The following is a 115343-nucleotide window of genomic DNA, read 5'->3' as shown; positions in this document are numbered from 1 at the left end:
ATTTAATGCATTAAGCGACCCTGCCAGACAGGATATCATTCTGCTTTTGGCTGAAAAAGAGCCCTTAAGCGTAAATGAAATTGCCGAAGCATCTAATCTATCACGGCCGGCCATTTCCCACCATTTAAAGATCCTTCGTGATAACCACCTGGTTTCAATTGAACAGAAGGGAACACAGCGCTACTACTCATTATCCTTGAATGAAAGTGTACATCAATTAAAGCAGCTGATTAGGGTTGTAGAGGAAGAATGTATTGTTGATCATTCTTAACAAAAGGTTGTTTCCGCATAGATAGTTACATTTTCGTACAATGGATGAATTCTTATTCATTACATCTTTTTGTCAGCTATTCACGACTTCCATACAGAAACGAGTATTTTCATCTTTTTTTTATGTCAAATTGCAAAAAAGGCTTCATGAATTAGAGAGTGGAATTGTTGATAGTTTAGCACCATCCCCAAGGAATTTATAAGGACTGCAGCGAATATAGTACCATAGAAAAATATGTCACCAGCAAAACTTGGAGGGTTCTTTAATGAATGAAAAATATCCTATTGGCCAATTTCAATTTGAGGGAGAAATAACTCCATCTGTAAGAGAAGGCTGGATTAAAGAGATAGAGCGTCTGCCCCTAAAGCTAAAGGAAGCCGTTAAAGACTTATCGGATGTACAGCTTAATACCCCATATCGGAACGGGGGATGGACTGTTTGGCAGGTGGTTCACCATGTTGCAGACAGCCATATGAATGCTTACATTCGGTTTAAGCTGGCTCTGACAGAAGACAAACCGATAATTAAACCCTATGAGGAAGCAAGGTGGGCAGAACTCGCTGACTATTCTTTGCCCATAGATGTGTCACTTGCTTTATTGGATGCCCTGCACGAACGCTGGACTGCACTTTTAAAGGATTTGACTTTATCAGAATTAAAAAAGACGTTTATCCATCCAGAATCCGGAGAAATTTCTTTAGAAAAAAATATAGGCTTGTACGCATGGCATGGACGTCATCATGTTGCCCATATTGAATCCTTAAAAACGAAGATGGGTTGGGACAATTAAATAATAATGTAAGTTAAGATACAAAAAAATGGAGGAACCTGTGTTCTTCCATTTTTTTAGGGTGAAAAAAGAAGGAAGATTTTTATTGAACCAATGTAGTCTCTGTCTAGCTCCAGCGCCTACCGGCTAGTTGATTTAAACCGGAAGATTAATTTCCAAGTTCCTGTAGTAATTTTTTAAAAGTATAAAAACCGGGCTTTGGCGAATAATCGTCTTTAAGAATACCAAATTGATGAAATAAATCATCTTTTGAAGAATCTGCATCGCGAAGTCCAAATAATTCGTAATGTGTAATGTTTATTTGCTGTCTAAGATTGTTAATGGTTCGAATCACCTTTTCAAGAACCTGAGCTTGGTGTTCGTACGTTCGTTCATATTCCAAAAAAGGATTTTTCCCTGTTGGCCAGCCGTTTTCCGTTACCCGTATCGGGACCAACTCGTGAATTCCCGCCTGGGGAAGATATTTGTCTCTGAGATTACGCAACGTTGTTTCAACAGCCAGAGGAATTTCCTCTAAATCCATTGGTTCCTCGAATACATCCACATAAAAATTATGTCCTACAAAGTCCACTGCTTCAACAAACGATTTCCCTCCTTGTTTTCCGAGTTTTTCCCAGAAGGCAGATATAGCAGCGGGACTGTCAGGGACCGATCCAAAACCAATTTTAATAGGACAATTTCGGGCCAAAGCTTCTTTTTTTGCTGTCTTTACCCCTTCAATTAGCACCTCCATTACATACGGCTTTGCCCCCTCCATAAAGGATAAATTGGGTTCATTTGTAATTTGAAGTGATTGAAGCTGTTTTCCGTACTTCTGTATAATCTTCCGCAAAAATTCAAGCCACGCATCAAGATTTACAGGGGATTCCTGCATGCATCCTACCGTTAAATCACCTAATAAACCTGCGTGACCATATCGTTCTGCCGCTAAAAAAAGCGATGTTACTTTTTCTGGCCCCATATAGACAAGATAGTTTCTGGGAATAAGTTTTTTTTCATTTTTTCGCAAGCTATTGAGAGCAGCGTTAATTTTAATAAAATCATCTTCAGGCCCGACAGCCAGGCCGACGGGAGTTCCAGCTGGGCTCAACGGATATATGCCAAAGGTTAAGCCGGTTTCTTTCACTTAATTCACCCTCTTAAACGCCTTCAGATCGCAAGGCATTATAATGTCAGTTCGTTATAAATATGTTTCTAAATCATCTTATACTCACTCGTTTAGTACATAATTAATAACAATTTAATATAAAATTATGGTATATTCAATAGGTGTAATGGAAAAATAATAAACAATTATTTACTAATGGAGTCGTGTGAAAATGAAACTGAAAATAGATCAAATAGCCGGGGGCTTTATACAGCTGCTCCCTCTCGTGTTTACCAAACTAAATAAAAAACAATTAAATGCTTTGGATTTAACACATCTGCAAGCTCATATTTTAGAGGAGTTATTTCAGGCGAAAGAGGGAATTTCCATTACACAGCTTGGCCAAAAAATCAACATATCAAAGCAGCAGTTAACCCCTTTAATTACAAAGCTGGCTGAAAAAAAATATATTTTAAAAGAACAAAATCCCCATGATAAACGTGCAATTAAACTGGTGATCACGGAAAGAGGAAGGGAAAAGGTTCAAGAGCGCTGGGCTGCATTTTATCATGCGTTTACCGAGAAAATTGCGGGGGTTACAGAAGAGGAATTGGATGATCTTCATTACTCAATTAATAAAATAAACCGAATTTTTGGCAGGCTTTGACTGTGTGATCAACCCCTCGTTGAGCCTCTAGCTAAAAACGATATAGAAAGAGAATGACTAAATAAATGTAGCGATTCCCGCGAAGTAATGATTCAATTGACAAAGGAATTTTATTCATGATATATTTATCTCGAATTAAAGATATTTTAGTTTGAAGTAATTTGAAGCTATTAGGCTGTATTTTACATTTGCTTGGAAGGAAAAAGTAAAAGGTATTTGATAAAGGCTCTTTTCGTAAGCTTTGTTGCTAATTGACATAAGAAATGATTTAAAGTCATGATTTAATATTTAAAGATGTGAATAGCTTACAAAAGATGCCCCGAAGACAGACAACATACGGAATGATGCGTTGTACGTAAAGCAACAATCTGTGCGAAGACAGCCTTGATAAAAATTGAGACGTTAATTTAAAGTCGAATAAAATCTGTAGCCCAGTTGGAGGAATGGAAATGAACCAATTAAAAGGCATTCACCATGTTACAGCTATAACCAGCAGTGCGGAAAAGAATTATGAATTTTTTACATTTGTATTAGGTATGCGATTAGTAAAGAAAACTGTCAATCAGGATGATATTCAGACCTATCATTTGTTTTTTGCTGATGATACAGGGAGCCCTGGAACAGATATGACCTTTTTTGATTTTCCGGGAATTCCAAAAGGTGTCCATGGAACAAATGAAATATCCAAAACCTCTTTCAGGGTTCCAAGCGATGCGGCTATTGACTATTGGCTGAATCGTTTTGAACGTCTTAAAGTAAAGAACAGTGGAATCAAAGAGCAGTTTGGCACAAAAACACTTTCATTTGTTGATTTTGACGATCAGCAATACCAGCTGATATCAGATGAAAAAAATGAAGGTGTCAAAGCAGGTATTCCTTGGCAAAATGGTCCTATCCCGCTTGAATATGCGATTACTGGTCTTGGCCCCATTTTTGTGAGAGTGGCTAATGTGGATTATTTTAAAGAAATGCTTGAGAAGGTGCTTCAATTTAAAGAGATTGCGAAAGAAGGAGCGTTTCATTTATTTGAGGTAGGGGAAGGCGGCAATGGCGCCCAAATTGTTGCAGAGCATAATGTCATCCTGCCTGAGGGTCGCCAAGGGTACGGTACTGTTCATCATGCAGCATTCCGGGTAGAAAACAGGTCCGTATTAGAAGAGTGGATTAAGCGAATGCATAGCTTTGGTTTTCAAACATCCGGCTACGTTAACCGTTATTTCTTTGAATCGCTTTATGCACGGGTAGCTCCGCAAATTTTATTTGAGTTTGCAACGGATGGTCCTGGTTTTATGGGAGACGAGCCGTATGAGACACTTGGAGAAAAATTATCCCTGCCTCCATTTTTAGAGGCAAAACGTGAAGAGATTGAACGTATGGTTCGGCCGATTAACACGGTTAGGAGTACAATAGACTTCACTAAGGAATCATTTTAATAATCATGCAAAGAAGGATTAGATCACATGGTCTATCCTTTTTTTTAACATTGTTTAGCTTTTCTTGATACGAATAGAAATAAAGGATCACTTCATACTACTAACGAGGTGATCATATGGAGTTTGAATTTTTAACTCAGGATAGTGCAGTACCCTGCTTGATAACAGCAGACAAGGACAATGGAAGATATATGGTTCGGAAGCCGGATACAAGCGGGGAAGTCTTTAATAATAAAGAAGAGCTTGTACAGTGGTTAAAAAAAAACTGGGTAAAGAATCATATTTTAGATGAAGCTTTGTTCTCCAAGATGATGACATCATTAAAAGAAGAATAGTGGCAAACATGACATTTCTCTCCTCTTTTATTTACTGAAGAAAAGTGATAAGGTTCCCTTCTTTTTTTTGGACTTGTTAAATTTATACGTTAATAGCTGCTCGTTTTTAGCTCATTCGTAATACGATCGTTTAACACGAATGAGCTAAAAATCAACATAGGATCGCTGCATAACTAGATAATAAAAGGCTCTGGCTGTCATTTGTTGGCAGCCTGCTTTTATGGCAGTGCAAGAGGATGGCAGAAGGTTTTTGGGCTTTCTTTGCAGAATACTTTGTGAGTAAAATTGTTAAAACAATAAAGGTAAGGGGTTATATCTGCTGTAAAGCTGTAATGGAGAGGGATGTAATGAATAAAAGAGGGTGTTTAAGCTATTGACTCGACAATTGATGAAAAGTGCCAACTATAGAGAACACTTACGTGCAGACTGTGAAAAGTGTTTCGGCTTATGCTGTGTAGCGTTATCGTTTGCGGAATCTACGGATTTTGCTTTTGATAAAACGGAAGGAACTCCTTGCAGAAATCTGCAAAAAGATGATCGTTGCGGAATTCATAAAAACCTAAGAAAGAATGGCTTCCGCGGGTGTACGGTATATGAATGTTTTGGAGCTGGCCAAAAGGTTTCTCAAGTAATATACAATGGGAATATCTGGAGGAGAAATCCTGAGACAGCTAAAGAAATGTTTGCAGTATTTCCCATAATACAGCAGCTTCACGAAATGTTATATTAATATTATGAAGCGTTAAGCTTAGAAGAAGCTCGGCCCATTTTTAAGGATATAGAGAAGGTTTTACAGGAAACGGAGCTTCTCACCTCTTTAAACCCCGAGTCGATCTTAGATCTTTATGTACCGAGCCATAGAGATAAGATCAATAATTTACTTATAAAGACAAGTGAATTAGTCCGTAAAAAAGTAAAAAATAATCAAATAAATAACAAGATGATATAAATCTTGAAGAAGCGTGATCTCATAGGAGCAAATTTAAGAGGGGCTAATCTTAAGGGGGTTAATTTGAGAGGTGCGTTGCTTATTGCTTCAAACCTCCAAGAAGCGGACATGCGGTCAGCAGATCTTATTGGTGCTGACTTGAGAGATGCTGATATTAGCGGTGCCAATCTCATAGGAAGCATTTTTCTAACACAAGTACAAGTGAATGCAGCTTAAGGTGATATCTATACAAAATTACCGCCTTCATTAAGCATACCTGATCATTGGCTTAATTAAATGAATGGCTCTGTTAAAAAAATGTTCATTTTAAATCTATGCTGATTGGAGCGGAAAGAGAGCGCCTGCAGCGGGAATCAACAGTTAAGATTAACTAATCTACTAAAAAAGGTGAAGCTTGTTTAAATTAATGGTAAAGTTAGAAAGAAAATTTTAAAAGTGAGTAGGCGAACATTATGATAGAGGTAAAAAAATCTCCACTAAGTGATGGAGAATTTAATCGCGGAGTATTTGCTACATGTGATATTAAAAAAGGAGAGCTTTTACACGAGGCACCTGTAATTTCTTATCCAAATGAACAGCACCAACACATTGAGAAAACCATTCTTGCCGATTACGCTTTTGAGTATGGGATAAATCATACGGCTATTCTCCTTGGTTATGGGATGCTGTTTAACCATTCTTATGAGCCGAATGCCACATATGAAATTAATTTTGAAAATCACACCTTTGACTTCTATGCTTACACTGACATAAAAGCAGGTGACGAGATTTTAATTAATTATAATGGCGATGTTGATGATAAAGAAAAACTGTGGTTTAATCAGGACTAAAAAGGATAGCACGATCCGTTTAAGCATGGCCGTGCTTTAGTGTGTGAATTAGGGGTGATTTCGGTTTCCCTCATAAAAAAAGGATACCGGACAAGCCTCGCCTAGTAAAAAAGTTTTGAGGTGTAAGAGAATGAATAAACGATGGACAATTGATAAAATTAAAGAATTTGTTGATAACAATTCGGAAAGTAAGCTGTTAACTACAGAATATCACGGTTTTTCTCAAAAGTTACAATTTAGGTGTGCTTGTGGCAGCATTTTTGAAAAAACGTTTACGAAATTTAAAAATAATAACCAGCGTAAATGTGATGTATGCCAGCCGCCAAAAGCTTCACGCTAAAAGCAAAGCAAAATAAATAAAGTGCATATAGACATTAAAAAACTCGCCAATTGGCGAGTTTTGCTTCAAAAAAAGAGTATAAAATGCTCCATTAAATAAAGTATTTAACCAATGTAGTCTCTGTCTAGCTTCATCGCTTTATTTTAAGATCCGCTCTCATTTTATCCTCTTATAAGAGATTCAGCACCGTCGATGAAAATTGCCGTTCCACTAATATGGCTGGAATCATCAGATGATAGAAAAAGGACTAGATCTGCAACTTGCTCCGAAGTACCAGGTTTTCCTTCCAACGGCTGGTCTCCCTTAGGAAATTCTACAGGAATTTTAACCTTTTCCAAATTTTCAGATGGCCATGTATTTTGATCGATGTTTGTGTCAATAGCTCCAGGACATATGGCGTTCACACGAATTTTATATGTAGAGAGCTCTAGGGCTGCCATCTTCATAAAGGCTACTTGTCCAGCTTTTGAACTGCTATACGCAGACATACCAATGTTAGAGAAGATTCGGTTTCCATTCACAGAGCTTGTAATGATGATGCTCCCGCCATTTTTCTTTAAAAAGGGAATGGAATACTTGGTTAACAGAAAAGTTCCTTTTAAATTGGTCGTAAGGGTCTCATCCCAATCATTTGGAGAGAGATCTTCAATAGGGGATACAGTACCATTAATTCCTGCATTTGCGAAAACAATATCGAGCCGTCCCCAGCGTTCCGCGGCTTCTTTTACACCGCTTTCGACCATTTCTGGATTAGCAATATCTACTTCCTTTGCAAATGCATCTCCTCCGATTGCTTTAATTTCTTCTGCTGCTTTTTCTGCCCGGCTTTGTTTGATATCAAAAATGCATACCTTAGCTCCTTGCTTTGCTAATTTTATTGCTGCTGCTTTTCCAATTCCGGAACCCCCGCCGCTCACAATTGCCACTTTGTCCTTTAATCTCATCTTTATTGCTCCTCTCTCTGCATAATTCAAAAAGTCCCAAATAGTTTACCCATTTATCGCTAGCTTGTAACCCGAATCTATAAAAACTGCTTCCATTCTAAAATGAATGAAAGCAGGAATAGGAAATCGGTAGAGGAGAATAGATGATGACACTTTAAGTTTTCATAAGCTATACTAAACAGAGTTTTTTTACTGGCAATTCTGCGTTACGTTAAATTTCGGAGCATTAACGAGAAATAAGAAAATATTTGGGTGAAAAAGAGGGGAACATAACAAAAACAGTCATGTATATGGAGGTTTCCGGTATTTGTAAAAAAAATAAAAATCATAAAAACTTAAAATCTAAAAATGAGATTTTTTATCATTTTTAATCACGGGAGTGTATAAGATTAGAATGTGATAGAAAAAAGCCACTTGGTACGGCCATACCAAGTGACCGCTATCCTATTTATGAACAATCACGGCAATGAGCGAGAGAATGGCAACGAGAAAGAAAACAAATGTACAAAAAATGAAATAAAGTTTAGTCATGATGCTCACCTCCTTGATATAAGTATATGAGGGGAACAAACGGACATTCTTTTTTTCAACATTTTTTGTATATGTCATTCGAACTATTTTTCCACCCTTTAAGGTGGATTTTTTAATTTTATTTAACCTTTTCTATACTTTTCATTCGTGGTGCAAGAAAAGAAGAGCTTATCCCATTTGAAACAAATACATATAAAGAGCGACTAAATACAGCAAAATATAGATAATTGCACAGATCTTGAAGAGAATTGTAAAAAAACCTTTTTCTTTTTTTAGAATAACTAAGTACAGGATGGAAAGAATTACAACGACAATAAAACGAGGTGTAACGGCAAGTTCATAAAGTTGTAAATACATAAAGGCCTCCAAATTCCGTCATCATGATGAATATAGACTCCATAGGAGAGGGAGTTACATAACAAATTTCGCTCCACATATAAAACTATGCTGACATAAAAAATGCTAAATAAATTTTAAGGTTATAATACTACTGTCCAGAATAATGAAAAAGAGCTTTTAAATGAAATGTATATTTAATTTGTTCAATAATCTACGTTTTTATTGATAAATACCTTTAACCAAGAGAAATTAAAGATCTATCTCTAAATATAAATTAAATTTGTATCCGCTTCCACGATAAAAAGTAATTTATGGAAGGGAAAAGTATACTATAATAATTAAGGAATAAGAGAACAGGAGAAGAGGCAATTGGAAAAACAAAATAGCAAGTACCGTTGGGCAGTCTTTGCCTTTGTATTGTTTGCTTATCTTTTTATTGTAAGCCAAAGGACTGCACCGGGGCTTATATCAAATCAATTAATGCATGAGTTTCACCTGACCGCAGCTGTCATAGGGCTGCTTGCAAGTATTCAATTTTTGGCATATGCGGGTTTGCAAATACCAATTGGAATATTATCCGATCGTTTCGGCCCGAACGGTTTCTTAATAGGTGGAACGCTTGTAAATGGAATTGGGACCGTTCTCTATAGTCTGGCACCCGATGAAACAGTCCTTCTTGCCGCAAGACTTTTGGTGGGAATAGGGGACGCAGCCATATGGATTAATCTTGTGTTAATTTTAAGTCAATGGTTCAAAGCTCAGGAATTTGTCAGTCTTTTAGGCTGGGCAGGTGTAACGGGAAGCGTGGGATTCCTTACAGCCACTGTCCCTTTTTCATTATGGATTGCACAATCTGGGTGGAGAATTCCCTTTTTGACAGTGGGAATTCTGCTATGCCTTATAGGCTGTACGCTTTATTTTATTCTTATAAGAAAGCCAAATCAATTGTTTAAAAAAGAAGAACCTGTGGATTCTCGTTCTTTAAAAAAGGAAGAGAAGCTAGAAAAAACCCTCTCCATTTTAATCCGGTTATTTTCAAGCCGACAGGCATGGGCGACATTTTTCTGCCATTTTGGCTTAGTTGGTACTTATGTAGGGTTTATTGGCTCTTGGGCAGTGCCTTATGGGATGTCGATATTCAGAATGTCAAGAACTGGAGCAAGCCAGTTAATTATGATTGGATTAATAGGTGCGATAGTGGGAGCTCCGTTAATAACCTGGATTTCAAGCCGGACAGGTTCTATTAAACGCCCTTATTTGCTGGTACAGAGTATCGTTTTTTTCAGTTGGGCAGGGTTTGTTTTATTTAATGGAAAACCTCCGTTTTTTATGCTTGTCATCCTTTTCTTAATCATTGGTTTTGGCAATGGGGCCAGTACACTTACATTTGCGGTTGTCCGACAGTCATTTCCTATCAAAGAGGTTGGGGTTGTTTCCGGTTTTGCAAATACTGGCGGATTTTTAAGTGCTGTTTTACTTCCAAGCTTATTTGGAAAAGTACTTGATTTTTTTCAGCATGCTCCCCAAACAGTAGGCTACCATTACGGATTTATTATTCCTTTATTATTTTCGTTGTTCAGTGTAGCTGGTGGAATACTGATAAAGGAAAAGAGCAAGAAACAAGGCAATGCAGGCAGCTCAGCTGTATAATTTGAAAGCAGCCTTGTAATATATAAACTTAAAAAGCCTTATCTGCTCTTATTTGCAGCAGATAAGGCTTTTTTAAAAGGAAATAGAGGTCAAAATGTGATCAGAAAAACTTTTATGACTACAACACAATTAGTTGAATATTTAAATTGAAATCTGCTAGTTTTTTAGCTCATCTGTGTGAAACGGCTGTTTCACACGAATGAGCTAAAAAAACATATACGATTATAAAAAAATAAATACGAGTTGACAACTAGGATTAATCGGTTTAAGATGGATCATAAGGAAATGTCATCCGTATAAAATTGAATGAACTTATCCAGAGAGGTGGAGGGAATGGCCCTGTGAAGCCTCAGCAGCAGATTCTTTAAAAAAGAAAACTGTGCTAATTCCATCAAGCGTATGAGCTTGGCAGATAAGTTGAGGAAGTATTTAGTTTATTAACCCTCTTCTTATACCAAGGAGAGGGTTTTTGCTTAGGATTTTTATGAATTATTGTATTCTATGGTGATCTTTTTAAGAGATGAGAATAAGGAGTGAGTGTAAAATGGGAAATATTCTTAGGAAAGCAGTAGAAGTCAGGAGGAATGAATTAATTAACAAGCTTATCACGTTTAATTTGTATAAAAAAGAGGGCAGACATTTGTTTGAATTATCATTAACTGAGTTGGAAATAGAATACAAACAAGCCTTAGCACATACACATCCTCATAGTGACATGGGTTCGATCCGCTTTTCTGGTCTTAAAAATTAATTTATAACTAGAAGTAACGCCCTTTTACATTATTTTAGATAATCCTCTGTCACTTCCTCCTATGTTAAGAAACTCAAATTAGTAAAATCTCTAACAATAAAAGCCTATTTCCAACAGAATATTATTGAAACGTTTTTAATCAATCAGGCATTTAAAGAAAAATAGAAAAAGAGTACTCATTTTGAAAGAATCTGCATGTAAATTAAAAAAGTGGGTATATTTACATTAATAAAATGGAAGCCCGCTCACTTAAAAACCAAGAATGCGGGTTTAAATGATCCATAATCAGGAAGGTGAATACAAATGAAAAAGACTGATAATATGAGCCTTAGAATTGGAGATTGGGTCAAAGGAAGAACGCATGATGGTGAAATAATACAAGGCTATTTAGAAGAAGTAAATGCCATTCAGGGATTTGCTAAGGTAAAAGTAATAGAATGTGATAACAAGTTTAGAAGAGGAAAAACGATAGAAGTCCTTGAACATTGGATTGAAAAAATACCGGAAAGCTCAGAAATTACAGAAGAATATATTGGCATGCTGATCGATTTGGCCTTATTGACCAAGGATGAGGAATGGTTTATGGAGCTGGCATTGATTTATAAATCATTTAAAAGCTCACAGCAAATTAAAGATGACCTGTTTTATCTCTTAAATTAAAGGCTGTGTTAAAGTAAATGCTGGTAACTGCTCATTTTTCAGATCATTTTACAGTAAAAAAGAATGAGCTAAAAAACAACAGTGTCCCTTAACATGACCGCGTAAAAAAATTTTTTTACACTAACTGTGCGGGAAAAGATAAAAAGAGCAGTCATCACTGCTCTTTTTGTTTGCGCCTATCCTTTTCTTTAACAAATTGATATCCAATAAAGGCAATATAAAGAGGAATCGCAACATAAATAAAATATGGAAATTTATGGTGTTCGTGTTTGAACACAATGTAAATCGCGTATCCCAAAAAGATGGTAATGATTGTTCCATATTTTGGGAGAGGAACTTCTTTCAAACTTGGAATTTTAATTTTGCTGACCATTAGAAGGCAAAGAACTATGAATGCAATTGGAAGAATGACTGAAGGCAGACTGCCGTGGAACAGGGTAAAAAGGGTCAATAATCCTCCTGCTGCAGTAATGGGTACACCTGTAAAATAGTGAAGGGTTGATTTCATGGCATTAATATTAAAGCGGGCAAGTCGGTACGCTCCAAATAATGGGAACAGTCCTGCTATAGCCATGCCGATAATGCCAAAATCCTTAAAATATGAATAATAGGACATCATTGCGGGGGCTACTCCAAAGGTCACAATATCTGCAAGTGAGTCCAGCTCTTTACCCAGTTCACTTTCTGCATTTAGCATTCTGGCAATCCTTCCATCCATGCTATCGAGCATCATTCCAATAAGAATCAAAATGGCAGCATTCTTAAAATCGTGCTCTGCAGAATTCATGATGGATAAGAAACCAAAAAATAAATTTAGTAATGTAAATGTATTAGGAATACTTCTTTTATAAATGATAATCACTCCCGATTAAATCATAAGCAAATTAAAATTGCTTATTAATAAACATATCCAGTTCATCCTAATTTAGGCTTTTTTTTTACTCCATTTTATAATTTTAAATTTTTAAGGTGATCATTGTCTACATTTTTTTATTATTCCCGGAGTTTATGAGATAAGCTACGTAATCCTAAAAATGGAATAGAATATAATCATACTCCTTTCAAGCTTTCTTTGCAAAAGACTCAATTCGTAACCTTTGTAGTATATTGGCATAAAATGATTAACATAAACAGGTTATGTAATAAGACCAGCCCCACCAAGAGATCACATTACTATACTGATTTATCCCTTGTACATATACGGAAACAGTCAAACAATAGCCCTGAAATATAACGTATATTATTTTTGCAGAATCTGTTAGGCATAAAGTTTTATTGAAAAAATGGCTCTGTAAAAGAACAATGTTGATAAGAAAATAATTAGGGAAAATATGCAAATCCTCTATTTGAACGAAAAAAATTCAAAAAGGTATTGACATCGTATGAAGATTGCATCTATAATTCAAACAATCACATCGGAAAATTATATTGCAGATAAAGGCAATGAAAGGAAAACAGTAGTGACTTATCTCCCTGTTTAATAGAGAGCTGATGATTGGTGCAAATCAGTACAAAGATAAGCATGAATTACAATCCTGGAGCTTCTTTTTCGTAATAAGGAATGAATCCTTATGAAGGAAAAGACGGTGAAGAACCGTTAACACAAAGTCGAGAGGCGGATGATCTTTTGTCCGCAACAAGGGTGGTACCGCGATCATAATCGTCCCTGCTGAATATTCAGCAGGGATTTTTATTTTATTGGCTAGTTAAATATTAAAATTGATATTATACCAATTGATTAGCCGCAAGATTCCTGCGTAAATCAACAGGCAGGATTAACAGAACCATTTCAAAAGAAATATCTAACTAAATAACGTATAAGCAATGAAAGAAATTAGTAGTACTTATCTCCCTGTTAAAGAGAGCTGATGGTTGGTGTAAATCAGCACAAAGATAAGCATGAATTACAATTCTGGAGCTTTCTTTTTCGTAGTGAGGCGTGATTCCTCATGAAGGGAAAGACGGTGAATAACCGTTAACAAAGTTGAGAGGCGGAATATACTTTGTCCGCAACAAGGGTGGTACCGCGATCACAATCGTCCCTGCTGAAAAATTCAGCAGGGATTTTATTTTATTGGCTAGTTTAAGATCAATGTTATTTTACACCCGAATAGAGTGGTAGAGGAGTGGGACAGCTTAGAAAAGCAGGTGCCTAAAGCGAAAATTAGCAGGCAAGATTAACAGATCCATTTTAATATTCAACTAAATAACGTATAAGCAATGAAAGAAATCAGTAGTGACTTATCTCCCTGTTAAAGAGAACTGATGGTTGGTGCAAATCAGTACAAAGATAAGCATGAATTACAATTCTGGAGCTCTCTTTTTCGTAATGAGGTGTGATTCCTTATGAAGGGAAAGACGGTGAATAAGCCGTTAACAATATAAAGTGATGAACAGGAGTCTGTTCATAACAAGGGTGGTACCGCGGTGAAAATCGTCCCTGTCGTTCTATTGAACGGCAGGGTTATTTTTTTACCGGCTAAGATGAAGCTTATAAAGCTGATTATGACCAAGTGAACAGTGAAAAAAATAGGAAAGAGAAATAGTGTCTTTTCATTAAAGGGGGTGATGCTTAATCAAGTTCTGAAGCAAGAAAATTAAAAAGTGTAATAAGGTTGTTTCGCTTAGAGTGGCGTAAAATTGCTCAAAAGGTAAATGAAATGAACCTTTATTAATAGAAATTTATTCAATAAGCAGCAAGGCTTGCCATGTGCCTTAATAAAAAACAACATTTCAGGAGGAATGAATGATGACTACAGAATTGACACAATTAAGAAACCAAATTGATGAGATTAATTTAGAGATTCTAAAATTATTAAATAAGCGTGCGGAAGTGGTTCAGGAAATTGGAAAACAAAAGGAAAAACAAGGGGTAAACCGATTTGATCCGGTTAGGGAACGTGAATCTCTTGAGGCTATATTAAAGCATCACAACGGGCCATTTGAAGCAGCAACCATTCAGCATATTTTTAAAGAAATTTTTAAAGCGAGCCTTGAGCTGCAGGAGGACGATCATCGTAAAACGTTGTTGGTGTCCAGAAAGGCAAAGCCGGAAAACACCATTGTAAATATTAATGGAGAGGCCATTGGAGATGGAGAGCAGCGTTTTATCATGGGGCCATGTGCAGTCGAAAGCTATGAACAAGTGAAAGAAGTGGCGCTTGCTATGAAGCAGCAGGGACTTACCATGATGAGGGGCGGAGCATTTAAACCGCGAACATCTCCATATGACTTCCAGGGGCTTGGAGTGGAAGGTCTTCGCATTTTAAGAAGGGTAGCTAACGAAACAGGCATGTCCATCATTAGTGAAATAGTGACACCAGAGGATGTAGAGACGGCTCTTGACTACGTTGACGTTATTCAGGTCGGTGCCAGAAATATGCAAAACTTTGAATTACTTAAAACCGTGGGAAGAACGAATAAGCCTGTTTTATTGAAAAGAGGCATTGCAGCAACTATAGAAGAATTCATTAATGCAGCAGAATACATTCTGGCACAGGGAAATGGACAAATCATCCTTTGTGAACGCGGAATACGAACATATGAAAGAGCGACCAGAAATACACTGGATATTTCTGCAGTGCCTATTTTGAAAAAAGAAACCCATTTACCGGTTGTAGTGGATGTAACTCATTCAACAGGAAGAAGAGATTTACTTCTTCCAACAGCCAAAGCAGCAATGGCCATTGGAGCAGATGCTGTCATGGCAGAGGTTCATCCGGATCCGGCAGTGGCATTATCCGATTCCGCACAGCAAATGAATATTCCACAGTTCCACGAATTTATGGATGAACTGAAAACATTAAAAGAACGATTATCAAAAACACTCGTGTAATTAGGCAGAAGAAAGATAAAGAGATGAACTGGAGGAGAGAAAAATGAGATATCTAACAGCAGGAGAATCGCACGGCCCTAAACTTACAGCCATAATTGAGGGCCTTCCCTCTGGCCTTTCATTAACAGAAGAGGATATTAATTTCGAGCTTTCACGCCGTCAAAAGGGGCACGGGCGGGGAAGAAGAATGCAAATTGAAAAGGATCAGGCAAGAATAACCGGAGGAGTCCGCCATGCACGGACCCTTGGATCTCCTCTGGCTCTGGAGGTTGAGAATAAAGACTGGAAGCACTGGACAAAAATTATGGGGATTGAGGCGCTGGAGGAAGGCGAAGAAGAAGTCAAGCGTCAGGTCACACGGCCAAGACCAGGCCACGCTGATTTAGTGGGCGGCATTAAATATGGACATAGAGATATGAGGAATGTTCTGGAACGGTCATCCGCGCGCGAAACCACTGTAAGAGTTGCCGCTGGAGCAATTGCCAAAAAACTGCTTTCTTCTTTAGGCGTTGAAGTAGCTTCACATGTAATAGAAATTGGCGGAGTAAAAGCAACTCCATCACAATGGAAAAACATAAAAGAACTCCAGGAAAAAACGGAATTGTCTTCCGTACGCTGCTTTGAAGAACAAGCGGAAATGGAAATGATGGAAGCAATTGATCTTGCCAAGAAAAATGGAGACTCCATCGGCGGGATTGTAGAGGTGATTGTGGAAGGAATGCCTGCAGGTGTAGGGAGCTACGTACACTATGATAGGAAACTGGATGCAAAACTTGCCGCTGCCATCATGAGCATTAACGCCTTTAAAGGCGTAGAATTTGGTTTGGGCTTTGAAATGGCTAGAATGCCAGGAAGCACGGTACATGATGAAATTCTTTGGGAAAAAGAAAGAGGATATTATCGGGATACAAACCGTCTGGGCGGCTTCGAAGGCGGAATGACAACGGGGATGCCAATCGTTGTAAGAGGCGTTATGAAGCCAATTCCGACTTTATATAAACCTTTGCAGAGTGTAGACATTGAATCGAAAGAGTCATTTTCCGCCAGTATAGAGCGTTCAGATAGTTGTGCTGTACCAGCAGCCAGTGTGGTAGCTGAAGCTGTTATAGCATGGGAGCTGGCGGCAGTCATCATGGAACAATTTCCGAGTGACCGTATGGATGCTCTTAAACAATCAATTGAAGATCTTAAAGAATATACAATGCTGTTTTAATGGTCAGGGAGATTTCGTGAAAATGCATTACGTAGATAAGCAGAAGGTGAGAATGTACCATCAGGAGGTTTAACATGATTGGCAGAGTATTGGTAGCAGGGCTTGGGTTAATTGGAGGATCAATTGCCCTCTCTATTAAAAGGAATCATCCTAAGGCTGAGATAATGGGCTACGATATTCAAGAGACAGAGAGGGAAAAAGCAGTTGCAATGAAGATAGTTTCCGAAAAGGCAGAGTCCTTTGAAAAAGCTGCAGAGCGGGCAGATCTTATCATAATGGCAGCTCCAGTAGAAGAAACTGAAAAATTAATGGAACAATTATCCCGTATCACATTAAAAAAAGAGGTAACCATTACTGATACAGGAAGTACAAAGGGAAAAACGATGAGGCTGGCAGACCATCTGTGGCCCAAAAAGGATAGGTTTATTGGCGGGCATCCTATGGCGGGTTCGCATCAAATGGGCATCCAAAATGCAAAGTCTGACCTTTTTGAAAATGCCCGCTATATCTTCACTCCCCAGTCAAATGTTCCATCTGGAAAAATAGATGAATTAATGTGTTGGCTAAGCGGTACAAACGCTCATTTTCTAACACTGGATCCCGAGGAACATGATTATGTTACCGGTATTATTAGTCATTTTCCTCACATTATTGCTGCAGGCCTCGCAAACCAGGCGAAAGGACATGCAAAAAAGGCTCCGCTTGTCAGCCTGCTGGCGGCAGGAGGGTTCAGGGATACGACCAGAATTGCTTCCAGCAATCCGTATATGTGGAAGGAAATAGTAAAACAAAACAGGAACAATCTTCTTAGTCTTTTACAGGAATGGCAAAATGAAATGAATTATATTCAAAGCGTGCTGATGGAAAATGATGATGAGGCCATTGTCCAATTCTTTGAACAGGCAAAGGAGTATAGGGATTCGCTGCCTGAACCCATAAAAAAAGCGGTATCGTTCTAACAAAGCACTTATTTAAAGAGGTAAATCCTGTTAATGGAGGAGGAAAAGCATGGAACAACAAATAATTCAGTCAAAAAGACTAAAAGGAACGATTAGGGTTCCGGGGGATAAGTCCATTTCTCACCGGGCAATAATGATGGGTGCCATGGCAGAAGGAGTCACAACAGTTGACGGTTTCTTGCCGGGAGAGGACTGTTTAAGTACCATTTCTTGTTTTCAACAAATGGGAGTAGATATCAAACAAGAAGGAAGCCGGGTCGTGATACATGGAAAAGGATTGAAGGGGTTTAAAGAGCCAGCAGCGGTCCTGGATGTTGGAAATTCCGGTACAACCATACGGCTGATGTCAGGAATTCTGGCAGGACTGCCCGGCCACTTTTGCATTCAGGGAGATGCCTCCATTGCCAAAAGGCCAATGAATAGAGTGATGAAACCTTTAATGCAAATGGGTGCCACAGTAGATGGCCGGGAAAATGGATCCTTTACACCTATTTCAATTAGAGGAGGAGCCCTTCATTCTATCGATTTTCTTTCTCCCATAGCCAGTGCCCAAGTAAAGTCGGCCATATTACTGGCAGGGTTGCAAGCAGATGGGAGGACGTCTGTAACAGAACCGGAACGATCACGCGACCATACGGAAAGAATGCTACAAACATTTGGAGTGGATATAGAGATAGAAGGAAAAAAAGTTTCACTGCTTGGGAAGCAGCGATTAAAAGCGGCTTCTATTAAAGTACCAGGCGATATTTCATCAGCTGCGTTTTTCATGGTGGCTTCAATGCTTGTTCCGGATAGCTGCATAACTATTCAGAGTGTCGGAATGAATCCTACCAGGACAGGAATTATCGATGTGCTCGAGCAAATGGGAGCAAGGCTCTCCTTACAAAATCAAAGAATGCAAAATTTTGAGCCTGAAGCTGATATAGAGGTTCATGCAGCACCACTTAAAGGTGTGGTAATAGGAGGCAGCCTGATTCCCCGGCTAATTGATGAACTGCCGATCATTGCCTTAGCTGCAACGCAAGCTGAAGGAACAACCATTATAAAAGACGCGGCAGAATTAAAGGTCAAAGAAACAAACCGTATTGATACTGTGGCGGGCGAATTGACTAAAATGGGTGCAAACATTGAGACAACCAGCGATGGAATGATCATTCATGGAAAAACGCCTTTGAAGGGTGCCAGGGTAAACAGCCATGGAGATCACAGAATTGGCATGATGCTGGCCATTGCCAGCTGCATTGCAGAAGGGGAAACCGTGATAGAAAACAAGGAAGCTGTTAAAGTATCGTTCCCTGAATTTTTTGAAAGTCTCCAAATGCTGCAGGAGAATGAATAATATAGGCTCTATTTGGAGATTTAATGCCTTTGTTAAATTTCAATGTTGATTGGAGCGGGTACAGGAAGCTGCTACCACTAAAAAGCGGACACATCGAGCGGAAATCAATAACCATGAAAACCAACTTGTATCCAATGTCTAGTGTAAGGTGAGGGATTCCCATGCTTACTAAAGCGGATTAAAAAACCCCGCAGGCATAGGAGGGAGTACATGTTAAAGAAGCTGAAGACCTGGTATATAGGTTTCATCAGCTTCTTTTTTAGTTTTTTCACTCATAGCCATAGTACCGAAGAGGAAGCACAGAACCCTCAGCGAGTGCCTGCAGCGTAAATCAACCAGCAGGAATGAACAGAGTGGAACCTAAGTTTATATTAAAATCCCTTTTTAATATAATCCCAAAGTTGATTGAAGTGGAAGGCACGAGACTCCTGCGGGAACAGCGTGTTTGTGAAGACCCCGCAGGAGCCAGCGACGAGGAGGCTTCGCAGCCGCCCCGCGGAAAGCGAGTGTCCTGCTGCGTAAATCAACCAGCAGGAATAATCCGAACAATTCACATGATAGTAGCAAATAGTGGGAAAACCAATGCCTAAGAAATTGTTCTGAAATATTGACATTTAATAGAAAAATATGTTATTAAAATATTGGGTTAGCACTCTTGTAAATAGAGTGCTAAACTAGAATTCAAGGCATAATCAAAAGATTACATAGCTTAGTTTTTAATAAGGAAGGGTGAATAAGATGGAAACAAAAGAATTTAAAGCAGAATCAAAAAGACTGTTGGAAATGATGATTAACTCTATTTATTCGCAAAAGGAAATTTTTCTAAGAGAACTGATTTCCAATGCCAGTGATGCAATTGATAAAATTTACTACAAAGCACTAACAGATGAGAGCTTAAGCTTCAACAAAGACAGTTATTTCATTAAAGTAGCAGCAGATAAAGAAACAAGGAAGCTCTCCATTGTGGATACTGGAATTGGTATGACCCAGGAAGAGCTTGAAAACAACCTTGGAACCATTGCTAAGAGCGGTTCGCTGGCTTTTAAAACAGAAAATGAAGCCAAAGACGGCCATGACATTATTGGCCAATTCGGTGTAGGATTTTATTCTGCTTTTATGGTCGCTGATACTGTAACGGTTCTAACCAAAGCGCTTGGCAGTGAAACGGCTTTTAAATGGGAATCCAAAGGAGCAGACGGCTATCGTATTGAAACGTGTGATAAAGAAACAGTTGGAACGGAAATTATACTGAAAATCAAGGGAAATACGGAAGATGAACAGTACGATGAATATCTTGATGAGTATAAATTAAAAGCCATTATTAAAAAGTACTCGGATTTTATTCGCTACCCTATTAAAATGGAAGTGACGGAAAGCAAGCTGAAGGAAGGCAGCGAAAATGAATTTGAACAAATAAAAGAAGAACAAGTGATCAACAGCATGGTCCCTATCTGGAGAAAGAACAAAAATGAATTGATAGTTGAGGACTATGAAAACTTTTACGCAGAAAAACGGTATGGTTTTGATAAGCCGTTAAAGCATATTCACATTAGTGTTGATGGAACAGTGAGATACAATGCCATTTTGTATATTCCAGAGAAAACACCGTTTGACTACTATACGAAGGAATTTGAAAAAGGACTTGAGCTTTATTCAAGCGGTGTATTAATCATGGAGAAATGCAGCGACCTTCTTCCAGACTACTTTAGTTTTGTAAAGGGTATGGTAGATTCCGAGGATTTATCCCTTAATATCTCAAGGGAAATTCTTCAGCAGGATAAGCAATTAAAATTCATCGCTAAAAATATTAAAAATAAAATTAAGAGAGAACTAGAAGGATTATTAAAAGAGGACAGAGAAAAGTATGAAACGTTCTATCAGTCCTTTGGCAGACAGCTGAAATTTGGCGTATACAATGACTTTGGACAGGATAAAGAGGTACTCCAAAATTTAATCATGTTCTTTTCCTCCCGTGAGAAAAAGCTTGTCACTCTTGATGAATATGTTTCAAGAATGCCAGAAGACCAAAAATATATCTATTATGCAACTGGAGAAACCAATGAGCGCATAGATAAACTTCCGCAAACAGAAATGCTTGCAGAAAAAGGGTATGAGATTTTATACTTTACAGATGATATTGATGAATTTGCCATTAAAATGCTCATGACTTATAAAGACAAGGAATTTAAATCGGTTTCGAGCAATGATTTGGGAATAGAAGAGGATAAGGAAACAACTGAATCCGAAAGTAAGGAAAATGAAGAGCTCTTCTCGTTTATGAAAGAGGTATTGGGTGATAAGGTTACAAAAGTGAAAGCATCAAAGCGGCTAAAATCCCATCCTGTTTGCTTTACAACAGAAGGCGATCTCTCCATAGAAATGGAGAAAGTACTGAATGCCATGCCAAACAGCCAAAATATTAAGGCGGATAAAGTGCTGGAAATGAACGTTAACCATGAAGTCTTTGAATCTTTGAAATCAGCTTTTGAAAAAGATAAGGATAAAGCCAAACTGTTTACAAATCTTCTTTACAGTCAGGCGCTTTTAATCGAAGGCTTGCCGATCCATGATCCTGTTGAGCTTACAAATAATATATGCAAGGTAATGGTCTGATAAGAGACTTTATCTAAGAGCTGCCTGATGGCAGCTCTTTTGCATAATTAAAGCAGAAACGTATGTGCAGGGATATTTGTTGATGTAATTCAAACCAATGGGAGGGAGCCTATACGATAAAATGCATGTTTGAATATCATAATACGTAAATAAAAAGAGGGAGGGAAAGAAATGTCTAACAATGGAAATAAAGTGATACATGTAGATAAGCTTGTCATCCATGCAAAGCAGGTTGAAATTATTCAGGAAAACAATCATTCACCTATACCTGAAAGAAGAAATCCATGGGGAGCCTTTTGGGGTGGACAGCGCAGAAATACTGCAGAACAAAACAGCAATGACAATAATGTCGAATAATGCGATTTGAAATGTAAAAAAAAGCTTAATTTCATTTAGAAGAAAGAAAACAAAAGCCAAAAAATCCATAAGATTTTTTGGCTTTTTCATTTTCTATTTCCCCCTGGCAAATTTAGACCTCTTTACAAAGAAGGCTAAAATAAGTGCGATAAGGGTAATGCCTGTAGCATAGAAGAAGGCATCGTTAATTCCTTCAATGGTTGACTGCTTTACAACATTTCCGTATAGCGTATAAAGTGCAAGAGCATTTCCGGATGGAGCAGGCAGTCCTGCAGTTTGTGCAATGCCTTGTCCCAGTGCTCCAAGCTGGCTGGTAAGATAGCCGTTTGAACTGTTAATGATGTTTCCAAAGTTATTTGTATGGAAATCAGACCGGGTTGTCATAACCGTAACCAGGAATGCGGTACCGATACTTCCGGCAACAGTCCGGGCTGTATTGGATGCAGCAGTACCATGGCTCGCAAGTCGAAGCGGCAGCTGATTCATCCCTTCTGTCATAACGGTTGTCATCAAAAAGGACATCCCGAAGCTTCGGAAAATGTACAACATCATGATATGGCTATAGGATGTTGTCATGGTTAAATGTGTAAATTGGTAGGTCGTGATGGCTGTAATGGCCAGACCAAAAATCGCCAGCGGGCGAGAACCCATTTTATCGAACAACTTCCCTGAAATCGGCGACATGATCCCCATAATAATCGCACCAGGCATTATTAACAGTCCTGATTGAAGTGCGGTATAGCCCCTGATATTTTGAAGATAGATCGGCAATAGAAGCATCGCTCCAAACATCGCCGCATTGTTAATCATGTTAATGACGGTAGTCAAGGAGAAAATATCATATTTGAATACCCTTAAATCAAGCATTGGAGATTCTGCTGTCAGCTCTCTCCAGGCAAACAAGATAATTCCCAGTACTCCGATGATCAGGGAAGTAAGGACCGTTCCGCTGGTCCAGCCGTCACTTCCGGCTTCACTGAATCCGTACAATAGGAATCCGAAGCCAATCGTGGATAGGATCACACCAGGGTAATCAAATTTCGGCTTTGTAATTTTCGTAACGTCCTTCATCCACATCACAGCAAGAATCAAGTCAAGAACAGCAAATGGAATGACCACGTCGAACAACAGGCGCCAAGAATAATACTGTACAAGCCAGCCTGAAAGTGTCGGGCCTACTGCAGGGGCGAAAATCATGGCAATCCCCATGATTCCCATCGCTGCTCCGCGTTTTTCAGGAGGGAAGACCGTCATAAACACTGTCATCATCAATGGCATAACGATACCGGCTCCAGCTGCCTGGACAACCCGTCCGATCATCAGCATGGAGAAGGTGGTTGAAATGGAACAAATAACCGTTCCTAAAGCAAATAAGAGCATGGATGCGATAAACAAATTCCTCGTTCCAAATCTTGCGATCAGAAAGGCAACGAGCGGAATCATAATTCCATTTACGAGCATGTATCCGGTGGAAAGCCACTGGACCGTTGTAGCGGAGACACCCAAATCATTCATGATATGAGGAATGGCTACGTTTAAAAGTGTTTGATTCAGGATGGCAATAAAAGCACCGAAAAGCAGGACGCCAATCAGCCTTCCGCGATGGAGATGCTGAGGGTTTAAATCCGGTTCTTTTTGCGGCACATCCTTCCCCGGGGCTGGTTCTACAACATATTCTGTTGCAGAGGCACTGTTTGGGGCTTCCTGAAGAGCATCTTTTATTGCTTTATCAGCCTGAAATTCCTTTGTTTTTTCAGCATAAAGCGGCTCTGCTTTCGTTTCTTTTTCTTTGTCTCTGATTGAAGGAAGGTTCTCGCTTTGTGTCTGTATGCTGGTGTCCATCCTTTGAGGGGTGTCAGCCTTATTTAGCCTCTGATTTGCATCAGATGTATTACTTGAAACATTGGTTTTATGATTTTCATTTCTGCCCCGGCGAAGTGCCAGGTTAATAACAACAAATAAAATGATGACTAAGAGAATATAACCTGCGATGTATAGTGTCGGCATCATATCACCTACTTATGAATTCGCACAGTTACGTTCATGCCGGGTACGAGGTTCACTCCATAGCTATCCAAGGTAATTTTCACCGGAATAACCTGCGTTTCTTTCGTGTAGTTTCCAGAAGTGTTGTTATTGGTCGGAATGAGTGAAAAGGATCCAGCTGTTGCTTCCCCAATCGAATCTACTTTACCTGTAATGTTCGCATTTGGGAAAGCATCCACGTAAACATCTACATCCTGGCCGGCCTTTACATCATTAATATCGGTTTCTTTAATATTGGCTGTAACCCAAAGTTTATCAAGATCATAAGTAATTGCAAGTGGTGAACCTGCAGCGGCAATTGAATTTTCTACGCCATTATTTTGGACGATGGTTCCGTCAGCTGGAGCGTTGATGTTCATATTAGCAGGCTTTCCATCCGGGCCCATAACTTGTACAGTGCCGAGTTTTTCGCCTTTGTTAAATTTGTCTCCAACTTTTGCATTCCAATCGGTTAATGTTCCAGTTCCAGGAGAAGCAATCGCTACTTGCTGGCCTGATACCATGGCATTATCAGTAGACAGGTAGTTTACAGATTTATTATAAAAATAATATCCTGTAAATCCTCCTCCTACCAAGATAACAAGCAGTATTACGTTAATAAGAATCATTCGCCTTGCACTCATAAATTTTTTAGTCCTCCTTAATCATAAGTACTTCTAAGATGGTTTTATGCATTTGCAATAATCGTTGAGTATCTTCTTTTGGCAGCTGCATAATTTTGTTGATTTTTTCAACAAAAACAGATGATTGAATCAGTTCGTCTAGCTTCTTTTTGCCCCTTTCTGTCAACTGTAAGGATATTGCTCTCCTATCCTGAGGAGATGTCACACGATCAATCAGGCCATTATGTACCAGCCTGTCAATCACGCCGCTCACTGTGCTATTAGTCAAACGTAAATGTTCTGCTAATTCGCCCAGCCCGATATTGGGACAAGTTGAAATATGGTGCAATACCTTTAGTTGAACTACGGTGACGCCGATTCGGTCTGCATCTGATTTAACAAGCCTGAAGATTGCTTTATTGATTGCATAAAATGAATCAAAAACTTCATTGTTCAATGCATTCATTATCCACTCTCCTTTAATTAAGCTTGTAAATAATTATGACAATAATATTTCTTATACGAAATATTATAACGAGAAGTATTTTCTCATTTTTTTTTTTTACTGTCAACTACTTTTATATGAAAATCATCTATTATGAATATATGATTATTTCTGTGAGATTTTGTTTTGATTGAAGAAGGAATTCCAGCCTTTTGGAAGAAAGGATAAATAGAACAGAACAGTGAGGGATTAATGAATGAAAAATGTATATATAGCTCTATTAAGAGGGATAAATGTAGGCGGAAAAAATAAGATTAAAATGGAAGAGTTGAGAAACGTTTTCGAATCGCTTGGCTTACAAAAGGTAAAAACCTATATTCAAAGTGGAAATGTTTTGTTTGAGTCCTATGAAAATGAATCCTCTTTATGTCAGCTTCTAGAAAGTGAGATTGCCGCTGCTTTCGGATTTTCCGTAAGTGTCATGCTGAGAACATCTGAGGAGATGGTTCAGATAATAAATGGCTGTCCTTATCGACCGGATGAGCTGCAGGAGGGGGAATCTATTCATGTCAGTTTTCTAAGCAAGGTTCCTTCAAAAGAAGCAGCTGACAAGGTGCTGGCGTATAATAATGATGCAGAAGCCTGCCAAATCAAGGGCAGGGAGGTTTATTTATTCTTTCGTAAAAGCATACGTGATTCAAAGCTGGCAAACCAGCTTCATAAACTGGATGTCCCCAGCACCCTAAGGAATTGGAATACCGCCAGCAAATTAGCGGGGATGGCTAACGTAATCCAATAATTACGTAGTGGGTGGGAGTTTCGGGAATGAGTGAAAATCAAGTGATTTCATTTATCGGAAATTTCAGCTGAAGTGAACCGCATTTTAATAAAGCGTATATGGTGAGAAAAATAGTAAAGAAAATAGTAGGAATACTCAAAAAACAAGGATGACGGTTTTTTTACATCCAATTAATAAAATAAACCCAGCTGCCTTAAAAAAGGTTAGCTGGGTTTATTAATTGTTACGGTCAAAAATAGTAGGAATTAACACTAAACTAAACCGTTACATAGGTACACTAAAGGTTATATTCCCAGTTCTCAATTAGAATCAAGTACCTTTTCTTGCCTTTTTCTTAGGCAATAATACCGTTGGCCTTCCAGAAATATCGACCATTGGCCTTCGAAGAATGACTTCTTGTAAACCATTTTTCCATTGGAATGGTATGAGCGGCCATAAAAACGGTACACCAAAGGATTTCGTTCTTACCAATAGGATGAAAATTAGGATAATAAACAGGATAAATCCCCATTTCCGGCCGGCAGCTGTAAAAATGAGAAGTCCTACCCTTACCAGCTGGTTTGCCTCCGCCACTTCATAGGAAGATGTGGCAAATTCCATAATCATCACAAATGCGATATACACAAGTACCTCAGGCTGCAATAAATGAATTTGACTTGCAAACTGTCCAAATACAATAGAAGCAAGAATACTGACAGCTGAGCCTAAAACAGGCGGTGTGTTTATAACAGCGAGTCTTAGGATATCAATAAATATTTCTCCCAACAATAATTCACCCCATAACGGCAAGGGATCTGTGCGATCTGCCTGGAAAAATGTCATCCATGATGGGACCCAATGCGGATACTGATTAACTAAAAGGAAGACACCTGGCAAAAGGGTGCTGCCAAAAACAGATAATAAGATAATCCAGCGCATATAGGTTCCAAAAAGAGGATAGGAATGATATTCCTGCGGATGCTGCAGATGTTGGAATAAGGTAATGGGAGCAATGATGACTTCCGGGCTATTATCAACAACAATGACGACCTGGCCTTCAATTAGAGCGGTTGATGCTACATCCGGCCGCTCTGTATATCGAACGATGGGGTAAGGATTCCATTTCACTTTTCCAATCCATTCTGTCACCGATTGTTCGCCCATACAAACGGCATCTGCGGGAATGGATTTTAGCAAATCACGGATATTATCAACAATTTCTTTATTTGCAACATCATTGAGATACATTAAACTAACATCTGTTTGGGAACGGGAACCGATTTGCATGAGTTCCACCCGAAGCCGGGGATCTCTTAATCTCCTGCGGATCATAGAGGTATTCATTAACATCGTTTCAGTAAAACCGTCATGGGGCCCCCGGATAAGCCGCTCCGTCATGGGAGGGGATATACTGCGCATTGGATAGATCCTTGTATCAATCAAGACCGCTTGATCATATCCCTCAATAAAAATGATGAGCGGCCCCGAAAGAATAAATCTTACTGCATCATACATTTTAGGAACAGATTGCACCTGGACAAAGGCAACATTCTTGTTTAAGTAATCAACCAGTTTTTCAAGGGGAAAATCGTTTTCTGGATAGTTGTCGACAAACGAGTGTATACTTGTTTCTAAACTTTCCAGAATTAATACCATATTCATGGTTAGAAAATATCCGTTTGTAGTATATGACATCATATTTACATTGCTAAAATTAAAGGGTTTGGCCAGTATGTCCCAGCTTTCTCCTACACCAATTAATTGATTGATATAGTCTACATTTTCTTTTAAATGGGACGATATTTTAACCGTCTTAACTTCTTCCATAAAAGAGTCCACATTACACACAACCTATCTATTTTGTAAGTAATACCTGACCATTATTACCTAATTGGGCTGAATTATACAAAATAGCAAAAGTTTACATGGGTATCGGAGCTATTAAATATATTATTTGCACTTCTTGCGACGGCCTTTAAAAAACTCCTGAAATTAGAAAAAATATAGATGGATTAGAAGCAGATGTCGTGGATGTGGCGAATAATGGCGACATCTAAGGGTGGATGAAGTGGGAGAGCGGATGTATATGCCAGGAGTACTTTCTTTAGAAGAACAAAATGCTGCTGAAAGGGAAGAATCTCGTCCTAGGATAAATGTTTTAGGTGCTGGATTCTTTTTTAATTTGTACATTTTTATATTGATAACAGCTGGCACTGAATCATCTTTTTATGCAAAACAGACTAGGCTATGCAAAACTTCATAAACTAGAGGCTTGTTTTATTACTAATAATAAAAACCTGAAAAAGGGAGGTCAGAATGCAAATAAGCAATAATAGGTATATTTTTTGACACGGCTTCCTTTTAGGGAGGAAATGTATGCATGTACATGGCAAATAGGGAGAGACATAAAGGGCGATGATGAATTTTAGAGTATCTTTCGATAGTTATAAGTAGTTTTCTGAAAAAATGTATCCTTATCGACTTAAAAAGATAAAATTGGTATGAAAATTGCAATAATTTAAAATTGTTAGGTAAATAAAAAGCTAAAAGGAGGAATCTATGAGACAATCTTTTACTATTTTACATACTGAATAAATGAAATTGCATACGGAAAAGGATATGCACACTAAAGGAGAGTGGATCAAATTGGAGAATATTACCCTTAAGCGTTCACTTGGATTATGGGCAATTGTCGGTCTTGGATTAGGTTATATGACTCCTACGATTGTGTTTGATACATTTGGAATCGTTTCCAAAGGAACAAATGGTGTTGTACCGCTTGCGTACATAACCGCTTTGGCAGTCATGTTGTTTACTGCGATTAGTTATGGGAAAATGGTGCAAGTATTTCCAAACGCTGGATCGGCGTATACGTATACAAAAGAGACAATGAATCCGCATATTGGATTCCTTGTGGGCTGGGCAGCGTTACTTGACTATATCCTTCTTCCTATGGTGAATGCATTGATTATTCGCATTTACATGGTATCTGTATTTCCTTCTGTCCCATCATGGATTTGGGTGTTGATTTATGTCGCTGTTGTGACTGGTTTTAATGTATGGAGTATGGGGAAAACATCAAATTTAAATACATTTCTGGTAGCTTTTGAACTTGTATTAATTGCTGTCTTCATTGTCCTTGCTTTTGTACAGTTCTCTCATGGGATGGGACAAGGTACCATATTAACAACGCAGCCCATTTTTCATTCCAATGTACATCTCGGACCTGTTTTAACCGGTGCAACAGTGGTTTGTTTCTCTTTCATTGGATTTGATGCTGTAACCATGTACGCAGAGGAAGCAATTGATCAAAAGACAATGCCTAAAGCCATCATGCTGACGGTTCTGATCGGCGGGGCCATTTTTTTCGTTGCCGGCTATTTTGCACAGGCGCTTTTTCCGAATGTGTCTCATTTTAAGAATACCGATGACACGCTCCCTGAAATTGGCCTGTATGTGGGCGGAGCTATCTTTAAACTGATATTTCTTTCAGGTGCATTTGCCGCAACAGTTGCTTCCGGACTTGCATCTCATTCAAGTGTATCCCGCCTTTTATACGTAATGGGCCGAAATGGTGTACTTCCAAAGAAGCTGTTCGGGTATGTTCATCCCAAGTTCCGGACACCGGCATTTAATGTCATACTGGTCGGTGCCATTTCACTGCTTGCTATAGCTCCCAGTCTGGAATTAGTTTCTTCTGTTATTAACTTTGGGGCATTAGTTGCTTTTACCTTCGTAAATTTATCCGTCGTAGCCTATTTTGTGTTCCGCCAAAAAAGATATAAAACGGCAAAAGATGTATTCGCATATATAATCATGCCTATAATTGGGGCAGGGTCAACGGGAATCCTATGGTCTAATTTACATGCTGATGCACTTATAGGCGGCCTTGTTTGGGCGGGTATTGGATTTCTTTATATGCTTTTCCAAACTAAGTTCTTTAAACTTAAAATTGTTGATTTAGAATTTGAAGAGGCGGATAGTACATCTGCACTGTAAAAAGGCACGGGAGCTCAATACGTTATCTCTCGAATCTTCCAGAAATTATAAAAAGAAAATAATGAATATACCCTCTTTCTAACTCAAGCGAGCCTGACCGCTCACGGACTTTGAGTTCTTGTCAGCGATAGGTCACCATAGCTCGTGCATGATCTAGTTATGTTAGTGTTTGATAAAGGCTGTCTTCGCATAGATTGTTGCTTTTCGAAAAAGTATTACATTCGTGTAAAGTGAGTCTTCGTAGCATCTTTTCGTAAGCAATTCACAGGTTTACTACAGAGCCTGTGAATTTCATTATTTTTTTGTGTCAAATAGCAGCAAAGTTTACGAAAAGTGCTTTGATAAATGATTATTCAAAAATGAATAATAACCTCTATTTCTTTCATACCTTAATTGACTGCAGGAAAAGACTTGAAACAGAGGATACGATCAAGAATATACAAATTGCACTAGACAAGTCATTTGGAGGGGAATCATGTATCACGACGTCATACTCAGTCCTGTTTACGGGATAGTGAAGAAAATTGCCATACAAAGCCACTCAAGAATATACAGATCGGATCCTTTATTTATGATCAAAAAAGAAGAAGGCGGTTTAGAAACCATTCTGTGGAATAGGAGTGGAGAGGTACAGTCGATAGAGGTACAAGAAGGTGATCAAGTTATCCCAGGGATGGTTCTTGCCTATATAAAAGAAGAATTATTTGATTAGCTCTGTTAAAGCTAAATGGAGATTTGAATCTAAAGAGAATGGAAGTAGATTTAAGTAAAAGGCTTTGTTAAAGGACTCTATTGTTTTTCAGCTCATTAAATGAGCTGAAAAACAGAGCAGTTATTAGCATAGAAGTTTAACAGACCATTTGTTTAATATTCACCTGTTGAAAAAAAGAAGATGAACCCTCATCTTCTTTTTTTAATGATTTTTTTATATTTAAAAAATTCTGTGTTGAATGGTAGAATAGTAAATGATAAGGATTTAAGGGGTGAAATGCTTTGTTATATGTAGCAAAGGAAAAAATTAAGACGATTGTCTCCATAGATATTGACGAAAATGAAGAAGTGTTAAAAACAGTCATAAACAACCTTAAAGAACCCTTTTTATTCTTAAAAAAGAAAAGTAAGTTAATTTCTTATGTAGTAGTAAATGACCAATTATCAGACTGCTTGAATAAAGGGGATTTTTCAGTCAAGATGTTGCTTGATCAGGCGAAATCAATTGCTCGGATATCTCATCTTGACCAGCATATTTCATTGCCGGAGCTCTTCCAAATAGTAGGAGAGCCTTTTGCTGTGATTAAAGGTGAGGATGAGGAATATGAGGGGTATATTCTTCGCGAAGATGTTCTTGCTGAACTTTTTAAACAAGAAAATACAAGTGTCGACTTGCTTAAAATCATGCTAAGTTCCATTCCGATGGGAATTTTCGTACTAGACAAGGAAAAACGGATTATTAATTGCAATGACGCGGGTTTAAAAATGATAAAGTCTACGGAAGAAAAAGTATTGAATTTTTCTGCAGAGAGTATTTTTAACAAGCAGCAGATTAACAACGTATTTTCGACCGGAAAAAGATTGCTGAACAATCTGGAAATTACCAACGATATCGGTTTACTTGTCGATTATTGCCCTGTTTTGAATTACGATAACAAAGTGGAAGGAATCATCATTGTAGTACAGGATCTGCCGATGGTAGAAGAAATGGCAATGGAAATTGAATATATCAAGGATCTAAATAAGGATTTGAATGCGATTTTATCCAGTATTTATGATGAAATCCTTGTGGTGAATGCAAAAGGGGATTTAATCAGGTTCAGCGAAAACATTATTCATGATTTCTGGAAGATCGATTTGAAGGAGCTCATTGGTAAAAATATTCTTGAACTGGAAGAACGCGGGCTTTTTACTCCTTCTGTAACAAGACTTGTGCTTGAAAGGAAGAAAAAGGTGTCCGTTGTGCAAGAAACGAGTGATGGAAGAAAAATCCTGGCAGTGGGGAATCCAGTTTTTAATGATCAGAATGAGCTTGATCGGATTATCATTGCCTCCAGAGAAATTACCGAAACCACTAAGCTTAAAAGCGAATTGAGAGAGATAAGGAAAATCTCTGAGAAATATAAGAAGGAATTGAATGATTTTAAAACCAAGGACCGCTTCTTAAAAAAGCTCATCTATTGCAGTCCGAAAATGGAAAAAGTGATTATACAGGCAAAGAAAATCGCTGACTTTTCATCCACTGTTCTCCTTCACGGCGAATCTGGTGTAGGAAAAGAGGTCATTGCTCAGGTTATTCACCAACTAGGGTCAAGAGCCTCCAAGCCTTTTTTGAAATTGAATTGCGGTGCTATTCCGGAAAACTTATTGGAAAGTGAGCTTTTCGGATATGCAAAAGGGGCTTTCACCGGAGCAGATAAGAACGGAAAAGAGGGGTACTTTAAACAGGCTGATTCAGGAATTTTATTTCTAGATGAAATCAGTGAAATGCCTATGCATCTCCAAGTAAAGCTATTGCGGGTGCTACAGGAACAGGAGGTTATTCCAGTAGGAAGTACAACCCCAATAAAGGTAAATGTCCAGATTATTGCTGCAGCCAATAAGAATTTAAAAAAGATGGTGGAAGAAGGAACATTCCGGGAAGATTTATTTTATCGACTAAACGTAATTCCTTTACATATCCCCCCACTGAGAGAAAGGCCGGAGGATATTTCGTTATTGGCTTTTCACTTTTTGCAGCAGTTAAATGAAAAATATAATCGGAATTACCACCTGACACCAGACGCGATTGATGTTCTTGAATTTTACCCCTGGCCAGGAAATGTTAGGGAACTTCAAAATATTATTGAAAGACTAGTGGTGACAACAGACAATCAGGCAATTGATGCCGAGTTTGTTAGTCAGTTTCTTACTTTAGGATATGAGCCTAAAAAAATGAATCCGGTATTTAGGAAGGTCATTCCATTGCAAGAAGCGATGGATTATGTCGAAGAACAGTTAATCGTTCTTGCCATGAAACAATACAAAACAACCACAAAAGCAGCCAAAGCGTTAGGAATCAGCCAGTCTTCTGTGAGCAGAAAATATCAAAAGATTCTTACGGAGAAAAATACCAAAATAGAACATTTCTCTACACATTAAGGAAAGGCTCTTTTGCAAAGCAACAAAATATACGAAATGGAAAAGCTGTTTCAGAATTTTAAATCTGAAGCAGCTTTTTTAGCTTTATTAGAGGAAAGGGTTGTTTTAGTTCATTGGTGTGAATCAATCACATAATAACAAGCATGTCTTCCGTTATTGGATTATGCAAGAAATCATACTCTTATGCAGAAATGAATAACTTGAATTCACGGATATTCTAGGAAATGCAGTTATAAAACTTCTAAAAGGAGAGTAAAAAAGTTTTTCATATAAATTACTTTGGTACCTATATTCAAGTGGATATCTTCCAATCCTCCCTATGATGATAAGTCCAAGACTCTGAAATCCGTACGCCGATGAGCAAGTCGCTTCCGCTTTTCATTGTCCAGCTCCAGCGCCTATCGGCTAGCGGATTTCTGCGTCATTTCCCTGCGATAAGTCAACATCCGCTCGTCCCTCGCGGTGTTTCCTTTATCTCAGTCAAAGACTCTGAAATCCGTACGCCGATGAGCAAGTCGCTTCCGCTTTTCTATGTTGGTACAGTTCTTGCATTATATAGATTGAGAGGATAAAGGAGGTATAAAAGAATGGTTGAGTTAAAGAAGAGACTTGATAACCTAAAGATGTATATTGATGGCGGTTGGCGGGATTCTAAAAATCAAGAAACAAGGGCTATTTTGAATCCTGCAAATGGTGAAGTGATTACATATGCCCCTGAAGCTACAATAGCAGATGTTCGGGCAGCTATCCATGCAGCCCGAAGAACATTTGATCAGGGAACCTGGTCGGGATTGTCTGCTCAAGAAAGAGCCTCCTATTTATTTGAAATTGCTGACAAAATCGATGAGTATGCAGATGAACTAACAAAGCTTGAAACAATGGACAATGGCAAAACATTAAGAGAAGCAGGTTTTGATGTTGGAGATGCTGCAAGCTGCTTCCGCTATTATGCCGGATTAATTACAAAACCGGATGGCCAAACCTATCATGTTGCAGATCCAATGCAAGCAATGGTTGTCCGCGAACCTGTTGGAGTTTGCGGATTGATTGTCCCTTGGAATTATCCCCTGTTGATGAGCGTGTGGAAAATTGCGCCTGCTTTAGCGGCAGGGAATACGATTGTCTTTAAACCTTCTGAGGTCACACCTGTAACCGCGAAAAAGTTATTTGAAATTTTTGAGGAAGTGGGATTGCCAAAAGGCGTAGCTAACATGGTGATGGGAGCAGGTCCAGTCGTCGGCCATGAAATTGCCTCACATCCTGATGTTGATATGGTTTCATTTACCGGCGGAACGAAAACGGGGAAACATATTATGAAAACCGCGGCTGATACCATGAAAAAAGTTTCCCTGGAATTGGGCGGGAAATCTCCCAATATTATTTTTGCTGATGCTGATTTTGAAACCGCAGTGGATTACGCGTTATTTGGCATTTATGCGGGTTCAGGCCAGGTTTGTTCTGCTGGTTCCCGAATTCTTGTAGAAGAAAGTATTTATGAAAGATTTGTAGAGCGCTTTGTTGAAAGAGCTAAACAAATTAAGGTAGGCCCTGGAGACGATGAGAATTCAGAAATGGGACCGCTAGTAAGCCAGGAACACCTTGAAAAGGTCCTCTACTATATTGATTTAGGAAAACAAGAGGGTGCAACGGTTGCTTTAGGCGGAGAGAGAATGACAGTTTCAGGCTTGGATAATGGTTATTTTGTTGAACCAACTGTATTTGTTGATGTGAAGCAGGATATGAGAATTGTACAGGAAGAAATTTTTGGTCCAGTCGTTGTCATTCAAAAGTTTAAGGATGAAGAGGAAGCAGTCAAACTGGCAAACAATACGGTTTATGGACTGGCAGGCGGCGTCTTTTCCAAGGATGGAGCCAAGGCATTACGAGTGATTAAAAAGCTGCGTGCTGGTATCACGTGGATTAACAGCTATCACCCAACGTATAATGAGGCCCCTTGGGGAGGCTATAAACAAAGCGGAATTGGGCGGAGTCTTGGAACGTTTGGACTTGAGGAATTCCAAGAAGTTAAACAGATTAATATTAATTTACAGGTTGAGCCCATTGGCTGGTTTTCAAACTAATCATTTTGGAGGAGAAAAAAAGATGAGTATTGATTTAAATAATGAGTTAAAAACAAACCAGGAAAAATCGGTAACGGATTACATTAATAAGGTATTAAGTTTAATTGAAAAAGAGGAAATTACTGAGGAAGAAGCAGCATGGATTACAAAAGAAACAGTCGATGGCTTCAGGGAAAACGTAAATCCGGGATTCCTGACATATCGAAAAACCGTAACAAAAGACGGACAATTTGCTGCAGTGGAATGGTCAGATAATGGCGCCTGTTTTAAGGATGTAAACGGGAAAGAGTACATTGATTGTCTTGGCGGTTTTGGTATTTATAATGTTGGACACCGAAATCCAAAGGTTGTAAAAGCCGTAACGGATCAATTAAAACGGCAGGCTCTTCACAGTCAGGACCTTCTTGATCCACTCCGTGCAATGTTAGCAAAAATCTTAGCTGAAATTACTCCAGGGGATTTGAAATATGCATTCTTTACCAACAGCGGAACGGAAAGTGTGGAAGCGGCTTTAAAGCTGGCAAAAATGTATAGCGAGCGAACTACATTTATTTCCACAACCCGCGCTTTCCATGGAAAAAGTCTTGGCTCCCTTTCAGGAACGGCAAAAGGAATGTTCCGTAAGCCTTTCTTGCCTTTAATTCCGGGATTCCGCCATGTGCCATTCGGAGACATTGAGATGATGAGAAAAACATTTGAAACATCCTCAATGGTAGGGGAAGATGTGGCGGCTGTTATCCTCGAACCTATTCAGGGTGAAGGCGGTATTATCCTGCCTCCGGAAAACTATTTAAAAGAAGTACGAGAGCTTTGCGATCAATTTGGTGCCCTTTTAATCTTTGATGAAGTTCAAACAGGGATGGGCCGTACCGGAAAAATGTTTGCGGCAGAATTATATGACGTTGTTCCGGATATTATCTGTCTTGCAAAAGCCTTTGGCGGCGGAGTGATGCCTGCTGGTGCAATCGTAGCAAAAGAGAAAGTGTTCAAGAGCTGGTTCCCGAATCCATTTATGCATACAACAACCTTCGGCGGAAATCCGCTTGCCTGTGCTGCTGCCATTGCAACAATTGGTGTACTGATTGAAGAAAGGTTACCTGAACGTTCAGCAGAAGTAGGAGAATATTTCCTTGAGGAACTGAAAAAAGCAGCAGAGGGACATGAAGACAAAGTACTGGAAATACGCGGGAAGGGACTAATGATAGGAATTGAGTTTCATAAAGATGAGATTGGTTATGAAGTGTCAAAAGGAATGTTTGACCATGGTGTACTGGTTGCAGGTACCTTAATTAATTCAAAAACAATTCGAATTGAACCGGCACTAACCATCAGCTATGAAGAAGTGGATAAAGTAGTGAGTACGTTTAAACAGGTATTAGCTAAAGTAGAAGCTTAAAATATAATTTTTAACTAACATGGGCGGGAAGCTGCCGAAAACGGTCTAAATGGCAATTACCTTTATCAGCGGGAAAATAAGACAGATTCCTGCTGGTAAAGGTTTTAAACCTGCCTCCACTAAAGGCAAATAATCACGATCAAACATAATGTTTCTTGCCTTTTAGAGGGCTTGTACAGAATCATCGTGAAGATTATCTGAAGTTTCTATGGTTTATAAAATCTGAAAATTCAAATATCAAAATATTAAGTCTACAATTTTGTAAAGTTGGCAGCCTATCTCTATACATGTTAAGGGAGTTGAGTTGATTGTCTAAAGAGAAACATTCCATAAATGAAGATGTTGCAGATCTTGCAAGCTTGGGATACACACAAGAATTAAAGCGAAATCTTAATTTCTTTTCAAACTTTGCTATTTCGTTTTCCTTTATTTCGGCAACGACAGGCATCTTTAGCCTGTTCGGATTTGGATTAACCACAGGAGGACCGGCCTTTATCTGGAGCTGGCCGATTGTTTTCATCGGTCAGCTTCTGGTGGGGCTTACAATGGGAGAAGTAGCTTCTCACTATCCGGTCGCAGGCTCCATCTATCAATGGACGAAGCACCTTGCAGGGAATACCTATTCATGGTTTTCTGGCTGGATTTATTTGATTGCTTTACTTGCAACCATAGCATCTGTTGATTTTGGAGCGGCGCCCTATATTGCCCAGCTGATGGGAATGGATGCGAACAATCATGTTTTGCTAGTCCTTATAACTGCAGTAATCGTAATCCTTCAAACACTTATTAACGCATTCAGTGTAAAATTGATGGCCATTATAAATGGTATTGGAATGATCGCTGAAATCGTAGCTATGATTGTCTTGGCCATTGCGCTTTTTGCGGTGGGCATCCATCATCCGTTTAGCTTTTCATTTGATACAGCGGGAACAGCTGGAAAAGGAAGCTACCTGCCTGTATTTCTTGCTGCCATGCTGACCTCCACATGGGTTCTGTTTGGTTTTGATTCTGCAGGCAGTCTTGCAGAAGAGGTAATTAATCCTCGAAGGGTAGTTCCAAAAGCCATCATCTCCTCATTATTTTTGACATTTATCATAGGCGGGTTGGCGCTTTTGGCATTCGTGCTTGCCATTCCGAACCTTGGTGAGACAATGAAAGCAGCAGTTCCTTTAACGTACATCTTAAACAAAAATTTAGGCACAGGGATATCGAATGCGTTTGTAGTGTTAGCACTAATTGCCATATTCGTCTGCGGTACTGCAGTACAGGCGACAGTATCCCGCTTATTGTTCTCTTTTGGACGCGATAACAAAATTCCAGGAGCCAAGCTATGGGCAAAAATGTCCAAAAAGCATGACACACCAGTGGCTGCCATCATATTTAGCGGAATATTTGCTATTCTATTGGTTCTATCCTCTTCTGCAGAATCCTATATCGTAAATATCTGTGTAGTCGGAATCTATCTTGCTTACTTAAGCGTGACGGTTGGAGCACTTTTTGCCCGAACCCGGGGATGGGATTCAACCGCCTCTCCATGGAACTTAGGAAAATGGGGATTAACTGTAAACATTTTATCTCTTATCTGGGGCGTATTTGTTATTCTTAACCTTTGCTGGCCAAGATCACCAGGGCAGGCTTGGTATTTGAATTATTCCGTTCCGCTTTTAGCCGTCATTGTCATGTTAATAGGTGCTGTTTACTATTTTTCTTCCGTTTATCCGCGTGATAAGGCAATTACCTTAAAGGGAAACTCCGAGCCATTTAGTAATCATAAAAATTAGTTTTTTAGTTTGGAAACAAGCAATCTCTTTGAATGAAGCCAGCTTCTGGGATTCTTGAAATCAGTGTGCAGTGGAAATGACAAAAAATCTCTTATTAGCAGTCATTTTTTATTTCTTCGAACCTATTTTCTGATTTTACTGTGGAGCAGAAAGGGATTTGTATGGGAGACCTTCGAGCTGGGGGAAAAAGAAGAGAAACGTTATTGACAAAATTAAAATTAATGTGATAATATTATGAAAATTTAAATGCGATGAAGAGAATAGTAAATAAAAAACGAATTTTTAAAAGAGAGCTCCGGCAGCTGAAAAGGAGTAAAAATTCTTTTATTGAACAAGACTCAAGAGCAGCACATGGGAACCGGAGCGGGGATCATGTGACAGGAGCTCCTGTTATAGAGCGAAAGTAGAATCTGAAAGAGGATACTTTTTAAGGTTTATATGGTGACATATAAATAAACCGGGGTGGCACCGCGATCAAAGAATCTCGTCCCCAGGACAATTGTCTTGGGGGTGGGATTCTTTTTTAGTGCTCTTTTACAGTTTTTACTTTAATAGCGGTAAAAGAACAATATTTATTTAGGGATAATGTGGGGAGATGAAAAAGGATGGATATTACAAAAAGGAGAACTTCAAAGGAATCTGTGCTGCTTTTATGCGGAATAGGAGTTTCAAATATGGGTGATTGGATATATTTAATCGCTCTTAACTTAATTGTGCTGGACATGACGCATTCACCCTTTGCTGTTGCTGTTTTGTATATCCTGAAGCCAGCGGCCTCTATTTTTGCCAATGCTTGGTGCGGCAGCCTTGTGGATCGTGTAAATAAAAGAAGGCTGATGATGGTACTCGATTTATTGAGGGCATTTCTGTTATTGCTTTTATATGTGCATCCTTCTCTTTGGCTGGTGTATACAATAGTGTTTATCGTGAATATGGGAGGGGCGGCGTTCAAGCATGGCTCCATGGTATATCTGACAAAACTCATCCCTTCCCATAGCAGGAAACGCTTTAATGCTATTCAAAGCTTAATAGGATCGGGTGCCTTTTTGCTTGGCCCTGCCATTGCGGGCATGTTGTTTCTTATAAGCTCTCCATTAAATGCTATCTTAATAAATGCCATTTCCTTTTTTATTTCGGGATGTATTATGCTGATGCTGCCGAATGTAGATGAAAAGGGAGAGGATAAACCACCTGAAAGATTTTCTTTGGCGTTATTGAAAAAGGATTGGCAGGTTGTAGAGGGCTATTTCAGTCGAAACATATACTTTATTCTAATTTATGGCCTTTTCACCTTTATATTAACGGTCATGCCCTCAGCCATTGATTCCTTGGAAGCTGCATTCTCAAAGCAAGTATTGCATCTATCAAATAGTCGATATGGCTTGCTTGTCAGTATAGCAGGTATTGGGTTTTTAGCAGGTTCTATTTCCAATACAGCACTCGTAAAGAAAATTCCTTTGTCAATTCTAATAGGGATAAGTCCTATGTTTGTTTCCATGGGCTATTTCATTTACTCTATTTCTGGCAGTTTTCTGGCAGCAGCATCTGGATTCTTTGTTCTTTCATTTTTTCAAGCGTATGCTAATACAGGCATACTGACATTTTATCAACATTATCTTCCCGCTGATATAATGGGGAGGGCAGGAAGTATCCTTGACCTTGTTGAAGGAGGATTGGTAATGGCAGTAACCTTAATAATCGGAACTTCGGCACAATGGTTTTCGTTACGGTCAGTGATTATAGGTGGTTCGGTTGTAATGATTCTGGCTGCTTTTATTCTTAGCACGGCTTGCTTAAAAACATTGAGGCAATGGTTCTTTTTAGATTCAAATACAAAGGAATATCGTTCTTAAACATTTGAAATCAATATTTTTGCGTGAGTTCTAGTGCACCACTGTATATTAAAGAACATTTAAATTGATAAGGGAATCATTAGATATGTAAGGAAATAAATAGTTGAGAAGAGAAAGGCACTTGCTTTTCTCATGAAATTAGGGGATTTTTTTGTTTGCGCTTACAATAACTTTGTGTTATTGTTATTGTGTAATCGGTTACACATGAATTTACATAAGAAAAGCGGTGAGGCAAATGGCAACGATTAAAGAGGTGGCAAAGGAAGCGGGCGTTTCGGTCGCTACGGTTTCCCGCGTATTAAATGGCAATGGATATGTACACGAAGATACGAGGAAAGCGGTGGATGCTGCTATTAAAAAGCTTGACTACCGCCCAAATGAGATAGCCCGTTCTCTTTTTAACCGGAAATCGAAGCTGATCGGCCTTGTGATACCAGATATAACGAATCCCTTTTTTCCAGAGCTTGCAAGAGGAGTCGAGGACTTTTTACAGGAGCAGGGGTACCGTTTGATCATTGGTAACAGCGATGAAAATAGAGAAAAAGAAATCAATTATATAGAAACCTTCATACAGCATAATGTGATCGGCATGATCAGTACCAGCGGCGAAGACACAAGCCTTTGGGAAGCTTTGAAAATTCCCGTTGTTCTTTTGGACAGGGTTACTGAGAATTATCCTTCCGTTTATGCAGATCAAGCAGGAGGCGGAAGGCTTGCCGCCGAGATCCTGCTTGCCCGCGGGAGTAACAATATCACGTTACTCAGAGGACCGCAGCATGTCCGTACCGCTCAAGAAAGGTTTCTTGCTGCTCTAGATGTGCTAGGAAGGTCGAATGCCGTCTTTCAAGTAGTCAATACCTCCTTTTCCTTTAAAGGGGCAAATGAGACAGCGAAACAGCTATTTGACATGTATCCTGAAACCGATGGAATCGTGGCTTCTAACGATATTGTGGCTTCTGCTGTTCTCAGGGAGGCCCTTAAGAGAGGGAAAAATATTCCTGAAAATTTGCAGATCGTTGGTTTTGATGATATTCCGGTTTGTGAACTGCTTTACCCGGCTCTTTCGACCATTCATCAGCCTGCATATCAAATGGGTGCTGAAGCAGCCAAGCTATTAATTGAAAATATTCTTCATTCATCCAATGAAGCGAAGCAAATTGTATTGCCCGTTTCATTTAAAGAAAGAGAAACAACCAGAAAGGTGGAGATGTAACATGGTGAAAATAGCAGTGATTGGCAGTTCATCCATGGATTTAGTGGTAAGCTCAGACAAGCGCCCAATCGCCGGGGAAACCGTATTGGGAAAATCCTTTAACACAGTGCCGGGCGGAAAAGGGGCCAATCAGGCTGTTGCCGCTGCCCGGCTGGGAGCACAGGTAGATATGATCGGCTGTGTAGGGACAGATGTATATGGGAAAGAAATTTTAGACAATTTCTGTAAGAATGGTGTGAATACAGACAATGTGGAACCGGTTACAGATGAAGCGACCGGAACTGCGCACATTATTTTAGCTGAAGGGGATAATAGCATCATCGTTGTAAAAGGTGCAAATGACCGGATTACTCCCGAATATATAAGACGCGCTGAAGAGACGATTGCAAACGCGGATATCGTGATGATCCAGCAGGAGATTCCTGAGGAAACCGTGGAATGTGCTGCTGAGCTTTGTGAAAAACACGACGTTCCTCTTTTATTAAATCCTGCACCTGCCCGGGTGATAAAAGAAAAGGTAATAGAGAAATGCGCCTATATAACCCCGAATGAGCATGAGTGTGAAGTTCTATTTGGCGGAGCGGACGTATCTTACATGCTAAAAAAATATCCGAACAAGCTGATCATAACGGAAGGAAAAAAGGGAGCCCGTTACTTTAATGGCGTCGAAGAGGTAACAGTTCCAGGGATAAGGGTACATGCCGTGGATACAACAGGGGCCGGGGATACCTTTAATGGTGCATTTGCTGTCGCCGTATCAGAGGAAAAAGGCATTCATGAAGCGCTTCGTTTTGCGAATATAGCAGCAGCGCTGTCGGTTACAAAATTTGGAGCTCAGGGCGGAATGCCAACTCGTGAAGAAGTCGAGAAAGGGGCAGACAGTGATGAAAAAAACAGGCATGCTTAACAGTTCCATTTCAAAGGTGTTATCAGATCTTGGGCATACAGATTGGATTGTCATTGGGGATGCGGGGCTTCCCATTCCTGATGGAATCCCCAAAATTGACCTTGCCCTTACGATTGGGGTACCGGACTTCGTGAGCGTTGTAAGAGCCGTACATGCAGATATGGTGGTTGAAAAGATATTTGCGGCTGAGGAAATGGAGAAAAACAATCCTCACCAGCAGGAGTTTCTAGAAAAAGAGTTTCCTAATCTCATAGAATATATTCCGCATGAAGCATTTAAACAAATGACAAGCAAGGTGAAAGCTTTTATCCGTACAGGCGAGGCAACTCCATACTCAAATTGTATATTGCAAGCAGGAGTCATTTTTTAAAAAGGGCTCTGTTAAAAATCATGTGTAATTTTACAATATGCACAAAAATTTCATTTTATTTTTGAAATGTTCTCGGACTCCTTAAAAGTAAATGGGTTTTTAAATGTAATCAAGAGCAAAATGAAAAATCAAAAATAAAAGAGACTTAGCCCCCTGTTTATAATAGGTATACTTTAATGATATCGGGATACATGTTTAAATAAGTTAGGAATTACAAACACTACCGATTGGAGGTGGTATTTGTGAAAAGTAACATCAAACTGTTACATTACATACACCAAAATGCACAAATGGGTTTAATTGCTATTGAACAACTATTTGGCATAGTAGAGGAAGATCATTTAAAAAAAGTATTACAGTCACAAAATGAAGAATATAAAAAAATATATGATGAATGTGAAAAGAGACTTGGCGAAAAAGGCAAAGAAGCGAAAGAAACAAGTCCATTTACAAAAATTTTTTCTTATATAACGATAAATATAAACACGCTTACTGACAAATCACCATCCCGAATATCAGAATTAATGATAAGAGGTTCGACAATGGGTGTTATTGATATTACGAAGAAAATAAAAGAGTACAATGGAGCAGATAAAGAAATTCTTAACTTAGCAGATCAACTGCTAAAAGCAGAACAGAGCAACATAGATGAGTTGAAAAATTTTCTTTAATTTTTATACTTCTTTCAGTCATATTATTATGTAGTTTTTTAGATGTAATAAAATTATTACATCTGTTTTTTATTGGCAGGTTTAATAGCTAACAAATGCAGAGGTGCTAATGTTAAACATGAGGCTGAAAAATAAAAAACCACTTAATAGTGGTTCTTTAATCGCGCATCGCTCCCGCCTCACGGGAAGTCATTGAACCTTGCCCTTGGCTGACATCTTTTTGAATATCTTGTTTTACTTTTTGCGCATCCGTTCCCTTTACAATTGACCCCGAACCCAAGTTGCTTCTCGCATGTTGATCCTTTTGCATACAAGGCCTCCTCGTTTCATGTTTTGACAATCTTATTATTTATAAAAAATACACAATATATCCTAGTATTTGAGCGGTTCCTTTTTTATTTAGTCATCCTTTTCTTACGCTAGAGGGCAATAAAGAGGTATACTTTAGGGTTTTATAGAATATATCATGATCCTTTGCTATTTAAAATATAGGAGTGGGAATATGAGTGAAGAGTGGAAAAAAGACCGTTTTGGTGCTATCGAGCGCGGAGAAAACCCTATGGTTATGGCAAAAATGAAAAGTGGTTATGCCGTGATAGGGGACACACAATTTTTGCCTGGATATTGTGTCTTACTGGCATACCCAAAAGTTAGTACACTTAATGAACTTACAATTAAGCAACGCAGTGAATATTTAGTTGATATGAGTTTAATAGGGGATGCCATTCAATCTGTATGTAATCCCAGACGCATTAACTATTCCATTTATGGTAATTCGGATGCATTTTTGCACGCCCATATTTTTCCTCGTTATGAGTGGGAACCGGAAGATAAGAAACCCTATCCCGTTTGGCAATATGGTGATTTATGGAATTGGGCAGAACTTCAATATAACGAAGGCAAACATGGTAAGCTAAAAAAGCAGCTGACAGAAACAATAGCGGAAATGATGAAAAGGGAATATGGTTAAGCTGATGTTCATTAGGCAAAAGAGCTGATTTTTTTGTCCCATTTTATTTGGCATGAAGATAAGCTTCTGTTATTTTAAAAAAGAACGATATTTATAAGGATACAGCGAAGGAGATAAATACGTTCATAAAACAAAATACAGAAGGTAAACACTGGAAATAATACTTATGATAGCTTCAATCAATAGACATTAATTGAAAAAGAGTGGTGGTCTTTAATGACAAGGAGTAAAACGAATCCTAAGGTTGATGAATTTTTAAGTAAGGCTAAAAAGTGGAAGGAAGAGTATGAGACGTTGAGAAGTATTGTTCTTGACTGTGAGCTGACAGAAGAATTTAAGTGGATGCATCCTTGTTACACGTTTGAAAATAAAAACATCGTGTTAATCCATGGATTTAAAGAATATTGTGCGCTTCTGTTTCACAAGGGAGCATTGCTTAAAGATCCTCAGGGAATTCTAATTCAACAAACGGAAAATGTACAGGCAGCGCGCCAGATTCGGTTTACCAATGTTCAAGAAATAAGTGAAATGGAATCCATACTGAAAGCTTACATATATGAAGCGATTGAAGTTGAAAAAGCCGGTTTGGAAGTGAAGTTTAAAAAAAATACAGAATACAGCATTCCTGATGAGTTTCAAGTGAAACTTGATGAATTTCCTGCCTTGAAAAATGCTTTTGATGCATTGACACCGGGACGGCAACGGGCATACCTTCTTTATTTTTCTCAACCAAAACAATCCAAAACCAGAGTTTCAAGGGTTGAAAAATATATGCAGCATATTCTCGATGGAAAGGGATTGCAGGATTAGTATTTTTTATCCAGAACTAGGGTGTTCCATGCTTATGGATAACCAACTTAGAAAAGAAAAGTACTGCACATAAAAGTGTACCGATTGGCTTTTTGCTAAAAAGTACGCTTTTTCTTATATATTATAAAAATACTACTGCTGTTTTGAAAAAAGGACAGTTCTTTTATTCTAAGGCATCCAATTCATAAATCTATGAAAAATTAATTGCTGTTGATTTAAGAACGAATACAATAAAAAAAGTTTATACTTTTGAAGAAGATGTGGTTCTTCCTACAGCTGCTCCATTTAACCGTCTCATTGCGTGTCCAGTATCTAAATCTAAGACAATAATAGCTCCCGGTCCTTTGGAAGAAGAATCCGTTATATACGCAAAACCCAATTTTCCGACTCGGAAATCAAATCGCACATCATTCAGATACATTTCCACTTCTACTGATCCCTATTTTTTACCGAAAATAGAAGGGGAAATCTTGGTGAATCGAAACAAGGATGGTCCACTTCTCCTGAAAGATTTGCTTCTGATGGAATAGCGACTTCTCCAGACGTAAAAACATTGTTTTATTGTCCGCAATCCAGCCGCCATCTGTTTTCTATTTCAACAGAGTCCTTAAGAGACGAGACAATCACAGATATGGAATTGCTTTATAAGGTGGAGTATTGGGGAGAAAAAGGGGCATCAGATGGATTAATGACCGATGCAAAAGGAGCCGTCTATGCCGGAGATTATGAAAGCAACAGTATACGAAGGATATTGCCTGAAGGCACAATAGAAACCCTTGCCCATGATCCGAGAATATTATGGCCCGATACTTTTTCAATTGCCCTGATCAATACTTATATGTGAGTGTGAACCAACTGTATCGGCAGGCAGGATTTCATTATGACAAAGACCTGCGGAAAAAACCTTATAGCTTAATCCGTATAAAAATTAATGAATTGCCTGCTCCTTTTTATTAATGTAGGCTCTTTTTTAACTTTGTAAAAAAGGAATTTTTCGGCTTATTTATGAGGAGATAACGTTTAGTTAATCAAAACTGCACGGTTCTCCTTATATAAAAAGGGGGAGAAAGTATTGACGGAATTATCTTTAAAAATTATTGATAAAAGCAATTGGGAGGAAGCTATTCAATTATCAGTAAAAGAAGAGCAAAAAAAATTTATTGCATCTAATCTTTACACGATTGCAGAGGTGCAATTTCTTGATCATTTTTATGTAAAAGGGATTTACCTGCAGGATAAAATGATTGGACTTACAATGTATGGTATAGATGCTTATGATTATAATTATTGGATTTATAGATTAATGATTGATAAACATTTTCAAGGGAGTGGATTAGGTAGACATGCAATAAAATTAATTATTGAAGAGATAAGACAGACAAATGACGCAAACATTCCCCTTATTATGATTGGCTGCAATCCTGAAAATACAGCAGCAAAGCACGCTTACAAAAAAGCAGGATTTGTAGAGAGTCACATCGCACCCTGGGGCGAGCAATTGGCAACATTCAGCTTATAATCGTACAGACAAATTTTTGTGTTCCTTCTTGGATAAGCTTTTTTTTATAACTGAAATGTTTGCATATACTAATGACGTAAGGGTATAGTCTATTATTCCAAATTTAAGGGGGGACTATCATGAAGGCTGTTACCTTTCAAGGTGTTAAGAACATGGAAGTAAAAGAGGTCGAAGATCCAAAGCTGGAAAAGAATGATGATATCATTGTTCGCATAACGTCAACCGCTATCTGCGGATCGGATCTTCATATTTACCAAGGGGCACTGCCTGCAGAAAAGGATTATGTCATTGGGCATGAGCCTATGGGCATTGTGGAAGAGATAGGACCTGAAGTGACGAAGGTAAAAAAAGGTGACAGAGTGGTACTGCCTTTTAATATTGCCTGTGGACATTGTTTTTACTGCCAGCATGACATGGAAAGCCAATGTGATCATTCCAATAGGAATCCCCATATTGATACAGGCGGTTATTTTGGGTTTACAGAGAGATATGGAAGCTATTTAGGCGGACAAGCTGAATATTTACGGGTTCCATATGGGAATTTTACTCCCTTTGTTATTCCTGAATCCTGTGAATTAGAGGATGAAGCCCTATTATTTATGTCTGATGTATTACCAACTGCTTATTGGAGTGTGGAGAACGCGGGGGTAAAAGAAGGAGATACCGTTGCAGTTCTCGGCTCAGGTCCTATCGGTCTAATGGTTCAAAAATTCGCTTGGATGAAAGGGGCGAAACGGGTCATTGCTATTGATCATCTCTCCTACAGACTAGACCATGCAAAAAGAATGAATAATGTTGAGGCGTTCAATTTTGCTGAGTTTGACAATATGGGTGCCCATTTAAAAGAAATTACGGGCGGCGGAGCAGATATTGTCATTGACTGCGTAGGAATGGATGGGAAGAAGTCAGCCATTGAAGCAATAGAACAAAAGCTGAAGCTGCAGGGCGGGACACTGAGTGCTATTCAAATTGCCACCAATGCAGTCCGTAAATTTGGGACAATTCAGCTGACAGGAGTATATGGCTCAATGTACAATATGTTCCCATTAGGAAACCTTTTTGAACGAAACATAACAATGAAGATGGGACAGGCACCGGTTATTCACTATATGCCCATGCTGTTTGATAAGATTTCAAACGGAGAATTTGATCCTACTGAAATTATTTCACACCGTATTCCATTAGAGCAGGCAAGCGAAGCATATAAAATATTCAACGACAGGGAAGACGAATGTATTAAGGTAGTCTTAAAGCCATAATATAGATGTAATAAAGAAAAGACTGCCCGGTGCAGTCTTTTTTTTATTTAATTTTTAACAGATTAAAGGATTTTAATATAATATGTCCGATTTCTTGGACCATCGAACTCGCAAAAGTAAATCCCCTGCCAGGTTCCAAGAAGCAGGCGGCCGTCTTCTATAATAATATGCTGTGAAGCGCCTACTGTACTTGCCTTCATATGGGCAGCAGTATTGCCTTCCATATGTCTGTCAAGGTCGTGGTTCCAAGGGTATACTTCATCAAAGCGGCGAATCATATCTCTTTTAACATCGGGATCGGCATTTTCGTTGATGGTAATTCCGGCAGTTGTATGAGGGCAATAAACAACGACAGCACCTTCCCTGACATTATTCTCGAATATAAAGCGTTGAACATCATCTGTTACATCAATCATTTGATCATGCTGGGCGGTTTTTAACGCAACTTTTTTAAGCATCCATACCATCCTTTCTATTTACTCTCACGATTGTAACACAGATGAGGACGTATAATTGCACTATACGTCCTCAAGGCAGTATGAAACCTGTTTTCTTTTAGTCTATTTTAAGCTTCTTTCCTTGTCGCTCGCTTTATTTTTACCGATTTTATTAATGGAACCAGCGTAAGGATGCCGATGATGAGCAGTATCGCTGCAAGTTCATAAATTAGTGTGATGGTTGTAAGGGACTTTAGCCAGCCTGCAATGGACATGGTTACGACCATTGCTCCCATAAAAAGCGGATTTAATATCCCATTTACCCGTCCAATAAAGGCTTCTTCGGTATTTTGCAGGATCATGGTATTTATTCCAATCTGAATGCATGGCATAAAGAGACCGGAGATAAATTGAGCAAGAAGAGTGAGCCATAAAACGGTGGACATGCCCATCGTAATGAACCCAATGGCACTGGCGGCTAATCCCATTGCAAGCAATAGCTGAGGAGCAGCCTTTTTGGCAACAGCTAGAGTCAATCCACCTCCAAGGATCATGCCAATTCCAAAAGCCGCCATCAGCCATTGGAGCATTTCCTTTGGCAGTCCTAACTGTTGTGTAATTAGAAATACACCAAGAGGCTGAGTGAGGCCGATTGCCAGGCCGGCTACAAGAAAGCATGCACCGAGAAGGGTGAGGGATTTGCTATCTTTTACATAAAGGAATCCGTTTTTCATTTCTTCCATAAGAGTTGTCTTGCTGGCTGGTCCTTCGAGCTTTCGATCCGGAGGGAGCATAAGCAATACAGCCGCAGAGCATATAAAGGCAATCCCCATAATGGCAATAGCGGTTTTAATTCCAAAATGCTGATACACAAATGTACCAAGGATGGGTCCTAAGATCATAAAGAGTGCAAAAATAGTCTGATACAAAGACATTCCCAGCTGAACAAGCTCTTCCGGAACATGCAGCTTGAACAGCTTCATTCCGGAAGGCTGTGAAAACTGTGAAAGAATGGAAGAGACCAGAGTGGCAAAGAAAATCACTTTCCAGCTGCCGAACATCAAAGCCAAAAGTACAACAAAGATCGAAACAGCGCTTAACAAATCACACCACACCATAGTCCGTTTGGGAAGCCATCGATCGGCAAAAGTTCCGCCAATAAAAGAAAACAAAAAGATTGGCACAAATTCAGCTACTGAAATCAATGAAACGGCAACCGGATTTTGATGGGTTTTATCCACAACAAACAATAAAATGGAATAGTTCCTTACCCATATCCCAATTTGGAGAAAGAGGGAAGATAGCATGATGACCAGCACTACGCGATTTTTTAGCAGATCACCCATTCCCGGTTTCACACCAGCTGTATTTTCAGTCATAAAAAAACCTCCTGTTCCATTTCTGGACAGGAGGAGGCAAGTGGGCGGCGGAAAAGACAGAAATATCGTGTCTTTTTGTCCAGTCTCCAAAAGGCCATACGAATCCTATCCAGAAAAAATAATCAATACTTTAACATGATTCTTTTTTCATCAAATAGGATTACTTATCCATCGCCCTTTGGTCACCCTTCCGTTATATAGTATCCTTATTTTACTTTAAGCGGGTGGAAAACACAATAGGAACTGGAGAAATCACAAATGGAATGCCCAGAGCTTACTAATTTTACAATAACTTAATGATTACTTAAGGGAAAAATAGTTTATAAATTATCTATTTAGGTATAGATAGGTTAAGGTTCTTTTTCAAGGCAGGGAACCATGACATGTCTTTGGTTCCGCTTCCTGTTCTTAACTTAGCTGTGAATAGTAATATGAAGGGGAGGTGTAATTATCAAATACGAGGAAAAGTCTGAAGAACAGCTGAAGGAAGAATTAGGGACATATTTATCAACTCCTAAAGATGAGCATTCCATCCCTTCTTCCGGTGATAACGAAATGGACTCTTCAACGAATGGATAAAAAGTAACAGGAGTAAAAGGAGCAGCTGTTTGTTGTGCAGCGGCTCTTTTTTAATGGATGTGCTGAAAGGCGCGTGAAACGGCCGTTTCAAACGAATGGGCTAAAAAAACAACAGTGTCGTCTAACAAAGCCTTTTAAATAAATTTTTCACTTTACAGGCGAAATGTTTTCAACCCTTTGTCCCTTCTTATCCACTTTAAAAAGAAGGAAAAAGCGGCATTATGCAGAATGTAATAAAAAGGAATATATCGTTGGGTTTGCCTACAACAGGAGGGGGAAGGATGTTCATTAGAGAGCTGACACCGGAAGATGCAGCAGGCTTCGCAGAGGTAATGAAAAAAGTGGAAAGCACATCTGATTTTATGATGATGGAACCAGGGGAGAGAACTGTAACACCAGAAAAACAAAGAGCTCTGCTGGAAGCCATGGCGATTCAACATAACTCAGCTATATTTGGTGCAGAAAATGAAGATGGAGAGATCATTGGGTATTTAATTGCAAAAGGGGGAAATGTGAGGAAAAAGAAACATGAAGCCTATATTATCATTGGGATTTTGGAGGAATATAGAGGTTGCGGAGCAGGGACAAAGCTCTTCCATCATTTGGAACAATGGGCGATGGAACATCATATTTCCAGGCTCGAATTAACCGTTGTAACGGAAAACCAAGCTGGAGTTGCCTTATATAAAAAGATGGGGTTTGAATTGGAAGGAGAAAAACGACACTCTCTTTTCTCTGGAGGCAGATTTTTTAACGAGTATTATTATGCTAAACTATTGCCTCTTTCAGATGGGTTGAGAGTCCATAAATGAATCAGCAGTATGATTGTAAACCATCCATTTAGTATGTAGAGAACATCGAAACAAAAGGATGGCTTACTTAATATCCTGCCAGTTCAGTTTAAAATTCATCGCACTGATTATTGATCAGACTTACCATTAATGATCTGATGACGGTCCTCCATATGAGGCGGTTCTTCCAGCCATCCATTTTTAATCATAAGCTTTATTCCATCCTGGGCATAAAAATAAATATCCTTCGCTAATAATGCCGATTGCATTGATAGATCGCTCCGTAAACTAAAAATGGTCCCGAAGCTTGTCCCTACAATTCCAAAGCCGTTCAGAATATAGACACAGAACATCATTAGTTTTTCCGAAAAAGGTGCGATTGTTGATGTAGTGACAGTGCTCCCTGTAGAAGCTGTAGACTGAATATCGCTTTTTATAAGAAGTTCCTCAAAAATTTTAATTTGCTTCTTTGCCAATTCTTTTCCTCTAAGGAAATATTTTTTTACTTCTTTATTCTTTGCACACTGGGCAAAGCCTGTAATGAGCTGCATTCCTACATTATTGGTTTCAATGCCATGATGAAGATATCCAAGCTCAATGTCATTCAAAGCTCTATTTTCCTTGAAAAGATTAAAACCACTTAAATAGGCCTTACTTTCTACATACTCATTATGTTTTGTCAGAGTCACTTTTGGGGGGCTGGTAAGAATGCCTTTCCCTAACAAATAAAGAGTCGATAGTTTATAGATTTTTTGAGTGATGGAAGTCAGCCCCTCATAAATTTCCATGACATCATCACGGTAAGCCATATTCATGTTAATGGTGTACATTCCCATGCTTATCTCTTTTAGAATCCGGACCAGCATAATATCAAAGCCGTTTCCGTATAAAGCGGGGGCTTCGGTATTTACATCTGTCTTTGAAAATCCAACAGGAATGGCAGCGCCTTCTCCCTTGAAAACCTCTTCTATTTTTTTTATATAATAATCCAGTTCCTGCCAAAGACCGCCCATAATATTTTTTGGTTGCTCCTCATCAGATTTTGCAATAAAATATTCCAATATTCGAAGGATGAGTGTTTTTTCCAAATAGGTAAGCCAAAGCGTTCCAACCTCTGATGCACTTAAGGGATTTTTCTTATTCAACGCTTTATAACCTCCAAACGTTTTGATAGTTGAATTATGTTCCAAAGGGCCTTGAATTATTCTGTAGATGTTGAATAACCAGTAGAAGACTTTAAATTGATGTGTGCTGCAAAAAATGAGAGTAATTCTTATCGTTTAAATATAAGAAGATATTGGGGATTTTTAGTATTTATGCTCTGTTGGAGCAAATCGCCGAGCAGGCTCACCAATTGATCATTTAAAGCGAGTGCTGGAGAAATTAACAAAATAGGATGATTGGGGAAAACGTACGTTCTCTCTTAAAACCTCATGTTAAACAAAATCCAAAGTTGATTGGAGCGCAGGTACGAGACTCCTGCGGGAAAAGCAGGAATAGGGAGACCCCGCAGGAGAGCAGCGACGAGGAGGCTCCCGGCGACCCGCGGAAAAACGAGTGCTTGAAGTGGAAATCAACCCAGCAGGATGAATAGAGAGCTGCCTATGTCTATGTACAATCCTAATTTGGATTTAATACAAAGGTTGTTAAGAGAGAAAGGCACGAGACTTATGCGGGATTAACTGACCTTAGGGAGACCCCGTAGGAGAGAAGCGATGAGGAGGCTCCCGGCCGCCCCGGAAAGCGAGTGCCTGAAGCGGAAATCAACAAGCTGGATAATAAAAGCAATAACGACGTTTCTCTTAAAGTACAATCTTAAAATGTGGCCAAAGTTAATTAAAGAGTAAGTTGCTGTTGCAGGATGAACAATGCCTGTATAAGAAATAACCGTATTGACAATTAAACTCAATACGGTTTTCTTTAGCTCAGCTGCAAGCAGGTGTTCTGTACTGCCTATTTAGTCGTTCTGCTCACATAAGGATAGATAGGGTCTTTAAGCTCAAACTTATACGTAATTCCATCCACAATCCCGACCACTTTCTCACTATCATAAAGGTCAAGCATAAACTGTGCCATCTCTTTAGCTGTGTGGAATTGAGGTACAGTACCCTCATATTTAAAATCTTCCAGCTCAAATGAACGCTTGGCAAACTCTGTTTCCGTTGCGGCTGGAGCCAATACCTTGGCTTGCAGAGGTGCACCTTGTGCTTTCAGTTCTTGTGCAAGTCCCTCAGTAAAAGCACTGACATAGAATTTTGTTGCACAATAGGTAACAGCGTCAGCTACAATGGTATATCCTCCACCGGATGAGACATTAATGATTTGTGTTCCTTCAACGCTGGAATAGTCACGCACATAGAGGGAAGATAGAATAGTTAAAGCTTCAATGTTAAGATGGAGCATCGTCTCTATTTTGTTCAAGTTTTGTTCTCCAATAGAGGCGAAATTGCCAAATCCAGCATTGTTTATCCATGTTTCAATTTGGTAGTCCTTTACACTATCATAAAAGGTATGTGTATTTTTTGCTGAAGAAAGATCCGTTTCCCGTATTACAACATCTAATTCAGAATTTATTTGTGCTACTTTGGCTTTCAATTCTTCTAACAGATCTTTTCTGCGGGCAGTGATAATTAAGTTTTTTCCTCTGGCAGCAAATGCAAGCGCCGCTTCATAACCAATACCTGAACTTGCACCTGTAATTACGGTATATTTCATGATAATTCCTCCTAGATTAAAATAATCACTCGAGTGGATTCCATTATATTCGTTAGAGTATACTCTAAGGCAAGTGTTTTTATATTGCATAGTGATAGTGTCCATCCTATTATGGGAAAGATAAGGGGGATTTTATGTATAATATTAGTGAAATCGCAAGACGATTGGAGACAACGGCTCATACTCTGCGTTACTATGAAAAAGAAAAGCTGCTTTCTCCCAACCGAAATGCAAACGGGGAAAGAGTGTATAGTGAAGGAGAGCTAAAATGGCTTCAATTTGTAATGAAATTAAAACAAACCCAAATGCCAATTGCTAAAATTAGAAAATATGCTGAGTTATTGAAAGAAGGGGAACATACAGCTGCTGCTAGACTGCAGCTTCTTAATGAGCATAGAGAATCGATTAAAGAACAGATAGAAAACCTTTTAGAGACCGAAAAGCTCCTGAATAAAAAAATCAATGCCTATAAACAAATGATTAGAAAATAATGTTTTAAAAAAAACAATTTTGGCGTATCACCTAGAATGGCTTTTGCTATTGGTGATACGCTTTTTATATTTCTGAATCAAATACTTTTCATATTGTAGCGATACAAAAAATTACAAAAACAATGTTCCTAATCTTCAATAATAAAATTTAGCGTGGCGATAAGGTGTTAAAAAGTGATTGGAAAAGGAAGCAAATATTACCGAAATTACCTCGAAAAATAGTATAATATTGATAAAAGACAGAATAAGAAGGTGGGATGACAATGCCTAAAGAATATGAAAATCGCGGCTTTTTGCTAAAGCAGCGTGCTTTTTTAAAGCTGTATTTATTAAATAACATTCCCAAGCAAAAAGGCTACGGTTTAAAACTTTTGGAAGAACTTCGAGAGGACTTTAAACAATATGGGTATTCACCTACTCATTCTGAACTATACAAGGTTCTGCATGAATTAACTCGTGAAGGAATTGTCAGAAGAGAAAAAAAGCTGTTGGGGGAGCCTGGAGTAGACTTTCAGGAAATCATTATTTATCATTTGACAGACAAAGGACAGCAGGAAAAGGAGCTGTATAAAAAGCAAATGAAAGCAGAGCTTGATCGCTGTTTAGGCTTATTGAATAAAGCTGTAAGAGATAACTATGGTCCGCTGCTGAACTAGCTTTGCCCTTAAATCAATCAGGATATAAGATATTCTGGCACTTAGATAGCAAATGAAAAAGGGTATTCTCAAAAGTAAGAATACCCTCTTATTAGTTACAAGTCTAAGCCATGTGATCCATCGCTGAATCCGGTATCTCATGTGCTTGTCCTATAGATACGATATCAATTTCCTGAGTCTCATCCTTATACAAAGCCATGGAATCTACTTCTCCCGTTATTTTGCACTTCATGGATTTACAATCTGGATTAGTCTTTTTGTGTTCCAATATTTCTCTTACTAATTCTCTTTTCTGGGCCTCATCATCAAATAGCATAATAACATCGGTGTCCAAATTAATTCTTATCATAACAAAGCCTCCTTTTTATTAAAAGTTTCCCTATTTCAGCCTAATTTAAGCCCCTTCTTTTTACTTATTTAAAAAAAATCCTATTTTTCTTACCCGATATTGACTAGAAAAAAGGAAATAAATAAAAAAAAGAGAATCCTGTATCGTATGCCAATTTTAAAATTTTTGAGTAAGGAGTGAAAAATATGAAAATTGCACTCGCGCAGACTAGATTTCCGGCTTCGGCACTGGAAGGACTTAATACCATCAAGAAGATGATACTGGAAGCAGGTGAGAAAAACTGCCAGCTAATTTGTTTCCCCGAATCCCTTCTCCCAGGTTTAAGAGGAGTGGGCTATGAGATAGAGGATTACAATCACGATTTACAAATGGAGGCTGTAGAACAAGTAAGGAAGTTGGCAGTGGAAACAGGGGTATCTGTTATTTTGCCAATGGAATGGAAAGGAGAAACGGGCATGCATATTATCGCCAAGGTGATCTCAAACGATGGTGAAATACTTGGCTTTCAAACAAAGAATCAAATGGATCCGGAAGAAGATCAATTTAATTATGTACCAGGTGAAGGGAGAAAATTGTTTAAGGTTGGACATTTGACATTTGGCATTGTCATCTGCCATGAAGGCTGGCGTTATCCGGAAACTGTAAGATGGGCTGCACGAAAAGGAGCGAGAATTGTCTTTCATCCCCAATACACTGGAATAGTCGAGAACCCCGGGTTTTACAATTATGCAATGGTAAGCAGAAGCCTCGAAAACAATATCTACTTTGCCAGTGTGAACTACGCATTGAAAGGACAAGAAACTACGTCTGCTATCATTTCTCCAAAAGGCGAAATACTTGCAGCCGCGTTGCCGGAAAAGGAAGAATTGCTCGTTTATGAAATTGAACCCGAGCTTGCAACAGGTTTGTTAGCCAGCCGCTTTCTTCCATCACTGTGTTAAAAGCTACTACATATTAAAAATTACTGAAAATCGAAGAAGGTGGATAGTGATAGATAGTAAAAACAGCTTATAAACTGTTTAAATAAAGCAATGACTACCATTATATCTGGATCATTGGTTACTAAATCCTTCTTTAAAAAACTATAGTCCATTAGCTATCTAGTACAGTTGAAGAGAATTTATTCTTATATTGATTTATGATTGCTGTATAATAGCTTGTGAATGAAAGAATGGCGGAAAGAGGGGTAACATGATTCAGTTAGTATTCATTTATTATTTAGTGATAAATGTACTAGGACTATTTTTAATGTATACGGATAAGAAAAAAGCAATTAATGGCCAGTATCGCATTAGGGAGGCTACATTATGGAGAGTGGCGATATTCGGCGGAGGAGTGGGTTCGACGATAGGTATGGAGATGTTTAGACATAAAACAAAACACCCCTCATTTAAATATGGTTTCCCTTCTCTTGCTATCATCCAAATTGTAATTGTCATCTATTTGGCAAATCTACGTTATTAATTAACCTTTGGCAGCTATGTAGATGCTGTATAGGGAGAGCAGTAGAAAAGTCGAAAAAAATCAAAGTAAAAGCCGCCTCTAGGTGCGGCTTGCTTCACTAATAAAACTTAGAATAATGTGATATGATATCCTCCAACTGCACCGGTGATGACAACGACCCATGGAGGGAGCTTCCAAAACATCAGCATGCTAAACAGAATAGAAGCAAAAGCAAAATCCCTGGCTGAAAGGATTGAACTCGTCCAAATAGGAGTACAGAAGGCAGAGATTAAAATTCCGACAACCGCTGCTTTAACCGCGAGCAGTGCACACTTTACTTTCTGGTTTTGACGCATTGAGGATTTAAGAGTTTACGTGAGACGCCAGCAGGAAAAACCGGTTAAGAGAAACCCCGAAGGATTACAGTGAGGAGGTTCCCCCACCGCCCGCGAAAAGCAAGTACCTGTAGCAGAAATCAACCAGCAGGAAAACCAGAGCCTTTTAAATAAAGCCTCTATTCGCAGAGACTGTTACATTATCGCACAATGGATAATTCAGTATTTTGTCTGTCTTAATAAGTTATTTACTATTTATAGAACCTTTTTTAGTCAAAAAGCAACGAAGTTAAGGGGAAAATCCCAGATTAATCCAATTTAATTAAGAACAAGAGGTAGCATCCAATCTTTTTAATTTTCCATTATATATAGCGGAATGCATTATATTCCTCACTATTTTTCTATATATGTTGAATTTAAGTTTATACTATGATGTTTGGAGCGAAAGACTCGAGACTCGTATGGGGCAAGCAGGCATAGGGAGACCCCAAAGGCGCAATTTGCGTTTTTTGAGTAGGCTCCCTGTCTGTCCCGCGGAAAGCAAGTGCCTGCAGCGGAAATCTATAGCCAATTTATAAGAAAAAATTTATATAGCTTTGAAAATTATTTTACAATATCTATATTCAGGGATCGTATCGTATTATTTTGCTGCTGTGACTTAATAGATTTTGAAATAACACTAAAAGGTGTTATATTATATCTATCACACACTTTATAATTAAAAAGAAGGAGGAAAAATCTTGAATTCACAAGAAAATTTAACGGAAATTCGTAAGACCATCATTCTAAATGCTCCTATTAAAAAGGTGTGGCAGGCTGTCTCAACATCTGAAGGAATAGCAGCCTGGTGGATGCCCAATACGTTCGAGCCGGTTTTAGGGCATGAATTTATTCTCCATGCAGGTCAATTCGGGGATTCACCGTGTAAAGTTACGGAATTAGAACCGCCATACCGGCTTGGATTTGACTGGGGAAAAGACTGGCATCTCGTTTTTGAATTAAAATCATTAGATGAAAAAACAGAGTTTACACTCATCCACTCAGGCTGGGAAGCAGATAAAGCGACTGAGTTTGGACAGCCTCATTCAATGATTCGAACGATTATGGATGGCGGATGGGATAAAATTGTAAATGAAAAACTTCCAGCCTATTTTGAAGCTTAAAATGGATATTCCTGAAGCGAGGCATGATGTTTTTCATGGGATTGCAGATCCTACACGCCGGCGAATATTAAAAATGCTTGTTGACAAGGAACTTCCGATTGCATCCATTGCCGAGTGCTTACCAATAAGCCGTACTGCTGTTAATAAACATTTGCAAGTGCTTTCTGATGCCGGGTTAGTCAACAGGAAAAAAGCTGGTAGGGAAATGCGGTACACTCTTCGGCCGGAGGCATTCATGGAGGTCAAAGATTGGCTGGCTTTTTTTGAACAATACTGGGATGAGAAGCTGCTGGTCTTGAAAAAATATATAGAAGTAAAAGACGGTCATTAAATTTCTTGTAGGTTATCACCTTTTTCAAATAAAAGGCAGCCATTTATTATCCTACAATCTAAGAGGATACGATAGACTCTTGCGGGAAAAAGAGGGTTAAGCAGTACAAGCAGACTTAAATGGTCTGAAAAAACAATTTGAATAAAAAATTTTTTTAAGATCTGAACTATTTTAAAAAAATTGAAATATGTGTTAAAATTAAAGTGAAGCAAATGAAAATAATACATCTATGATGTGAAAGTAAGATATATTAAAGGGTCTTTTATTGCGGCACAATGGTAGCATTAGTTATTGAGATTATTTACATCGAATATAGTGGCACAGGCTAAAGTCTGTGTTTTTTTCTTTATAGATCAGTTTAAGCTTCATGGGGGTTTTTGTTAATAGAAAAAGAAAGAAATTATTTGAAACAACTGAATATTCTTTGTAACGGTGGACCAAAATTCATATCCTCCTTTGTACAGTTTTAAAGAATTAAACTTACTGGTAGGATATATTATTAGGAAAATATTCTTCTTGCCTTTTAAAAGAGGAGGAATTTGAAAGAATGAGTGCTGCCAGTTTTGATCATGAACCATTTACTTATAGTGAATTTTTTATTTTTTTAGTGTAACAAATATATTATCTTTTTGATATGTGTCCAAAGTATAAAGCAAAGGTCAGTTTATCAGAAGGATATACGTAATGAGGTGATTGCTTTGTATATGAAAATTGAGGAAGACCATACCATAAAAATGCTACAAAGAATAGCAGAAGGAATCATCTGTTTGAACCAAGATGAAGAAATAGTATTCGTGAATGAAGCAGGTAAAGGTTTTCTTCAAATACCAGATGGCCTTGAATTTCAAGGTAAAGCGATTTGGGAGTTGATTCGCCCTGAAGTAAGAGAAGAATTGTATAGTATGATGGCAAAGTCAAAGTCAACACTTCAAACAATTCATTCTGAAATCTATTTGACATCACTGTCTAAATGGATAGATTGCACTATTTACCCTTCTGCAGAAAATAGTGTCATTATGATTAAAAACATTACTGCAATAAAGAGTGTTGAAGAGGCGTTTCGCAAAAAAAACCTAAGACTCACTATTCTTTCTGAGACGACAAGCCAATTATTATCGAAGGATAATCCTAAAGATATCCTTGATTCATTATTTAATGAGCTATCTCTTTATCTTAATTTAGATACATTTTTTAATTATATTTATGATGAAAAGGTAAATAAGCTCAAATTAATGAACAGCAGCGGGGTTCCTGAGGCAATGAAAAGGGAAATTGAATGGCTGAATATAGGGGAAGCTGTATGCGGAAAAGTGGCTGAGACCAAAGAAAAGATTGTAAAAGAAAACATCGATCAGTCAGATGAAGAATGTCTTCAAATCATAAAAAATATTGGAATAAAGGCGTACGCATGCTATCCGCTAATCTCTTTTGGGAAATTTATCGGGACTTTATCATTTGGTTCAACAGCAAGGGCGGCTTTTTCCGATGAGGAATTAAATCTTATTCCGGTAATTTGTAGCCATGTGGCCATAACACTTGAGAGAATCTTCTTTATTTCTAAGTTGAAATTTGAAAAAGAAGAAGCGGAAAAAGCCAATCGGACAAAATCAGATTTTTTATCCATGATGAGCCATGAGCTCAGAAATCCATTAAATTCCATTCTTGGTTTTGGACAAATTCTATATGAAGATGAACACGATCCATTATCTAAGGAACAAAGCAAAAAATTGAAAAGAATACTGAATTCCTCCAGACAATTGCTGACACTGATTAATGATACGTTAAATGTGGCGAAAGCTGAATATCAACTAAATGATATACTAGCAAAACCCATTCAAGTTGGTCCTGTTTTAATGGATTGCATTAATATGGTCCAGTCTCAGCTGACTAATAAACAGATTACATTATTATGTAATGTCGACTTTACTCAATTACCATTGGTGCTGGCAGATTCAAAAAGGCTTCAAATCATACTGTTGAATTTATTAACCAACGCGATCAAATTTTCAAATAATCAAGGAACCATTAAAGTGACATGTAACATACAAGAGTATTTATTGGAGATTAGTATAGAAGATTTTGGAATTGGGATTCCCAAAAAGGAGCATGAAAGAATTTTTGAGCCATTCTATAGAATCTTTCACCCTACTTTAAATATTGAAGGCACAGGGATAGGTTTGTCTTTGGTAAAGCAATTCATTGAACAGCTGCATGGAAAGGTACGAGTTGAAAGTGAACCAGGTATAGGCAGCTGTTTTAAAATATCACTGCCAGCTTATTTATGGAAAAAGTAAGTATGCTCCTTTTGTGAACCGAAGTTAGTTTAGAGAGCGGCTTTCTTTTATTATTCCACATGTTATGATTTGGTTATTTTTGTGGTGAAATATAGATTTACTTTTTCAAGAGAAACAATTATGCTCTAACAATCTATTTTGATCACAAAATACAACCCAGGAAGGGGCATTATAGTTGAAATCTATAAACGTAATGATTATAGATGATAACGAAGATTCCATTGAAATCTTACATTATTATCTTAGAGGGCATGAACACTTTGAGGTTATTGGAATTTGCAGAAATGGCGAAGAACTCGTCGATCAGGTTATGAGAAAAAAACCGGATTTATTATTAGTGGATATTAATATGCCAAATAAAAATGGCATAGAGGCTGTTAAGGAATGTATCAGCTTTTATCCAAATTTAAGATTTATTTTTATAACAGGATATGAACATTATGCAGTGGAGGCATTTGATCTTTCGGCAGTTGATTATATCGTAAAGCCGATAGAAAAAAAACGGCTGCATCAGGCCTTAGGGAAGGCGATAGATAAAATTGAGTATGGGAATCAGCTGCCAAAAACCAAAATTCAAAATTTGTCTGTGAAAGACCAAAAAGGTGTTACCTACATTCCCTTACATGAAATATTCTTTATAGAAAAAAAAGGAAAGAAGAGTGTGATTTACTCTAAAAACCAGAATCTTGAAACCAATGAAAATTTAGCGAATTTGCTATCTCGACTCGACTCTTCCTTTTATGCAGCACATCGTTCTTATATCATTAACCTCAAAAAGATTTCTCATATTGTGCCCCAACATAAAACGTTTGTAGCTTATTTTCATCAATTTGGCTATAACGCAAGTATTTCAAAGCTTAAAATTAACGATATAAGATTGAAACTGGAAAGTTATTAACCAAGGCTCTTTTCGTAAACTTTGTTGTTAATTGACACATAATTTAATATCAAGATTTAGTATTAAAAGATGTGAATAGCTTACGAAAAGAGCCATGAAGACAGACAACATATGGTATGATGCCTTGTATGTAAAGCAACCATCTATGTGAAAACAGCCTTAACAAATGAAGGAAACAGTCAAGAATTGAGTTTTTTTTGGACAATGAATGAGTTCAGTAATTGATCTAAATATTGACTGCATGTAATTGTTTCTTCAGAAGCTAATCCGTATAGAGCAGCCAATTCCAACAATTTTTTTCTGGAATGTTCAATTTCTTCTTCAAGCTTATTCATATCATCCCTCCTTAAGACCTATGCTGAACATACTATCAGAATTAATTGAATAATAGTGGTCAAAAACGTGAGAGGTAAAAAAATAGAAGTAATATGTAGAATTTTGCCTCTTTTGGGGAATATTTAAATTATAAATCTGTTTTCTGTTAACTCTTTTCTAATGCCAAAGTATATAGTGATAACTCTAATATGAATCGCATTGGAAAAAAAGTTAGACAGACAAGGATTTGAGGAGGAGGAAAGTGGCCAAGTCGTGTTTTTTCATTTAGAGATAGTTCTAAAAAGTAACTATTTGGGATTATAAAGTGGTTTTTCAACTCTATTAGACACAAATAGACGTTCTATGTGTCCGGCAGCCGTTAGACATCTTAATGAAGAAAAGGTACACTCAACGTATAGTGCCGGGTCCAATGAATTGTGAAAATGAAATAGCTGTACCATAGGAGGGATTCAATGAAACCATTATCAGTTGTAATAGTGGATGACGATGATTCCTCAAGATATTTATTAAAGAATTTTATCAGCTATTTTGCAGATTATGAATACGCGGGTGAAGCGTCCAGTGGACTTGAGTTTATTGATTTGGTACTGGATATCAAGCCTGATATTGCATTGGTTGATATACAAATGTCCGGATTAAGCGGCATGGAGGCTGTCAGGGAATGTTTGAAAAGTCAGCCAACATTGCAGGTTATTTTCACAACCGGATATGAGGAATTCGCCGTAGAGGCCTTTAATATCGCTGCTGCAGATTATTTAATCAAACCTATCCAAAGACACAAGCTTTTATCTGCTCTGGAAAAAGGAAAAAATTCTTTGGAAGGGTTAAGAAATAAAAAGAGGGGGCAATCCTCGAGAGACCAGTATCGCAAGTTATCGGTCAGATCCTATAATACACATCTCTATCTTCTTTTTGAAGATATTCTATTTGTCGAAAAAGAAGATAAAAAAACAATGCTTCACACAAAAGATGAGGTTTTTGAAACAACTGAATCTTTACAGGAAATAGAAAGCAGATTGCCAGATTATTTTTTTAAAACACATCGGTCTTTTTTAGTGAATTTAAGAAGTATTGTTCGAATTGAACCCATGGGAGAAACTTATCTTGCTTACTTATCAAACACAAAAAAAGTCGCTTATATCTCCAAGCTGAAAATACAGGAGGTAAGAGCGCTGCTAACAAGTTAACCTTCTAAAAAAGAACCAAGATATATACAAAGAATATACACATGGACAGCTTGAAATCACAAATATCATTTTTCATGACACTTATAACATTAAGATATGAAGATTGTAAAAAATCAATCTAGCGCTTCCTCTTGTTTGCTCCGTTGCCGCTTCAATCATTCAGATCATTATCCACCTAAATGAAATTCCTTAACTTTCATTCTCATCAGTCGCTACTTGAACTTTGAACTATTAAATAGCAAGGTGAAATCCTAGTATTCATACAGGTGATAAAACTACTGTTTTGTAACATTTTTTCTATAGATTTAATCGAGTGAAAGAATGGAGGAGAGTGAGATGAATGAAATACTAAATGATCTGGAACTAATTGACTCATGCAAGAGACTTTCTTCTCTTGAAATGCTTGGAAAATTGACCAAGGGAAATATCAGAGGGTTGGATAAAATATCCGTTCAAACCTTTTTGAAAAATAAAAAAATGAAGGATGACATTTTTAATGTTCTCATTGTTTATTTTTTTAATGAGTATTCGAATACAGTTTATGATCGAACAGCTTTCGCAAAAATCTATTTTTATTGGCTCAGGAGTGGAGTAAATACTTTTCAAAAAGCTTTAGAAATGACCAAACTCGATATCTATTTACTCGGGAAGAATAACGGGAAATCATAGAGGAGTATTTCTTTTTCTTTGTTTAATATAGTTGGAATAATGATTTCCCGTCTTCATTAAGGTTTGTTAAAGTTGAATGTTGATTTTCATCCAATTTGATTGGAATTGCATCCGGGACGCCTGTGAGATAAAGAGTTTAAGAAAGCCTCCCAGGTGTCAAAAATCAAAATCAATAGAAAAGATGCACAGCTTTTTTTAAAAGGCTAGGTTTATAATTGCTGTTCGTGCAATGAATAAATCTGTATTTTCGATGGTCAAGTCGGCATCTTTCATAAACTTTGTATTTAAGTGCTGTAATTTAAGCAATATAGCAAAGTTTACGAAAAGAGCCTTTATAGAGTATAAAGGAGAATTAATATGAGGAATCAAGAGTTTGAATATATTGGTCGAAAGATTGTTGAAAATAGATATACCTTAGCTCGAATGATCAGTAAATACATATATCAATACACGACGAACAATTTTGAACAGAGCAGAATGCCAGAAACCGATTATACGGAAATAAGGGCTGAAATTATGGGTTATTTCGGAGAAGCACTTTATAATGAAGAAATTATGGTCAATAGAAAAGTAGAAGATTGGGCGAGACGGGCAGGGGACTTGACAATTAAATATAATATTTCTTTAACAGAATCCTTGCGTATGGTTTCGGTTTTCAGAATCATTGTATGGGAAATATTCACAGAAGAACTACAGCAAAACCATATTAGTTGCACCAGTTTGGTTGATATCTCCGAAAAGTTTCATAATCTTCTCGATTCTGTTTTTAGAATTTTTGGAGAGGTTCATGAAAAGTATAATCGAAGCTTGTTAAACACTGCTTATAAGGAGCTGGAGGAATTATCCGTTCCAGTAGTTCCTTTAGCAAGAAGGCTTGCTGTTATTCCTCTTATAGGTGCTGTGGACACCTACCGTGCCGAACTGATCATGAAATCAGCATTAAGTGAATCAAACCGATTGGGTCTTGAAAAAATTATTTTTGATCTCTCAGGAGTGCCAATAATAGACAGTTTAGTTTCAAATTTGCTTTTTCAAGTTATTAAATCATTAAAATTAATGGGTGTGGAGTCTATCATAACTGGAATTCGTCCTTCTATTGCCCAAACGATTACTCGTTTGGGAATTGATTTTCATTTTATCCAAACGTTTAGCAGTATGCAGCAGGCTCTTAACGAGTTAGGATTTAAACAAGTGGAAACAAAATAATAAAATCCTGTGGTTAATTACAAAGTGAATAGTTTTAATCAAAAAGGAATCTTCAATCGAAGTTCCTTTTTTATGTAAGCGCTTAGACCGGATCCTAGTTGACTACCTTTTTTAACATTTTAAGATGTTTTAGTCTCCATGTTTGTAATCTTAATGAGGAGGTGACTAATTTTAGTAAAAATATAGTATTGCTTGCTGAGGTGGTATGGCAAATACCTAAATGAATCTGGTTGCTATTTGTCATTTTTCTGCGTTCACATCAATTAATAATAAGCAATCCCATCCATCTCGTTTCTTATCACCTTTTTTTATTTTATTGGCCTTGTTAAAGGACTCTGTCGTTTTATAGCTCATTCGTGTGAAACGGTTGTTTCATACGAATGAGCTATAAAACGAGCAGTTATCAACAAAGAATTTTAACAGAGCCAATTTATTAGTCCCTTGAGTATTTATCACACACTAATTAAAGGGGGTACAACATATGATATATGGTGAACGTCATTTATTAAGGCTGTTTTGCATAAATTGTTGCTATTCGTAAAGTGAATTTTTCCTTATTTTGCTCGTCTTTGGCATCGTTTTGTTTATTATTCATGCAAAATCCGGTATTTTAACCATCTTTTTATTCTGAATAGCAATAAAAGTATATGTAAGAGTCTTTTTAAAGAATCGATTTTATTTAGATCTTTATCTAAATTGTTCTTATTCATACGGCAATTTTCTTTTTGAAAAGCAAATAGGGGGATTACTTTGAAAACATTATTATTAGACGATATTTTAACTACAATGAACGTTCAGCCTAACGAAAAACAAAAAGGTGTACGTATCTTTCATGTAACGCATGACAGGTTTGATATTGATAATCATACTGTATATTTTCACTTGACAAACAAAAACGTGCCTATAGACTCGATAGTAAACTATGAGAATGTTTTTATTGTGACAGATTCGCCGTTTCCTTCAATCGAAAAGTTGAAATCAGAGCAAATTATCATGGTAGATGATCTTAAAAAGGCTTTCTTTAAATTTACTTACTATTACAGGCATCTATTCAACATACCTGTTGTTGCCATAACAGGTACTTGTGGGAAGTCCACCACGAAAGAAATGTTAAAGCATATCTTAGAGGAAACCCATAATGTCCAAGCAACCATTTCCAGCAAAAATGCGGATTATTACAATCTGCCTTACTTAATGGGGATCGATGAAGATACAGATGTGGCAGTATTTGAAACAGCTGTAGCCGCAAAAGGAGATATGGAGGTGGCATGTAAGTATTTTTATCCGACCATTGGAGTTATGACGATGATCGATGTGGACCATACAGATAAATTTAGTATATTTGATGATTATATTAATGAAAAGGCAAAAATAATGGAAGGGTTAGGCTTTGAGGGAACGCTTTTACTAAATACGGACGATCCTTATCTCTCCGCTCTCAATACTTCAAAATATAAAGGAAGCATAGTATCGTTCGGGAAAAGCGACGATGCGGATATTAGGATTAAGGAAATTCATTATGATGTTTCAGGAATGAACTTTTCGTTTCTAACTAAAGAAAGGGAGTTTAACGGGTATATACCTGGTTTGGGAGAAAGTAATGTGTATAATGCGGTCGCAGCGTTGGCGGTAGCTGATGTTTTAGGAATTGATTTACACTATGCCATAAAGAGATTATCAAGCTATCAACATATGAAATCACATTTTCAAATCATTAAGGGTAGAAACCAAATTACGTTAGTGGATGATACGTGGAAATCGAATCCTGCCTCCTTAAGAAAAGGTTTAGAATCTTTATGCAGCATCGCAAAGCCGTCTCAAAGAAAAATAGTTGTACTCGGAAGAATGGCATCACTCGGAAAGTATGCAAATGAACAATACACGAAAGCAGGATATTTGCTTGGGCATTTAGGGATTGATGTACTTATAACGAAAGGATCGATTGCGAAAGACCTGGCAAACCCAGCCATCAGGGGTGGAATGGATCCAAACAATGTTTATCACTTTTCAGAAGCAAATGAAATAAAGAATTTTTTTGATACATTTTTAAAGCCATCTGACATTGTGTATTTTAAAACAGGTGGAAATCAAAGTGATTTTGAGGATATCATTGATTATTTGAAATAGAAAAGCATGCCATAGAACTTAATTGGTTTGAATTGAAAAATGAGACGCTCTTTTATTTTTATTTGTGATGAAAAGAGGGTGACTTAAAAGGCGGTAATAAGCGGTCTTTTGAGTTACCTCTTTTTATTTTTGGAAAGAAAAAGAAAAAGGGAAGAAAAACAATTGATGCGAATAATAGCATGGTGTATATCTGTTGAGCAGAAAAGAACAGACAGGACGAATAGCGCTGAGCATTTCTAATAATTCCCAAAGATTGTTTGGATTCAACGTTAATTAGAGTAGAAGGCAAAAGACTCCCGCAAGTTCAGGGAGTTATTGGGGAATCCCCATAAGCAAGCAACGATGTAGTTCCACTACCGCCCACGATAAGCAAGTATTCGGAGTAAAATCAACTGGCAGATAATGAAAATGCTGTCTATATCTATGTACAATCCCAATTTAGATTTAATTCAAAGGTGGATTGGAGAGGAAGGTGCGAGACTCTTGCGGGCAGCAGGCCTTAGGGAGCCCCCCAGGAGCTTGCAATGATGAGGCTCTCGGCCAGCCGTGGAAAACCAGCGCCTCTAGAAGAAATCAACCCAGCAGGATGATTAGAACACTGCCTATATCTATATACAATCCCAAATCTATATACAATCCCAATTTTGATGTAACTTAGAGGCTAATTGAGGCGCATAGAAATGCTTGCAGTGGATACCAACAAGCAAAAAAAGTTGCTGTGGCCAAGGCCACTTGGTATCTTTGCACCAATTGGGACAACTTCTTTTTTGTGAATGGCTCCACTAAAGTTCTATGTTGATAACTGCTCGTTTTTAGAACTTCAATTATGTACGTTCTATACATTTGAAAGGTTCAGGTTCATGACCATCATAGAATAATGGAGGGGGCGTATCCTGCATACCCCCTTAAATATTTGAAGTTCAGCTGCCCATTGTCATTCTTAGTGCTGTAAAGAATTCCGTTTCTTGAGTAAAATTCCCTTCATTTCTACCGATTGATGTTTGGATTCAGATTAAATGTTATTTCTTTTGCTGCTTCAATTGCGATTTTTTTTGCTTCCTCCTGGGAATTGGAAGCTGCCATTACATATCCATAACGGTCGCCCATTGATTTAGGTGAATGTAAAACCTTTCCTTTTCGGGGTTTAATAAAAACCTCCTCTACACCTGGATATTTGGAGCAGCGATTTCTTCCAGTGACCTTAACCAAAGTTCCAGTTTCATTTACCGTTAAGTAGTGCGTGTAAACAAATTTATTTTGTTTTTTAGTTAGGTTTGGCTTGTTTCCTAAATAAACTCGAATCGTTTCCTCTACTAAATTAATCCCATAGGCGACCTCAATCATTCGGTTCATTGCTCCCCCGGAAATTCTCGGATTGATTTCGATTAATTTCCATTCTCCATTTACCCAGCGCATTTCAAAGTGACAGGCGCCGTTTTTCAACCCCAGTTGGTGTAAAATACTGCTTACCGTGGCAAAGATACTGTTATAGAAGGACTCCTGTACCTCTGCGAGCAGCGCATAGCCTGTAACGATAAAATGTTGAAAATAAGTAATTTGCTGCTCGATAATCGCCACAATAGAAACGTATCCATTGTGAACCAGGACCTCTATTAAATATTGGGGACCTTGCAGGTATTCTTCTATTAAAATATCTTCTTCTTTAGCAGATAGTTTAGAGAGTGTTTTTTTAAATTCCTCTTTATTGTTTACAAACAAAACATCTTTAGACCCTGTTGAGAATGGGGATTTTACAACAAGAGGAAAAGAGGGAGTAACTGATTCAACAAAGTCATCTAATGGCTGGTCTGAATTATATTTGATGTAAAAAGGAGTGGATGGATGGTATTGAAGAATCGTTCGTGTTTCTAATTTATTTTCCATTGCACTTATGGCTTTTAAAGAGTAGGTGCCTAGTCCGAATTCCTCGGAAAGCTGTGCTGCAATTTGTACGTAAGAATCCATAAAACTCATAATTCCATTAATTTTTTTTCCCTCACTGCTTAAAATAGAAATCCGATTTTTTAAGGAGTCAACGTCGTCCAAGTCTGAAAACAGCATAAGGTGTACATCTGGGAATTCAGCCCTTTGATTCAGAAATTGTTTTCTATTAGTAAATAAAACCGTGAAAAAACCAAGTCGATCTGCGGCTCGAATAGCCTCCCGGCTGGATCCGGATTTATTGGTTCCGATAAATATAAATGTTTTCATTATTTAATTTAGCCCACCTTTAAAATCATTTGATTACAACAACAACTGGCTTATAGAAATAGAATATAAGTATATGTGTGTAACGGTTCTTGCTGGTTTCTTAAATAGGCAGACCATTTTTTCGAATATGTCATGCTGTACATCAATATTATTGAAAGGAGGAGCGCAATGAAGGGGGTTTTAATATGGTGCTTTTGGGAATGCTCCATCATCGGGCACATCCAAAAGATGTTCAAAAAGCGTATGCCTATGCAGCTGTAGCGAAGGTAGAAGGGGTGGATTTTTTTTATTTCTCTCCTGGAAAAGTGAATATACATAAACAAAGTATTATGGGAAAAGTGTATGACAAGGGAAACTGGGTAGATAAAGAATTTCCCTTTCCGGATGTCATATTTAATGCAAGCGGACCAGCTACATCCAAGGCTGAAGATATAGTTAATTACCTATATGATCGAATACCATTTACAAGCCATTCAATTGGAAATAAGATGAGTGTTTATAAAAGAATCAAGGAAGGAGGGGAATATGAGCCTTATCTGATTCCATCCGAAACGTATAAAGATTTTGAAACGTTCGACATTTTTGCGAACCGTTTTGATAAAATTGTTATGAAACCGGTAAGCGGACATCAAGGCGGAGGCATTCTCTTTATTGAAAGAGAAGGAAAAGCAGAATATAAGATAAATGAAAATGGCGAAACAAACATTTATTCAGAAAAAGCATTAAAAAAGCTCCTTATGGAACATACGAAAGAACAAGAGTATTTAATTCAGCCATTTATTATGTGTAAAATTAAATCAGGCCATGTCTATGATTTTAGGCTTCATGTTCAAAAAAATGGTGAAGGAAGATGGGTCATTACTTCTATTTATCCACGAATAGGCCAGTTGGGAACCTTTACATCCAATATGTCAAACGGAGGTTATACAGCATATTTAAAGCATTTTCTTAAAAATGAATTTGGTAATAAATGGTTCGATGTGTATCAGCAATTGAAATGGTTTTCATTAAATTTTCCGGTCCATTTTGAAACTCTTTATAAAGGGGATTCTTTTGATGAACTCGGTATTGATATAGGCGTAGACCAAAAACGAAAATTATGGATATTTGAGGTGAATTGGCGTCCTGGTGCCCCTATGATATTTGACCTTGAATTAGATGTAGCTAAAAATACAATTCAATATGCCAAATATTTAGCTGCTGCCAATAAGAACTAGAATTCATAAATATATTGTTTTACGGAGAATATAAAGGAAAGTATTCATAAGCCCCTAAAAACAGCTTGGTCATTGCCGGGTTGTTTTTATGTTTATAATGAAGGTTTGTCATTTGTTTGGGAAAAGCCTGAAAATCCATTAAAAATGATATGTTATAAAAAAGGAAATATACAGCTTTCGGTGAATTAGGAGAGGAGGGATTGAAAAATACGCAGACTTTATATGTAAATGTGGCTCTTTTAAGAGTTATGTGAATGCATCTGTAAAGGAGTTAAAGGGGGGCTATTTTGCTTACAAATCTTTATTTTGTCCGGCATGCACATTCTGTTTATTCACCTGATGAATTGATAAGACCTCTTTCTAAAAAAGGCGCTATCGATGCTGTTAAAGTAACGGTAAGATTAAGAAATGAGAAGATTGATGATGTGATTTCCAGTCCTTATAAAAGAGCTGTTAAAACAGTTGAAGGAATCGCAAACCTCATTGGCAAAGAAGTTGTTAAGGAATATGAATTTAGAGAACGATTACTCTCTGGAAAACCTTTAATAGACTTTCAATCTGCGATCAACAAAGTCTGGGAGGATGAGAGTTTTTCTTTTTCGGGGGGTGAGTCAAATAACGCTGCACGAGAAAGAGGGGGTAACGCTGCCTTGCAGGTTTTAAAAGACTATGAAGGGAAAAACGTTGTAATTGGCACACATGGCAATATCATGGTCTTAACGATGAATTTCTTTGATGGAAAGATCGGGCTCCCTTTTTGGAGAGCACTTGATATGCCGGATATTTATAAATTAAGCTTCAAGGGTAAAGAGTTGATCTCCATGAAAAGATTATGGAAAAACAGACTCTAGTCTAACTTACAGAGTGAAAACGCTCGCTGAAAGAACAATTGTTACAAAAATAGAGTGCAGAGACGTGAAAGTTAATTAGTCTTAAGAGACAAGATGAAGCGAGTGCCTTTTTAAAATCCTTATGGAACAGGGTATGTTTACTGCCTGGAGGAGGATTTATGTTCATTTCACAATTGAAGATAGAGGAATTGACCAAAGAGCAAATCACCCAATTTATTTTTGAAGGCATGGAAGATGATGGACAGGAGGGTGATTGCATTCTTGTATTTGGAAATAGGAGTTTACATAGGGTGAAAAAAGCGGCTCAATTATATTTCGATAAAAGGGCTCCCGTCATACTGGTTTCAGGTTCCGCAAATCGATGGCCAGAGGGGGCGACTGCTGAAGCAGTCTGGATGAGAAATCATTTGATTAAAATGGGGGTTCCCGAAGATAAGATCCTTATGGAGCTCGAAGCGGATAATACAACGGAAAATGTCATTGGTTCAGCATATGTTTTGCAAAAAAAGCTAGGGCTGCATACAGTAAAAAGAATCTTAGCGGTCAGTGCTCCCTTCCATATGAAAAGATGTTATTTGACTCTTAAAACCTATATGCCCACCTGGATCGATTATACCCTATGTCCTGATGACAGGCCGCTCGGCCAGAAACATAACTGGCAGGATGACCTGCAGACTGAGCAATTAATATTGAAGGAAATGCATTCTATTATACAGTACACAAAAAGGGGGATTCTTTTGGATAGAGAAATTGATTTATAGTGTCATAGGAAAAGAAAAACTCAACGTTTTTTTTAAAGGGGTCAATAGAGGCTGACTCAAAAGGCGGTAATAAGCGGCCTTTTGAGTCACCTCTTTTTTTATTTTTGGACAGAAAAAGGAAAAGAGAAGAAGAACAATTGATGCGAATAATAGCATGGTATCTATCTGCTGAAAATACATTTGAGCAGAAGAGAACAGGCAGAGCGAATAGCGCTGAGCATATCTAGTAATCCCCAAAGATCGTCGGGATTCAACGTTAATCAGAGTGGAAGGCAAAAGACTCCTGCAAGTTAAGAGAATTATTTGGGGATCTCTCATAAGCATGCAACAATGTAATTTCACTACCGCCCACGGAAAGCGAGTATTCAGAGTGAAAATCAACTGGCTGGAGGATCAAAACGCTGCCTATGTCTATGTACATTCCCCAATTTAGATTTAATTCAAAGGTTGATTGAAGAGGAAGGTGCGAGACTCCTGCGGGATCAGCGGGACCCCCCACGAACACTGCGACGAGGAGCTTCCTCTACCGATTCCTGAAGCGAGATTTACAACGAAAACCAACCAGCAGGATGACAAGGGCACTTCCCATGTCTTTCTTAAATCCTATTGTTGATCTGAATCTAAAGTTGATTGAAGTGGAAAGCGAGTGCCTGAAGCGAAAATCAACCTAGCAGGACGATTAGAACGCTGCCTATATCTATGTGCAATCCCCATTTTTAGCTTAAAGGTTGATTGGAGCGAAAGGAAATGCCTGCAGTAGTAATCAAAAAGCAAAAAAATTTGTTGTAGCCAAGGTCACTTGATAACACTGCACCATTTGGGACAACCTCTTTGTATTGAAATAGTGTAATTGCTCAATTAGGCGTATGTTTTCATTAAAGTCAATTGACCATAATTCAAATATGTTATATTATAAAACATATTGATGTTATAAAATCTCACATACTGCAGGCGGTGTGGAATGAATTGAAAAAAATTGAAGCGATTATTAGACCTGAACGGCTGACTGAGACAATTAAAGGCTTAAAGAGCATTGGAATTACAGGTTTTACTGTTTCTCAAGCAGTAGGCAGAGGAAGGCAAAAAGACACTCAAGGTGTTTATCGAGGGAAAAATTATAAAATTACATTACATCCAAAGGTGAAATTAGAAATCGTCCTTTCTGATTATATGGTAGACCCGACCATCAAAGCGATTATTGAGTCGGCGAAGACTGGCGATGATGGAGACGGTAAAATTTACGTTTATCCAATATTGGAAGCCTATAATATAAAAACAGGCAAGCCGGATTTTGATATTGATGATTTAGTGGAAAAGGAGGGATAATGGATGCTTATCCATTTAAATGCAGTATGGGTCGTAATTGCTGCTGCAATGGTTTTATTCATGGAAGGCGGATTTAGCTTACTGGAGTCAGGCTTTGTCCGTACAAAAAATGCCGTCAATGTCACCATGAAAATTTTTGTAGATTTAACGGTCGGAACACTTTCTTTCTGGATTATAGGTTTTGGCCTCATGTTCGGAAAGGATGCCTTCGGACTTATTGGTACGACTCTATTTGGAAATCCATCACATATTGCCCTCTCTATTCCTTTGCCTAGTGCGGCATATGTTCTCTTTCAAATAGGGTTTGCTGTTGCTTGTATTTCAATCGTTTCCGGAGCAGTGGCGGAGCGGATGAATTTTAACGCTTATATATTAACAGCGGCATTAATTTGTATTGTGCTATACCCAGTTACAGGTCATTGGATTTGGAACCAAAGCGGCTGGCTTGCGAAATTGGGTATGAAGGATTTTGCCGGTTCTGCTGCCATTCACGCAGTAGGTGGATTTGCAGCCTTTTCAATGGCAAAATACCTTGGCCCGAGAAAAGGGAGGTTTAATTCAGACGGGAGCACTAATGTCTTTGCCCCGAGCAATATTCCACTAGCTTCGGCTGGAGCCTTTATTTTGTGGTTCGGCTGGTTTGCTTTTAATGCTGGAAGTACGTTGGACGCTTCGAACAATGCCCTTGCTTCCATCGCTTTGAATACAATGCTTGCAGGTGCAAGTGGAGGAACAGCAGCATTGTTCCTGACTATTAAAAAATTTGGGAAAGCAGATCCTAGTATGACCATTAACGGCGTGTTGGCCGGATTGGTAGCCATTACAGCAGGCTGCGCATATGTATCTCAGTGGAGTGCCATTTTAATTGGAATAATCAGCGGTGTTATTGTTATTTTTGCTACGTTATTGGTTGACTTCTTAAAGGTAGACGATCCAGTTGGTGCGGTGGCTGTTCATGGGTTCAATGGAGTCTTTGGAACGATTGCAGTAGGATTGTTCGACCATTCCCAAGGCTTTTTGACTACTGGAAATGCTTCATTGCTTGGAGTTCAGGTTTTAGGAGCAGCTGTGGTAATGGTTTGGGGACTTATGGGCGGAACGCTTATGGCCAAAATATGTGAAAAAACAGTCGGTCTCCGGGTTAGCAGCCATGAGGAAGAGGAAGGATTGGATATGTCCTATCATGGAATACCTGCTTATAATGAACTCGAGCGTTTTACAGACTTGCCGACAAGCCTTTATAATTTTGAAGAAACAACAGGTATTACGATTGCATCGCCTGTAGAAAAAGGGATCTCAAGAGAGATCGTGTAAACTATACGTTGGAAAAAGCCGCGAATTCTTACGCGGCTTTTATTGTTCCATTTAAAATACGTAAGAGTGGAATGTAGATTTTTAGCTTGAAAAGCATGGCGTTTTTCCAGGGTTCCATTATAATGAAGAGTGAAAAACAAAAGTGAGGGGGCAGACAAATGGCAAGTCAATTTTTATTGCCGAACTCTTCAGCTACTCATGCAAAGCCTGGTTTTGAAACGGCGATCCCTTGCATGGGGCATAACATTCAGTAATATTTCGCCAATTTAATAGTAGGCTTTGCACCTTATTATTTATTAAATAATTAAGGGGCTGGCAAAAATGAAATATGTAAAAGCAACTTCTGTTTTACCTGAGTCGCTTATTTCTGAAATACAAAAATATGTTCAGGGAGAAACCATTTATATTCCAAAGCAGTCGACCTCACGCGAAAAATGGGGGAGCAAGTCAGGAACAAGAAGATTTTTAAAATCCCGGAACGCCACAATTAAAAACGCTTATTCAGATGGAACAGCATTAACTGAATTGGCAGACAAATACTGCCTTTCTGTTGAAACCATCAAAAAGATTGTCTATTCAAAGCACTGAATTTTCAGTGCTTTTTTATAATGTTTGGAAGGTATAAAAATTTTTTAACAAATAGGCAATGCTTAAGCACAATGTTGATTGGAGCTGTGAGGCACAAGACTTTCGCGGAAAGAGAATACCTGCAAGGGAAATTAACCCGCAAGATTAACAGAGCCATTAAATAAATGAATTGGATTTAACTGATTCTTTATATAAGCTAGTCTGGTTGCTGGTTAAGGAAAAACAGCGTAAATAAAAGAAATGAAAAATCTAAGTGGAAAGTTTGTTTAGAATTGTTTTTTACCTATTTTTTTACATATACAAGATGTAAACTACTAGTGGATGGATAGGAGGAATGAATATGAATCCATTTATGAGAACTGATCAATTTAACTTCATAAAATCACAAGCGCAAATTTTAGTGAAAAGTCATGCCAGTGTAAATGACAAGAAAGTTATTCATGCATTAAAGACATTGGCAGCAGATAAAATTTACGAACTATTTTCTATTAGGTTAAATGAAGATCAAAAACGATTGCTCGAACGAATAATGGAAGTGGAGGATGGTGTTAAGTGCAAAAAGTATTTAGAGGCTGTGAAGGAGTATGTGATCCCTTTTTAAAAAGTCTCCGAGCAAACGGTTAAGAAGCTGTTTCCAAAGGCTAAGAAGTTAAAGCTGCCTTCCTTTATGGAGAACCTGGACTATAAGGAAATTTCTTATCTGGGTTGGGAAGACAAGGGCTCAAGTAAAAAGTACTTGATTGCTCTTTACCAAAATGATTTCGTTGGACTGCATGGTACATTTACACCTTCTCAAAAAAAGGGATATGTACCATTTGCAGCCGCCATGCAGAAGTAGGCTTGTTTATGTCGGAAACAAAAGGGGCAGTTCTAGGGACATTCACAAAGCGAGGTAACTATATTTGCAGAGATAGTCTGAAATGTAATGAAAATATGATCTCGCTTCAGAAGCTGGAGGAATTTATTAAACTTCTGAAAGGATTAAAGGAATCGAGCTAAGCCGATTCCTTTTTATTTAAAGATTAAAAGGTAAAGTAAAAAACAAATGATTTCATAGAAAACATAATTACTGATAATTTGCAATGCACAATTACATAGTAATATTAAAAAAACCAACTATAACTAGCGACGGCTTTCGTTAAATCAAATTCAACGGCGTTGATTCAAAAGTTGATGGACAATCAATTTGGTCTTTATCATCTACCATACTTCTTGTACCGATAAATTTTGAATCATCTCCGAAATTTTGGCCGTATCCTTGATTTTTTTTATCCGAATTGTGCCAATCTGCTAACAGATTTTGGCCGATATTTACTGCAGACGCATTTTCAAAGGAATTAATTTTTAAAACAAAAATATTAATATTAACAGACGGTGACGCCAATTACATCCTCCTCCTTTTCCTAACATATATATGATGATGATGAGATATGTATGTAATATAACGTTTTCACTTTAAGGCTTTTCCTATATTTACAGCATGTAAATCCTGCCGCTGCCACCCTTTTCAATATACATGGAGGTTTAAAATGGATATAGAAAAACTAAAACAATGGATGGAGTTTGCGCAAAGAGTTCAGGGAAGCGGAGATTTTTGGAATTCTATTTTTGATCAGGATCAAACAAATTCCTTTATGAATACAAATTCCGGGCCTGCTCCGAGTCAGCCAATTGTCCAAACTCCGGTTTCACCGCAGCAGGAATTGCCGCTAGTAGACGTTTATATAAATGAAAAAAGTCTTTTTCTAATTGCTTCTATGCCAGGTGTTGCAAAGGAGGATATGAAGGTTTCTTTCAATCATCAAAGTGTCACCATAAGAGGAATTGTCAAACCTTTATTTCACCACGCAACACCACTTGTAACGGAAAGAAAATACGGCCCTTTTGAAAGGACTATTAAGATTCCAGCTCCAGTTGAAAATGCTAATAGTGCGGCAAAATACCTTAATGGGCTTTTAATTATCACATTTACACGAATTGAACACTGTGATGAACAAATTATTATTGAATAGTAGGCTATATTTGTATAAAAGCTATTTCGAATCTATAGAACCTGTGTTACAAAATAAGATGAGCATTTTAATTTTATCCACAATGATAACCAATCCCTTTTGTAATCTTTCACTCCATAATAATATCCATTTCCTTTAGCGGTGGGACATGCTATACATAATAACAATCATTTTTAAGCTGCTCCATCAAAAAATATGGCTTTGTTGGGGACTCTGTTGTTTTTAGCTCCAGGAAAGAAAGGAAACAAAAAAGCATGATATTTTGCTTTTTGTTCCCTTCTTTCCTGGAAAATGGGAAAAAAAACGAGCAGTTATCAATATAGAAATTTAACAGAGCCAAAAATATAAAGATAGCGGTGAATTTTATGTCTTTAAAAGGGGTATTCAATTATTTTTTAAAAAATGATTCAACAATAAAGCAATTAAAAAGAAAAATTAGTGAGCTGGAGAAAATAATTGAAAAAAATAAGTCTGTACAAAATGATGCAATTCCGAATAATGAAAAACCTCTCACTCCTGAAGGTAATATCCAACCGCCTATTGTGGTTGAAAAGCTTAACGTCGAACGGCTTGTCATTGATAAGGTGGAGCTTAATAACAATTTTGGGCAGCTAGGAATTAAGGAATTGAAAGGAAGGCTAAATATAGGAGCAACTTATGGTGAAGGGGGAATAATGGATTTTTTGAATAAAGAAAATAAAGAACTGAAAAGGAACAATACCGTGAATTCAGGCTTTAAAACAGAGAAAAAAAACGTTGAACCTAAAATTAACATTAACAGCAGATAACGATGTGCCATTTAAATATCATGTATCTGAAAATATTTTTTAAAAAGGTAATTGAGGCCGTAAGAAGCCTTACTTGAAGGGGCCGTAAGATTTAAAGTAAAGTAAACAAAATGCTCCGCATTAATAATTTATAATCCAACACATATAGTTTATTGAGAAAAATAAATTTAAAAAAGGCTTTGTTAAAGATCTATTTTATAGTTTATTTGTATGAAACAGTCGACAATCAGTCCTTTTAACTTAGTCTTAAAGAAATAATTTTAAAACGAACAAACCTGAAAAGAAAGGGAAGCAGTTATGAAACCTGTTCCAATTAATATTCATTTAGGTGATTTAAAGCTTAATAGTGCGGATCATTCAAGTGCAATTTCAATAGGAACAACAATCCAGATTGGCAGAAATGTAACAGCCAGAAAAAACCAAGCATTTGGTCAGCAGCTAGCGGATAATACAATTCAAGTTAATCCGTATGCTAAAACGATAGATAACGATTTATCTGATTTTTTTTCGGTAAAAAAAACGAATTAGCCATTAAAAATTTCTTCATTTAAAGCATCTAAAATGCAAAATTATTTCATAAAGGAGGAAATGGATGAAAACAGAATTGCATTTCACAATTTTTTAGGAGAGATGTGTATGTTTTTTTCGCCCGTAACGATTAATTTGCAGTCTATAAAAATAAATTCTCTTGACCATTCGGCAGTATTCAATATGGGAACAAGTCAACACTTGGACTTGTTTGTATCTTATAAGAGAAACCAAGGCATTGGGGAACAAAATGGTGATTTTTCTCCAATTTTTAATCCCGCTTCTTCTGTGTTAGATTCTGATGTAAGTGATAGTGCTAGTATTAAAAATAGTTTAATTTAACAAAAAATTTTTTGTAGGAGTGAAGATGATGGTGCAATTTACCCCTATGGTTTTAAATGTTTTTGCATTTAAGGTTAATTCAGTTGATAATGGAGCGGTCATTAATGCGGGTTCACTTCAATATATAGACCAATTTCTTTCATATAAACGGAATCAGGCATTCGGAGAACTTAATGGCGATTTATCTCCGGTCAGCCTTCCGATCTCTCCGATTATGGATCCTGATGTAAGTGATAATCCGTCAATTAAAAACAGTTTAGTCTAAGATAGATTATAGTTCTCAAGCAAATTGGCCATTCTTAAGATTTATTTTTTTATTGTTTTCCATTTCTTCTATACGAAGATTCGCTATTTATAATAGGCTCTTTAAATTAGTTGAAAGCTGCTCGTTTTTTTGCTTCTTTTCTTTACTATAACCTTTCTGCTGAGGTAAAAGGCGTGAGAAAAAAGAGTTTCACTTGAATAAGAAAAAACAACAAAGTCAGTAACTATACTTTTGTGTTTAGAGGATTTTGATTGTTTTTTAGCGAATGTATTTGTGTTTCACTATTGCTTACAAAGTCATAAAAAAAATACGGGTTTAAAAAGGCAATGGAAATGCAAATTGCTTTTGTTTCTTGAGGGGTGTGTAGATGATTATTAGAAAGGCAGTATTAGCCGACGCTGCGGGTATAGCCCGGGTGCATGTAGATAGCTGGAAAACGACCTACCAAAAAATTGTTCCTCAAGATTATCTTGATAGCCTTAAGTATGAAACCAGGGAAGAAATGTGGTTGAATGCTATTCCAAATGGAGGAATATTTGTGGCTGAACAAGAGAGTGGCAGAATTGTGGGCTTTGCATCCGGAGGGAAGGAAAGGAGTAAAAAATATCATCCAGAGTATGAGGGTGAATTATATGCTATTTATCTTTTAAAAGAATGTCAAAGACAAGGCCTTGGCAAGCTACTGGTAAAGGCAGTTATAGAGCATTTGCATCAGAATCATATTAAAAGCATGATAGTTATGGTGTTAGAAGGCAATCCTTCGAAGAATTTTTATGAGTCTCTCGGAGCAAAGAAGATAGACTTGGAAGTGGTGGACATTGGAGGGGAAAAACTTAATGAATTGGTTTTAGCCTGGGAGGATATAAGGCCATTTCTTTAATAGATTTTTTTTGGATCCACTTTTCTTCTATTAGTATATGCAAAATAGCTCCCCTCATAATAGGGGGCTATTTTGTTTGAAGAAGGAAAAAAATTTTAATCACTAACGTATAGAACTAATGTAGTTTCTGTCCAGCTCCAGTACCTATCGGTAGCAGAAATCCGCACGCCGAAGAGCAAGGAGCTTGCGCTTTTCTACATTATTCACCCCCAAATCTCTTTGGAAATCTCAACAATAAATTTGAGTTTGTTCCATTGTTGTTCTTCTGTTAACTTATTGCCATGGTGGGTAGAAGCAAATCCACATTGGGGGCTAAGGCAAAGGCGCTCTAATGGGATATATTGTGCTGCCTCTCTTACTCTTGCTTTAATCGTCTCTTTATCTTCCAACTTACCTGTTTTGGAGGTAACGAGTCCCAGAATGACCCGGGCATTGTTTTTTGCTGCGTATTCCAAAGGCTTAAAGTCTCCTGAACGATGATCGTCGTATTCTAGAAAAAATCCGTCTACGTTTTCATGTGCCAGTAAAGTAGGGGCAATCATTGAATAGCTTCCCTCAAAGGCCCATGTTGAGCGGTAGTTTCCACGGCATAAATGGGTTGTAACCACCAAATCATCCGGTTTTCCCTCAAGGACCCCATTGATCACGCGCAATGCTAAATCAATAAGCTGATCTCTCGTATATTCACCGTCTTTAAATTGGAACTCTGGATCGCAAAGCCTGGCAATATAAACATCATCGAATTGTAAATAACGGACGCCAGCTTCATAGAACGTTTTTAAAACGTCCCGATAACACTCGACAATGTCTCTTGCAAATTCTTCGATATCTGGATAAATTGTTTTATTTCGTATGGCAATGTTAAATAACTGGTTTGGACTTGGAATGGTTTGTTTAGCAACCGCACGTCCACCTACTATTTCATTAAAATCTTTGAAATCCTGAATAAATGGATGCTCCTTGTTAAAAGAAATTTTATCAATATTCCTGACGTGATAGCGATCTGTTTCTTCACCCGCAAATTGATAACCTTGGTCAGGCACATACCCTTCGATTCCATTCAGGTGCTCAAGGAAATCGAGGTGCCACCATGTTCGGCGGTACTCACCGTCTGTAACAAGCTCTAATCCAATTTCAATTTGCCTTTCAACAATACGTTTAATTTCACGGTTTTCTATTTCACGTAATTGAGCTGAAGTTATCGTTCCGTTTTTATATTCTTTTCTGGCTTGATGAATGGATTCGGGTCGTAGTAAGCTTCCTACATGGTCAGCGCGAAAGGGGGCCTTTGTCAAAGTAATGGACATACTCATTCCTTCTTTCATTATTTTTAATAAGCTTTTATATCTGTTAGAGATCAATGTTGAATTTAGAACGATGCTGATTGGAGAGAGGGTGGGTGACTGCAGCGGAAAGCAACAGGCAAGATGAGCAAAGCCAAGCTTTTTAAACTTGATTTTCACTTTTATCCAATGGGTGCTTAGCTCTAACCGTTGTAAAGTTCTAATCATAATTGGGTCAAATTAAATAAAAAACCTCTTCTGTCCGTCGACAAGAAGAGGTTGATTGAATAAATGCTGCTCTTCTTATCTTCAAGCTTAACGCTTCTGGAATTAGCACAGTACTTCAGAAAAAGTCTGCTGCTGAGGTATCAAAGGGCCAGTCCCTCCACCTCTCTGGATAAGAAATGAAAATTATGAAGTTTTAATAATATTCAGTCTACAATTCAATAGTGAGAATGTCAAGAACAAAGTAAAGATTAAAATTATTAGCGGAGCACATTTTATAGTACAATAGAATTGACGATAAGTCATTTAACTGCATACTTTATGGTTTCTTAATAGGATATTAAGAATGAAAAGGGAATCCGGTGAAAGTCCGGAGCGGTCCCGCCACTGTAAGAGGGAGGTTCTTTCAAGCTGTGCCACTGTTTCTATGGAACGGGAAGGTGTAAAGAACCGATGAAATCAAGCCAGGAGACCTGCCATAAAGGAGCACACAGAATTCCTACGGGAGATAGGAGAGTGTTGCAAATGATATGGCCGAGGAATAAAAAAGCCAGTACACGGCGCGTACATAATTTTCGTGAGCAATGGGCTGCCCTTTATGAATCAGGCTTTGATTAAAGCAACTGAAGTGGAAAAATTTTCATAAAGCCGCATTTAAAGATGAACCATAGGAGGGTCAGCTCATGACAAAAGCTTATTCTACAGAACAATCAAGAACTCATCAAACAAAATTGGTGCTGCCGCCGGATACGAACCATCTTCAAACAATATTTGGAGGAAAGGTTCTGTCTTATATTGATGAAATTGCCGCAGTTGCTGCTATGAAACATTGTAATCAGGCAGTCGTTACAGCCTCTATTGATTCAGTAGACTTCATTTCTTCAGCTGCAGTTGGAGATGCACTTAGCCTGGAGGCATTCGTTGCTTCAACAGGGCGTACTTCGATGGAAGTTTATGTTCGGGTTTATTCTACCAATCTACTGGTCGGAAAAAAAACACTGACAACCGAATCATTTTTAACAATGGTTGCAGTAGATAAGGATGGAAGACCCGCCCCTGTTCCCGGGGTAATACCCCAATCAACGGAAGAAAAAAGATTATTTGAGACGGCACCTGCACGCAAGGAACATCGAAAAAATCGTGCGTTAATCCGTTAGTCAATAGGAGCAGTTATTGAATGCTTACACATAAAAATGAGGGTGACTCAAAAGGTGGTTATAAGCGGCCTTTTGAGTCACCTCTTTCTATTTTTGGACAGAGATAAGAAAAGGGGGGAAACACTTGGTGCGAATAATAGCATGGCGTCTTTGTTAAAAATTTATTTGAGCAGAAAAGAACAGGCAGGTCGTAGAAGAGGCAGGACGAATAGCGCTGAGCATATCTAGTAATACCCAATGATCATTTGGATTCAACGTTGATTAGAGTGAAGGCAAATGACTCGTGCAAGTTAAGCAAATTATAAGAGGATAGCCCATAAGCATGCAACAATATGGTTCCAGTCCCACACACGGAAAGAGAGTATTCGAAATGAAAATCAACTGGCAGGATGATCTGAACGTTGACCATATCTATGTACAATCCTAATTTGGATTTAATTCAAAGGTTGATTGGAGAGGAAGGTGCGAGACTCCTGCGGGATCAGTAGGCCATAGGGAGACCCCGCAAGAGCTTGCGACGAGGAGGCTCCCGGCCGCCCGCGGAAAGCGAGCGCCTGCAGCGGAAATCAACCCAGCAGGATGATCAGAACACTGTCTATATCTATTTAAAATCCCAATTTTGATTTAACTTAAAGGTTGATTGAAGTAAAAGAAGTGCTTGCAGTGCAAATCAACCTGCATAAAAAAATTTGCTGTCTCCAAGGTCACTTGATATCTTTGAACCATTTGGGACAGCCTCATTTTCTGCGTAATGAAGAGGATTGATGCTGGAAGATTTATCTTAAATATTCTAAATAAGGACGTATAATCGAATTATAACCATTCTTCTGGCTATCCTTTCTGCCTAGTTAGAAGTCATGTCATCTAAATATTTTTTGATCGCTTCCACATTACCAGCTACATTTTTTTCTCTAATTTCATCCTTTTTTAACTTATCAACTGCTTTTTCCAAGATTGCTTGTGCTTCTGATTGGGGGATTACGACAACTCCATCTGCATCACCCACAATAATATCGCCTGGATTCACGGCAGTTCCGCCACAGGAAATAGGAATATTGATTTCCCCTGTACCAGCTTTTCCGCTGGCTGCTACAGATGTTCCTCGTGAGAAAACGGGAAAGTTTAATTTTTTAACTCCTTTTATATCACGAATGACTCCATCTACAACAATGGCGCTAATGCCCAGTGTTTGGGCCATTCCTACAATGAAGTCCCCGGCAATGGCTCTATAGAGATCTCCTTTTGCATCGATTACGAGGACATCGCCAGACTTTGCCTCTCTTATTGCTTTTAAAACAGCTAAATTGTCGCCGACCGGAATCTTTACATTAAAGGCTCTGCCGGCGAATCGGTAGTCCTCCTCCAAGGGTTTAATAGCAGGATTCATATTATTTAATCCATTCATAACATCTGAAATACAGGTTGTAGGGATTTTTAAAAATTCTTTCACAATCGATTCCATTAGCCGGTCTCCTTTTTATAAGTTCTTTTAGGTAAAGTATATATCCAATTTGTATTTTTTGAAATTTAAAAAAATTTATTGTTTAGCATAAGATAGAATTATCGATTTTAGTGTACTGGAGAGGATTTGGCAATGCAGCATTCCATTTAGGATAATTTATATATCTATTACCATATCTCAGGCAGGAAGGTGATTGAGAAACACAGTTGCCTCGTCCATTAACTGTAATTCGAAAATTATAAAAGGGAAACCACAATCTTTTGCATGCAGGTTTATTGAAAAGTTCAAATAGTTTGTCTAATATTGAAGTGAATAAATTGAAATATTCAGCAATATCGAAAGCGATACCAAGGAGTATTAACTGATTACTTAGTGTATTTATGTCGAAAATAAAGAGAATAAATATATTTTTTAGAGAGGTGTTTAAAAATGTCATTGGAAAGTGTCAGGGTTCATTTTAAACAATGGAACAGAGAAAACGATATCATGGAGTTTAATCGTTCAAGCGCAACGGTGGAACTGGCAGCGGAAGCAATAGGGACTGCTCCTGGCAGAATAGCAAAGACCCTTTCTTTTAGGGGGGAAGAGGATGCCGCGATATTAATAGTGGCAGCAGGTGATGCCAAAATTGATAACAAAAAGTTTAAGGAAACCTTTGGATTCAAAGCGCGCATGCTGACTCCGGAAGAAGTTCTCAAGCAAACAGGACATGCAATTGGTGGAGTATGCCCTTTTGGTTTAAAGAACGATTTGAAAGTATTTCTTGATGTGTCGCTGAAAGGGTATACGACCGTTTTTCCTGCATGCGGAAGCCCTAATTCTGCTATTGAGCTGACCATCGATGAACTGGAGCATTATTCCTCAGCAAGCGGCTGGGTGGATGCCTGCAAGGGATGGGAAGAAGCAGATGCAAAAGATGAAGGTGCCCTTGCTCTATAATAATTTAAACGTATCGCTCTTTGCCCTGGAGCAATACGATATAGTTAAAAAGAGCAGCTCAAAAATGAACTGCTCTCCTGATGTTATTCTGGTGTTTTAAGTGACGGTTCATTTAAGGACAAGTCCGTATAGGATTCAAGAGCCTGCCTCAATCGCCTAAGCTGTTCCTGGTCGACAGAAGTATCCCAAATACTATATTGGACTTTGTTTGGCCATTCCGTGTTCTCATCTATCAAAATGCTGCACCTCCGTTCTTATGAAATTAAGCATTAGCGCTCAGGGTTTACTCCTATTTTTCTTGAAGAACGGATAAATATGCATTCATTTTTTAGAATTAAGAAGCTCAGGATTTTAAGGTTAATTGATTTTTTTGATACAGGCTCTCGACAAAACACCTCGTTTTTTCAAAAGCTTCTTCCGGGCTTTCTACAACCTCGGCGATATAAGCTTCATCTGGAAGCTGATCATCTACACCGGGAATTTTAATGCGGTCTCCGTAGGCATTAATTGCTCCATGTTTCCGCATTTGTTCAATGCAATCGAAAAAGGGTTTCCAATACTCTGAATGGACAAATATGGCTTTGGTTCGATGTCTTCGAAGGTGGTTGGTTTGAAGCTTAGAAAGAGTTTCGAAAACCTCCCAGACGGTGCCAAAACCACCAGGCCAGAACAAAATGACATGTGAATAATTTATTAAAACACTTTCTCGAATGGAAAAATTATTCATTCTGAGACGCTGATTCGAAAAGACCGAATAGGTATTCTTTAAATTAAAAAAATCATCGACACCAAATTGACAATCAATTCCAATCACATGGGCATGATGACTTCGGGCACCTTCTGCTGCAGCCCTCATAATACCTGGGCCGCCGCCAGTGCAAAGGGGAACATAACAGCCGCCAAGTGAGTCTTCCTGGTCATTGGCCGAATAACGTCCCCACAGCTCACCAAATCGAAAGGCTGAATCCCAGAATACGGAACCATGTTCAGCGATTTCCTTTTGCCTTTTCATTCTAAGTTTATTTTTTGCCATTTTTTCCTTTAATAAATCCTTGCAAAAAGTATCCTCTTCTTTGTTTAGCTCTACCAGGAGCTTCTCAGATTCGAGGCTTAAGGCTTTTATTCTTTCCTCGGTGAGTTCCTTGCTGTTAATGGTGCCTGATCCCATCAAGGTCACGACTCCGAATTTGGCTTCATAGCTGAAGAGGAGCTCGGCAGCATAGATGTCTGCAATGCTGTCCTCTGTACCCAGGGAACGGTCATTGGGAATAAAGCAGACCTGCGTACCGATCACGCGAAAAGCGGCCATACAAGTGTCGTTTGAAGAAATGTCCTTCCAGGTGACAATGAAGCCATCCTCCTCTACACTCGAGGTATGGACCTGGCCATTTTCACCCAGGCTGCTAATGGAAAGGTTATATGTATTGGTTTTAGAGGGAAGATGGGGATTAAAGGTAATGGGTTCTTCAAAAGTAATTTTTGCCTTATTTCCGTCTGTCTTTTCAATCCTCCATCCTGTTCCTGAAGCCGACCATGTATGGGTAGATGGCTCATAGAATAGGCTTCCAATTAATTCAACCTGTTTCATCTTTTTCACCTCATTAATCGTAGAATCACTTTAACTTGCTCAGCTCTTAGTTTTGCTTAAAGATATTGGTATATACATATTCTTTATGGCTTTTAAATAATTGAGTAAGGGGTCAACTGTGTGCATCATAAGCATCTACTTATGATTATGATAATTAATACCTACTTGACTCATAAGGTTAGTAGTTCTATGATTAGAATTAATTTTTACTAAAAAACGAATAGTAAGAATTTTTGATCAAGAAGTTATCGTGTATTTTCTTTGTGAGGTGGATATTGTTGCAACTTCAAGTATTGAACAGCCCATTTAATGAGGAGCAGGCAGAGCTCCTTAACCGTGTTCTGCCAACCTTAACTGAAACACAGAAAATATGGCTGAGCGGCTATCTTGCTGCATCACAGCCGGGATTCCAAACTGAAGGATCTTCGATTCAACTCGCGGAAGTCCCTGCTCAAAACAGGGACCAGTCTTTTTCGAAAGAGATTACGATCCTGTTTGGATCTCAAACAGGCAATGCTAAAAGCTTAGCCGTTAAGGCAGGGAAAATTTTAGAAGAAAAAGGATTTAAAGCAATCGTTTCAGTAATGAGTGATTTCAAACCAAACAACCTAAAGAAGATAGAAAATTTATTAGTAGTCGTCAGTACTCAGGGAGAAGGAGATCCGCCGGATAATGCCATTGCCTTCCATGAATTTCTTAATAGCAGAAGAGCACCAAAACTGGAAGGGCTCCGTTTTTCTGTATTAGCCTTAGGAGATACCTCTTATGAACAGTACTGCCAGGTAGGCAAGGAATTCGATTTGCGGCTTGAAGAGCTTGGAGGGGCTCGTCTTTATTCTAGAGTGGATTGTGATCTGGACTTTGATGAGCCTGCTGCAGAATGGCTTGATGGAGTATTAGATGCGCTAAGTCAGGGCCAGAGAGAACAGTCAGGACAAGAGCCAGCCTCTACAGTTAGTCAGGAGGTGGAGTCCATCTTTTCAAGATCGAATCCGTTTCGTGCTGAAGTGCTCGAAAACCTTTGTTTAAATGGACGCGGCTCCAACAAAGAAACTCGTCATCTTGAGCTTTCCCTTGAAGGATCAGGGATAACGTTTTTACCTGGTGATAGTCTTGGGATTTATCCCGAAAACGATCCTGCTTTAGTTGATTTGCTGATTCAGGAAATGAAATGGGATCCGGAAGAGATTGTGACGATTAATAAAAAAGGAGAAGTGAGCACTCTCAAAGAAGCTCTCACTGCACATTTTGAAATAACAGTTTTAACAAAGCCGCTTTTAAAATCTGCGGCTGAACTGACTGTCAATGAGGAACTGAAAAAACTCATTGCGGAAGATGAAGGAAAATTAAGATCCTATCTTGGCGGCCGTGACCTTTTAGATTTAATTCGTGACTATGGTCCATGGAGCGGGACAGCCCAAGATTTTATTTCCATCCTGCGTAAGATGCCTGCGAGATTATACTCCATTGCAAGCAGTTTGAAAGCTTATCCTGACGAAGTGCATTTGACTATCGGCTCTGTCCGCTATGATTCACTTGGAAGGAAGCGAAACGGGGTTTGTTCAATTTTGTGTGCAGAACGCTTGAAACCTGGAGATACATTGCCTGTATACATACAGCATAATGATCAATTTAAATTGGCGGAGGATCCGAGTACTCCGGTTATTATGGTAGGTCCTGGTACCGGCATTGCGCCTTTTCGAGCCTTTATGCAGGAGCGCGAGGAAACTGGAGCGGATGGCAAGTCATGGCTGTTCTTTGGTGACCAGCATTTCAGGACTGATTTTTTATACCAAACGGAATGGCAAAAATGGATTGAAAAAGGTGTATTGACTCGAATGGACGTAGCTTTTTCCCGTGATACAGACCACAAAGTATATGTACAGCACAGGATGCTTGAGCATAGCAGCGAGTTGTTCAAATGGCTTGAAGAGGGAGCAGCGGTCTATATTTGCGGTGACGAGAAAAACATGGCGCATGATGTCCATCAAACATTGCTTGAGATTATCGAAAAAGAAGGCAGAATGAGCAATGTAAGGGCACAGGAATATTTAGCAGGCATGCAGCAGCAAAAACGGTACCTGCGTGATGTGTATTAAAGCGTGAAAGGAATGTTGACAACATGGTCAATCCACTATTAAAAGCACCTGACGGACCGCCAAGTGATGTAGAAGAAATAAAAGAGCGGAGTAACTATTTACGGGGAACCATAAAAGAATCGATGCTAGAACCTCTTAGTGCAGGAATTAACGAGGATGACAATCGACTCATGAAGCATCACGGCAGTTATCTGCAGGACGACCGTGACTTGCGGAACGAGCGCCAAAAGCAAAAGCTGGAGCCTGCTTATCAATTTATGCTGCGAGTCCGTTTGCCGGGCGGTGTTGCCACACCACAGCAGTGGCTGGTAATGGATGAGCTGGCGGACAAAAACGGGAACGGCACCTTAAAGCTAACCACACGCCAAACTTTTCAAATGCATGGGATATTAAAATGGAGTATGAAAAATACCATTCAAGAAATTAATTCTGTTCTCATGGATACAATCGCAGCATGCGGTGATGTGAACCGGAATGTGATGTGCAATCCAAATCCATATCAATCTGACATTCATCAGGAGGTTTATGAATGGTCCAAACAGCTGAGTGACTACTTATTGCCTCGGACAAGGGCCTACCATGAAATCTGGCTCGATGAAGAAAAAGTAGCCGGCACACCGGAAACAGAAGAAGTTGAACCGATGTATGGCCCATTGTATCTGCCTCGTAAGTTTAAAATTGGCATTGCCGTTCCGCCATCCAATGATATTGATGTCTTTTCACAGGATTTAGGGTTCATTGCAATTGTTGAAGAGGATAAGCTTTTGGGCTTTAACGTGGCAATAGGCGGCGGAATGGGAATGACGCATGGCGATAAGGCGACCTATCCGCAGCTTGCCAAAGTAATAGGGTTCTGTACTCCAGATCAAATTCTGGAGGTTGCTGAAAAGGTCATTACAATACAAAGGGATTATGGGAATCGCTCTGTCCGTAAAAATGCCCGCTTTAAATATACTGTAGACAGGCTTGGGCTTGAAACGGTAAAAAATGAATTGGAAAATCGCCTGGGCTGGAATCTTGAAGAACCAAGGGAATTTCATTTCGAGCATAATACGGATCGTTATGGATGGATAAGGGGCTTGAAGGGAAAATGGCACTTCACTATGTTCATTGAGGGGGGACGTGTTTTTGATTTTGAGGACTTCAAACTAAAAACGGGGCTAAGGGAAATTGCGAAGATTCACACAGGTGAGTTTCGTTTAACAGGAAATCAAAACCTGATCCTCTCAAATGTAACCAGCCAGAAAAAGAAAAAAATTGAAGCTCTGCTGGATGAGTACGGTTTATCCGATGGAAAGCACCATTCAGCAATTCGCCGCAGTTCACTTGCCTGTGTGGCCCTTCCTACCTGCGGGCTGGCCATGGCAGAAGCAGAACGGTATTTGCCGAGCTTGATGGAAAAAATAGAAGAGATTGTGGATGAAAATGGGCTGCGGAATGAAGAAATCACCATACGTATGACCGGATGCCCTAATGGCTGTGCACGGCCGGCACTTGCAGAAATTGCTTTTATCGGCAAAGCGGTAGGCAAGTATAATATGTATATCGGCGCAGCTTTTGACGGCAGCAGGCTAAGCAAAATGTATCGTGAAAATATTGGGGAAGATGAAATTTTAGCTGAGCTTCGCTTCCTTCTTTCCCGCTATGCAAAAGAGAGAAATGAAAAAGAACACTTTGGTGACTTTGCAGTACGGACGGGAATAGTTCAGGCAGTAACGGACGGCACGCATTTTCATGACTGACTTAAAAAGGCAGGGGTGTCCCCTGCCGCTTTATACTGTGGAAGATGTTTGTTTGTTGCATTAAAGCACTAAAGGGGTCTGACCCCTTTAGTGCTTTAAAGTATTGCTATAAATGAAATTTGAACATCATTCTTATTAACAATGGCTGTTTTCGCATAGATTGTTGCTTTTCGCAAAGTTGAATCCGTAACAAGTGGAGAACCGTGGCATCTTTTCGTTTTAATTCATTTTGTTTTCAAGCTGAACCCTGTGTATTCTAGATTCATTTATACAAATAGCAACAAAGCTTACGAAAAGAGCTTTAACAAAAGAATAATTAGATAAAAAAGGATTAAAACCTCTCTTAATAGAATGTATTACTTTAATAGGGAGGGATTTTGTTGAAAAAAACTGCTTTAGTAGTATCTTCATTGCCAGGGTTTGAGAAGGAAATTGGCAGATGGCTGTGGTGCCTGGAAGATGTACGCAAGGACCTATTACATGAATTAAACGGCATAAGCCAAATCGTACTTGACGGTAAAATAGACGAAAGGCAAACGATTGGCTCGCTGCTGTATCATATTGCATTGGTCGAGGCAGACTGGCTTTATGAAGAAGTTCTTTGTACTGAATGGGATCCTGAAATACGCTCGTTACTTCCGGCAGAAATCCGTTCAGAGGACGGTTCCATGACCCACATTGAGGGGCAAAGCCTGGAAGGGCATCTTCACCGCTTGAATAAAGTACGTGAAACATTTCTTTCCCACTTCAAAACCATGGATCTGGAGGATTGGCGTAAACCAAGGAATCTGGAAAAGTATGACGTTACCCCTGAGTGGGTGGTTTACCATTTGATTGAACACGAATCACACCACAGAGGCCAAATTTTCCATTTGCTTAGGAAGTTACAGAGCCAATAAGGGGATCATAGTTTCATTGCTCTGATAATTAAAGTTTTATTTAGGGCTGTTTTCGCATAGATTGATGCTTTACGTACAAGGTATCATTTTGTATGTTGTCAGTCTTCGTATTATCTTCTTTTCGTAAGCTATCCGCATCTTTTAATACTAAATCATTTCATTATTTTTTTATGTTAATTAGCCACAAAGTTTATGAGAGGCAGTTTCCACTGTCTCTTTTTGTATGAATTCTCATCTAATTATGTAAATAGTCCTCTGACTATCGTCACTTTCACACTATTTTTAATTTTTTTATACTTTACTTATTTAAGAGGGGAGGTTTATGAAAGTCATAGAAAAGTAATTTATTACTCATTTAAATAGGACTGTGGTATAGGGGGCTGGAACATGATAGAGGGGGAAATTATCAAGTTTTACCGAAAAAAAGTAGGGCTGACGCAGGAACAATTAAGCAAAGGGATTTGTTCTGTCACTCACATCAGCAAAATAGAAAGGGGACAAACGGCCTATTCGCCGGAAATCATTGAATTGTTCTCGGAACGTCTTCAAATAGATATAGAAAATGAAATCAGGCGTTTTGAAAGTATAGAAAAATTACTGCATCGGTGGCACCATCACATTGTGATGCAGAGATTTAATGAAATGGAAAGAACAAAAAAGGAATTGGAAAAAGTATTATTAATCCATTCCTCTAAATATGCACCATTATACAAATTATTGCAGGCAAGATACTTTCTTTTACATAAAAACAGCGAAAAAGCACTGGCAATCATGCAGCAGGTACAACACGAACATCCTGAACTTTCACACTATGAGAGAAATCTTTCAATGCATATATGGGGTATTTATTATATGGAAAATTACAAGGGCTCCGGCATGAAAGATCATCAAAAAGCAATTAAGGTGCTGCTTGAAATTGATACGGATGTGTATAGAAACCCTGAATACTATTATCATTTGGCAGTCGCCTACTACTTTATTAATTCAAATGTTATGGCCTATGCATATGCAGAAAAATCACTTGGCCACTTTAAGCAAACCAATAATTATTTATGGGCATTAAATGCTGAATCCCTTATGCTTGCGATTAAAGGGGATGATGTGACTATACATCTTGATGAAATAAAGGAATCCTATCAAAACTTAATTCTTGATAGTGAAAAATTAAATGCACCTTATAAAAAGAGCAGACTGCTTAATAATCTGGCCTATGCCTACTACGTGAGAAAAGACTATCGCCATGCTAAAATTCACTTTGATGAGGCGCTTCAAATTGTGAAAAAGTCTTCTATTGAATATATTTCGCTGTTAAATAATTATGTTACAAACTGTCTGGATGGAAAACTGCTTAAAAAAACCATGTTACAGAAAATGATACATAAGGGGATAGCCTTGGCAGCAGAAATGAATAGTCCTTTATATAAGACTTTATTCAAGCTTCTCAGTTATCGTTTGGAGGAAAAAGGAGAAGAGTATTTTCAATTTCTTGAAAAGAAGGCATTACCTTACTTTCGTTCAAATAAGCACATGGTTTTAACTAACAGGCATGGTAAGGAATTATACCACTACTTTGTTAATAAAAAAGAATATGAAAAAGCGGTTCAGGTTTCTGCCATTCTTTTAGAGAACGTATAAAGCAGATACAGGGTATCACTTTAAAAAGAAGAAGCAGGAAGTAAAAGAAAACTTCCTGTTTTGTTCGTAATTTTCCTAATGTGTCTGCAGCAGCGTAGCTGGGTTGAAACTTTCATAGCGGCTGCTTGCATAAAATTTTACCATTAAAACAGCTTACTAAAACACCCCGCAATTTCAAATAAACTGCGGATTGATCAATTATCCATAAAGATTAATGTATACGAAGACAGTCTTAATAAATGATAACAGGTTCATTTTGCGTAAGATTGCTATAAACAGTTTTCATTGCGCTAGGCGGCGTGTTCACACATCCCCCGGATCCCTGTGAAAGATAGGCATTGCTGGCCCAGTTTGTTCTCCAGCTGGCATCGTGAAAGCCGCATCCGCTAAGAGTAAAAGGTGCCCAGTAAGAAACTTTTATAGAATAATGGGGATTGCCAACCTCACTTCCCACGAGTATAGAAGGAGTTTGCTTATACATGATGTACCAAACTCCTTTGGGTGTATCTTCATGCACATCATGTCTTCCTGTAACCACAGGGGTTGTGATCGCTAGCTTACCATTTTTATAGATCCAAATACGCTGATCTTCGATGGATACTTCAGCATACGTATCACCAATGCCATGGTTTGCGGTCGTATCATAGCCGATGCCATAGGTGCTGTACCCGACTCCGTATATATTGGCAGCCGAAAGTGAATTTACTCCATCCTCAAAGGCTTTCGCAATTCTTTCTGTTTCTTTGTCAATATCAAGACTCCATCCATAGGTTTGCCCTTTTACAGAAATAACAGAACCGCTGTGCGTTTTGAATAAGAAATTTTTGTTTAATGTGGAAACAGAACTAGCAATCTCTGAAATCCTTGCTTTAATGTCATTCGTATCAATTGAATATTTCATATTTTTTGTAATGGAAGCATTTTTAATTAAATCACTGGCTTTTAAAGAATAAACCTCGTTCTGTACCTTGTACGTAACCGTTCTTTGAGAAAGATTTTTCAGCATGTCTTCTTCTTTTTTTATCATGGGACTATCTGTTTTAACTGGCTGTATGTATACCGGCTGTATATGAATTACACTATTAAACTCTTGTTTTTGATAGCTTTTCAGTTCGCTTGCTATATCTAGCTGCGTACCATTCAGGCTTTTGGAGACAAGGATGCTGCCTTGTTTCAAATAGACCTGTGCATCTACGGGAGCTTTCCGGCTTTGATTCATCGCTGTCAGTTTTTCTTCCATTCTCTTTTCTATCGTCTGGCTTTGAGAGAGCTCTTTTTTATCTGGGACTAATGTATAATTCTTTGCTTTAGATGATGGGAAAAAAGTCTTTTGTCTGCTCAATAATTTCTGTATATCTGCCAAATTTTGATTTGTATATCCCAGCTTTGTGTCCTTTTCATCAATGATTTTATTCTGTCCGACATAGATGATGTTTTTGGAAGTGGACGATTTTAATTTATTTAATGCCTGAACTGCAGTTTGTCCTCCGACATTTATTCCATTGATCCGAATATTGGAATTGAAACGTGTGGACTGATAGTAGTGAATTCCTGTGAAAATAAGTGCAAGAAGAACGATAATACTGCCTGAAATAATGTAAATAATTTTACGCATGATTCTTCACCTCATGAACGGTTCCGTTGTTTTGTTTTTAAAATTCAGCTCTGTAATCCTGCCCCAGTAGTAATTGAAGAATAAAGCCAGGTGCATGTATGGGTATCAACAGACAAGGATTACAACGCGAGAGAATTCAATAATAATAATCTATTAGAGCAAAATCACAAAAATAACAGGTCAAATGTAATTTAGGCATAAAGGAGGGTGAAACTCAATTGAGAAATTAGTATAAATATACCATATTATTCTTGAATTTTACTTAAAATATAAAGATCACCCGCTATTTATATATGTTGAATTCAAATTTTTATTCTGATGATTGGAGCCGAAGGGACGAGAAACCTGCGGGACAATGGAGTAATTTGCTCAGAGGAGGCTCCCTGTCTGCCCTCGGAAAGGGAGTGCCTGCAGTGGAAATCAGTAACCATTTTATAAGAAAAAACTAACTTCAATTTATGTAGAGATTTTTTACAGCTTTAATTTGAATGTGTCTTTAGATTTATAGAATCTAATCATCTCATATGAAAAGATAGAAATAGGGGAATAAACAGTGCTTTTGAACTGCATTTCCTGCCAAATTAAAGAAAAAATACAGCCTTAACTAGCGGGTTTTTATAGAGTAATTGAAACATAAAATGGCCCGGAAAATTGAAAATCTGGACCATTTTATTGTTTAGCATTATTCAATTAAGAGGAGAATAGGCCATCCTTGGAGCATATCTTTTGAAGTTTGAAAATTCTTTAATTGACGCCCACAGAAGTATAGGCATCCATAACCGTTTGAGTTTCCTGTGAAGGTGCACCATTTTTGTCAGGGTAAAGGTCTCGGGCAGCCTGGATGGCAGCTTCTCTCATCTCATGGAATCCGGAAGATGGCGTTAAATACAGAGTTAACGCTCGATAATAAATTTGCTGAGCCTTAGAGGTTCCAATTCCGGTAATGGTTATGCCGTTGTTAGTACCGCCTTGACAGATTAAATAGTCTGCTTTGTTGTTAATCCCACTATTGATATGCACACCGCCATTGTCCAATGTTCCTTGATAACGATCCTGGTACGTATCCGGGTAATGTCCGGATGGCATGTAGGTCGTACTGACTTTTAGAGATGCTGGATCACTGAAGGAACGTAGGCCTCCATCTCCAGGAATATTAGGAGTATAAACATCCTCACCCATTTGCCAGTCGGCTTTTCCAGTATTATTTATTTGAATAAATTCACCAAATATATCTGCTAACGATTCATTAATAGCACCCGACTCATCCTGATAAGTTAAGTTAGCAGTATTGGAAATGACACCATGGGTCATTTCGTGGCCGGTAACATCCAGACCACCGGAAAGTGAACCAAGTGTTACTCCATCACCATCTCCATAAAGCATTTCTTTACCGTTCCAGGCCGCATTATTCCACTGTGTTCCTACATGGACTGTACTATTCAATGTCATCCCCTTGTTATCTAAGCTTTTGCGACTAAAAACTTTCTGATAATAATCGTTCACTTTACTTGTATTGATATAAGCTGAAATGGCTGCAGGATCATAGAAGAAATTACTCGGACTGTTTGTGTTTATTTCCCATCCGGTTATACCAAAGAGGCCTGATAATAATTCGAAACTTACTTCAGGCATATGGTAGGCGGTGTACGTATGAATCTGGACACCATTTGTCGGCGAGGTGCCATATAAATAGTCTGTTTTCGTGGTGGGATCCTGAGCAGCTGTGAAGGTTTGCATTTTCCCGAATACGTCCAACCCTTTTGCTGTTACGGGCGTTGTAGCGGGTGCTGCATTATCAATCGCATTAAAACTGTTTACGACATTACCGTTGGTTGCATCTACAAAGTAGAAGTAATAGCCCGGTGCCGGCACAGAGGTAGAAAGCTTCACCAGGTATGTTAAATAGTATTTACCCTTATAAGGATAGAGCGTTAGCTGTGAGTCGATGCCATCATAGCGGCTGACAGTGCCGATTTGGGATTCTACACCTTTCTTGGCAGCATCAATCGCATCATCTTCTGAAATGGATGGGTCAGTGGGTATTACTGAGCGAGCCTGGAATTTTATGGTTTTTCCGAAAAATGCATACACATTATTATTTTTGTCCAGTGCTACTGTTTGCCCTGAGCCATATATCGGAATTCCATTGTATTGTTCAATTGTACGAGCATGATATGTACCAGTGGTACTATCAGTGTTCTCACTAATAATCTTAAATTGATCACCGGCTGGTGCAGTAGATGAGTCTAATGATCGTGCGGACTTGTCTGTGACCTGTGATGCCAGAAATGCCTTTACAATATCCTGTTTGGATTGTGCTGATGCCACAGCTGTTGTTGAATCAGCAAAGGAAGGTACAGCAGGCAAAACCCCTCCGATTGCAACGGATAAGGCTAGTACCGCAGGAATAACTGTTTTTTTGCTTGCTTTCTTTTGGTTTTTCTTTTTCTTTTTCAATCCATTCACCCCTTCTATAATGGCAAAAATGATATAACAATTAAATTATTTAAAAAATTCAAATCAGAATCAATAGTTTTCAGGCAATCCAATATTGGGTTAATTTTTCGGCGTTTTTTCAAGCTTATGACATCGAAATGACAAAGTAAGACAAAAAAACAAGGTTTTCTTAGGAGGAATTATCCCAATTTAAATTTTCAGATCATTCAGTGATAATAAAAACTAGTAAAACGGTTTTTCAGAAGGAGGCCAAAAATGAGAGCAGTACCCAAATCATTGATTTTGCCGTGTCTGTGCTGTATTTCCTTCTATACAGGAGTTCAGTTGACAGGAAAGACCGAAGCAGTATTCTCCAGTCAAGTAAAAGCGGATCCGATCACGATATCTGCGGCTTATGTATTTCCTGACACCATTAAGCAGCTGGTAAACCAGGCTGGTAGTATCCAGAAAGATATGAAAGCTGCCTATGATGAAATGCCTCCAGCTTCAACTGGCATTTCGATAGAGGATTGGAAAGCAGAGCTCCTTAAAGTAGAAGATGCTGGCCAGAAATTAAAAAAGCAAGAAAAGACATTAAATGATGTGTATAAAAAGATGTGTACTTATAACAATGAAATCCCAAGCGGTTTAGGCAGAGATATCAAGGAATATGTATTTGTTCGTGAAGGCTTCCAGCGGGTAAGACAAATAGAAAGTGAAGTGAAAATAACAGAAAACTATAAAAACATCGAGAGTCTCCGCTCCACGATTGAACAAAAGATAAAGGAACAGGAAGAAAAAGCGAATACATCCATAGAAGTACCGACGAAAACGGAAAACAATCAACCCCAGAGGGCAGTACAAGTGAATAAAGTGCTCCCAAACCATTCAAATATAATAAAGCAGGTGAAGAAGAATGCAGAAGAAAATCATCCGAATAGCAAGTAGCCTATTGAAAGGTATTTCTCTTATCGTTTTGTGCCTTTTAGTTTTTTCAATCCTGTCCGCCAGAGTCTCAGGGGGAGAACCAACCATTCTCGGTTATCAGGTAAAGACCGTTCTATCAGGATCAATGGAACCTACCTTTCAAACAGGATCTATCATCTCGATCAAATTGGGAAATCAGCAAAACTCCTATCAAAAGGGAGATATTATTACATTTAATATGGATGGGAAAACCATTACACACAGGATTTTTGAGGTAAAAAAAGTAAATGAAAATGTTTCTTATAAAACAAAAGGGGATAACAACAACGCGCCAGATGTATGGACAGTGGCGCCGTCTGATGTAGTAGGTAAATATACAGGTTTTACGATTCCGTATATCGGATATGTCATGAATTATGCAAATTCGAAGGCCGGTGCCGCTTTATTATTAATTGTGCCGGGAATTTTTTTAATTCTGTCAGCCATGTATTCCATTGTCGGCGCAAGAAAAGAGCTTGAAGCTGAAAAAGTCTTATAAATTTGGTTATGTCTCCTATGTATCAACCGCTATACATATGAGTCTTAATAAATATTTTTTGAAAAGGTAAAGGGGGATTTCTCGATGAGCTTTACACAAAAGATCACAAAGGGTGTTATGAGTGCTGCGCTTGGGATGTCTTTAATTGGGGGAGGGACATTTTCATACTTTAGCAGCAGTGCAAAAACGAGCAATACGTTTGCGGCGGGTACATTGGATTTAAAAGTAAACCCAAAAACGATGGTTAATCTTAACAATTTGAAGCCAGGGGATCAAATTTACAGAGAGTTTACACTAGAAAACAGCGGTTCCCTTGATATTTCCAAAGTATTATTAGATACAAAATATAGTGTAATCGATGCAAAAAACGATAATACCGATGATTTGGCAAAGCATATCAAAGTCACCATTATGTATAATACCACTACAGCCACTGATCCAGTGGTCGAGACGACATTATATGATTTGCAAAATCAAACACCAGATTTAGCCGAAATCGATACGTATGGCGGAGTGGGCGGACATCATTTGGCTCCACTTGGAATTAAAGCTGGCGGGATGGATAAAATTTTTGTATTATTCGAGTTTGTAGACAATGGACAAGATCAAAATCAATTCCAGGGGGATAAGCTCAAAGTGGACTGGACATTCAACGCACAGCAAGCCGATGGCACATATTATGATAATCCGGATACTGGCAATAACTAGTCACCCATTTTTAGAGAAACAAAAAAGAGCGATTGACCATGGGGCAATTGCTCTTTTTATAACTCTTTTTATTAGGATATATTGAAGTTAAATGTAATGGGGATTGGAGCGGAAAGCGAGCGCTTGGAATGGAAATCAACAGGAGAGTATAACTGAGCCTAATAAAAAAATAGTCTTAACCTTATTTAGAAGTATGCAGGAAATGTAAAAAGTGTGTGTATCTCAGCAGGTCGCATCAGCGTAATGGTTTAATGTTTTATTAATTGTATCGAGAGTGGAGTAAATATCCTGAAAGTAGACAATGGACAAAGTAGGAAGGTAAGTAATTTTAAAAAGCCTGTCATCCTTGCTGTAACGAACAATAATGAGCTTGTTTTTATTACATGAAATGGTATGAGTGATGTCGCACTCCTCATACATTATCGAAAATTCGAGCATTCGCTTTAAATATTCCATCTCAGTCCCTCCCTTCGTCATAGAGGGAGGTGACTAAGAAAAGTCAAAAAGGACCCTTTATTAGATGTATTCATATTTTTAAGCTAAATATAACATAGATTTACTCGATATGACATGAGAGGTTTTGTCAACTCTCGCTGCACTATTTGTCGGAGTTCCTTCCTTTTTGTAAAAAGAAAGGAGGTATTGCTCCCTAAAGGAAGCAACCTTAGGATTGGAACTGTATTCACTCCCTATCCTTGTAGGAATGTACATAAAAGATAGAGATTTTTACAATTTTGTAGAAAAAAGCAGAAGTTATAATACTGAATCTCGATTTTTTATCACTTTTTGTGTTGATAGCAACAAATTTTACGAAAAAAAGCCTTTATAAAAATTTCAGCAGATAAAAAAAGAATACAGATAATTGGCGGCAATCAAATGATAGTGCTGGAGAAAAACATACCCTTAGTCTTTCAAAGCGGAATCAAGAACGCGGGCAGTGCCCTGGGTGCAGGGGAGTATTTGAATGAAATCATAAAAAAGCTGTCAGGACAGAAATCTTTTAAAGGGAATCCTAACTACAGGTAATGATGAAGAAAGGCTGCAGCTGCAGCTTTTTATTATATCCATGGAGCTAATGTATTTTTTGAAATACTAGAAATGGAAGAGAATGAAACCTATGGCGATGAGGAACAATAGTACCATTAAAAAAGGAGGCGTGAAGATGACCATATTGAAGAATAAATGGTTATGGTTTTACTTGTGCTTCGTTTTGGTTGTAGCAGGATGTGATGTCTCTCCTCCAAATCGAGTGCCGAATCCTGTTCAAACCAAAAGCACATCACTTACAGGAGAGCATATACGAACGGTTACATTGGATTCCAGTGAAAAGGGTGTCATAAATGTGTTTGGCAAGCCTTCAAGTGTAGATTTTACAGAAAAACCGAAAATCAAAAACCTCACCTATGTACAGAATAGAAAAAGCGGAAAACTAATATTTTCTTTTGTTGATAGCAAAATGGTCAGATATATGTTTTCTGATCAACGGTTTAAAACAGCAAAAGGAATTTCCATTGGCAGTACGAGTGCAGAAGTAAAAAAAGCGTACGGCAAAAATTATGTAGAAAGAACAGATACATCCGGCAGAGTCATCATGTATGTAGATAAGATTCATAAGAACAGTATTGAGTTCATTGTTGACAAGGGAAAAGTTAGAAGTATCTTGTTTCAAAAAGGCACGAAGCTAGAATTTCAAAAACCGGTAGGGGCTGCTTTATAGCGGCTCTTTTTTTATGCTAATCGCTGTTTTCGCATAGATTGTGGCTTTACGTACAAAGAATGATTCCTTGAGTTGTCTTTGTTCGTGGCATTTTTTCGTAGCTCTTCACATGTTTTAATACTAAACATATTTTTAAAATGATATTTTTGTGTCCAATAGCAACAAAGTTTCCGAAAGAGCCATGCAAATAAAAATGGGTGGTATTAAAGGAGGGGTTGATAGTCAGAAGTAGAATTAGGTGATATAGCAATTATTTTGGAAAGGTCGTGAGTGCTGTTTTATGGATAAAGAAAGACTGATCGAACGACTGCCTAAACTGGAAACAGAACGTCTAATGCTGAGGAAAATACGAACAGATGATATGGAGGACATGTTTGAATATTGCTCGATGGAGGATGTAGCGGCATATGTAAACTGGCATGCGCATCAATCAATAGAAGATACTAAGGTATTTCTGAATCACATAGTAGAGCAAAAAACAGTGTTCTTTGGAATTGAGTATAAAGAAAATCACAAGCTGATTGGAACCATCAATTTTGTTAGTTGGAATCAAAAGCACCAAAAAGCAGAGATTGCTTACATACTTTCAAAGCTTTACTGGAGAAAAGGAATAATAACGGAAGCAATAAAAGCCATTATTCAATTTGGATTTACAACCATGAATCTGGAAAGGATCGAAGCGAGATGCATAGAAGATAACCTGGGTTCAGAAGGAGTCATGAAAAAAGCAGGCATGTTTTATGAAGGCACTTTAAGAAATAGTATGTTTACGAAAGGAAAGTATAGAAATCTGAAGCTGTACTCTATATTAAAGGATGAAGCGTAGATCTTTAGGAAAGGTTTCGTTACAGTGCACTCTTATACATCCGGTTCGCACTTCTAAAGGAAGAACCGGATGTTTCTTTTGATTTGCTGTACTGGACCTCTTTATTTTGATGGCACCAGAGTATCCATCGATTTACCTGTCTTTACCGCGGGTTCGCTGATCATCATACTAAGCCATAACCGGCTTAACCATTTTTTCGAATCACTTATTTGACTTTGAAAGCTATTTAAATCTTCATGGTACTCCAATCCTTCAACCGCCCTGTAGTTTTTTCTATTGCTTTTTTCAATCATTGTCACTTTCCATAATGGAAGCAGATTTTATAACCCATTTGTTTGAATCGAGGGGACAGGGAACGGATCAACCTGTCCCAGTAAAATAAGGAAATTAATAATGTTGAGCCACATAGGCGCACTTTATGCAAGTACGTCAAAAACCTTCAGTCTATAACCTTTTAATTAAGAAACACTCTCATTTTCAAAATACTCTTTATTACGCAAAACGGTAATAAAACCGTCTAATATATCATGGCTGACAGAAAATCCTTTCCGTTTATAAAATTCAAGGGCATTGTCATTGCCATTTGAAACAAAGATGAAATAATCCTGAACATCGTCAAACTGCTGCAGCCACTCCATTGCCATTTTAAACAGTACGGATCCAACCCCATACTGTCTGTACTCTTCTTGAATATAGAATTGAGAGAGGCATCCTACCATCTCGGTTGCCACTGTAGTAGGATCAAAAAAAGTGGCAAATTCATTTGAATAGGTTTTTTTAGGAGAGATATTCGAATAAACATAACCCACCGTTTTCCCAGCATCTTTCACTACAACAATATAATTGTGGGCGGCATTTTTAATGGATGGGACCATCCTGGTGTCAAAATTCATGCCGTCAAACAGTTCAGGCTTTATAAACGCCTTTGATTTTTGAAAAACCATGAGTTCATTACACAAGTCTCTGCAGGCTTCCATTTCTTTTTCTGACAGTACTTCATATGTTAAATTCATTTTTCGGCTCCTTTTCTTCATTAGGATTCTATATACGATTACTGCTGCAGCATTTCAGCTTGGAAATATTATATAATAAAAAGCTCGGGAAATTGCTATGAATTGATCATAGTTCATAAAAAAGAAATTGGCCATGGTACAAAGATATTTTTTTGAAAAATTAGAATCTATTATGAAAATTAATAGTAATAAGATTGACTTGTAACAAAGAAGGACTAATGCAAAAGAGAGTAGAATTTACAATCATGATCTTTTAAAAATAGGAGTAGTTATTAAAAATGAGCGCAAAAGAATTTTTGGGAAATGGAATAAGATATACGATTCGATCAGCGATAATAAATGATGCACAAGAGCTGTCTGAATTAAGAGTACAGATCGATGGGGAGACGGAAAATTTAGATCGGGAAAAAGGAGAAGACTACCTGGATCCCCAAGCCTTTGAACAAGTCATAGTAAGAGATACCGAAGGAAAAAGAAACTTATTCCTGGTTGCGGAGGTTGATCATCGAATTGTAGGATTTTCAAGATGTCAAGGGAATGAGCTTAAGAGATTTTCCCATCAGGCAGAGTTTGGTGTGTGTGTGTTAAAAGAATTTTGGGGACATGGGATTGGAAAAAAACTATTGAAAGAAACGATTTCCTGGTCTGAGAGCGCAGATATCAAAAAATTAACGCTGAAGGTTTTAGAAACCAATGAAAAAGCAATTCAGCTGTATGAGCGGAATGGTTTTGAAACAGAAGGGGTGTTAAAAAAAGACAAGATTTTATCGGACGGAAAATATTATAATACGGTCTTAATGGCCCGATTCAAGGGATAATGTAATAAGTCATCCCTCTAATTGGAAATCCTTACACATGGATGCGTCATTTTAAAGCATACACAAAATAAATAGAGCGCTTGGCTAGAGCGCTCTGGAGCGGGTTTGATTACGAATCAGCTATTATTTGTAACGATCATAGCTGGTAAGTCTGATCTAGAATATTAGAAACAGATTGTTGCACCAATAATAATCAACAGTATGAACAGAACAATGATTAATGCGAACCACTGTCCGCCGCAACCATAGCCGTAGCCGCCGTAACCATAGCCGCAACCTCCACCATAGAATCCCATACATTACACCACCTTTTAACTGGGTTAATGTACTGTATGTGCTTTTTAGATATCTGGATTGGGCTAATGCACAATTATAAGATTTTTTGTTTGCTAAGAGGGCAGGTGGAGTCGCAGAAAACTTCGAATGGGAAGCCTGATGTGATTCATTTTAGAAAAAAGGGGTAATCGGGTGGAATCGAGAAGCATGCACCTTATTATAGCCAATAAAATAGCGGGCCATTTTTCTTTAAAAGACAAAGCGTCATTTTTCGTTAACTTTGTTGCTATTTGACAAAAAAACGATTATTCGAAAAATACCAAGAAGGCAGGCAACATACGGACTGACTTTATGTTTGTAAAGAGCAATCCATGTGAATACAACCATAATATGGATAATGGTCTTGTCTGCATGTACAGGAATTTTCGCAAGAATGAATGGAAATTCAAGTAATGATTTAAAACAACCCAAAAAAATACTAATATAAAATGGAATAAGGATTTTTTTATGAATCATCACTTGTACAAAGTGGATGCTATTAATAATGGAGGAATGATGATGGAAACTGTAACAAAACCAGATTTTTCTAAAAGACCTTTCGATTTGACCGTTGACCGTGCCATGGATTCTTCTGCAGAGGTATTATATAGTGCATGGACACAGCAATTCGACCGTTGGTTTGCGGCTCCTGGGACAGTGTTAATGAAAGGGGAAGTGAATACGCTCTTTTTCTTTGAGACCGTATTTAAATTTGAAGGGGAAGAGAAGGAACAACGCAACCCTCATTATGGCAGATTCTTGAGACTCGAAGAAAATAGACTCATAGAATTAACATGGGTCACAGGTGTAAAAGGTACAAAGGGAGAAGAAACGGTGGTAACCGTTGAACTGGAGCCTTTTGGTAAAGGTACACTGCTTCGGCTTCATCACGCAGGATTTCCTGATGCCGAGTCAAGAGATCAGCACGCGGAGGCTTGGCCATTTGTTCTTGAGCAGCTGGATAAGAGGATGAAAGAGACTTCTTGAGTTAAGATTTGTATAAAAATTAAAAACAGTCTATTCAAAGAGAAAATGCTGAAATTTGGAGGTACATATATGAAAAATGATTTACTTCGCCATTTCCTGGCTTCCCTTTCCTACCGGGCGACTCAAGCGATTCAGGAGGTTCCGTCGCATTTCTCACATTTGGAGTTAGGAAACGAGGTACGAAAGCCAATCGAAATCCTGAATCATATTACCTTTCTTATGGCTTATACGATTCACTGTTTTCAAGAAATTCCATTAGAGGATTACAGAAAGATGAAAAACTGGGAACAGGAAGTACAGGCATTTTATGAAACAGCAGAAAAATTGGACCATATTCTAGAAAAAGACTTAACACCAAGCATCCGAACATACGAACAGCTGATCCAAGGGCCATTTTCAGATGCCATGACACATGTAGGACAGCTGAGTATGATGAGAAGACTTGCAGACGCACCTGTAAAATATGAAAATTTCATGGAGGCTGACATACGAAAAGGATTCATTTACCCAAACCATTCATAAGGAAGCTCATAATTTGTAAAAGCAAGGGACAACGTTTTCAGTTGTCCCTTTTGTTTGAAATACTTAATTATTCAAGTGACAGGATAAACAGGGCTTAAAGTCGATTAGTTTGGAAGGAATTATCAAAATCTGAAATAAGGCTTTACTCTCGATCCAAAAGGCAACAATTTAAAATGTTTAAGAGACTGTATTGCCTATTAAGGGATATCCACTCGGAAATTTTCATTACGATAAGCGATCAATCGTCAGTTGAATTAATATATGAAATAGAAAGCCATTTTACGGAGAGAGGGCGATGTATACCCATCCGGTTGAATGGATTGATACATAAATTTTTTTGAAAAAAGAGGAAGAAACGCGGATGAAACAACGAGATTATGTTGCTTTTTCAAAAATGTGCAGAATATATCAACAAACAGTCTAAAGAAAAAATGACTGATGCAAATGGCCTATGATTGCCTAGCGAATGGGGAATTTGGATGTTCATTATCGTTCCTTTGAAGGGCTGGAATACTGCGAGGATATAAATGGGTTCATGCAAAAGAAGCGTTTTTAAAAAATGGTTAGATCGTTTAAGGCTTAATATCATAATAAGTAAAAAGCTCAAAGGACTGGGAAATGATAAAGCACCCTAAATAATAATTGAATTTTTTACACTTTCATTATGCTTTTGGGTAAAAGTTTCATTTTAAAGGGAAGATCAAAATTTGATGAAGTTGTCCTAGACCATTGACCTTTCATAAACATACCTTATAACAAACGCATTAAGCAGTATTCTCTACTTTGACCAACAAATATTCATAATACGGGGTTTTTGTGATTTTATCTTTTATATTTCAAAAAACTTGGGATAGCTTGAAAAGGTAAAAGTAGCAGAGAAGGATCAAGTACACCTTGGCTTAATTGTAATGCACTTTTAAAAGGGGGAAGCAAAGTTGAGTAAAAAGGTTAGCAAATTTAAATTGATCATGGACTTTCCTGATGGAGTGGACTTAAAAGAAGGCGCAACGTATGAGGAGGCACTTCGTTTACTAGCTGAAATGAGGAATGAGGGTGAGGTTACCATAAAACTAGAATTTAAGGATGGTTCAGACGAAGAATTTGTCAAAGGCGAAGTGGACGATGAACAAGAAGACAACGAAGAAGAAGAAGAGGAAGAGGAAGAGGAAGAAGAAGAAGATAAGGACGAAGATAATAAAGTAAATGATGTAAAAGACCACCTGAAAGAAGAGTTAAAATCTATAAGGAGCCAATTATTGAAAAACTTGTTTAGAAATAACTGAAGATAATGTAAAAATATAAACAGATAATTGTAATTTTTTTCAGAATTCTACTTAAAGATTGTAAGAAAGAGTTAAGAAAGCCCGCTTCTCGTTGCTGGAGAGGCGGGCATTTACTATTTGTGTAGAAAATGAAACGCGATTACAAGTGATCATTAAAAAAAGTTTTGGAATCTACATCCTTGCTCCAGTTCTTCATCAGTATCTTTTTTAATTCAGCTCTCAATACTTCTTTTCGATTGTTATTTGTATGAATTGAGTTAGTTTTTATCCCATTGGAAAAGGATGTACTTGAAGGAATGGTCTGTTGGTTAAGTGGATGCTTGTGTTCAAACCCTTCCAGTTTGGAATTGGAGAAATTCTGTGAAGGCTTGGTACCGAGTAAAGAAGGGAAGCCTGGCGATTTATTCATCAAACTTAACAATTGTTTTCTAAGTTCAACTTTACTAGACTTGTTTCTCGGAGCAGATTCTCCAGGGGCTAATGCATCGTTTTGTTTGACTTCAGGTGTATTTTCAGTGGAAACAGATAAAATCGGTTCATCCGATTGGATTGGTTTTACTGGTGAGTATTTTGCATGCTCCCATACTTCGAGTATCTCGGTTCCTACTCTTTTCCAAGGATAATTGGAAACGGCAAGTTCTCTACCGCGTTCACCCATTTTTTCCATTAAATTTTTATTTGTTAAGATTTTTGATATGGCTTCAGTAAATTCGTACGGATCCTCTGGGTTTTGAACCACAAGGCCATTTTCCCCGGGTAAAATCACTTCTGGATTTCCTCCCCTGGCGGTTGTGACAATAGGCAACCCTGCTGACATGGCTTCATAATGCACACGTGCTAATGGTTCCTGCCAGAGTGACGTACAAACGAACAGATCAGCGGCAGCAAAATATTTATGAATTTCAGAAGGGGAAATAAAACCTGTGCTGACTACAGGAATAGGCAGCTTTTTCGCCAAGGCCCTGACATATGCGACATAGTCTGTTACGTCATTTTGGCTGAACCACTTGCTCCCCATAATGATGAGAGCTAAATCTTTATGCTTGGATGAAAGAGCTGGAAGTGCTCTTATAAGACGATCTACACCTTTATTATGAGAAAGTCGGCCAGCAAATAATATAACCGTTTTATTTTCAAGTCCATGTTCTCTGCGAATATCATTCCTTATTTTCTGCATAGCTGCATGCTTTCCTGGAAGGAAACGTTCAATATCAACCCCAGAATAAATGGTGCGAAGTTTAGGAGCAGAAAATGGATAAAGGTCACGTATCACCCCTCCAACATAGTCACTGACTGTGACAATACCCGATACATCCTCAATTACTCTTCGTGCCTCTTGAGGGTCAATCTTATCAGGATTGAACATATCGTTATGCATACTGAGTGTGATTTTTGTCTCAGGAGCAGCTTGACGGACTGCTAGCACCATTCGTGGGCGATTAAAAATATGAATGAGATCAAAGGAATGTGTTTTTACATAATTCACCACTCCTTCTCGATAAAGGTCAAAAATTTGCCCGGGGATACGGACATACTGAATACCCTCAATGGTTTCATGTTCAGGAAGAGAAGCATCACTGATACCTAAAACGGTAATGTTATGAAGCTTACTTAAATGAGGAAGACTACCTGAAATATAGGTTTGGATGGCTCCTCCCCGTACCGGGGGAACTGGCAGTTTCTCTGTGCAAATCATAAGAATTTTCATCTTTATTCCATTCCTTTCCATTCGCCGCGAATTTGTTCCAAAACGGGCCACTTCGATTCATCGGTCGATACAATGGTTTGGATGAGTTGTATAGTTGGCTCTGTCAGGAATAATTCAGGTTCAAAAATAACTTCTTTTATATTTTTATAAAATTCATTAGGCATGGATAAATCAATCATCAGTAAATCATAAAGCTTAGGCGAAATCGGATTGGCTTCGTGATATGCTTGGATCATTTCCATCACCCAGTTTGCATCCCAATGAAACAAATCAGCCATAGTACCTGATATAAGCTTTCTAAGATCGCGGATAGGAAGGTCAAACGCTACGCCGTCGAGATCAATAATCCACATTCCATCTGCGCCCATTTGACCATTGGACCAGCCATAATCCTGGTGAACCAGACCCCAGTAAGCATTACCCTTTTTCATTAATTCAAAATAGGAAGATTCCTGAAGCTTTCTAATGCTTTCTTTCGCCTGTTCTTCAAAGGTTTCGATAACTTCAAGCAAGTAGGGACTTGCCGGCATGTCATGGTAAGCATGGGCAATATTTCTAAACCAGTCCATTTTCCGAAGGACTTTGTCAAAGCTTTGAGGCCATTTGTCCAGTCTTGATGCTACTTCTGCTTGCGGCGGGGGAGTAAATCCTTTGCTCAGGTGATGGAATTCACCCAGAGCGAAGCAAAGCTTCTTTGCCCCCTCTAAATCTTTGCTGACGGGAAACAAAGATTCAATCCATTCCGCAACAAACCATAGCTTTCCTCCAGCTTCTACAAAATTCTCTCCATTTATCGTTTTTACAATGGGGGGAACTTTTGCTTTTTGTACATCGACTAAATATTCTTGAGCTCCTAAACTAAATAAACTGCGGGAAGGCCTTCTGTGTAAAAGTTTTAAGCTTTTAGGCCCTTTATCGGTTTCAAGCTTCCAGATAGCACCGCCTTTATCCGATTTTGTTGTTACTACTTCCATGGTTTTAACATGAAGATCATATTTTTGGAGCACATCATGAGCCATTTTTTCAATATACTGAGGGATGTAAAACTCGTGAACGTTCTCTTCTGTATCCCAAGGCTGAATCGTTGTATTCTCCATTTTGCAGTTTGCCTCCTTTACACTTCTTAAATGGGTTTTTTTAGTCCAGCATGGAACCTTAGAGGTCTAAGCTTAGCTGGCGCAAAAATCCCCCTTTAACAGCATTTGAGTTTACCGGCGTCGAACCTTTTAATGCGGTCATTATAGGTTATGTATGTTGAAAGGATTTGTACAGGGCGGTTCCCTTATAAGAACAATTAATGGGGGCTGCTGTGGCACGCGGTTTAGAAGAAATCCCTGAAATTATAAATTGACATAAGCAAACCCCCTATACAGTCCACGCATTTTTCTCATAGTATATGAAAAGTTCTATCTCCGAGGAGGAGGAAAAGTGAAAGTTCGAAAAGCAATTATCCCTGCAGCAGGCCTTGGAACCAGATTTCTTCCCGTGACCAAGGCAATGCCAAAGGAAATGCTTCCCATCGTCGATAAACCGGCAATTCAATATATAGTAGAAGAAGCCGTAGCTTCAGGAATTGAGGATATTATTATCGTTAGCGGACGCGGAAAGCGCTCTATAGAGGACCATTTTGATAAATCCTATGAATTAGAAGAAACACTGACAAAGAAACACAAGCTGGATCAGCTTAAGGAAGTCCAGGCCATTTCAGCATTGGCGAATATCCACTATATCCGACAAAAGGAACCAAAAGGTTTAGGGGATGCTATTTATTGCGCCAGAACCTTTGTGAATAATGAGCCTTTTGCCGTTTTGTTGGGAGATGATATTGTTCAATCCAAAGAACCATGCTTGAAACAGTTATTGGACGTTTTCAATTATTATCAATCCTCTGTAGTTGGAGTCCAACCGGTAGAAGATAATGAAATTTCCAGTTATGGAATCATCGAACCGAAGACTTCCAGTTTAGAAGGGCAGGTCATTCCGATTGGGAAGCTTGTTGAAAAACCGTTGATGGATGAGGCACCTTCTAATTTAGCCATTATGGGGCGATATATTTTAAGGCCAGAAATTTTTCCTATTTTGAAGGACCTCCCACCAGGATCCGGAGGAGAAATTCAGTTAACGGATGCGATTAACATTCTGAATCAAACACAGTGCGTGCTGGCTTATTGGTTTAAAGGACATCGTTATGATATTGGGAGTAAAATGGGACTTATACAGGCAAATATAGAATTATCTTTACGGAGGCCGGATTTAAGAAAGGAAATGCTGCAATATCTGAAGGAAAGGATATCCCTTGAAAGTATGGAAGATGAAATATAAAACCGTCAGAATATGGTAGCAGCGACCACTTTTGTTTTTCAATGCTTTAAGCAGGATGAGACATCTAGAAAGTGAATGAGGTGAAATTTTGGACATAACGGTTATTGGTGCAGGATATGTAGGAACTACTACTGCGGTAGCATTAGCTAAAAACGGGAATAGGGTGATCCTTGTTGATAATAACAAGGAAAAAATAGAAAAGTTGAATCGGTCTTGCCTTCCTTTCTTTGAAGAAGGCATAGAGGAAGCACTATTGTTGCTTAAATCAAAAGGTGATCTATCGTTTACGACAGAACTGAGTAAGAGTATTGAAGTTTGCGATCTTTTGTTTATCACTGTTGGCACTCCCTCGCAGGACGATGGAAAAGTTGATTTAACCTTTGTAAAAGAAGTGTCCAGAACGATAGGTAAAGGAATGAATCGCTATAAAACGATTGTGGTGAAAAGTACCGTTCCTGTCGGTACAGGAGATGTAATAACTGAAATCATCCAAGAAGAGCTGAATAAAAGGAAGGTGGGAATCTCCTTCGACATTGTGTCAAACCCTGAATTTTTAAGAGAAGGGAAAGCCCTTTATGATGCTTTGAATCCAGAACGGGTGGTAGTCGGAATTGGCAGCGAAAAAGCGAAAAAAGTGATGGAAGAGCTTTATAGCAAGTATCATTCTGTACTCTTGTTTACAACAGTAAAAAATGCAGAAATGATTAAGTATGCATCAAATGCCTATTTAGCTATGAAAATATCATATATGAACGAATTGGCAAGATTAAGTGAAAAGGTCGGAACCAATATTTTGGAAGTAGCCAAAGGGATGGGAATGGATTCAAGAATAGGCCCTCAATTTTTGCAGGCTGGCATTGGATACGGAGGTTCGTGTTTCCCGAAAGATATAAAGGCGCTTACTGTATTAGGCCATGAACAAGATAGCCCTTTGCAAATACTCAAGGCTGTTGCAGAAGTAAATGAAAGTCAGATTGATTGGTTTATCGACAAACTAATAAATAAACTAGGATCATTAACTCACAAAAGAATTGCTGTCCTCGGGCTTACATTCAAACCTCAAACAGATGATATTCGTGAAGCGTCCTCGATAAAAGTTATTCAAAAGCTTTTACAGAATGATTCCATTGTTACGGCATATGATCCGAAAGGAACGGAATATATGAAAAAAGTATTTTCAGAAGTCTTGTATACTTCTGAGCCTATAGAAGCGGTTAGAAAGGCAGATGCCATTTTAGTGTTGACAGAGTGGAAGGAAGTAGTTGAGTTAGACTGGAAAACCGTAAAGGGCTTGGTAAACCAGCCATATATAATGGACGGCAGAAATGCATTAAATCCAGTATATATACGATCATTGGGTTTTCATTATTCAGGGGTTGGCATACCAGCGCATGATGCAAAAGGATGCTAGAATGAAAGGAGCAATGAACGGTGGAGAGTGATACTACCTATCTTTTTGTAACAGGATGTGCAGGTTTTATTGGATTTCATCTTTCAAATCGCTTATTAGAAGAAGGATACTATGTTTTGGGTTTAGATAATATGAATCCATATTATGATCCTGCATTAAAAAACGAACGATTAAAAACCCTCAAATCAAATCCAAACTTCCAATTTGTTAAAGGATCGATTGAGAATCTTGAGCTGCTGGAAAGCCTCTTTGAGCAATACCCTATTAAACTGGTCATCCACCTGGCAGCACAAGCAGGAGTGCGGTTTAGTATCGATCATCCCCATACTTATATTCAATCCAATTTAGTAGGGTTTTTCAATGTTTTGGAATGCTGCCGGAATTACGATGTACATCACCTGCTTTATGCATCATCAAGTTCCGTATATGGAGGGAACAAGGACATTCCTTTTTCAGAAGAACACCGTACAGATCACCCAGTAAGCTTATATGCTGCTACTAAAAAGGCCAATGAATTGATGGCCTATTCCTATAGCCATTTATATCACATCCCAACAACGGGACTGCGTTTTTTTACCGTTTATGGTCCTTGGGGAAGGCCGGATATGGTTCCCTATAAATTTGCAAAATTAATGATGGAAAAGAAGCCGATTGATGTCTATAACCAGGGATTGATGAAAAGAGATTTTACTTATATAGATGATGTAACTGAATCAATCTTCCGCCTTATGAAGAAAGCTCCTCTACAAGAATCCGATCCTCCTTTTAACATCTACAATATAGGAAATCAAAATCCAGTGCTTCTAAATGACTTAATTAGTGTTTTAGAAAAGGAATTGTATACAAAAGCTATGAAGAATTTCTTGCCTATGCAGGCGGGGGATGTTCCATTAACATATGCAGATGTTAGTGAGTTAACGAATATAATTCATTATTCACCGAATACGTCGATAGAAGAAGGAATTAAAAAGTTTAGTTTGTGGTTCAAGGATTATTATTCATGGAGGCCTGAGAAATAAATATCAGGAAACTGCTCCACATGTAGAAACGTAGGGAGGATATACCCACTTTTTTAATTCTGATTCAATATAGTGCAATATTTTTGATGTGAAAACAGCCGAAGACAAATCCCCGGCTGCTATTTCTTATTACTTTCTATCTTTCTACTCGTGTTTCTCTTTCTTTCCATCTAATTCTTTATCAATTCCAGGCAATACCTTTGTATGTTCCTTTTGTACAGCTTGAAGCTTGTTAGGATTTAAACCTAGTGCTTCTAGGATCGTCGGTGCTACTTGTGTTGTTTGAACAGCATAATTATCCGTCATTCCTTTTTCTAATCCAGGTATAGATACTAATAACGCAACATTTGTGTCATCTTTGCTGAAACCGCCGTGTTCGGCAATCTTCTTGCCTGGTTTTGCGTAGATCACTCCATCATTAGGGCGGATCACGATATCAGGTACCCTGGAATCTTTAGCAGGGTTATTGAATAACCATTTTGAAGGGGTTGTAACATACGAAGTTACTTCCGAAATGTTCGCTTTTTTCTTATTCTTATTGATTTGAGCTACCACTTCGGCTGTTTTCGATTGGTCAGTCAGCCAGATCATCCCGATATCATCTGTCGTCATATGAGCAATCAGGTTTGATGGAACACCATCCGTAATCAGGTTTTTATCGGTTATTTTCACTTTAGCAGGATCCATAGGAGCTTGTCCGTGTTTAGCAGTCAGAACGATCATTGTAGAATCATACAGATTTTTTTTCTTTAATTCATTGACGATTTTTCCAAGTGATTCATCGGTATGTTTAAATGCTTCTGCAAGACCTGCACTAGGTGTTCCTTTGCCATCTTTATAGCCATTACCAGGAAGTTTTTGCGCAACGCTGACTTCTTGGAAGTTCATACCGAACATGCCTGGTACAGGGGCAGCTTTTTTACCTGAATGATCTTTACCGTCAATTTCGTTTAAAATCGCTTTTACCTTTAAATCATCATTTACTTCAGTAGTTGCAATGCTTCTTGTAGCATCCCCATTGGCTGCAATTTCTGGTGTATACAGGTCTTCGATCCCTTTTCCTGATGGGCCATTTAATAGGTCATAGGCCAAATGCTTATCCGCCCATGCAGTGTGCATACCTGCTTGTTTAATTACTTCAAAAATCGTATTTACCCTTACATAATTGTGAGGATATACCGGTTTTTTGGTTACAGGATCGCGTGGAAGCATATCAGGATTGATTCCGCCTCCACCATTTAGTTTATTCAAATCCTTATCAATGGTTTCGTCGTACAAAACGTTCGTACCTGGTTTATCCCCTTGATTCCATGCTTTTGGAGGCAAAAGCTTACGATCATAGCTATCATCATAAAATACCCCCGTTGAGTTTGGAGAACCTCCCGTAACTTCTGACAATGTGCCAGGGAAAGAGTCTGAAGGCTTAGAAGTCGACGCATTGGTATATGTAATTCCGCGATGACTTAAAGCAGCCATATTAGAATGAGGGTGGTTTTTTACATAGTTGGCAAGATCCTTAGCATGCATCCCGTCAACACTGATCATTAAAACCCGTTTAATCTGATGGTAGCGGTGGCTTGTACTGTTAATGGAATGAACAGTTTTTGGTGTTGATGCAAAGCTTGGAACAGAAAAAAGACTGCTTACTGCCAGGATACCGGATGCAAGTCCAAGTGCGGTTTTCTTTGTTGCTAATTTTCTCATCTTCAAGATCTTCAGCTCCCTATGTTTTAAATAACTTACTTTATAAATATAGAATAGGATTGTGAAGTAAAAGTTAATGTTTTGTATAGGAAGGGTTAAGGATATATTACTTTTTGAAAACTATTAAATGTGTATCTAGCAAATAGTTTTATTTAAAAGAAAACAAGATTATAAAGTACTAAAATGTTATTTTCTGAAGAAAAATCTAGCATTTATGGAGCCTTTCATATACAAAAAAAGAACGGCGCTCA

The 115343-nt window shown here is 38.2% G+C and carries 108 protein-coding genes, 5 pseudogenes, 3 riboswitches and 4 other annotated features (1 of these 120 only partly in view); of the genes and pseudogenes, 81 read left to right on the top strand and 32 right to left on the bottom strand.

Annotated features, from left to right (window positions below; genetic code table 11):
• On the top strand, window positions 1-271 hold the 3' portion of the coding sequence (locus A5N88_RS06605) for an ArsR/SmtB family transcription factor (RefSeq protein ID WP_066264278.1). 44 nt of this gene lie to the left of the window's left edge; 271 of the gene's 315 nt are visible here — the last part of the coding sequence; its start codon lies beyond the left edge, outside the window; it ends in the stop codon at window positions 269-271.
• Window positions 272-536: 265 nt separating this feature from the next.
• Window positions 537-1061 carry a YfiT family bacillithiol transferase gene (locus A5N88_RS06600; protein ID WP_066264277.1) on the top strand — a complete coding sequence of 175 codons (525 nt, stop codon included), beginning with the start codon at window positions 537-539 and terminating at the stop codon, window positions 1059-1061.
• Window positions 1062-1209: 148 nt separating this feature from the next.
• Here A5N88_RS06600 and A5N88_RS06595 read toward each other — a convergent pair whose 3' ends face one another.
• On the bottom strand, window positions 1210-2187 hold the full coding sequence (locus A5N88_RS06595) for a hypothetical protein (RefSeq protein ID WP_066264275.1): 978 nt from the start codon (window positions 2185-2187) through the stop codon (window positions 1210-1212).
• A gap of 193 nt (window positions 2188-2380) precedes the next feature.
• On the opposite strand from A5N88_RS06595, the gene A5N88_RS06590 reads away from it, so the two are divergent.
• The 6 genes and pseudogenes from A5N88_RS06590 (at window position 2381) to A5N88_RS06565 (ending at window position 6702) form a co-directional block, all read left to right on the top strand.
• Window positions 2381-2815, top strand: coding sequence for a MarR family winged helix-turn-helix transcriptional regulator (locus tag A5N88_RS06590; RefSeq protein ID WP_066264274.1), 435 nt, complete (start codon window positions 2381-2383; stop codon window positions 2813-2815).
• A gap of 449 nt (window positions 2816-3264) precedes the next feature.
• Window positions 3265-4248, top strand: a complete 984-nt coding sequence (locus A5N88_RS06585; RefSeq protein ID WP_066264272.1) for a ring-cleaving dioxygenase — start codon at window positions 3265-3267, stop codon at window positions 4246-4248.
• A 116-nt stretch (window positions 4249-4364) separates the two neighbouring features.
• A complete protein-coding gene (locus A5N88_RS06580; RefSeq protein WP_066264270.1) occupies window positions 4365-4583 on the top strand; it encodes a hypothetical protein in 219 nt (72 codons plus the stop codon).
• A 373-nt stretch (window positions 4584-4956) separates the two neighbouring features.
• Window positions 4957-5748, top strand: a pseudogene (locus A5N88_RS06575) (pentapeptide repeat-containing protein).
• 236 nt (window positions 5749-5984) lie between these two features.
• Complete coding sequence (locus tag A5N88_RS06570) at window positions 5985-6362, top strand: SET domain-containing protein (RefSeq protein WP_066264266.1); 378 nt, start codon at window positions 5985-5987, stop codon at window positions 6360-6362.
• A 130-nt stretch (window positions 6363-6492) separates the two neighbouring features.
• A complete protein-coding gene (locus A5N88_RS06565) occupies window positions 6493-6702 on the top strand; it encodes a hypothetical protein (protein WP_066264265.1) in 210 nt (69 codons plus the stop codon).
• 161 nt (window positions 6703-6863) lie between these two features.
• Here A5N88_RS06565 and A5N88_RS06560 read toward each other — a convergent pair whose 3' ends face one another.
• Entirely contained in the window at window positions 6864-7646 is a 783-nt protein-coding gene (locus A5N88_RS06560) for an SDR family oxidoreductase (protein WP_066264264.1), read from the bottom strand.
• 699 nt (window positions 7647-8345) lie between these two features.
• The gene (locus A5N88_RS06555; RefSeq protein ID WP_066264263.1) at window positions 8346-8534 is read right to left on the bottom strand and encodes a hypothetical protein; all 189 of its coding nucleotides are present in this window, start codon (window positions 8532-8534) and stop codon (window positions 8346-8348) included.
• Window positions 8535-8885: 351 nt separating this feature from the next.
• On the opposite strand from A5N88_RS06555, the gene A5N88_RS06550 reads away from it, so the two are divergent.
• The 3 genes from A5N88_RS06550 to A5N88_RS06540 all read left to right on the top strand — a co-directional run bounded on the left by A5N88_RS06550 (window position 8886) and on the right by A5N88_RS06540 (window position 11577).
• Entirely contained in the window at window positions 8886-10166 is a 1281-nt protein-coding gene (locus tag A5N88_RS06550; protein WP_066264261.1) for an MFS transporter, read from the top strand.
• A 309-nt stretch (window positions 10167-10475) separates the two neighbouring features.
• Window positions 10476-10585, top strand: a riboswitch (SAM riboswitch).
• Between the two features lie 125 nt (window positions 10586-10710).
• Window positions 10711-10917 carry a Fur-regulated basic protein FbpA gene (locus A5N88_RS06545; RefSeq protein WP_066264260.1) on the top strand — a complete coding sequence of 69 codons (207 nt, stop codon included), beginning with the start codon at window positions 10711-10713 and terminating at the stop codon, window positions 10915-10917.
• Between the two features lie 303 nt (window positions 10918-11220).
• Window positions 11221-11577, top strand: a complete 357-nt coding sequence (locus A5N88_RS06540; RefSeq protein ID WP_066264259.1) for an IDEAL domain-containing protein — start codon at window positions 11221-11223, stop codon at window positions 11575-11577.
• 154 nt (window positions 11578-11731) lie between these two features.
• Here the strand turns inward: A5N88_RS06540 and pssA are convergent, their stop codons facing one another.
• On the bottom strand, window positions 11732-12433 hold the full coding sequence (pssA, locus tag A5N88_RS06535) for a CDP-diacylglycerol--serine O-phosphatidyltransferase (protein WP_066270311.1): 702 nt from the start codon (window positions 12431-12433) through the stop codon (window positions 11732-11734).
• A 578-nt stretch (window positions 12434-13011) separates the two neighbouring features.
• Window positions 13012-13248 (top strand) — a binding site (T-box leader).
• 144 nt (window positions 13249-13392) lie between these two features.
• Window positions 13393-13624: a binding site (T-box leader), on the top strand.
• Window positions 13625-13788: 164 nt separating this feature from the next.
• Window positions 13789-14022 (top strand) — a binding site (T-box leader).
• 301 nt (window positions 14023-14323) lie between these two features.
• On the opposite strand from pssA, the gene A5N88_RS06530 reads away from it, so the two are divergent.
• The 7 genes from A5N88_RS06530 to A5N88_RS06500 all read left to right on the top strand — a co-directional run bounded on the left by A5N88_RS06530 (window position 14324) and on the right by A5N88_RS06500 (window position 21893).
• The gene (locus A5N88_RS06530; RefSeq protein ID WP_066264257.1) at window positions 14324-15412 is read left to right on the top strand and encodes a bifunctional 3-deoxy-7-phosphoheptulonate synthase/chorismate mutase; all 1089 of its coding nucleotides are present in this window, start codon (window positions 14324-14326) and stop codon (window positions 15410-15412) included.
• A gap of 43 nt (window positions 15413-15455) precedes the next feature.
• The gene (gene aroC, locus A5N88_RS06525) at window positions 15456-16625 is read left to right on the top strand and encodes a chorismate synthase (protein WP_066264255.1); all 1170 of its coding nucleotides are present in this window, start codon (window positions 15456-15458) and stop codon (window positions 16623-16625) included.
• 74 nt (window positions 16626-16699) lie between these two features.
• Entirely contained in the window at window positions 16700-17584 is an 885-nt protein-coding gene (locus A5N88_RS06520) for a prephenate dehydrogenase (protein ID WP_066264254.1), read from the top strand.
• 49 nt (window positions 17585-17633) lie between these two features.
• On the top strand, window positions 17634-18923 hold the full coding sequence (gene aroA / locus A5N88_RS06515; RefSeq protein WP_066264253.1) for a 3-phosphoshikimate 1-carboxyvinyltransferase: 1290 nt from the start codon (window positions 17634-17636) through the stop codon (window positions 18921-18923).
• A gap of 353 nt (window positions 18924-19276) precedes the next feature.
• The gene (locus A5N88_RS06510; RefSeq protein WP_066264249.1) at window positions 19277-19513 is read left to right on the top strand and encodes a hypothetical protein; all 237 of its coding nucleotides are present in this window, start codon (window positions 19277-19279) and stop codon (window positions 19511-19513) included.
• 148 nt (window positions 19514-19661) lie between these two features.
• A complete protein-coding gene (gene htpG / locus A5N88_RS06505) occupies window positions 19662-21536 on the top strand; it encodes a molecular chaperone HtpG (protein ID WP_066264248.1) in 1875 nt (624 codons plus the stop codon).
• A gap of 171 nt (window positions 21537-21707) precedes the next feature.
• Entirely contained in the window at window positions 21708-21893 is a 186-nt protein-coding gene (locus A5N88_RS06500; protein ID WP_066264247.1) for a hypothetical protein, read from the top strand.
• Between the two features lie 93 nt (window positions 21894-21986).
• Here the strand turns inward: A5N88_RS06500 and A5N88_RS06495 are convergent, their stop codons facing one another.
• Genes A5N88_RS06495 through A5N88_RS06485 form a run of 3 tightly spaced genes read right to left on the bottom strand, consistent with a single transcriptional unit; the run spans window position 21987 to window position 25007 of the window.
• On the bottom strand, window positions 21987-23900 hold the full coding sequence (locus tag A5N88_RS06495) for a DHA2 family efflux MFS transporter permease subunit (RefSeq protein ID WP_083953065.1): 1914 nt from the start codon (window positions 23898-23900) through the stop codon (window positions 21987-21989).
• A gap of 8 nt (window positions 23901-23908) precedes the next feature.
• Window positions 23909-24562, bottom strand: a complete 654-nt coding sequence (locus A5N88_RS06490) for a beta-barrel domain-containing protein (protein WP_066264246.1) — start codon at window positions 24560-24562, stop codon at window positions 23909-23911.
• Window positions 24563-24569: 7 nt separating this feature from the next.
• A complete protein-coding gene (locus A5N88_RS06485) occupies window positions 24570-25007 on the bottom strand; it encodes a MarR family winged helix-turn-helix transcriptional regulator (RefSeq protein WP_066264244.1) in 438 nt (145 codons plus the stop codon).
• A 235-nt stretch (window positions 25008-25242) separates the two neighbouring features.
• Here A5N88_RS06485 and A5N88_RS06480 point away from each other — a divergent pair, with 235 nt between their 5' ends.
• Window positions 25243-25785 carry a DUF1697 domain-containing protein gene (locus A5N88_RS06480; RefSeq protein WP_066264243.1) on the top strand — a complete coding sequence of 181 codons (543 nt, stop codon included), beginning with the start codon at window positions 25243-25245 and terminating at the stop codon, window positions 25783-25785.
• Window positions 25786-26094: 309 nt separating this feature from the next.
• Here A5N88_RS06480 and A5N88_RS06475 read toward each other — a convergent pair whose 3' ends face one another.
• Entirely contained in the window at window positions 26095-27591 is a 1497-nt protein-coding gene (locus A5N88_RS06475) for a spore germination protein (RefSeq protein WP_083953283.1), read from the bottom strand.
• A 259-nt stretch (window positions 27592-27850) separates the two neighbouring features.
• On the opposite strand from A5N88_RS06475, the gene A5N88_RS24770 reads away from it, so the two are divergent.
• The 12 genes from A5N88_RS24770 to A5N88_RS06420 all read left to right on the top strand — a co-directional run bounded on the left by A5N88_RS24770 (window position 27851) and on the right by A5N88_RS06420 (window position 43167).
• Window positions 27851-28027: a hypothetical protein gene (locus tag A5N88_RS24770; protein ID WP_157090616.1), complete on the top strand. Its 177-nt coding sequence runs from the start codon at window positions 27851-27853 to the stop codon at window positions 28025-28027.
• A gap of 356 nt (window positions 28028-28383) precedes the next feature.
• Window positions 28384-29763, top strand: a complete 1380-nt coding sequence (locus A5N88_RS06470; protein WP_198160186.1) for an APC family permease — start codon at window positions 28384-28386, stop codon at window positions 29761-29763.
• A 475-nt stretch (window positions 29764-30238) separates the two neighbouring features.
• On the top strand, window positions 30239-30475 hold the full coding sequence (locus tag A5N88_RS06465; RefSeq protein WP_066264239.1) for a biotin/lipoyl attachment domain-containing protein: 237 nt from the start codon (window positions 30239-30241) through the stop codon (window positions 30473-30475).
• A gap of 281 nt (window positions 30476-30756) precedes the next feature.
• A complete protein-coding gene (locus A5N88_RS06460) occupies window positions 30757-32895 on the top strand; it encodes a sigma 54-interacting transcriptional regulator (RefSeq protein ID WP_066264238.1) in 2139 nt (712 codons plus the stop codon).
• 587 nt (window positions 32896-33482) lie between these two features.
• A complete protein-coding gene (locus A5N88_RS06455) occupies window positions 33483-34976 on the top strand; it encodes an aldehyde dehydrogenase family protein (RefSeq protein WP_066264237.1) in 1494 nt (497 codons plus the stop codon).
• Window positions 34977-34998: 22 nt separating this feature from the next.
• Window positions 34999-36372 carry a putrescine aminotransferase gene (locus A5N88_RS06450; RefSeq protein WP_066264235.1) on the top strand — a complete coding sequence of 458 codons (1374 nt, stop codon included), beginning with the start codon at window positions 34999-35001 and terminating at the stop codon, window positions 36370-36372.
• A 308-nt stretch (window positions 36373-36680) separates the two neighbouring features.
• Window positions 36681-38153 (top strand): APC family permease, encoded by a 1473-nt coding sequence (locus A5N88_RS06445; protein WP_066264234.1) that lies wholly within the window; start codon window positions 36681-36683, stop codon window positions 38151-38153.
• A gap of 242 nt (window positions 38154-38395) precedes the next feature.
• Window positions 38396-38648: a binding site (T-box leader), on the top strand.
• A gap of 110 nt (window positions 38649-38758) precedes the next feature.
• Window positions 38759-40006, top strand: a complete 1248-nt coding sequence (locus tag A5N88_RS06440; protein ID WP_066264233.1) for an MFS transporter — start codon at window positions 38759-38761, stop codon at window positions 40004-40006.
• A 235-nt stretch (window positions 40007-40241) separates the two neighbouring features.
• Complete coding sequence (locus A5N88_RS06435; RefSeq protein WP_066264232.1) at window positions 40242-41219, top strand: LacI family DNA-binding transcriptional regulator; 978 nt, start codon at window positions 40242-40244, stop codon at window positions 41217-41219.
• A 1-nt stretch (window position 41220) separates the two neighbouring features.
• Window positions 41221-42126, top strand: coding sequence for a ribokinase (rbsK, locus tag A5N88_RS06430; RefSeq protein WP_066264230.1), 906 nt, complete (start codon window positions 41221-41223; stop codon window positions 42124-42126).
• Entirely contained in the window at window positions 42104-42496 is a 393-nt protein-coding gene (gene rbsD / locus A5N88_RS06425) for a D-ribose pyranase (protein ID WP_066264229.1), read from the top strand. The genes rbsK and rbsD overlap by 23 nt, the downstream gene beginning before the upstream one ends.
• Window positions 42497-42738: 242 nt before the next feature.
• On the top strand, window positions 42739-43167 hold the full coding sequence (locus A5N88_RS06420) for a hypothetical protein (protein WP_198160184.1): 429 nt from the start codon (window positions 42739-42741) through the stop codon (window positions 43165-43167).
• A gap of 157 nt (window positions 43168-43324) precedes the next feature.
• Here A5N88_RS06420 and A5N88_RS25425 read toward each other — a convergent pair whose 3' ends face one another.
• Window positions 43325-43477, bottom strand: coding sequence for a hypothetical protein (locus A5N88_RS25425; RefSeq protein WP_198160182.1), 153 nt, complete (start codon window positions 43475-43477; stop codon window positions 43325-43327).
• Between the two features lie 192 nt (window positions 43478-43669).
• Here A5N88_RS25425 and A5N88_RS06415 point away from each other — a divergent pair, with 192 nt between their 5' ends.
• Entirely contained in the window at window positions 43670-44137 is a 468-nt protein-coding gene (locus A5N88_RS06415) for an HIT family protein (RefSeq protein WP_066264227.1), read from the top strand.
• Window positions 44138-44353: 216 nt separating this feature from the next.
• Window positions 44354-44947 carry a YdeI/OmpD-associated family protein gene (locus A5N88_RS06410; RefSeq protein WP_066264226.1) on the top strand — a complete coding sequence of 198 codons (594 nt, stop codon included), beginning with the start codon at window positions 44354-44356 and terminating at the stop codon, window positions 44945-44947.
• Window positions 44948-45224: 277 nt separating this feature from the next.
• Here the strand turns inward: A5N88_RS06410 and A5N88_RS26375 are convergent.
• Window positions 45225-45365 (bottom strand): annotated as a pseudogene (locus tag A5N88_RS26375) (L-dopachrome tautomerase-related protein); the annotation flags it as partial.
• A gap of 4 nt (window positions 45366-45369) precedes the next feature.
• Between A5N88_RS26375 and A5N88_RS26525 the strand changes: the two are divergent.
• The 3 genes and pseudogenes from A5N88_RS26525 to A5N88_RS06390 form a co-directional block, all read left to right on the top strand.
• Window positions 45370-45904: pseudogene (locus A5N88_RS26525) on the top strand (SMP-30/gluconolactonase/LRE family protein); the annotation flags it as partial.
• Between the two features lie 115 nt (window positions 45905-46019).
• Window positions 46020-46466: a GNAT family N-acetyltransferase gene (locus A5N88_RS06395; protein ID WP_066264223.1), complete on the top strand. Its 447-nt coding sequence runs from the start codon at window positions 46020-46022 to the stop codon at window positions 46464-46466.
• A 119-nt stretch (window positions 46467-46585) separates the two neighbouring features.
• Window positions 46586-47725 (top strand): zinc-dependent alcohol dehydrogenase, encoded by a 1140-nt coding sequence (locus A5N88_RS06390; RefSeq protein WP_066264221.1) that lies wholly within the window; start codon window positions 46586-46588, stop codon window positions 47723-47725.
• Between the two features lie 62 nt (window positions 47726-47787).
• On the opposite strand, the gene A5N88_RS06385 is transcribed toward A5N88_RS06390, so the two are convergent.
• Together A5N88_RS06385 and A5N88_RS06380 are read right to left on the bottom strand one after the other, a co-directional pair.
• Window positions 47788-48183 (bottom strand): secondary thiamine-phosphate synthase enzyme YjbQ, encoded by a 396-nt coding sequence (locus A5N88_RS06385; RefSeq protein ID WP_066264220.1) that lies wholly within the window; start codon window positions 48181-48183, stop codon window positions 47788-47790.
• Window positions 48184-48290: 107 nt separating this feature from the next.
• Entirely contained in the window at window positions 48291-49541 is a 1251-nt protein-coding gene (locus tag A5N88_RS06380) for an MFS transporter (protein ID WP_066264219.1), read from the bottom strand.
• Between the two features lie 860 nt (window positions 49542-50401).
• On the opposite strand from A5N88_RS06380, the gene A5N88_RS06375 reads away from it, so the two are divergent.
• On the top strand, window positions 50402-50932 hold the full coding sequence (locus A5N88_RS06375; RefSeq protein ID WP_066264217.1) for a GNAT family N-acetyltransferase: 531 nt from the start codon (window positions 50402-50404) through the stop codon (window positions 50930-50932).
• Window positions 50933-51039: 107 nt separating this feature from the next.
• On the opposite strand, the gene A5N88_RS06370 is transcribed toward A5N88_RS06375, so the two are convergent.
• Both A5N88_RS06370 and A5N88_RS06360 read right to left on the bottom strand, forming a co-directional pair.
• Entirely contained in the window at window positions 51040-52056 is a 1017-nt protein-coding gene (locus A5N88_RS06370) for a DUF3231 family protein (RefSeq protein WP_066264216.1), read from the bottom strand.
• Between the two features lie 808 nt (window positions 52057-52864).
• A complete protein-coding gene (locus A5N88_RS06360) occupies window positions 52865-53626 on the bottom strand; it encodes an SDR family NAD(P)-dependent oxidoreductase (protein WP_066264213.1) in 762 nt (253 codons plus the stop codon).
• 134 nt (window positions 53627-53760) lie between these two features.
• On the opposite strand from A5N88_RS06360, the gene A5N88_RS06355 reads away from it, so the two are divergent.
• Complete coding sequence (locus A5N88_RS06355) at window positions 53761-54117, top strand: MerR family transcriptional regulator (protein WP_066264212.1); 357 nt, start codon at window positions 53761-53763, stop codon at window positions 54115-54117.
• A gap of 263 nt (window positions 54118-54380) precedes the next feature.
• Window positions 54381-54773: a helix-turn-helix transcriptional regulator gene (locus tag A5N88_RS06350; protein WP_066264211.1), complete on the top strand. Its 393-nt coding sequence runs from the start codon at window positions 54381-54383 to the stop codon at window positions 54771-54773.
• Between the two features lie 103 nt (window positions 54774-54876).
• On the opposite strand, the gene A5N88_RS06345 is transcribed toward A5N88_RS06350, so the two are convergent.
• The gene (locus A5N88_RS06345; RefSeq protein ID WP_066264210.1) at window positions 54877-55122 is read right to left on the bottom strand and encodes a hypothetical protein; all 246 of its coding nucleotides are present in this window, start codon (window positions 55120-55122) and stop codon (window positions 54877-54879) included.
• A gap of 185 nt (window positions 55123-55307) precedes the next feature.
• Here A5N88_RS06345 and A5N88_RS06340 point away from each other — a divergent pair, with 185 nt between their 5' ends.
• Window positions 55308-56063, top strand: coding sequence for a carbon-nitrogen hydrolase family protein (locus A5N88_RS06340; RefSeq protein ID WP_066264208.1), 756 nt, complete (start codon window positions 55308-55310; stop codon window positions 56061-56063).
• Window positions 56064-56313: 250 nt separating this feature from the next.
• On the top strand, window positions 56314-56586 hold the full coding sequence (locus A5N88_RS06335; RefSeq protein WP_066264204.1) for a DUF1294 domain-containing protein: 273 nt from the start codon (window positions 56314-56316) through the stop codon (window positions 56584-56586).
• A gap of 107 nt (window positions 56587-56693) precedes the next feature.
• Here A5N88_RS06335 and A5N88_RS24195 read toward each other — a convergent pair.
• Window positions 56694-56924 (bottom strand): annotated as a pseudogene (locus A5N88_RS24195) (chromate transporter); the annotation flags it as partial.
• Window positions 56925-57640: 716 nt separating this feature from the next.
• Here A5N88_RS24195 and A5N88_RS06330 point away from each other — a divergent pair.
• The 4 genes from A5N88_RS06330 (at window position 57641) to A5N88_RS06315 (ending at window position 61586) form a co-directional block, all read left to right on the top strand.
• A complete protein-coding gene (locus tag A5N88_RS06330; protein ID WP_066264203.1) occupies window positions 57641-58063 on the top strand; it encodes an SRPBCC family protein in 423 nt (140 codons plus the stop codon).
• Window positions 58032-58394 (top strand): ArsR/SmtB family transcription factor, encoded by a 363-nt coding sequence (locus A5N88_RS06325; protein ID WP_232317542.1) that lies wholly within the window; start codon window positions 58032-58034, stop codon window positions 58392-58394. The genes A5N88_RS06330 and A5N88_RS06325 overlap by 32 nt, the downstream gene beginning before the upstream one ends.
• A gap of 704 nt (window positions 58395-59098) precedes the next feature.
• Window positions 59099-60688: a GAF domain-containing sensor histidine kinase gene (locus A5N88_RS06320; RefSeq protein WP_066264201.1), complete on the top strand. Its 1590-nt coding sequence runs from the start codon at window positions 59099-59101 to the stop codon at window positions 60686-60688.
• Between the two features lie 175 nt (window positions 60689-60863).
• Window positions 60864-61586, top strand: a complete 723-nt coding sequence (locus tag A5N88_RS06315; protein WP_157090614.1) for a LytR/AlgR family response regulator transcription factor — start codon at window positions 60864-60866, stop codon at window positions 61584-61586.
• 179 nt (window positions 61587-61765) lie between these two features.
• Here the strand turns inward: A5N88_RS06315 and A5N88_RS24190 are convergent, their stop codons facing one another.
• On the bottom strand, window positions 61766-61921 hold the full coding sequence (locus A5N88_RS24190; RefSeq protein WP_083953064.1) for an aspartyl-phosphate phosphatase Spo0E family protein: 156 nt from the start codon (window positions 61919-61921) through the stop codon (window positions 61766-61768).
• 453 nt (window positions 61922-62374) lie between these two features.
• Here A5N88_RS24190 and A5N88_RS06310 point away from each other — a divergent pair, with 453 nt between their 5' ends.
• From A5N88_RS06310 to A5N88_RS06295, 4 genes are all read left to right on the top strand, one after another.
• Window positions 62375-63109 carry a LytR/AlgR family response regulator transcription factor gene (locus A5N88_RS06310; RefSeq protein ID WP_066264200.1) on the top strand — a complete coding sequence of 245 codons (735 nt, stop codon included), beginning with the start codon at window positions 62375-62377 and terminating at the stop codon, window positions 63107-63109.
• A 336-nt stretch (window positions 63110-63445) separates the two neighbouring features.
• Window positions 63446-63778, top strand: coding sequence for a hypothetical protein (locus A5N88_RS06305; RefSeq protein WP_066264199.1), 333 nt, complete (start codon window positions 63446-63448; stop codon window positions 63776-63778).
• 357 nt (window positions 63779-64135) lie between these two features.
• Complete coding sequence (locus tag A5N88_RS06300; protein ID WP_066264198.1) at window positions 64136-64984, top strand: STAS domain-containing protein; 849 nt, start codon at window positions 64136-64138, stop codon at window positions 64982-64984.
• A gap of 750 nt (window positions 64985-65734) precedes the next feature.
• Entirely contained in the window at window positions 65735-67111 is a 1377-nt protein-coding gene (locus A5N88_RS06295) for a Mur ligase family protein (protein WP_066264196.1), read from the top strand.
• 987 nt (window positions 67112-68098) lie between these two features.
• Here the strand turns inward: A5N88_RS06295 and A5N88_RS06290 are convergent.
• Window positions 68099-69322: an ATP-grasp domain-containing protein gene (locus A5N88_RS06290; protein WP_066264194.1), complete on the bottom strand. Its 1224-nt coding sequence runs from the start codon at window positions 69320-69322 to the stop codon at window positions 68099-68101.
• Between the two features lie 185 nt (window positions 69323-69507).
• On the opposite strand from A5N88_RS06290, the gene A5N88_RS06285 reads away from it, so the two are divergent.
• The 7 genes and pseudogenes from A5N88_RS06285 (at window position 69508) to A5N88_RS06255 (ending at window position 76378) form a co-directional block, all read left to right on the top strand.
• A complete protein-coding gene (locus A5N88_RS06285) occupies window positions 69508-70539 on the top strand; it encodes a YheC/YheD family endospore coat-associated protein (protein ID WP_066264193.1) in 1032 nt (343 codons plus the stop codon).
• A 287-nt stretch (window positions 70540-70826) separates the two neighbouring features.
• A complete protein-coding gene (locus A5N88_RS06280; RefSeq protein WP_066264192.1) occupies window positions 70827-71390 on the top strand; it encodes a histidine phosphatase family protein in 564 nt (187 codons plus the stop codon).
• A gap of 158 nt (window positions 71391-71548) precedes the next feature.
• Window positions 71549-72151 (top strand): YdcF family protein, encoded by a 603-nt coding sequence (locus tag A5N88_RS06275; RefSeq protein ID WP_066264190.1) that lies wholly within the window; start codon window positions 71549-71551, stop codon window positions 72149-72151.
• A gap of 966 nt (window positions 72152-73117) precedes the next feature.
• On the top strand, window positions 73118-73477 hold the full coding sequence (locus tag A5N88_RS06270) for a P-II family nitrogen regulator (protein ID WP_066264189.1): 360 nt from the start codon (window positions 73118-73120) through the stop codon (window positions 73475-73477).
• 3 nt (window positions 73478-73480) lie between these two features.
• Window positions 73481-74791 (top strand): ammonium transporter, encoded by a 1311-nt coding sequence (locus tag A5N88_RS06265; RefSeq protein WP_066264188.1) that lies wholly within the window; start codon window positions 73481-73483, stop codon window positions 74789-74791.
• A 321-nt stretch (window positions 74792-75112) separates the two neighbouring features.
• Window positions 75113-75379, top strand: a complete 267-nt coding sequence (locus A5N88_RS06260; RefSeq protein ID WP_066264186.1) for a CD3324 family protein — start codon at window positions 75113-75115, stop codon at window positions 75377-75379.
• Window positions 75380-75719: 340 nt separating this feature from the next.
• A pseudogene (locus tag A5N88_RS06255) lies at window positions 75720-76378 on the top strand (FusB/FusC family EF-G-binding protein).
• Window positions 76379-76517: 139 nt separating this feature from the next.
• On the opposite strand, the gene A5N88_RS06250 reads toward A5N88_RS06255, so the two are convergent.
• The gene (locus tag A5N88_RS06250) at window positions 76518-76763 is read right to left on the bottom strand and encodes a hypothetical protein (protein WP_066264185.1); all 246 of its coding nucleotides are present in this window, start codon (window positions 76761-76763) and stop codon (window positions 76518-76520) included.
• A 145-nt stretch (window positions 76764-76908) separates the two neighbouring features.
• Here A5N88_RS06250 and A5N88_RS06245 point away from each other — a divergent pair, with 145 nt between their 5' ends.
• The 6 genes from A5N88_RS06245 to A5N88_RS06220 all read left to right on the top strand — a co-directional run bounded on the left by A5N88_RS06245 (window position 76909) and on the right by A5N88_RS06220 (window position 80194).
• The gene (locus A5N88_RS06245) at window positions 76909-77391 is read left to right on the top strand and encodes an Hsp20/alpha crystallin family protein (protein ID WP_066264184.1); all 483 of its coding nucleotides are present in this window, start codon (window positions 76909-76911) and stop codon (window positions 77389-77391) included.
• A gap of 365 nt (window positions 77392-77756) precedes the next feature.
• Entirely contained in the window at window positions 77757-78179 is a 423-nt protein-coding gene (locus tag A5N88_RS06240; protein WP_066264182.1) for a hypothetical protein, read from the top strand.
• A 297-nt stretch (window positions 78180-78476) separates the two neighbouring features.
• Window positions 78477-78707 (top strand): hypothetical protein, encoded by a 231-nt coding sequence (locus A5N88_RS06235; RefSeq protein ID WP_066264180.1) that lies wholly within the window; start codon window positions 78477-78479, stop codon window positions 78705-78707.
• Window positions 78708-78767: 60 nt separating this feature from the next.
• A complete protein-coding gene (locus A5N88_RS06230) occupies window positions 78768-79049 on the top strand; it encodes a hypothetical protein (RefSeq protein ID WP_412733855.1) in 282 nt (93 codons plus the stop codon).
• 28 nt (window positions 79050-79077) lie between these two features.
• The gene (locus A5N88_RS06225) at window positions 79078-79314 is read left to right on the top strand and encodes a hypothetical protein (protein WP_412733856.1); all 237 of its coding nucleotides are present in this window, start codon (window positions 79078-79080) and stop codon (window positions 79312-79314) included.
• A gap of 367 nt (window positions 79315-79681) precedes the next feature.
• Window positions 79682-80194 carry a GNAT family N-acetyltransferase gene (locus A5N88_RS06220; protein ID WP_066264179.1) on the top strand — a complete coding sequence of 171 codons (513 nt, stop codon included), beginning with the start codon at window positions 79682-79684 and terminating at the stop codon, window positions 80192-80194.
• A gap of 203 nt (window positions 80195-80397) precedes the next feature.
• Here A5N88_RS06220 and A5N88_RS06215 read toward each other — a convergent pair whose 3' ends face one another.
• Window positions 80398-81501: a 5-methyltetrahydropteroyltriglutamate--homocysteine S-methyltransferase gene (locus A5N88_RS06215; protein WP_066264176.1), complete on the bottom strand. Its 1104-nt coding sequence runs from the start codon at window positions 81499-81501 to the stop codon at window positions 80398-80400.
• On the opposite strand from A5N88_RS06215, the gene A5N88_RS26080 reads away from it, so the two are divergent.
• Both A5N88_RS26080 and A5N88_RS06210 read left to right on the top strand, forming a co-directional pair.
• A complete protein-coding gene (locus A5N88_RS26080) occupies window positions 81494-81625 on the top strand; it encodes a hypothetical protein (protein WP_260525545.1) in 132 nt (43 codons plus the stop codon). The genes A5N88_RS06215 and A5N88_RS26080 overlap by 8 nt on opposite strands.
• A gap of 152 nt (window positions 81626-81777) precedes the next feature.
• Window positions 81778-81881, bottom strand: a riboswitch (SAM riboswitch).
• 126 nt (window positions 81882-82007) lie between these two features.
• Window positions 82008-82197, top strand: a riboswitch (cobalamin riboswitch).
• 188 nt (window positions 82198-82385) lie between these two features.
• Window positions 82386-82859, top strand: a complete 474-nt coding sequence (locus tag A5N88_RS06210) for an acyl-CoA thioesterase (RefSeq protein ID WP_066264174.1) — start codon at window positions 82386-82388, stop codon at window positions 82857-82859.
• Window positions 82860-83703: 844 nt separating this feature from the next.
• On the opposite strand, the gene A5N88_RS06200 is transcribed toward A5N88_RS06210, so the two are convergent.
• Window positions 83704-84321 carry an RraA family protein gene (locus A5N88_RS06200; protein WP_066264171.1) on the bottom strand — a complete coding sequence of 206 codons (618 nt, stop codon included), beginning with the start codon at window positions 84319-84321 and terminating at the stop codon, window positions 83704-83706.
• 429 nt (window positions 84322-84750) lie between these two features.
• On the opposite strand from A5N88_RS06200, the gene A5N88_RS06195 reads away from it, so the two are divergent.
• Entirely contained in the window at window positions 84751-85260 is a 510-nt protein-coding gene (locus tag A5N88_RS06195) for a YbaK/EbsC family protein (RefSeq protein ID WP_066264169.1), read from the top strand.
• Window positions 85261-85343: 83 nt separating this feature from the next.
• Here A5N88_RS06195 and A5N88_RS24765 read toward each other — a convergent pair whose 3' ends face one another.
• Together A5N88_RS24765 and A5N88_RS06190 are read right to left on the bottom strand one after the other, a co-directional pair.
• Window positions 85344-85496, bottom strand: coding sequence for a hypothetical protein (locus tag A5N88_RS24765; protein ID WP_157090613.1), 153 nt, complete (start codon window positions 85494-85496; stop codon window positions 85344-85346).
• Between the two features lie 107 nt (window positions 85497-85603).
• Window positions 85604-86848: an LOG family protein gene (locus A5N88_RS06190; RefSeq protein WP_066264168.1), complete on the bottom strand. Its 1245-nt coding sequence runs from the start codon at window positions 86846-86848 to the stop codon at window positions 85604-85606.
• Between the two features lie 278 nt (window positions 86849-87126).
• Between A5N88_RS06190 and A5N88_RS06185 the strand changes: the two genes are divergently transcribed.
• The 4 genes from A5N88_RS06185 (at window position 87127) to A5N88_RS06170 (ending at window position 93223) form a co-directional block, all read left to right on the top strand.
• Window positions 87127-88947, top strand: a complete 1821-nt coding sequence (locus A5N88_RS06185) for an assimilatory sulfite reductase (NADPH) flavoprotein subunit (RefSeq protein ID WP_066264166.1) — start codon at window positions 87127-87129, stop codon at window positions 88945-88947.
• Window positions 88948-88970: 23 nt separating this feature from the next.
• Entirely contained in the window at window positions 88971-90689 is a 1719-nt protein-coding gene (gene cysI / locus A5N88_RS06180; RefSeq protein WP_066264165.1) for an assimilatory sulfite reductase (NADPH) hemoprotein subunit, read from the top strand.
• 380 nt (window positions 90690-91069) lie between these two features.
• Window positions 91070-91588, top strand: coding sequence for a DinB family protein (locus A5N88_RS06175; RefSeq protein ID WP_066264164.1), 519 nt, complete (start codon window positions 91070-91072; stop codon window positions 91586-91588).
• Between the two features lie 387 nt (window positions 91589-91975).
• The gene (locus A5N88_RS06170) at window positions 91976-93223 is read left to right on the top strand and encodes a helix-turn-helix domain-containing protein (protein WP_066264163.1); all 1248 of its coding nucleotides are present in this window, start codon (window positions 91976-91978) and stop codon (window positions 93221-93223) included.
• Between the two features lie 232 nt (window positions 93224-93455).
• On the opposite strand, the gene A5N88_RS06165 is transcribed toward A5N88_RS06170, so the two are convergent.
• Together A5N88_RS06165 and A5N88_RS06160 are read right to left on the bottom strand one after the other, a co-directional pair.
• Entirely contained in the window at window positions 93456-94838 is a 1383-nt protein-coding gene (locus A5N88_RS06165; RefSeq protein ID WP_066264159.1) for a L,D-transpeptidase family protein, read from the bottom strand.
• A 744-nt stretch (window positions 94839-95582) separates the two neighbouring features.
• Entirely contained in the window at window positions 95583-97295 is a 1713-nt protein-coding gene (locus A5N88_RS06160; protein WP_066264157.1) for a M4 family metallopeptidase, read from the bottom strand.
• A gap of 255 nt (window positions 97296-97550) precedes the next feature.
• On the opposite strand from A5N88_RS06160, the gene A5N88_RS06155 reads away from it, so the two are divergent.
• The 3 genes from A5N88_RS06155 (at window position 97551) to A5N88_RS06145 (ending at window position 99447) form a co-directional block, all read left to right on the top strand.
• Window positions 97551-98222 (top strand): DUF4047 domain-containing protein, encoded by a 672-nt coding sequence (locus A5N88_RS06155; RefSeq protein ID WP_066264156.1) that lies wholly within the window; start codon window positions 97551-97553, stop codon window positions 98220-98222.
• Entirely contained in the window at window positions 98191-98739 is a 549-nt protein-coding gene (gene sipW, locus A5N88_RS06150) for a signal peptidase I SipW (RefSeq protein WP_066264155.1), read from the top strand. Before A5N88_RS06155 ends, sipW begins: the two co-directional genes overlap by 32 nt.
• 84 nt (window positions 98740-98823) lie before the next feature.
• Window positions 98824-99447, top strand: coding sequence for a TasA family protein (locus tag A5N88_RS06145; protein WP_066264153.1), 624 nt, complete (start codon window positions 98824-98826; stop codon window positions 99445-99447).
• A gap of 222 nt (window positions 99448-99669) precedes the next feature.
• Here A5N88_RS06145 and A5N88_RS06140 read toward each other — a convergent pair whose 3' ends face one another.
• On the bottom strand, window positions 99670-99903 hold the full coding sequence (locus A5N88_RS06140) for a hypothetical protein (RefSeq protein WP_066264151.1): 234 nt from the start codon (window positions 99901-99903) through the stop codon (window positions 99670-99672).
• Between the two features lie 706 nt (window positions 99904-100609).
• Between A5N88_RS06140 and A5N88_RS06135 the strand changes: the two genes are divergently transcribed.
• Window positions 100610-101164 carry a hypothetical protein gene (locus tag A5N88_RS06135; protein ID WP_066264150.1) on the top strand — a complete coding sequence of 185 codons (555 nt, stop codon included), beginning with the start codon at window positions 100610-100612 and terminating at the stop codon, window positions 101162-101164.
• Window positions 101165-101444: 280 nt separating this feature from the next.
• Entirely contained in the window at window positions 101445-101990 is a 546-nt protein-coding gene (locus tag A5N88_RS06130; RefSeq protein ID WP_066264148.1) for a GNAT family N-acetyltransferase, read from the top strand.
• A 101-nt stretch (window positions 101991-102091) separates the two neighbouring features.
• Here A5N88_RS06130 and A5N88_RS06125 read toward each other — a convergent pair whose 3' ends face one another.
• Both A5N88_RS06125 and A5N88_RS06120 read right to left on the bottom strand, forming a co-directional pair.
• Complete coding sequence (locus A5N88_RS06125) at window positions 102092-102238, bottom strand: hypothetical protein (protein WP_157090612.1); 147 nt, start codon at window positions 102236-102238, stop codon at window positions 102092-102094.
• A gap of 210 nt (window positions 102239-102448) precedes the next feature.
• Entirely contained in the window at window positions 102449-103003 is a 555-nt protein-coding gene (locus A5N88_RS06120) for a GNAT family N-acetyltransferase (protein WP_066264146.1), read from the bottom strand.
• Window positions 103004-103281: 278 nt separating this feature from the next.
• On the opposite strand from A5N88_RS06120, the gene A5N88_RS06115 reads away from it, so the two are divergent.
• Window positions 103282-103821: a GNAT family N-acetyltransferase gene (locus A5N88_RS06115; RefSeq protein ID WP_066264144.1), complete on the top strand. Its 540-nt coding sequence runs from the start codon at window positions 103282-103284 to the stop codon at window positions 103819-103821.
• Window positions 103822-103985: 164 nt separating this feature from the next.
• On the opposite strand, the gene yjcZ is transcribed toward A5N88_RS06115, so the two are convergent.
• Window positions 103986-104117 (bottom strand): sporulation protein YjcZ, encoded by a 132-nt coding sequence (gene yjcZ, locus A5N88_RS24185; protein ID WP_083953063.1) that lies wholly within the window; start codon window positions 104115-104117, stop codon window positions 103986-103988.
• Between the two features lie 538 nt (window positions 104118-104655).
• Between yjcZ and A5N88_RS06110 the strand changes: the two genes are divergently transcribed.
• The 3 genes from A5N88_RS06110 to A5N88_RS06100 all read left to right on the top strand — a co-directional run bounded on the left by A5N88_RS06110 (window position 104656) and on the right by A5N88_RS06100 (window position 106928).
• On the top strand, window positions 104656-105123 hold the full coding sequence (locus A5N88_RS06110) for an SRPBCC family protein (RefSeq protein WP_412733858.1): 468 nt from the start codon (window positions 104656-104658) through the stop codon (window positions 105121-105123).
• Window positions 105124-105192: 69 nt separating this feature from the next.
• Window positions 105193-105645, top strand: a complete 453-nt coding sequence (locus A5N88_RS06105; protein WP_066264141.1) for a hypothetical protein — start codon at window positions 105193-105195, stop codon at window positions 105643-105645.
• 935 nt (window positions 105646-106580) lie between these two features.
• A complete protein-coding gene (locus A5N88_RS06100) occupies window positions 106581-106928 on the top strand; it encodes a hypothetical protein (protein WP_066264139.1) in 348 nt (115 codons plus the stop codon).
• 139 nt (window positions 106929-107067) lie between these two features.
• On the opposite strand, the gene A5N88_RS06095 is transcribed toward A5N88_RS06100, so the two are convergent.
• On the bottom strand, window positions 107068-108636 hold the full coding sequence (locus tag A5N88_RS06095) for a glycosyltransferase family 4 protein (RefSeq protein ID WP_083953062.1): 1569 nt from the start codon (window positions 108634-108636) through the stop codon (window positions 107068-107070).
• Between the two features lie 2 nt (window positions 108637-108638).
• Window positions 108639-109733 carry a CotS family spore coat protein gene (locus A5N88_RS06090; RefSeq protein ID WP_066264138.1) on the bottom strand — a complete coding sequence of 365 codons (1095 nt, stop codon included), beginning with the start codon at window positions 109731-109733 and terminating at the stop codon, window positions 108639-108641.
• A gap of 331 nt (window positions 109734-110064) precedes the next feature.
• Here A5N88_RS06090 and galU point away from each other — a divergent pair, with 331 nt between their 5' ends.
• The 3 genes from galU (at window position 110065) to A5N88_RS06075 (ending at window position 113388) form a co-directional block, all read left to right on the top strand.
• Window positions 110065-110958 carry a UTP--glucose-1-phosphate uridylyltransferase GalU gene (gene galU, locus A5N88_RS06085; protein ID WP_066264137.1) on the top strand — a complete coding sequence of 298 codons (894 nt, stop codon included), beginning with the start codon at window positions 110065-110067 and terminating at the stop codon, window positions 110956-110958.
• An 88-nt stretch (window positions 110959-111046) separates the two neighbouring features.
• Window positions 111047-112369: a UDP-glucose dehydrogenase family protein gene (locus A5N88_RS06080; RefSeq protein ID WP_066264136.1), complete on the top strand. Its 1323-nt coding sequence runs from the start codon at window positions 111047-111049 to the stop codon at window positions 112367-112369.
• A gap of 20 nt (window positions 112370-112389) precedes the next feature.
• A complete protein-coding gene (locus A5N88_RS06075) occupies window positions 112390-113388 on the top strand; it encodes an NAD-dependent epimerase/dehydratase family protein (protein WP_066264134.1) in 999 nt (332 codons plus the stop codon).
• Window positions 113389-113532: 144 nt separating this feature from the next.
• Here A5N88_RS06075 and A5N88_RS06070 read toward each other — a convergent pair whose 3' ends face one another.
• On the bottom strand, window positions 113533-115092 hold the full coding sequence (locus A5N88_RS06070; RefSeq protein WP_066270300.1) for an alkaline phosphatase family protein: 1560 nt from the start codon (window positions 115090-115092) through the stop codon (window positions 113533-113535).
• Window positions 115093-115343 lie beyond the last annotated feature (251 nt).

The organism is Heyndrickxia acidicola (assembly GCF_001636425.1).
GTDB classification, from domain to species: domain Bacteria; phylum Bacillota; class Bacilli; order Bacillales; family Bacillaceae_C; genus Bacillus_AE; species Bacillus_AE acidicola.
This window is presented reverse-complemented; position numbering and strand designations above follow the sequence as displayed.

Coding starts and splice junctions, on each gene's coding strand:
- A5N88_RS06600 (WP_066264277.1), top strand. CDS start 537: ATGAATGAAAAATATCCTATTGGCCAATTTCAATTTGAGGGAGAAATA.
- A5N88_RS06590 (WP_066264274.1), top strand. CDS start 2,381: ATGAAACTGAAAATAGATCAAATAGCCGGGGGCTTTATACAGCTGCTC.
- A5N88_RS06585 (WP_066264272.1), top strand. CDS start 3,265: ATGAACCAATTAAAAGGCATTCACCATGTTACAGCTATAACCAGCAGT.
- A5N88_RS06580 (WP_066264270.1), top strand. CDS start 4,365: ATGGAGTTTGAATTTTTAACTCAGGATAGTGCAGTACCCTGCTTGATA.
- A5N88_RS06570 (WP_066264266.1), top strand. CDS start 5,985: ATGATAGAGGTAAAAAAATCTCCACTAAGTGATGGAGAATTTAATCGC.
- A5N88_RS06565 (WP_066264265.1), top strand. CDS start 6,493: ATGAATAAACGATGGACAATTGATAAAATTAAAGAATTTGTTGATAAC.
- A5N88_RS06560 (WP_066264264.1), bottom strand. CDS start 7,646: ATGAGATTAAAGGACAAAGTGGCAATTGTGAGCGGCGGGGGTTCCGGA.
- A5N88_RS06555 (WP_066264263.1), bottom strand. CDS start 8,534: ATGTATTTACAACTTTATGAACTTGCCGTTACACCTCGTTTTATTGTC.
- A5N88_RS06545 (WP_066264260.1), top strand. CDS start 10,711: ATGGGAAATATTCTTAGGAAAGCAGTAGAAGTCAGGAGGAATGAATTA.
- A5N88_RS06540 (WP_066264259.1), top strand. CDS start 11,221: ATGAAAAAGACTGATAATATGAGCCTTAGAATTGGAGATTGGGTCAAA.
- A5N88_RS06530 (WP_066264257.1), top strand. CDS start 14,324: ATGATGACTACAGAATTGACACAATTAAGAAACCAAATTGATGAGATT.
- aroC (WP_066264255.1), top strand. CDS start 15,456: ATGAGATATCTAACAGCAGGAGAATCGCACGGCCCTAAACTTACAGCC.
- A5N88_RS06520 (WP_066264254.1), top strand. CDS start 16,700: ATGATTGGCAGAGTATTGGTAGCAGGGCTTGGGTTAATTGGAGGATCA.
- aroA (WP_066264253.1), top strand. CDS start 17,634: ATGGAACAACAAATAATTCAGTCAAAAAGACTAAAAGGAACGATTAGG.
- htpG (WP_066264248.1), top strand. CDS start 19,662: ATGGAAACAAAAGAATTTAAAGCAGAATCAAAAAGACTGTTGGAAATG.
- A5N88_RS06500 (WP_066264247.1), top strand. CDS start 21,708: ATGTCTAACAATGGAAATAAAGTGATACATGTAGATAAGCTTGTCATC.
- A5N88_RS06495 (WP_083953065.1), bottom strand. CDS start 23,900: ATGCCGACACTATACATCGCAGGTTATATTCTCTTAGTCATCATTTTA.
- A5N88_RS06490 (WP_066264246.1), bottom strand. CDS start 24,562: ATGAGTGCAAGGCGAATGATTCTTATTAACGTAATACTGCTTGTTATC.
- A5N88_RS06485 (WP_066264244.1), bottom strand. CDS start 25,007: ATGAATGCATTGAACAATGAAGTTTTTGATTCATTTTATGCAATCAAT.
- A5N88_RS06480 (WP_066264243.1), top strand. CDS start 25,243: ATGAAAAATGTATATATAGCTCTATTAAGAGGGATAAATGTAGGCGGA.
- A5N88_RS06475 (WP_083953283.1), bottom strand. CDS start 27,591: ATGGAAGAAGTTAAGACGGTTAAAATATCGTCCCATTTAAAAGAAAAT.
- A5N88_RS24770 (WP_157090616.1), top strand. CDS start 27,851: ATGCCAGGAGTACTTTCTTTAGAAGAACAAAATGCTGCTGAAAGGGAA.
- A5N88_RS06470 (WP_198160186.1), top strand. CDS start 28,384: ATGCACACTAAAGGAGAGTGGATCAAATTGGAGAATATTACCCTTAAG.
- A5N88_RS06465 (WP_066264239.1), top strand. CDS start 30,239: ATGTATCACGACGTCATACTCAGTCCTGTTTACGGGATAGTGAAGAAA.
- A5N88_RS06455 (WP_066264237.1), top strand. CDS start 33,483: ATGGTTGAGTTAAAGAAGAGACTTGATAACCTAAAGATGTATATTGAT.
- A5N88_RS06450 (WP_066264235.1), top strand. CDS start 34,999: ATGAGTATTGATTTAAATAATGAGTTAAAAACAAACCAGGAAAAATCG.
- A5N88_RS06440 (WP_066264233.1), top strand. CDS start 38,759: ATGGATATTACAAAAAGGAGAACTTCAAAGGAATCTGTGCTGCTTTTA.
- A5N88_RS06435 (WP_066264232.1), top strand. CDS start 40,242: ATGGCAACGATTAAAGAGGTGGCAAAGGAAGCGGGCGTTTCGGTCGCT.
- rbsK (WP_066264230.1), top strand. CDS start 41,221: ATGGTGAAAATAGCAGTGATTGGCAGTTCATCCATGGATTTAGTGGTA.
- rbsD (WP_066264229.1), top strand. CDS start 42,104: ATGAAAAAAACAGGCATGCTTAACAGTTCCATTTCAAAGGTGTTATCA.
- A5N88_RS25425 (WP_198160182.1), bottom strand. CDS start 43,477: ATGCAAAAGGATCAACATGCGAGAAGCAACTTGGGTTCGGGGTCAATT.
- A5N88_RS06415 (WP_066264227.1), top strand. CDS start 43,670: ATGAGTGAAGAGTGGAAAAAAGACCGTTTTGGTGCTATCGAGCGCGGA.
- A5N88_RS06410 (WP_066264226.1), top strand. CDS start 44,354: ATGACAAGGAGTAAAACGAATCCTAAGGTTGATGAATTTTTAAGTAAG.
- A5N88_RS06390 (WP_066264221.1), top strand. CDS start 46,586: ATGAAGGCTGTTACCTTTCAAGGTGTTAAGAACATGGAAGTAAAAGAG.
- A5N88_RS06385 (WP_066264220.1), bottom strand. CDS start 48,183: ATGCTTAAAAAAGTTGCGTTAAAAACCGCCCAGCATGATCAAATGATT.
- A5N88_RS06380 (WP_066264219.1), bottom strand. CDS start 49,541: ATGACTGAAAATACAGCTGGTGTGAAACCGGGAATGGGTGATCTGCTA.
- A5N88_RS06375 (WP_066264217.1), top strand. CDS start 50,402: ATGTTCATTAGAGAGCTGACACCGGAAGATGCAGCAGGCTTCGCAGAG.
- A5N88_RS06360 (WP_066264213.1), bottom strand. CDS start 53,626: ATGAAATATACCGTAATTACAGGTGCAAGTTCAGGTATTGGTTATGAA.
- A5N88_RS06355 (WP_066264212.1), top strand. CDS start 53,761: ATGTATAATATTAGTGAAATCGCAAGACGATTGGAGACAACGGCTCAT.
- A5N88_RS06350 (WP_066264211.1), top strand. CDS start 54,381: ATGCCTAAAGAATATGAAAATCGCGGCTTTTTGCTAAAGCAGCGTGCT.
- A5N88_RS06345 (WP_066264210.1), bottom strand. CDS start 55,122: ATGATAAGAATTAATTTGGACACCGATGTTATTATGCTATTTGATGAT.
- A5N88_RS06340 (WP_066264208.1), top strand. CDS start 55,308: ATGAAAATTGCACTCGCGCAGACTAGATTTCCGGCTTCGGCACTGGAA.
- A5N88_RS06335 (WP_066264204.1), top strand. CDS start 56,314: ATGATTCAGTTAGTATTCATTTATTATTTAGTGATAAATGTACTAGGA.
- A5N88_RS06325 (WP_232317542.1), top strand. CDS start 58,032: ATGAAAAACTTCCAGCCTATTTTGAAGCTTAAAATGGATATTCCTGAA.
- A5N88_RS06320 (WP_066264201.1), top strand. CDS start 59,099: ATGAAAATTGAGGAAGACCATACCATAAAAATGCTACAAAGAATAGCA.
- A5N88_RS24190 (WP_083953064.1), bottom strand. CDS start 61,921: ATGAATAAGCTTGAAGAAGAAATTGAACATTCCAGAAAAAAATTGTTG.
- A5N88_RS06310 (WP_066264200.1), top strand. CDS start 62,375: ATGAAACCATTATCAGTTGTAATAGTGGATGACGATGATTCCTCAAGA.
- A5N88_RS06305 (WP_066264199.1), top strand. CDS start 63,446: ATGAATGAAATACTAAATGATCTGGAACTAATTGACTCATGCAAGAGA.
- A5N88_RS06300 (WP_066264198.1), top strand. CDS start 64,136: ATGAGGAATCAAGAGTTTGAATATATTGGTCGAAAGATTGTTGAAAAT.
- A5N88_RS06290 (WP_066264194.1), bottom strand. CDS start 69,322: ATGAAAACATTTATATTTATCGGAACCAATAAATCCGGATCCAGCCGG.
- A5N88_RS06285 (WP_066264193.1), top strand. CDS start 69,508: ATGGTGCTTTTGGGAATGCTCCATCATCGGGCACATCCAAAAGATGTT.
- A5N88_RS06275 (WP_066264190.1), top strand. CDS start 71,549: ATGTTCATTTCACAATTGAAGATAGAGGAATTGACCAAAGAGCAAATC.
- A5N88_RS06265 (WP_066264188.1), top strand. CDS start 73,481: ATGCTTATCCATTTAAATGCAGTATGGGTCGTAATTGCTGCTGCAATG.
- A5N88_RS06260 (WP_066264186.1), top strand. CDS start 75,113: ATGAAATATGTAAAAGCAACTTCTGTTTTACCTGAGTCGCTTATTTCT.
- A5N88_RS06245 (WP_066264184.1), top strand. CDS start 76,909: ATGGATATAGAAAAACTAAAACAATGGATGGAGTTTGCGCAAAGAGTT.
- A5N88_RS06240 (WP_066264182.1), top strand. CDS start 77,757: ATGTCTTTAAAAGGGGTATTCAATTATTTTTTAAAAAATGATTCAACA.
- A5N88_RS06235 (WP_066264180.1), top strand. CDS start 78,477: ATGAAACCTGTTCCAATTAATATTCATTTAGGTGATTTAAAGCTTAAT.
- A5N88_RS06230 (WP_412733855.1), top strand. CDS start 78,768: ATGGATGAAAACAGAATTGCATTTCACAATTTTTTAGGAGAGATGTGT.
- A5N88_RS06225 (WP_412733856.1), top strand. CDS start 79,078: ATGGTGCAATTTACCCCTATGGTTTTAAATGTTTTTGCATTTAAGGTT.
- A5N88_RS06220 (WP_066264179.1), top strand. CDS start 79,682: ATGATTATTAGAAAGGCAGTATTAGCCGACGCTGCGGGTATAGCCCGG.
- A5N88_RS26080 (WP_260525545.1), top strand. CDS start 81,494: ATGGACATACTCATTCCTTCTTTCATTATTTTTAATAAGCTTTTATAT.
- A5N88_RS06215 (WP_066264176.1), bottom strand. CDS start 81,501: ATGTCCATTACTTTGACAAAGGCCCCCTTTCGCGCTGACCATGTAGGA.
- A5N88_RS06210 (WP_066264174.1), top strand. CDS start 82,386: ATGACAAAAGCTTATTCTACAGAACAATCAAGAACTCATCAAACAAAA.
- A5N88_RS06200 (WP_066264171.1), bottom strand. CDS start 84,321: ATGGAATCGATTGTGAAAGAATTTTTAAAAATCCCTACAACCTGTATT.
- A5N88_RS06195 (WP_066264169.1), top strand. CDS start 84,751: ATGTCATTGGAAAGTGTCAGGGTTCATTTTAAACAATGGAACAGAGAA.
- A5N88_RS06190 (WP_066264168.1), bottom strand. CDS start 86,848: ATGAAACAGGTTGAATTAATTGGAAGCCTATTCTATGAGCCATCTACC.
- cysI (WP_066264165.1), top strand. CDS start 88,971: ATGGTCAATCCACTATTAAAAGCACCTGACGGACCGCCAAGTGATGTA.
- A5N88_RS06170 (WP_066264163.1), top strand. CDS start 91,976: ATGATAGAGGGGGAAATTATCAAGTTTTACCGAAAAAAAGTAGGGCTG.
- A5N88_RS06165 (WP_066264159.1), bottom strand. CDS start 94,838: ATGCGTAAAATTATTTACATTATTTCAGGCAGTATTATCGTTCTTCTT.
- A5N88_RS06155 (WP_066264156.1), top strand. CDS start 97,551: ATGAGAGCAGTACCCAAATCATTGATTTTGCCGTGTCTGTGCTGTATT.
- sipW (WP_066264155.1), top strand. CDS start 98,191: ATGCAGAAGAAAATCATCCGAATAGCAAGTAGCCTATTGAAAGGTATT.
- A5N88_RS06145 (WP_066264153.1), top strand. CDS start 98,824: ATGAGCTTTACACAAAAGATCACAAAGGGTGTTATGAGTGCTGCGCTT.
- A5N88_RS06140 (WP_066264151.1), bottom strand. CDS start 99,903: ATGGAATATTTAAAGCGAATGCTCGAATTTTCGATAATGTATGAGGAG.
- A5N88_RS06135 (WP_066264150.1), top strand. CDS start 100,610: ATGACCATATTGAAGAATAAATGGTTATGGTTTTACTTGTGCTTCGTT.
- A5N88_RS06130 (WP_066264148.1), top strand. CDS start 101,445: ATGGATAAAGAAAGACTGATCGAACGACTGCCTAAACTGGAAACAGAA.
- A5N88_RS06120 (WP_066264146.1), bottom strand. CDS start 103,003: ATGAATTTAACATATGAAGTACTGTCAGAAAAAGAAATGGAAGCCTGC.
- A5N88_RS06115 (WP_066264144.1), top strand. CDS start 103,282: ATGAGCGCAAAAGAATTTTTGGGAAATGGAATAAGATATACGATTCGA.
- yjcZ (WP_083953063.1), bottom strand. CDS start 104,117: ATGGGATTCTATGGTGGAGGTTGCGGCTATGGTTACGGCGGCTACGGC.
- A5N88_RS06110 (WP_412733858.1), top strand. CDS start 104,656: ATGGAAACTGTAACAAAACCAGATTTTTCTAAAAGACCTTTCGATTTG.
- A5N88_RS06105 (WP_066264141.1), top strand. CDS start 105,193: ATGAAAAATGATTTACTTCGCCATTTCCTGGCTTCCCTTTCCTACCGG.
- A5N88_RS06095 (WP_083953062.1), bottom strand. CDS start 108,636: ATGAAAATTCTTATGATTTGCACAGAGAAACTGCCAGTTCCCCCGGTA.
- A5N88_RS06090 (WP_066264138.1), bottom strand. CDS start 109,733: ATGGAGAATACAACGATTCAGCCTTGGGATACAGAAGAGAACGTTCAC.
- A5N88_RS06070 (WP_066270300.1), bottom strand. CDS start 115,092: ATGAGAAAATTAGCAACAAAGAAAACCGCACTTGGACTTGCATCCGGT.